Source organism: Streptomyces sp. NPDC091416, from assembly GCF_044756845.1.
GTDB lineage: Bacteria > Actinomycetota > Actinomycetes > Streptomycetales > Streptomycetaceae > Streptomyces.
Genome location: NZ_JBIVTU010000009.1, coordinates 56,553 through 163,117, shown reverse-complemented (window position 1 = coordinate 163,117; position 106,565 = coordinate 56,553). Strand labels below are relative to the sequence as shown.

Genomic DNA, 106,565 nt, shown 5'->3' with positions numbered 1-106,565 from the left:
GGGGGGACAGGGGGGGTGGCGGCCGCCGGGGCCCGGGTGCCGCACGCCGGGTGCGGGAAGCCGGGTGCGGCACGCCGCCCGGGGGGCCGCCCGGGCGGGTGCCGCGCCGGCCCGGCCCCTCGGCCGTCATCCGTCAGGTGCGAGGGGAAGGGATCAGGTCCTGTCCCGCGTCAGGCCGTCCAGCTCCTCGTCCAGATCGTCCTCGTCGAAGACCGCGCTGACGTCGAAGCGGCAGACCACCAGCTCCGGGTCCGCGTCGTCGAACGGAGCGCCGAGCCACTCGCCCGGCTCCGGCAGCTCGTCGGCGGCGGCGACCCAGAGCGTGGAGTCGCCCTCCTCCAGACCGAACTCCGTGTGCCGGGAGGCGATCTCGTCCGCCTCGTACTCCCCGAAGAGCACCCCCAGTGCCGCGTGGACACTGCTGCCGACCACGGCCGCGCTGTCGCTGCCGCGGTCCTCGGGGTCCACGTCGGCGAGACGCTGCGCCTGCGCGAGCAGCCGCTGCGGCTCCACCACCGCGTAGTCGCGGCGGATCAGCACGCTGACGGCGTTCGGTTCCTCGGGACCGCTGTACGGCGGCAGGGAGTCCTCCACCCCCGGAATCTCGAACGGGGTGACCTCGTCATGGCGGTCGTAGAGGAGTTCGTCGTAGACCTCGGCCGCAGCGGCCAGTGCGTTGAACGCGTCGTAGACAGCGGGGTCGTCGTCCCCGGACCGGCGTTCGACCGCCGCGAGGTGGTGGTCGATCGCGGCTTTGACCGCATCGGCGGCGGCGCGTACCTCGGCAGCGGTGGGCTGCGCAGCATCAGACATAGGGCAGACGCTATCCGTACACGGGCTCTGCCCGCACAATAGATGCGATGCCGGAATACGAATTTGTCGATGTGTACGTGCCGCGCGGGATGTCCCGGACGGAGACGGCCCGCCTGTTGACCGACCATGCCGAGTACGGGCACTGGGAGTTGGACCGGCTGACGCTGCGCCTGGACGGCAGTCGCCGGGTGCGGCTGCGGCGGCGGATCATCCGCCAGATCCGGGCCACTTGGTGAGACGGAAGGGGCCCCGCGTCGCCGCGGGGCCCCTTCCCTTCGCCGTGCCGACCGCTGCCGTCAGGCAGCGGCCTTGGCGCGGCGGTACAGCACCGTGCCCGCACCGGCCAGCAGCAGCCCCGCGCTCGCCGGGACGAGCAGGTCGAGCCCGCCCCCGCCGGTGTGCGCGAGCTGCGGCGTGCTCGCCGGCAGGGTCTGCGGTTCGGGCGCGTTCGGGATGGTGCGCGGTCCGGGCGTCGGCGGTGTCACATGGGTGACGGGCGTCTCCGGGACGACCGGCGGCGGCGTGCTGTCGTTCTCGCACGTGTTGCCCAGGGCGGGGTTCAGCAGGCCACCGATGGTGACGCTGTTCCCGCAGGCGTTCACGGGGATGTCGATGGGCACCTGGATCTGGTTCCCCGAGAGCAGACCGGGCGAGCCCTGCGCGGTCCCCTCGGCGGTGGCCCCGCCCCCGTTCTCACTGCCGGCGGCCCGGTGCTTCCCGGTACCCGCCCGCACCCCCTCACCACGGTCGCCGGACGCCCGGCCGTTGTCCGAGGCGTGGCTGCCCGAGGCCCCCGCGGTCGAGCCGTGACGGCCGGCGGCCGCACCGTCCGAACCGTTCGCACAGGCATTGCCCGCCGCCGGGTTGAGCAGACCCACGACGCTCACGGAGTTGCCGCAGACGTTGACCGGCACCTCGACCGGGATCTGTACCGAATTCCCTGAAAGCACCCCCGGGGAATTCGATGCACCGCCGGCCGCTCCCGCGTCGGCGTGTGCGTAACCGCCACTGAGCGCGAGCACGCCGCCCGCAGCCGCCATGGTGATCAGGCCTTTACGCGTGACCTGTCGCATAGGTTGTTTCCTGCCTTCTACCTTCCGGAATACCCCCGGACTTGACCGTGCGGAGGCAAAGGACCCGACGGCCCCGGAGCACATGGCGTGCGCTCCGGGGCCGAGCGGGCTCAAACCCTTACGGGTTGACGCACAACGTCAGGCGTTGACGCAGGTGTTGCCGAAGGCCGGGTTCAGCAGCCCGATCACGGAGATCGTGTTGCCGCACACGTTCACGGGAACGTGGACGGGAACCTGGACGACGTTGCCCGAGAGCACGCCGGGGCTGCCGATGGCGGCACCCTGGGCGCCCGAGTCGGCGACGGCCATGCCGGCACCCGCGAGAACCAGACCACCGGTGACAGCCGCAGCGGCGACGATCTTCTTGATCATTATTCCTCCTAGTTGGCAAGTGCGGTCCCAGCCGCGGACCGCACCACCTGTAACGAGGAAGAAGTAATCGGGCTACGAGCGATCCGCCCCTTTCACTCGTTCCGGTTAGATACGCACAAGCTGGCGATTATGGCGCCGGGTATCGACTTTTCAGCTGTTGTCGATGAAACGGTCGAGTACCCGTGCGCCGAACTTCAGGCCCTCGACCGGCACGCGCTCGTCCACACCGTGGAACATGCCGGCGAAGTCGAGCTCGGGCGGGAGCTTCAGCGGAGCGAATCCGAAGCACCGGATGCCCAGGTCGTCGAAGGACTTGGCGTCGGTGCCGCCGGAGAGCATGTACGGGACCGCGCGGGCGATCGGGTCCTCGGCCTTGAGCGCGATCTGCATCGCGTCCACGAGCGAGCCGTCGAAGTCGGTCTCCAGCGCCTTGTCCCCGTGCACGTCCTCGCGCTTGACGCGCGGGCCGAGGATCCGGTCCAGGTCGGCCAGGAACTCCTGCTCGTACCCCGGCAGGAAGCGGCCGTCGACGTGAGCGGTCGCCTGTCCCGGGATCACGTTCACCTTGTAGCCCGCGCCGAGCATGGTGGGCGCCGCCGAGTTGCGCAGCGTCGCGCCGACCATCTTGGCGATGCCGCCCAGCTTGGCGAGCGTGGCGTCCATGTCCTCGGGGTCGAGCGGGGTGCCGAGCGCGTCGGACAGCTCGTCCAGGAAGGAGCGCACGGTCTTGGTCACCCGGACCGGCCACTTGTGCCGCCCCAGCCGCCCGACCGCCTCGCACAGCTCGGTGATCGCGTTGTCGTCATTGGTCATCGAACCGTGGCCGGCCGTGCCGTCCACGGTCAGCCGCATCCAGTGCATGCCCTTCTGCGCGGTCTCGACGAGGTAGAGCCGCAGGTTCTCGTTGACCGTGAAGGAGAAGCCGCCGACCTCCCCGATGGCCTCGGTGACGCCCTCGAACAGGTCCGGGTGCTTGTCGACGAGATACCGGGCCCCGTACGTACCGCCCGCCTCCTCGTCCGCGAGGAAGGCGAGCACGATGTCGCGCGGGGGCTTGCGGCCGCTGCGCATCCGGTCGCGCACGACCGCCAGGGTCATCGCGTCCATGTCCTTCATGTCGACCGCGCCCCGGCCCCACACGCAGCCGTCCGCGATCTCTCCCGAGAAGGGGTGGTGCGTCCAGTCGTGCGCGTTGGCCGGGACGACGTCGGTGTGGCCGTGGATCAGCAGCGCCGGCTTGGACGGGTCCTCACCCTCGATCCGCGCCACCGTGGAGGCGCGGCCCTTGTGGGACTCGAAGATCTGCGGCTCGAGCCCGACCTCGGCGAGCTTCTCCGCGACGTACTCGGCGGCCAGCCGCTCGCCCGGTCCCGAGTGATCCCCGTAGTTGCTGGTGTCGATCCGGATCAGGTCACGACAGAGGTCGACGACCTCGTTCTCGGCGCTCTCACCCGAGCCGGTCCTGGCCGCTTTGGTCTCACTCACGCTGGTTCCCTCCGCTGTCGCTGTGGTGCTCCCCCTCATCCTCCCGCGCCCGGTCCTCCCGCCCAAGGCCGCCCACCCCACGTCACACGCCCGTCACACCGCCGGGGGCGTGACGGAGCACCCTCCAGTGTTTGCTATTGTTTTCCTCGTCGGAACGGGCCGGGCCCGCGAGACAGACACCTAGTCCGGGTGGCGGAATGGCAGACGCGCTAGCTTGAGGTGCTAGTGCCCTTTATCGGGCGTGGGGGTTCAAGTCCCCCCTCGGACACAGAACGAAGTGCCGATCAGGAGAGATCCTGGTCGGCACTTCGCGTTTTCCCCGCCCGGAAACCAACACCCCGCCCTGTCGTCCCGGACCCGCTTCCGGCGGCCGGGAGCGGGTCCGTGGTGAACGCCGACTCGCACCGGCGGGGCCGGTTCCCCGGACCGGATCACCGGCGGCGCGGGCGGCGCGGGCGGCTCCATCCTCCGCGACACCACCCCTTGTTGAAACGGTTCATTCGTAGTTACCGTCACTCCGGAGAAGGGTGTTCCCGAGCGAGGAGAAGCATGAGCCGCACCGAAACCGACACGCTGCCCTGGTACGAGGACCCGCGCCCGGGTTCCGGCGGGCTCGCGCCGCGGTCCTGGTACGCGACGTCCGATGCCTGGCGGATGTCCCTGAACGGCGAGTGGGCGTTCCGGCTCTCGCCCACGGCCGCCGCCGAGGACGAGTCCTTCGCCCGGCCGGGGTTCGACGCCTCGGCGTGGGGAACGGTCGCGGTGCCCGGTCACTGGGTGCTCCAGGGCGCCGGCGGCGCTCCCGCGTACACGAACGTCGTCTACCCCTTCCCCGTCGATCCGCCCCGGGTGCCGTCCGAGAACCCGACGGGCGACCATCTGCGGACGTTCACGCTGCCCGCGGACCGGCCGCGGGACGGCGCGTTCGTGCTCCGGTTCGATGGGGTGGAGTCCTGCGCCCGGGTGTGGCTCAACGGTCGGGAACTGGGCGACTTCAAGGGGTCCCGGCTGCCGCACGAGTTCGCCGTCGGCGATCTGCTGGACCCCGGCGAGAACGTCCTCGCGGTACGGGTGCACGCCTGGTCGTCGGGCAGCTACCTGGAGGACCAGGACCAGTGGTGGCTGCCGGGCATCTTCCGTGAGGTGACTCTGCTGCACCGCCCGGACGGCGCGCCCCGGGACTTCTTCGTGCACGCGGGCTACGACCACCGGGAGGGCTCCGGGACGCTGCGGGTGGAGTGCGAGGGGGCCGAGGGCCGGGTCCTGGTGCCCGAACTGGGTGTCGACATCGCCACGGGCGGGTCCGTGACGCTGCCGGTCGAGCCGTGGACCGCCGAGACGCCCCGGCTGTACGACGCGGAGCTGGTCACGGCCGGTGAGCGGACGCCCCTGCGGATCGGTTTCCGTACGGTCGCCGTCGAGGACGGCGTCATCAAGGCCAACGGCAGGCGGCTGCTGTTCCGCGGGGTGAACCGGCACGAGTTCCACCCGGAGACGGGCCGGGCCGTCGACGCGCGGACGATGCGGCACGACCTGGTGCTGATGAAGCAGCACAACATCAACGCCGTGCGGACCAGCCACTATCCGCCGCATCCCGCGTTCCTGGATCTCTGCGACGAGTTGGGCCTCTGGGTGATCGACGAGTGCGATCTGGAGACACATGGCTTTGTCGACCTGGAGTGGCGGGGCAATCCGGTCGACGACGCGCGGTGGACCCCCGCGCTGCTCGACCGGGCGGCCCGCATGGTCGAGCGCGACAAGAACCACGCCTGCGTCATCATCTGGTCACTGGGCAACGAGTGCGGTTCGGGCAGCGGCCTGACGGCCATGGCCGAGTGGATCAGGGGGCGGGACCCGGAGCGGCTGGTGCACTACGAGGGCGACCTCTCCTGCAAGGACGTCGATCTGTATGCGCGGATGTATCCGACGCACGCCGAGGTCGAACTCATCGGCAAGCGGGCGGAGGAGCCCTGGGGCGACGCGGAACTCGACGCCCGGCGGCGGGCGATGCCCTTCATCATGTGCGAGTACGGGCACGCCATGGGCAATGGTCCGGGCGGCCTGAGCGAGTACCAGCGGCTCTTCGAGCGGTACGAGCGCTGCCAGGGCGGTTTCGTCTGGGAGTGGATCGACCACGGCTTCGCCCACCCCGAGCACGGCTTCGCCTACGGCGGGGACTTCGGCGAGGAGCTGCACGACGGCAACTTCGTCTGCGACGGCCTCCTCTTCCCCGACCGCACGCCCTCACCCGGACTCGTCGAGTACAAGAAGGTCATCGAGCCGGTGCGGATCGGCCCGGGCTCCGCACCCGGTACGTTCACGGTCACCAACGGCTACGACTTCACGGGACTGGAGCACCTCGACTTCCTCTGGGCGCACGAGGTGGACGGCACGGTCGTGGCCTCGGGCACCCTGGCGGTGCCGGAACTGGCACCGGGCGCCTCGGCGGAGGTGGCGCCGGACACCGTTTCGGCGGGCGACGGCCTGTGGACCGTGCGGGCGGTGCTCGCCGCGGACACCGCGTGGGGCGAGCGCGGGCACGTGGTGGCGTGGGGCCAGGTGGAGACGGGTGCGCGGGCCGTCCCGGCTCCGGCGGCCGGCGAACGCCCGGTGCGCTCCGGTGGCGTGATCACCCTCGGGCCCGGCGTGTTCGACGCGGCAACCGGGGTACCGGTGCGCATCGGGGACGTGGCGGTGGAGGGACTGCGACTGGACGTGTGGCGGGCACCCACCGACAACGACAACGGGGCGGCCTGGCAGCCGGACGAGCGGTACGGGCTGCGCTGGCGGGAGCTGGGGCTGCACCGGATGCGGCACCGCGTCGACGCGGTGGAGACGGACGGGGACGCGCTGACGGTGCGGACCCGGGTGGCCCCGGCGGGCTGGGACCTGGGGCTGCGGACCACCTACCGGTGGACGGCCGCCGGGGGCCGGCTCGGGCTGACGGTGTCCGTGGCGCCGGAGGGCGACTGGCGGGTGCCGCTGCCCCGGCTCGGCATCCGGTTCGCGCTGCCCGCGGCGTACGGCGGCGCGCGCTGGTCCGGCGGCGGTCCGGGTGAGGCGTACCCGGACACACGGGCTGCCGCGATGCTCGGGATGTGGGAGAGCACGGTGGACGCGCTCCAGACCCCGTACGTCCGGCCCCAGGAGAACGGTGCCCGGGCCGACGTCCGCTGGGCGGAGCTCACGGACACCGGCGGTGCGGGGCTGCGGGCGGAGGGCGGCACGCCGTTCTGGTTCACCGCGCGGCGCTGGACGAGCGAGCAGCTGGACGCGGCCGCGCATGCGCCGGACCTGGTGGGCGGGGACCGCGTCTGGGTCAACCTGGACCACGCCGTGCAGGGCATCGGCTCGCAGTCGTGCGGACCGGGCGTGCTGCCGGAGCACCGGCTCGACGCGGAGCCGGCGGAGTTCTCGTTCGTGTTCGCGCCTTTGGCCTGAGCCCGCTCCCTGCCCTGCCCCGGCTCCGGGGCAGGGCAGGGGTCCGGGTCAGCGGAACAGCCGGCCCGGCAGCAGCCGCTGGTCGCGCAGCGCGTCGCGGACCATGGCCGCGTACTCCGTGGCGCCGCGCTCCGAGGTATGTGTGTTGTCGCGCTTCTCGTCGGTGAGGTACAGCGCCTTGGAGGCGTCGGGGCCGAGTTCCTCGACCCGTTGCCTGGTGAGCGCGGTCAGGTCGACGAGCGGGACGTCGTGCTCGGCGGCCAGCAGGCGGATCTGCGCGGGCAGGTCGACCCCGAGGCCGTTGACCAGGAGCGCGGTGCCGTTGTCCAGCGTGCCGTCGGTGTTGAACCAGCGGCGGACGATCGGGGTGACCAGCACGGGCCGGCCGCCTGCGGCGCGGATCGCCCCGATCATCGTGGTGAGGTTGGCGCGGTAGTCCGCCTCGGTCGTCTGCTTGTCGTTGTGGGCGAGCTGGATGAGCACGGTGTCGCCCCGGCCGATCAGCGGGCGGACCGTCGGGAAGAGCTGGGGCTGGTCGAGATACGTCTGCGAGCTCTCGCCGGAGTCGGCGTAGTTGGCGACGGACACGCCGGCCCGGAGGTACTGCGGGAGCTCCTGGCCCCAGCCGGTGTAGGGGCTGCCGAGCTGGTCGCAGACGGTCGAGTCACCGATCAGGAAGAGCTGCGGGGTCCGCGGCGCCGGAGCCACGTGCAGGCCCGCCAGGAGCGGGGCCGGGCCGCCGAAGGCGAGGTCGAGGCCGGGGCTGCCGCTGGCCCCGGTGGGTTCGCCCTCGGGCTCACGCACGTTGACCGTGAACGTCCGGACCACCTGACGTCCGGCCGCGGTCGGCGTCTCACCGAGTACGGTGCGCCGCGTCTCGGCGGTGACCGTCGTACGGCCCTCGGCGGCCCCGCCGATGCGCGCGGTGACGCGGTAGGTGCCGGGGGCCACGTCGAAGTGGCAGATCACCGGGGCGGATCCGGTACAGCCGGCGGGGGCGGACGCCGCCGGCTGGGCGACGGCGGGTGTGGCGAGGGCGGCCACGGCGGCGACGGCGGTCAGCAGGGCGGGCGCGGTTCTGCGCACAGCGGGCATGGCGGGGCTCCTTCGAGGATGCGGGTGCGGGTGCGGTAGCGGCAGCCGTGCCGCATCGCAAGCGCTTTCTACCCCCGCGCACCCCGCTTTGAATCCTTTCAGTTTAGGGAAGTTGCCTGCGTTCTCCCATCCTCGCCCTCAGCAGTGAGGCCCTCGCCGCTGTGGAAGGATGCCCGCATCATGAGAACCAGCACCAAGGCGTCCGGCGGGCCCCGGTGAGAGGGCGCGCGAAGCCTCCGCAGTCGCCGCTGCCCCAGCGCGACGGGGTCGATCCGGTACGGGTGCGGCTCCCGGAGGATCCGGACGGCCGGTGGCCGACGGTCCGGGATCATCTGCTGGCGCGGTTCGCCGACGCGATCGGCGCGGAGCGGGTCGACGCCATGCTGGCCGGGGGCCGGTTCGTCTCCGTACGGGGCGCGGTGACCGGGCACGAGCCGTACACGGCGGGCCGGTACCTCTGGTTCCACCGGGACTTCGCGCCGGAGGAGCCCGTGCCCTTCCCTGTCGGCGTGGTGTACCGGGACGAACACCTGGTCATCGCGGACAAGCCGCACTTCCTGGCGACGACTCCGCGCGGCCGGCACATCACGGAGACCGCGGTGGCCCGGCTCCGCCGCGAGCTGGCCCTGCCGCTGCTCCAGCCCGCGCACCGGCTGGACCGGCTGACCGCGGGGCTCGTCCTCCTCGTCGTACGGCCGGAGGAACGGGGCGCGTACCAGACGCTGTTCCGGGACCGCCGCGTACGCAAGGAGTACGAGGCGGTGGCGGCGTACGACCCCGGGCTGTCCCTCCCCCGCACCGTGCGCAGCCGCATCGTGAAGGAGCGCGGGGTGATCGCCGCCCGCGAGGAGGCCGGCGAGCCGAACAGTGAGAGCCGGATCGAACTGCTGGAACACCGGGACGGACTCGGCCGTTACCGGCTGCTGCCCGCGACCGGACGCACACATCAGCTGCGGGTCCATATGAACAGCCTCGGGCTGCCGCTCGTCCACGACCCCGTCTACCCGGTGGTCGAGGCGGAGGGCGCTCCCGACGACTTCTCGCACCCGCTCCAGCTCCTGGCAGGAGTACTGGAGTTCACCGATCCGGTCACGGGAGAGCCGCATCGCTTCGAGAGCGGGTTGCGGCTCTCCGCGTGGCCGGAGGGATGAGCCGGGTGCCGGGCCTCAGTGGCCGCGGGCGATCCACTCGTCCAGGTGCGGGGCCTCCGCGCCGATGGTCGTGGAGTCCCCGTGTCCGGTGCGGACGGCGGTCGCCGGGTCCAGGGCGAGCAGCCGGTCCCGGATCGAGGCGACGATCGTCGGGAAGTGCGAGAAGGAACGTCCGGTGGCACCGGGTCCGCCCTGGAAGAGCGTGTCGCCGGTGAAGACGGTGGACAGCTCGGGGGCGTACAGGCAGACGGCGCCCGGAGCGTGACCCGGGGTGTGCATGACGGTCAGGGTCGTACCCGCGACCTCGATCTCCTGGCCGTCGGCCAGTTCGCCGTCCGGGGCCCGGTCCGGGTGGGTCTGCTTCCACAGCGGCAGGTCGTCGGGGTGGAGCAGGACCGGTGCGCCGGTGGCGGCGGCGAGTGCCGGGGCCGCGTCGATGTGATCGTTGTGCGCGTGGGTGCAGATGATGGCGCGCAGCGTACGTCCGCCGAGTGCGGCCTCGATGGCGGCGGCGGCGTGGGCGGCGTCGATGACGACCGCCTCGGTGTCGTCGCCGACGATCCAGACGTTGTTGTCGACGTCCCATTCCCCGCCGTCGAGGGCGAAGGTGCCGGAGGTGACGAGGTGGTCGATGCGGGCGGTCATCAGAAGACCACCACCGAGCGCAGGACGTCGCCGTCGTGCATCCGGGCGAAGGCCTGCTCGATGTCGCCGAGGCCGATGGTCTCGGTGACGAACGCGCCGAGGTCGATCCGGCCCTGCTGGTGCAGGTCGACGAGCATCGGGAAGTCGCGCGAGGGCAGGCAGTCGCCGTACCAGGACGACTTGAGCGAGCCGCCGCGGCCGAACACGTCCAGGAGCGGGAGTTCGAGCTGCATCTCCGGCGTGGGCACGCCGACCAGGACGACGGTGCCGGCGAGGTCGCGGGCGTAGAAGGCCTGCTTGTACGTCTCCGGGCGGCCGACCGCCTCGATGACGACGTCGGCGCCGTTGCCGCCGGTGAGCGCGCGGATGGCCTCGACCGGGTCGTCGGCGCGGGAGTTGACGGTGTGCGTGGCACCCATCTTCTTCGCCGTCTCCAGCTTGCGGTCGTCGATGTCCACGGCGATGATCTTCGCCGCGCCGGCCAGCCGCGCGCCGGCGATCGCCGCGTCGCCGACCCCGCCGCAGCCGATGACGGCGACCGAGTCGCCGCGGCCGACCTGGCCGGTGTTGATGGCGGCGCCGATGCCCGCCATCACGCCGCAGCCGAGGAGCCCGGCGACGGCCGGGGAGACCTCGGGGTCGACCTTGGTGCACTGGCCGGCGGCGACGAGCGTCTTCTCGGCGAAGGCGCCGATACCGAGAGCCGGGGACAGCTCGGTGCCGTCCAGCAGGGTCATCTTCTGCTTCGCGTTGTGCGTGTCGAAGCAGTACCACGGGCGTCCGCGCAGACAGGCACGGCACTGCCCGCACACGGCACGCCAGTTGAGGACGACGAAGTCGCCCGGGGCGACGTCGGTGACGCCGTCGCCCACGGACTCCACGACGCCCGCGGCCTCGTGGCCGAGGAGGAAGGGGAACTCGTCGTTGATGCCGCCCTGCTTGTAGTGCAGATCGGTGTGGCAGACGCCGCACGCCTGGATCTTCACCACGGCCTCACCGGGGCCGGGGTCCGGAATCACGATCGTCTCGACCCGTACCGGCTCGTTCTTTCCCGGTGCGATGACCCCTTGTACGTGCTGCGCCATTCCCGTGGTCTCCCTTGTGCGGCTTTCCCTGAGATCGATTCACGACTTTTCCCGAGATCGATCACGAACAACCGTACGCGGTGCGAGGAGGCCGCGGGAGCGCGCCGCGAGGGCAGCGCCCGGCCGCCCAGGCCGGCATCCACCACGGTCCGTGCGGCCCGGAGCAGACCGGCCGGATCAGGGCCGTCGGGTTCGGGGGTCGTCGGCCCAGCGCTCAGTGCCAGTTCGGCGATGTCCCGGACGCGCGGATCGGAATGGGCCGCGAACCGCTGGAGCCGAGCCCTCTCCTCGGCGTCGAGCCGGCTTTCGCGGTCCCAGCTGTCCACCTCCGCGTGCCACCCGACACCCCGCACCACCTCGCTCAGCACGTCCGGGTCCCGTTCCCGGTCTGCGTGGGCCCGGAGCAGGCCGGCCGCCCACTGCTGAGCCTCCTTGTCATGCAGGTCCCTGATCACGTCGGCGCCGAAGCCCCACAGGACCTCGGCGGCGAACTTCCGAAGACGGGGATCGGGTGCCGCCAGGGCGGCGGCGGCCTCGTTGCGGGAGAGCGGATCCACGCGCCGCTCCAGCAGTTGCCGGACAAGGAACGGGCCCGACTCGTCCGGGTCGGCGAACGCGAGGGCGCGCGCGGCGAGTTCGGCGAAGGACGCCCGTATCCCGAAGGCCGGCTCCAGCATGCCGACCGCCACGGTGTGCCACGTCGAGACGGCGGACTGCCGGTCGCGAGCGCGGGCCACGTCCAGTGCGGTCCTGCCGAGATCATCCGCGTCGAGTTCCTCCGACGCTTCCCGGCCCTGCCTTTGACGCCCCATCCCCGCACCCCTTGATCGCGTTGACCGCGCTCAATCCTCACACGCGGAGCAGGCGGGTCGCGGTGGCGAGGGCCGGGGCCGCGCAGGGGCCCCGGCCGGTGCGGTATGCCCCTCGGGCCGCGCGCGAAGGGCATACCGGGCATCAGTCCCCGTACACGCGGCGGCCGCCCACGTACGTCGCCAGGACCCGCGCCCCGGCGATCTCCTCGGGCGGCGCGGCATAGGGGTCGCGGTCAAGGACCACCAGGTCGGCCAGGGCACCGGCCCGGATGCTGCCGGTGTCGTCCAGGTGGTTCACGTACGCCGAGCCCGCCGTGTACGCGGCCAGCGCGTCGGTCAGCGAGATGCGCTGCTCCGGGAGGAAGGCCCTGCCGTTGTCGCCGCCGGGCACGACGCGGTTGACGGCCGTGTGGATGCCGTGCAGCGGATCGGCGCTGCTGACGGGCCAGTCCGAGCCCGCGGCCACGGTGGCACCGGAGCGCAGCAGTGCGGCGAACGGGTACTGGAGCGCGGCCCGTTCGCGGCCGAGGAAGGGGATGGTCAGCTCGTCCATCTGGGGTTCGTGGGCGGCCCAGAGCGGCTGGATGTTGGCGGTGGCGCCGAGCGCGCGGAAGCGGGGGATGTCGTCGGGGTGGACGATCTGGAGGTGGGCGAGGTGGGGGCGGGTGTCGGTGCGGCCGTTGGCGGCACGGGCGGCCTCGACGGCGTCCAGGGCCTCGCGCACCGCCCGGTCGCCCAGCGCGTGGAAGTGGGTCTGGAAGCCGAGGGCGTCCAGCTCGGTGACGTACCGGCGCAGGTCGAGGGGGTCGACGAAGCTGGTGCCGCTGTTGGCGGTGGCGCAGCCGCAGGCGTCGAGGTACGGGGAGAGCAGGGCGGCGGTGCCGGTCTCGGCGACCCCGTCCTGCATGATCTTCACCGATCCGGCGCGGAAGTTCCGGCCGGTCAGCGCCTCGCGCCTGGCGACGAGTCCGGGGATCTGTTCGCTTCCGTGCTCGCGGTCCCACCACAGGGCTCCGGTGACGCGGGCGGTGAGCGAGCCGTCCCGGTCCGCGGTGAGGTAGGCGTCGGCCACGTCGTCCATCGAGCCGTAGGTGCCGACGATGGCGTCCTGCCAGGCGGTGATGCCGTACGCGTGGAGCAGGCGCTGGGCCCGCAGGAGGCCGGCGAGCCGGTCGGCGGCGGTGGACCGGGGCGCGTGACGGGCGACCAGGTCCATGGCGCCCTCCTGGAGGAGTCCGGTGGGTTCGCCGCGCTCGTCGCGTTCGATGCGGCCGTCGGCCGGGTCGGGGGTGCGGGCGGTGATTCCGGCGAGGTCGAGGGCCCTGCTGTTGGCCCAGGCGCCGTGGTGGTCGCGGTTGACCAGGCAGGCGGGACGGTCGGGCACGGCGGTGTCGAGCTGCTGGCGGGTGGGGGCGCCGCCCTCGAACGCGTCCATCGACCAGCCGCCGCCGGTGATCCAGGCGCGTTCCGGGTTCGCGTCGGCGTAGGCCCGTACGGCGGCGATGGTGGCGGTGGCGTCGCCGGCGCCGGTGAGGTCGCACTGCGCGAGTTCCTGCCCGGCGGTGACCGGGTGGACGTGGGCGTCCTGGAAGCCGGGGAGCAGGAGGCGTCCGGCGAGGTCGACCACCTCGGTGCGCGGGCCGATGAGTTCGCGTACCTCGTCGTGACCGACCGCGGTGATCCGGCCGGCGGTGACGGCGACGGTGGTGGCGCGGGTGCGGGCGGCGTCGGTGGTGTGGACGGGGCCGCCGGTGAAGACGAGATCGGCGGGGGTGGTGCGGGGCATGAGCTGTTCCGTTCGTTGTGCGGGGCGGGGCGGAAGCGGGCGGTGGGGTGGCTCAGGCGGGTCCGGCCGCCGTCTCCCGGGCGGCCTCCGGGGCCGGGGGCCGGACCGGGTCCGGTTCGGGGGCGACGGACCGGCCGGTGACGAAGTACGGGGACTTCCTGGCCCACTTGGCCCAGGCCGCGGCGGCGAAGCCGGTCACGAGGATGACGGCGGGGCACAGGAGCATGAACCAGCCGTTGTCGGGGCTGACCTCGAAGTGGTCGGCGGAGGTGGCGAAGGTCCAGCAGAGGTATCCGCCGAGCGCGAGCAGGACGAGGGCGCTGGTCACGGGGAGCACCACCGCCCGCACCGCCAGGGACCGGCTCTGCCGGAACGAGCCGCGGAAGCGCGAGGCGGCGGCCAGCGCGGTGAGGGCGTAGTAGATCGAGACGACGACGCCGATCGCGTTCACGGACGCCAGGATGAGGTCGCCGACCTTCGGGATGGCGAGCGAGAGCACGGCGATGGCTGCGGCGATGCAGCCGACCGCGACGGTCCCGGCGGCGGGTGTTCCGTACCGCGGGCTGACCTTGGTCCACAGGGGGCCGAGTGTGCGGTCGCGCCCCATGGCGAACATGCCGCGCACCGTCGGGATCACCCCGGACTGCAGGGAGGCGACGGCGGAGAGGGTGAGGGCGGTCAACGGGAGGGCTGCGAGCGGCTGGTCGGCCAGCTGGTTGCCGAAGTAGGTGAGGCCCTGGGCGCCGTGGGCGGTCAGCTCGTCGAGCGACAGGACGCGCTGGAAGGCGAAGGAGCCGAGCAGGAACAGGCCGAGCATCGTGAAGAGCGTGATGAGCCCGGCCTTGGAGGCGTCCTGCGGGTCCCGGATCTCCTCGGTGACGCTGAAGGTGGACTCGAATCCCCAGAAGCAGAAGACGGACAGCAGCAGTCCCTGGGCGAGCTGCTCGAAGGAGGGAATGGTGAACGGGTTGAGCCAGTCGAGGCTGAAGGGCTGCGAGCCGGCGAACAGGCCGTATCCGCAGAAGCCGAGCAGGACGGCGTACTCGAAGACCAGGAGGTACTTCTGGAACGTGGCGGCCGACCGGAGTCCGGTGACCGCGGTGAAGGTGACGGCGACGAGGACGACGATGCCGAGCGCGGTCGACTGGGCGGTGGAGTCCGGGTCGAGGCGGAGCCCGGCCGGCTCGCGCAGTCCGGCCTCGACGGCGAGCTGGAGCAGGGCCGAACCGGTGACCGTCGTGGTGTACGCGAGGAACACGATGGTGGAGACGATGCCGATCCAGCCGACGAGGAAGCCGAGCCAGGGGCTGAGCGAGCGGCCGGCCCAGACATAGCCGCTGCCCATGTTCGGCTCGACCCGGTTGAGCCGGGAGTAGGCGCTCGCGATGCCCAGGATCGGCAGGAAGGCGAGCAGCATGATGATCGGGAGGTGCAGCCCGACGGCGGTGGCGGTGACGCCGAGTCCGATACCGATGCTCGTGGTGGCCGCGGTCGACGAGGCCGCGATGGCGAACCCGTCGAGCACGCCGAGGCTCTTGCGCAGGGCTGCGGGTGGCTGTGCCGGTCCGGCTGGTTCCTCGCGGTAGGACGTCACGGTCGCTCCTTCACCGAGGGGCGCGTGTTCGGCCCCGATGGCGGCACATCGAACTCCTCGGGGGTTCCGCACGTCAACGGTGTTGTCGTAAGATCGGCCGGCGATCGGGGGCGGCGGAAGGAGCGGGGCGGGGTGCGTGCGGCTGCGGGGCGGAGGACTGAGTCATGGCGGATCCCCGGTGAGTGACGAGGACGAGGCACAGGCGCGTGCCCGGTCCCGCGACGGCGCCCCCGGACGCCCGGCCGGTCCGGGCCGGGGGCCGGACGCGGGCGAGCGGGTGGTGCCGGAGGGCGCGCGGCGGCGCAGGCGTCCCACCAAGCAGGGCGTCGTGCTGTCCGAGCAGCTGATCGTGGAGACGGCGCTGCGGCTGATCGGCGAGCACGGGGCGGCGGCGCTCACCGTGCGCCGGCTCGGCGCCGCGCTGGGCTGCGATCCGAGTGCGCTCTACCGCTATTTCCGGGACACGGACGCGCTGTTGCTGGCGGTGGCCGACGAGTTGATCGGGCGGACACTGCGCAGCTGGCGGCCGACGGGTGACTGGCGGGCCGATCTGCGGTCGCTGGGGCTGCGGATGCACGCGGACTATCTGGCCCACCCGCAGGCCGCGTTGCTGACGTGCGCACGGGTGACCGGCCGCACGCACGAGATCCGGTCGGTGGAGGCGATCCTCGGGGTGCTGCGGGGCGCGGGCTTCCCGGACGCGGAGGCGGTGCGGATCTACCACGTCTTCGTCGATCAGACGCTGTCGTTCGCGGCGCTGGACGCGTCGACGCTGGCGCTTCCGGAACAGGCCAGGGCGCAGGAGGTGCAGGCCTGGCCGGAGATCTACGCCCGGCAGCCGGCGGACACCCACCCGAACATCGCGGCGACCGCGGCGGTACTGGTCGCGGAGATGGGCCGCAGCGGGTATCCGGCGGCGCTGGAGATGATGCTGGCCGCGGCCGCCGCCCGGTTGCAGCACGTCAGGCGGTAGGCGGCGGGCCGTGGTCGAGCCGGGTCAGGGCGCGAGCACGTCCAGTTCGTGCAGGGCGCCCACCGCGATCTCCTTCGTCAGCCGCTCCGCCCCGGCGGCGTCCCCCTCGCGGACCGCTTCGGCGAGCCGGACGTGGAGGGTGACGGCCGCCGGATCGGGGTCCTCGAACATGACCTGGTGGTGGGTGCGCCCCGCCAGGACCTCGGCCACCACGTCGCCCAGGCGCGCGAACATCTCGTTGCCGGAGGCGTTGAGGACGATCCGGTGGAACGCGATGTCGTGTTCGAGGTACCCCTCCAGCTGCTGGCCCCGGGAGGTGGCGACCATGCCGAGGGCCCGTTCGGTGAGCTCGGCGCACTGTCCGGGGGTGGCGTGGCGGGCGGCGAGCGAGGCGGCGACGGGTTCGATCGCGGAGCGCAGGACGGTCAGCGAGCGCAGCTGGCGCGGGCGGTCGGCGCCGGCCAGCCGCCACCGGATGACCTGCGGGTCGTAGACGTTCCAGGTCTCGGTCGGCCGTACGGTCACGCCGACGCGGCGGCGGGACTCGACCAGGTGCATGGACTCCAGGACCCGGATCACCTCCCGTACGACCGTGCGGGAGACGTCGAAGCGCTGGGCCAGCTCGTCCGTGCGCAGGACCTGGCCGGGCGGATGCTCCCCCGCGGCGATCTCCAGCCCCAGGGCGTCCAGCACATGCGTATGCAGCCCCTGGGCAGGTGTGGTCATGGGCCAAGCGTACGGGGGCCGTTCCGGGAGGCCTCGCCGGGAATGAAAAGTACGACGTTTATGTCACACCATCTTGAATAAGTCGTACGTATAGGTTTCAGTAGCGCGACGGACCGATGTCGACGACGACATCGAAGAAGACAGCGAGGCACCGTAATGAGCACCCCCCACGTCATCGTGGTGATGGGCGTCGCAGGGACCGGCAAGACCACGATCGGTCCCCTGCTCGCCGCCGAACTGGGCGTTCCGTACGCCGAGGGCGACGACTTCCATCCCGCGGCGAACATCGCCAAGATGTCGGCCGGTACCCCGCTGGACGATGCGGACCGGTGGCCCTGGCTCGACGCGATCGGGCAGTGGGCGCACGGCCGGGCGGGGCTCGGCGGCGTGGTCAGCAGTTCCGCGCTGAAGCGCGCCTACCGCGACCGCCTGCGCGGCGAGGCCCCCGGTGCCGTCTTCCTTCATCTGAGCGGCGACCGGTCGCTCATCGAGGAGCGGATGGCCGGCCGCAAGGGCCACTTCATGCCGACCGCACTCCTCGACTCGCAGTTCGCCACCCTCCAGCCCCTGGAGGACGACGAGGCCGGCGTCGCCGTGGATGTGTCCGGCACCCCCGAGGAAATCACCCAGCGAGCCGTCGCCGCGTTGCGCCGGCTCGAGAACTGAGGATCATCACCGTGACCAGTCTCAGCGTCGAGATGCTGGCAGCGGACGCCGTCGAACCGATCACTTCGGCCGGCAACGCGCAGTTGGGCATCGCCGTCCTGGCGGGCATCGCCGTCATCGTTCTGCTCATCACCAAGTTCAAGATGCACGCGTTCCTCGCGCTCACCATCGGCTCGCTGGCGCTCGGTTCGTTCGCCGGTGCCGCGCCGGCGAAGACGATAGCGAGCTTCACCGCGGGCCTCGGCTCCACCGTCGCGGGTGTCGGCGTCCTCATCGCGCTCGGCGCGATCCTGGGCAAGCTGCTCGCCGACTCCGGCGGCGCGGACCAGATCGTCGACACGATCCTGGCGAGGACGAGCAACCGGGCCATGCCGTGGGCGATGGTCCTGATCGCCTCGATCATCGGTCTGCCGCTGTTCTTCGAGGTCGGGATCGTGCTGATGATCCCGGTGGTGCTCCTGGTCGCCAAGCGCGGCAACTACTCCCTGATGCGGATCGGCATCCCGGCCCTGGCGGGCCTCTCCGTGATGCACGGGCTCATTCCCCCGCACCCCGGCCCGCTGGTGGCGATCGCCGCCCTCGACGCCAACCTGGGCGTCACCCTGGCCCTCGGTGTCCTGGTCGCGATCCCGACCGTGATCATCGCCGGTCCGGTCTTCTCCCGCTACGCCGCCCGCTGGGTGGACATCAAGGCGCCGGAGAAGATGATCCCGCAGCGCCCGTCCGAGGACCTGGACCGCCGGCCGAGCTTCGGCGCCACCCTGGCGACGATCCTGCTGCCCGTCGTCCTGATGCTGGCCAAGGCCCTCGTCGACATCGTGGTGGACGACCCGGAGCACGGGCTCCAGCGGGTCACCGACGTGGTCGGCTCACCGCTGATCGCCCTGCTCGCGGCGGTCATCGTGGGCATGTTCACGCTGGGCCGCGCGGCCGGGTTCACCAAGGCCCGGCTCTCCACCACCGTGGAGAAGTCCCTCGCCCCGATCGCCGGAGTGCTGCTCATCGTCGGCGCCGGCGGCGGCTTCAAGCAGACGCTGATCGACGCCGGTGTGGGTCAGATGATCCTGGAGTTCTCCGAGGACTGGTCGATCCCGGCGCTGCTGCTCGGCTGGCTGATCGCCGTGGGCATCCGGCTCGCGACCGGCTCGGCGACGGTGGCCACCATCTCGGCGGCCGGACTGGTGGCCCCGCTGGCCGCCGACATGTCGACCTCGCACGCCGCCCTGCTGGTCCTCGCCGTCGGTGCGGGCTCGCTCTTCTTCAGCCACGTCAACGACGCGGGGTTCTGGCTGGTGAAGGAGTACTTCGGGATGGACGTCGGCCAGACGGTGAAGACCTGGTCGGTGATGGAGACGATCATCTCCGTGGTCTCGCTGGCCTTCATCCTGCTCCTGTCACTGATCCTCTAGGGACCGCCACCCGGCTCCCGCCACAGCGGGTGCTCGCGGCGCGCCCATCGGCGCTCGACCGACCCGGTACGCATGCCACGGCGTGCCTCCGGGTCGGCGAGCGCCTTCGCGATGTGTCCGCCCAGCACGATGCCGATGGCGAGCGCCAGCCAGTCGTGGACGAACGTCGCCCCGGTCCGCCACACCAGCGGGGCGAGACCGGTGAACCACATCAGCGACCCGGTACCCGCCATCACGAGCACCGCTCCCGCGATCCACGCCGCGTAGAGCTTCTGTCCGGCGTTGAACTTCCCGGCCGGGCGGGACTCCGGCCGGTGGTCCCGCCGGCGCACCGCCCGCAGCCACTGCCGGTCGTGCGGCCCGAAGCGGTTGAGCCGGCCCAGATCGGCCCGCAGCGACCGCGCGAACAGCCCCGCCAGCAGCGGTACGGGAACGATCAGCCCGGACCACTCGTGCAGGGTGACCACGAGACGGCGGCGCCCGACGAGTTCGGCGAGCTGCGGTACGTACAGGCAGGCCGCCGTCGCCACGCACAGGAGCATCAGCGCGGCCGTGGCGCGGTGCACCCAGCGCACCGGGCGGCTGAAGCGTCGTACCCGGCCGTCCGTCTCAGGTGGTGGGGGCATCGTCGCGGCCGTTGGACCGGCCGACCCAGGCGTCGACGTCATATCCGAGCTTCTCCCAGTATCCGGGGCGTACGGAGTCCGTGACGGTGATCCCGGAGAGCCATTTCGCCGACTTGTAGAAGTACATGGGGGCCACGTACAGCCGGACCGGGCCGCCGTGCGCGTGGGACACCGGCCGGTCCTGCATCCGCAGCGCGACCAGCACATCGGCCCGGCGGGCCTGGCCGAGGGTGAGGCTCTCGCTGTACGTGCCGTCGAAGCACGTGAACCGGACCGCCTTCGCCCCGGGCCGGACACCCGCCGCGTCCAGCAGCGCGGAGAGCCGTACGCCCTCGAAGGGCGTCTCGGGCACCCGCCAGCCCGTGACGCACTGGACGTCCCGCACCATGCGGGTCTGCTCCATGCGCTTCAGGGCGTCCAAGGTGTAGGCGGCCGGGCGGTCGACCAGGCCGTCGACGGTCAGCCGGTAGTCGGTGGCGCTCTTCCTGGGTACGGACGTGGCGACGGAGTAGTAGCGGAAGCCGCCGCCATTGGGCAGCAGTCCGCTCAGCCCGGTGGGGTCCTTGTCGGAGAGCGCGCCGAGGCCCGATTCGAGGGTCCGCTGCAGTACGGGGGCGGCGACGAGCCCGGCGGCGCCGAGGCCCAGCATCGTCAGGACGAGCCGACGGCCCACGGGGGTGCCGGCGGCGTCCGGATCGGGGCCCTGCGGCGCCGGATCCGGCTCCGCGCCGGAAGAGGAACTGTTCACCCTGCGATTCGAGCACTCCGGCCCACCGGGCGCCAGGGGCGGGCGCGGTACGTCACCGGCCCGTCAGATTCCCGCCGCGGCCGGCGCGGTACGTGTCACGTGGCCGGATCCTCCCCGCGACCGGCGCACCGCGGATGCCAGACTTGCGCCATGCCGAACCGTGAAGCGCTCAAGCCCTTCCTTCTCGCGTTCCCCGGCCCGCTGCGCGACCGGCTGGTCGCCGCGGTGCTCGACGGGCGGAAGGTGTCGACGACCGGACTGTTCGCGGAGTACCAGGTGGAGCGGGAGGAGCCGCCGCCCGTGGGCGAGCGGTCCGCGCTGATCGACTCGGACGGGCGGGAGATCGCGGTGCTGGAGATCACGGAGGTGCGGATCCTGCGGCTCGGTGACGTCGATCTGCGGCATGTCCTCGACGAGGGCGAGGGCGACACCTCGGTGGCCGGGTGGCGGGAGGGCCACGAACGGTTCTGGCACAGCGAGGAGATGCGGGAGGCGCTCGGCGACCCGGAGTTCACGGTCGACGACGACACGCTGGTCGTGGCGGAACGCTTCCGGGTCGTCGAACGCGTCGGACCGTCCTGACCTGCCGCACCCTCAGCCCTCCTGGTCCGCTTCCCGGACGAGCCCGAGGCGACGCCGGACGGTGAGCAGCCAGGGGTGGCGCTCGTGCATCTCGCCCGAGCGGCGGTCCAGCTCCTTGCCGAGGCGCTCGGTGCGCTTCTCGATGTCGAGCTCGTCCAGGATGCGGTCGACCTCGGCGAGCAGCGCCCCGTGCAGCTGCCACTTCCTGGGGTGTTCCTGGACCGCCGCCAGCAGCATGTCGGCCACCAGGTCGCGGGTCGCCCGGCTGGTCGTCAGCGCGTCGGCCAGCCGGTCCTCGGCGTGCTCGGCGCTCGCGGCGACCGGGGTGGTGATCAGCAGCGAGAAGCTCTCGATGGCACCCGCCAGCCGCCCGAACAGTTCGGTGAGCCCGGCGGCCACGTCGGCGGGGAAGAGGTCTTCGTCGACGCGTTCCTTGGCCAGGTCGGTCAGCGTCCTGGCCAGCACGCGCTGAACGACCGCGCAGATCTCCAGCGTGTCCAGGCCGGTGCGCAGCACCACCCGGTAGAGCAGTCCCTGCCGTACCCGCGGGTTGAGCATCAGGCTCTCCTCGGCCTGCCGCAGCGAGGCGTCCACCGCCACGATGTCGTGGTCGATGCGGCGGGCCCGGTGCAGCCGTTCGGCCGCCTCCTCGACGGTGACGCGGCCGCCCAGGTCGCCTCCCAGGTCGCGGAACAGCTCACCCATCTCACGGGCCAGCCCGTCGATGGACGCGCCCGCCGTCTGCACCCACACGGGCGGGGCGAACAGCAGGTTGAACAGCAGCCCCACGCCCGCACCGATGAGTGTCTCGAAGATGCGCTCCCAGGCGGTGTCGGCGACCTGGGCGACGCCGAGCACCAGCATGGCGCTGATCGCGACTTCGGGAACGAACTCGTTCACCCGGACCAGCCGGCCGATGATCAGCGAGGTGAAGATCGTCAGCCCGAGGCTCCACCAGGACAGCCCCACCAGGGAACTGAACCCGCTGGCGATGAGCACCCCGACGATCACGGAGTTCACACGCCGGATGCCCGTGGTGAGGGTGGCGTAGAGGGTGACCTGGACGACGAGCAGCGCGGTGAGCGGGGCGGTCAGGGGCGCGGGCTGGGACAGCGTCGCGGTCGCCACGACGTAGGCGATCACCGCCGCTCCCGTGGAGCGCAGGGTCTGGGCCCCCACGGGTTCGGTGGTGCGCCGGACGAGTTTGATGACGGGCTCGGCTACTCCTGGCATCTCCTAACCGTGCCCGGATCCGGCGCCCCCGCCCGGTTTCCCGTCCGAACCCCACCGGACGGACGCGCGGACGGGGCGCGGACGCGGCGTTCCTGAGGGCTGCCCCTCAGCCGACCGCCTCCGCGGCCGCGCGGCCCGCCGAGCGGCCGGAGAAGATGCAGCCGCCGAGGAAGGTGCCCTCCAGGGAGCGGTAGCCGTGCACCCCGCCGCCGCCGAATCCGGCGGCCTCGCCGGCCGCGTACACCCCGGCCAGCGGGCTGCCGTCCGCGGTGAGGACCCGGGAGGACAGGTCCGTCTCCAGCCCGCCGAGCGACTTGCGGGTCAGGATGTTGAGCCGTACGGCGATCAGCGGCCCGGCCCCGGGGTCGAGGATGCGGTGCGGCGCCGCCGTACGGATGAGCTTGTCGCCGAGGTAGGTGCGGGCGCCCCTGATCGCGGTGATCTGGAGGTCCTTGGTGAACGGGTTGGCGATCTCCCGGTCGCGGGCGGTGATCTCGCGGCGCAGGTCGTCCTCGTCGATGAGCGCTTCGCCGGTGAGCGCGTTCATGCCGCGGACCAGGGCGCCGAGGTCCTTCTCGACGACGAAGTCCACGCCGTTGTCCATGAACGCCTTCACCGGTCCGGGCACGTCCGCGCGGGCCCGGCCGATCACGTCACGGATGGACTTGCCGGTCAGGTCGGGGTTCTGCTCGGAGCCGGAGAGCGCGAACTCCTTGCTGATGATCTTCTGGTCCAGGACGAACCAGGTGTAGTCGTGGCCGCTGCGCATGATGTGTTCGAGGGTGCCGAGCGTGTCGAACCCGGGGAACAGCGGGACGGGCAGCCGCTTGCCGCGGGCGTCCAGCCAGAGCGAGGACGGGCCGGGCAGGATCCGGATGCCGTGCCTGGCCCAGATCGGGTTCCAGTTCTCGATGCCCTCCGTGTAGTGCCACATCCGGTCCCGGTTGATGTGGTGGGCGCCGGCCTCCTCGGTGATGCCGAGCATGAGGCCGTCGACGTGGGCGGGCACACCGGAGAGCATCTTGGCGGGCGGGGTGCCGAGCCGCTCGGGCCACTGTGCGCGTACGAGGTCGTGGTTGCCGCCGATGCCGCCGGAGGTGACGATCACCGCCTGGGCCCTGAGCTCGAAGGCGCCGGCCGTCTCCCGGCTGCTCGCGGTGCCGCGGGCCGCGCCGCTGGGCTCCAGGATCTCGCCGCTCACGGTGTCGACGGTGCCTCCGGTGCGGCCGAGTCCGGTGACACGGTGGCGGAAGCGGAAGGTGACGAGCCCCTTGGCGACGCCCTCGCGCACCCGGCGCTCGAAGGGGGCGACGACGCCGGGACCGGTGCCCCAGGTGATGTGGAAGCGGGGGACGGAGTTGCCGTGGCCGTTGGCGTCGTAGCCGCCGCGCTCGGCCCAGCCGACGACGGGGAAGAGCCGCAGGCCCTGGGCGTGCAGCCAGGAGCGCTTCTCACCGGCGGCGAAGTCGACGTACGCCTCGGCCCACTTCCTGGGCCAGTGGTCCTCCTTGCGGTCGAAACCGGCGGTGCCGAACCAGTCCTGGAGGGCCAGCTCGTGGCTGTCCTTGATCCGCATCCGGCGCTGTTCGGGCGAGTCGACGAGGAAGAGGCCGCCGAAGGACCAGTGGGCCTGGCCGCCGAGCGACTGCTCGGGTTCCTGGTCGAGCAGGATGACCGAACGGCCCGCGTCGACGAGCTCCGCGGTGGCGACGAGCCCCGCGAGCCCTGCCCCGATCACGATCACATCAGCGTCGTACGCCATGGGTTCCATCCTTGTCGGGGCGACCGGGCCGCGGTCCGGCGGAAGGACCGCACGTCATCCGTGCGGCCGCTCGCGAAGTTACTCGTGCGTCAGATCTTGGGCACCGGCCGTCCGTGCGTCAACCGCCCGGCGGGCGGCGCTCCTGCCGCCGGGGCCGTTCCCAGGCGCTATCGTCGGTACAAATCACCCTCTAACGGCCTGACTCGGGGTGGGGAAGCGTGTCGGTGCTGGTCCTCGTGCTCTCCGTGAGCGCCGCCTGCTGCCTGGGGTTCGGCTTCGTGCTGCAACAGGCCGCCGCCCGCCGGGCCCCGAGGAGCGACTACCTCTCGCCCCGGCTGCTGCTGGACCTGATGCGGGTGCGCAGCTGGCTGGCCGGCATCGGGCTGATGGTCTGCGGCATGGCGCTGGGCGCGCTGGCCCTGGGCAAGGGTGAGGTCTCCGTCGTCGAGCCGCTCCTGGCCACCAATCTGCTCTTCGCGATGGCCCTGTCCCGTCACCGCACCGGCCAGCGGCTTGGCCGGCAGGGCTGGGCGGGGCTCTGGCTGCTGGCCGGCGGGGTCGCCGCGTTCCTGGTGGCGGGCGAGCCGAAGGGCGGGCAGGCGGTGTCGAGTCCGCTGCGGCACTGGCTGGTGATCGGCGTGGTGGTGGGCCTGGCGCTGCTGCTGACCGCGTTCGCCAAGCGCTTGCGGTCGGGGGTGTCGCCCGCGCTGCTCGCGGTGGCGGCGGGACTGCTGTACGGACTCCAGGACGCGCTGACCCGGGTCAGCGGACAGCGGCTCTCCGACGGCGGCTGGGCGGCGCTCGTCACCGGCTGGCAGCCGTACGCGGTGCTGGTGCTGGGAGTGACGGGGCTGATCCTCGTCCAGAGCGCGTTCGAGACGGGCCCGCTGCGGATGTCCCTGCCGGCGCTGACCGCGGCACAGCCGCTGGCCGGGATCGCCTGCGGGATCGGCTTCATGGGCGACCAGGTGCGTACGGACACGGCGGCGCTGGCCTGGCAGGCGGCCGGACTCGCGGCGATCGTGACCGGGATCGTACTGCTCGGCCTGCATCCGGCGATGCCGGAGGGCCCGGCGGGCGGCCGCCGTACACAGCGTCTCCAGCCTCGCTGAGGGGCCGGGCGGCCCGGTGACGTCCGCCGGGGTCTGCTGTTGGATGAAGGACATGAATCCCTCTGACGAGATCCTGGACATCGTCGACGAGAACGATGTCGTCGTGGGCCGGGCTCCGCGCGGCGAGGCGACCGCGCGGGGTCTGACCCATCGCTGCGTCTTCATCGAGGCCCGGGACGGCGACGGCAGGATCTTCGTGCACCGAAGGACCGCCACGAAGCTCGTCTTCCCGTCCCACTACGACATGTTCGTCGGCGGGGTCGTCGGTGCCGGCGAGTCCTACGACGAGGCGGCGCTGCGGGAGGCCGAGGAGGAACTGGGAGTGACGGGCCTGCCCCGCCCGGAGCCGCTGTTCAAGTTCCTCTACGAGGGCGGCGGGCACAGCTGGTGGTCGTACGTCTACCGGGTACGGTGCGTGCTGCCGGTGGAACCGCAGGTGGAGGAGATCGCCTGGCATGCCTTCCTCACGGACGAGGAGCTGGAGCAGCGGCTCGACGACCGGCCGTGGGTGCCGGACGGCATGGAAAGCTACCGGCGGCTCCGGGCGTTCCGGGCATCCCTCTGAGGCGGTCAGGAGCAGGCGCCAAAGCAGCAGATAAAGTCCGTACGTGAACGAATTTGTGCAGAGTCTGCGGCTGTGGTGCGCGCCGCAGCGGATCCGCGAAGAGGGCGACACCCCTGACTACCGCTTCTCGCTCGCCAACGAGCGGACGTTCCTCGCCTGGATCCGGACGGCTCTCGCACTGATCGGCGGGGGTTTCGCGGTCGATCAGTTCCTCCCGGAGCTGGTGTGGGGCGTCCGGGCGGGCCTGGCACTCGCGCTGCTGGCGGCCGGGGTGCTGTGTGCGCTGCGGGCCGTCAACCACTGGGTGCGGTGCGAGCGGGCGATGCGGCGCGGGGAGGACCTCCCGGTGTCGCGGTTCCCGACGCTGCTGAGTCTGGCGGTGGCCGTGGTGGCGGTGGCGATGGTGGTGGTGGTCCTGTTCGGCTGGGAGGGCCGGTGACCGCGCCGGAGCGCGACCCGGGGCTCCAGCCCGAGCGGACCAGGCTGGCCTGGCGGCGTACGACGCTGTCCTGCACGGTCGTGGCGCTGCTGGCCGGGAAGCAGGCCCTGCACGGCGGAGCCACCCCGGCCGGGGTCGTCGCCCTGGCGCTGAGCGTGCTGGCCTGGCTGGGTTTCCTGCGGGTGGCGAACCGGCGGGTGCAGGGCATGGGCACCTCGCGCCCGCAGCCGCTGGGGGTCCGCGCGGCGATGCTGGCCGCGGCGTGCACCGTCGCGCTGGCGGTGTTCGCCGCGGCCATGCTGTTCTGAGCGATGGTGTTCGACGCGGCGATGCCGTGCTGAGCGGCGGACTTCGATGCGGCGATGTCGGGACTGAGCGGCGGATTTCGACGCGACGATGCCGGGCCGAGTGGCGGTGTCCGACGCGGCGATGCCGGGCCGATGGGTCCGCCGGCGGTCAGTTCTCCCAGTCCACGGTGACGACGATCTTTCCGCGGGTACGGCCCTCGGCGTTGAGGGTGTGGGCCTGCGCGGTCTCGGCCAGCGGGAAGACCCGGTCCACGTGGACCGAGACGATGCCCCGCTCGGCCAGCTCCGCCAGATGGGCCAGATCCTTCGCGTCGGGCCGTACGAACGCGTAGGTGCCGCCGTACGAGAACACCTCGCTGTCCACGATGGAGGCCAGGCGCCCGTCCGGCGCGAGCGTCTCGGCGGACACCCGCAGGGCCTCGCCGCCCACGGTGTCGAACGCGGCGTCGATCCCGTCCGGGGCCAGCGCCCGCAACCGGTCCGCGAGGCCGTCCCCGTACGCCACGGGTTCCGCGCCCAGCTGCCGCAGATGGTCGTGGTTGCGTTCGCTCGCGGTGCCGATGACCCGGCATCCGGTGTGGCGGGCGATCTGCACGGCCAGCGAGCCGACGCCGCCGGCCGCCGCGTGGACGAGGACGGTGTCGCCGTCGCGGATGCGCAGCGAGCGGTACAGCACCTGGTACGCGGTGAGGCCGGCCAGGGGCAGGCCCGCCGCCTCCTCGAAGCTCAGACTCAGCGGCTTGCGCGCCAGTGTGCGTACCGGCGCGGCCACGTACTCGGCGAAGGTGCCGCGGCTGAGGAAGTCCTCCCGCACGTACCCGATGACCTCGTCGCCGACGGCGAACTCGTCGACGGCGATGCCGGGCTGGACGACGACTCCCGACACGTCCCAGCCGGGAATCACCGGGAACACCGTGTCCAGCGCGGCGTCCAGGTGTCCCTCCCGGGCGACGCGGTCGACCGGGTTGACCGCCGCGGCCCGTACCTTCACCAGGACCGTGTCGGGGCCGACCTTGGGGTCGGGCCGCTCCCCGTACTCCAGGACGTCGGCCCCGCCGAACCTGCTGTAGCTGATCGCCTTCATGTACCCGACCCTCGGGGCGGCCCGGTGCACCCGCAACTCAGGCGGGTGCGGAGCGCGCCGTCACCAGCGCGGGATCGCGGGCGTCGACCAGCCCGGCTCGGCCTTGCGCATCGCGGCGGCGTCGTCGCGCTCGCGCATCGTGCCGTCGTCGTCGAGCCAGCGGCGGTGCAGCGCGGCGAGGCGTTCCCGGTCGAGTTCGACACCCAGGCCCGGGGCGTCGGAGACGGCCAGCCGTCCGTCGGCGAAGACATGACGGGTGGTGATGACGTCCTCGGACTGCCAGGGGTAGTGGCTGTCGCAGGCGTAGTCGAGGTTGGGGACGGTGGCCGCGACGTGTGTCATGGCGGCGAGGCTGATCCCGAGGTGGGTGTTGGAGTGCATGGAGAGGCCGACGCCGAAGGTGCGGCAGATGCCGGCCAGTTCACGGGTGCGGTGCAGCCCGCCCCAGTAGTGGTGGTCGGACAGGACGACCTGGACGGCGTCCCGGGCGAAGGCCTCGGGGACCTCGGCGAGCGTGGTGACGCACATGTTCGTGGCCAGCGGTACGTCGGTGCCGGCCGCGACGGCGGCCATCAGCTCCGTGCCGCTCGCCGGGTCCTCCAGATACTCGAGTACGTCACCCAGCTGCTCGGCGACGTACAGCGAAGTCTCGACGGACCAGGCCCCGTTGGGGTCCAGGCGCAGCGGCTGCCCGGGGAACGCCTCGGCCAGTGCGCGGACCGCGGCGATCTCCTCGTCGGGCGGGAAGACACCGCCCTTCAGCTTGAAGGAGGCGAAGCCGTACTCCCGGGCGAAGCGCCGCGCCTGGGCGACGACTCCGGCCGGGTCGACGGCCGCGCCCCAGTCGTCGCGTTCGCCGCCTTCCGGGTGAGCGGCCCAGCGGTAGAAGAGGTAGGCGCTGTACTCGACGCTGTCACGGACCTTGCCGCCGAGCAGCGCGTGGACGGGCAGGCCGAGGGTCTTGCCCAGGGCGTCCAGACAGGCCACCTCGAAGCCGGAGACCACCGAGAGCCGCAGCTTGTCCGCGGTCTGGACGCCGCGCAGGCCACCGGCGTCGACACCCTCGTCCGCCGCGCGTGAATCTCCGCACACCTCGTCGGCCAGGGCGAAGAGGCCGTTCACATCGCTGACCGGGCGTCCGGGCAGGGACGCTGCCAGCGGTTCGGCCAGTTCGAGGTACTTCCCGTCGCCGTAGGTCTCCCCGATGCCGGTGACTCCGCCCCGGGTGACGACCTCCACGATGAGCCGCGGCGTGTACGGCTGATGGACACCCTGGGTGTTGAGGAGCGGCGGGTCGGCGATGAGGATCGGGGTCAGCCGGACTTCGTCGATCAACCAGTCTGTATTCATACGTGAACTCTATTCAGCCATGCGACTGAATGCCAAGGTCCGCCCACCATTCGGGCCGGAGTCGCACATTCCGTTCCGGAAGTTCACTGGACGACATACCGACTGGTCGGCATCATGAACACCGACGATGTACTCACGCCGGAGGTGCGCACGATGAGCCCAGTCCACCCGCCAGGTCTCGACCTCGACCGCCTGCGCGGACATCTCGACCGCGAGCGGCCGGGGCTGGTGAACGGACCGCTCGAAGCCCGGCTCATCGAGGGCGGCCGCTCGAACCTGACCTACGTCGTGACGGACGGCACCGGCCGATGGGTCGTCCGCCGCCCGCCGCTGGGTCATGTGCTGGCCACCGCGCACGACATGAAGCGCGAGCACCGCGTGATCAGCGGCCTGCACCCGACGGCCGTCCCGGTTCCCGAACCGGTGCTGCTCTGCGAGGACGACTCGGTCATCGGCTCGCCCTTCTACGTCATGGAGTACGTCGAGGGCACCCCGTACCGCACGGCGGAGCAGCTCGCCCCGCTGGGCCCCGAGCGCACCCGCAAGGCGGTGCTGGGCCTGGTCGACACCCTCGTGGAGCTGCACGCCGTCGATCCCGGGGCCGTCGGCCTGGACGGCTTCGGGCGCCCCGAGGGCTTCCTGGACCGCCAGCTGCGCCGCTGGGGCAAGCAGCTGGACGCCTCCCGCAACCGCGACCTCCCCGGCATCGACGAGCTGCACGCGGCGCTCGGCCGGCAGCTGCCCGGCTCCCCCGCCCCCACGATCGTCCACGGCGACTTCCGCCTGGACAACGTGCTGATCGGGGCCGACGACGAGATCAAGGCCGTCCTGGACTGGGAGATGTCGACGCTCGGCGACCCGCTCACCGACCTCGGCCTGCTGGCCATGTACAGCTCCGATCTGGAGCTGCCCGAGTCTCCGGTCTCCACCACCAGCGGGGCGGCCGGCCACCCCTCCCCCGCCGAGCTGATCGAGCGCTACGCCGCACGCTCCGGCCGGGACACCTCCGGCATCTCCTGGTACACGGCGTTCGCCTGGTTCAAGCTCGCCGTGATCCTGGAGGGCATCCACTACCGCTACACCCTGGGCCAGACGGTCGGCGGCGGCTTCGACCGCATCGGCGACCTCGTCCCCGTCTTCATCGAGCACGGCCTCACCACCCTCCAGGAAGGCTGACCCACCCCATGGACTTCGCATTCGACGCCCGTACCGAGGAGCTGCGCGCCAAGCTGCTCACCTTCATGGACGAGCACGTCTATCCGGCCGAGCGGACCGCGGAGGAGCAGCGCGCACTGCTGGCGTCGCCGTGGGACACCCCGCAGGTGGTGGAGGACCTCAAGGCCGAGGCCCGCAAGCAGGGACTGTGGAACGTCTTCCTGCCCGACGCCGAGTACGGCGCCGGGCTCACCAATCTCCAGTACGCCCCGCTGGCGGAGATCCTGGGCCGCTCCCCGCAGTTGGCGCCGACCGCGCTGAACTGCGCGGCTCCGGACACCGGGAACATGGAGGTGCTGGCGCAGTTCGGCACCGAGGAACAGAAGAAGCGGTGGCTGGAGCCGCTGCTGGCCGGGGAGATCCGGTCCGCGTTCGCGATGACGGAGCCGGAGGTCGCCTCGTCGGACGCGACCAACATCGAGACCCGGATCACCAGGGAGGGCGACGACTACGTCATCAACGGGCGCAAGTGGTACATCTCCGGGGCGATGAACCCGGACTGCGCGATCTTCATCGTGATGGGCAAGACCGACCCCGACGGCGAGGACATCCGCCGTCAGCAGTCGCAGATCCTGGTCCCGCGCGACACACCGGGTCTGACGGTGAAGCGCGCCATGAAGGTGTACGGCTACGAGGACCACTACCACGGCGGTCACGCCGAGGTGGTCTTCGACAACGTGCGGGTGCCCGCCTCGAACCTGATCGGCGAGGAGGGCGGCGGCTTCGCCATCGCCCAGGCGCGGCTGGGCCCGGGCCGGATCCACCACTGCATGCGGCTGATCGGCATGGCCGAGCGCGCCATCGAGCTGATGTGCCGTCGCGCGGTGGCCCGTACGGCCTTCGGCAAGCCGCTCGCCCAGCAGGGCGTCGTGCAGAACTGGATCGCCGACGCCCGTGTCACGGTGGAGCAGCTGCGGCTGCTGGTGCTGAAGACGGCCTGGCTGATGGACACGGTCGGCAACCGCGGCGCGCACACTGAGATCCAGTCCATCAAGATCGCCACCCCGCGCGCGGTCGTCTCCATCCTCGACCAGGCGGTGCAGCTGCACGGCGCGGGCGGGGTCAGCCAGGACTTCCCGCTGGCCGAACTGTGGGCGGCGGCGCGGACACTGCGGCTGGCCGACGGTCCGGACGAGGTGCACCAGCGGTCGCTGGCCCGGCGGGAGATCAAGAAGTACCTGTAGGCGGTGTTCCAGGGGGTGCGGTGCGCGGCCGGCGGATCACGTCAGTGTCCGCCGGCCGCGATCCGGTCCAGGACCTCCGTGTACCGGGAGCGCCGGTCGGGCCGGGCCCGGGCGGTGGCACGGCGGAGCGCCGGCACCGCCGCCCCGCCCAGCCCGACGAGCCCCTCGGCCGCCGCCTCGCGCACGACGGCGTGCGGGTGCCCCAGCAGTGCCGTCACCGCGGGAAGCGCCGGTTCCCAGCCCGCCCGGCAGAGCGTCAGGACCGCCATGCGGACGACGTCCGGCCGGGGGTCGTCCAGCAGGAGTGCGGTGTGGCCCAGGTGGACGCTCCGGCCGAGCATCGCCCGTGAGGTCCGGTGGGCCCGCAGCCGGACCCTGGGCCGGGGGTGTGTCAGCAACCCGCCCAGCAGGTCCAGCAGCTGCGGGTCCCGGTCCGGTTCGGGGCCGGGGTGCGCCGCTGCCAGTTCCGTGAGTGCCCGGCAGATCTGCTCCGGGGTGCCGGTCCCGGCGAGGTCCAGCAGGTCCCGCCGGGTCGGGCGGTGCGCCGTCGCGGTGGGAGCGGCGGCGCCGCGGTCGCGGAGGGCGGCCAGTGCCGCCGCGTCCCGCTGCCCGGCGTCCGGCCCCCGCAGCGGCCCGTCCACGAGGTGCAGCCGGTCGGCGAGTTCCGTGCGTCCTTCCGCACGCAGGCGGCTCAGGGCCGGGGTACGCAGAAGCGGGCGCCCGGCGAGCAGGTCCAGGTAACCCCAGGCCCCGGCGTCGAGGCGGTCGCCGAGCGCCTCGGCCAGCGCGTCGGCGGGACACGCGCGGAGCGCGTCCCCGACGGCCCGGGCCACGGCGGGCGGTGCGTGCTCCCACCACTCCAGCAGCAGCGGGACCAGCCGCTCCAGTTCCCACGGATCGAGCCCCGCCGCCGCACCGGCCACCCGGTCGGGCAGGATCCCGTCGCCCCGGAGCTCCGGCTCGCCGAGGGCGCCGAGGGCGCCCAGCACCGGGGCAGGTACCGCTCCCGCGGGCAGGTCGACCCGGCCGCGGAGGTACGCGCGCAGCACCGCCAGCCGGGCCTCCGGCTCGGGCCACCGCGCCAGCGCCCCGGCCGCGGCCTGCCTGCTCTCCGCCACGGCCGACCCCAGCATGGCGAACAGCCGCCCGCGCAGGGCCGCCGAACGCGGCTGGTCCAGGTCGTCGCCGCGGACCCGGCGCGGGGGCGGCTCCGGCGCGCGGGCGTTCTCCGCGAGGGTCCAGGGGGGTGCGTCGAGGGGCTGGAGCGACGTCATCCAGTCGATGAGCGCGGGGCGTACCCGGGGAGCGGCGCTGCGGTGGGCCTCGATCAGCGCGGCCAGCCGGTCCCGCGAGGAGAGCGTGCCGTCGTCCGCGCGGCGGAACCCGGCCAGGGCATCGGGTGCCCGCACCGCGTCGGCCAGCGCGGACCGCCAGGCCCGGGCAGCGGCGGACACGGGTGCGGCGGATTCGGGCTCCGGCACGGCGAAGGCCTCCCGGAGCACGACGGCTTCGGCCCGCCAGGGGTCGGCGCCGAGCCGGGCGTCCGCGAGGGCACGGTCGAGGTCGGCACGGACCGGTACCGCGCCGAGGCGGCGCAGCAGGGTCAGCGTGGAGCGGGCCGGCGTCGCCGGTGCGGGGCGCAGGGCCCGTACCGCGGCGACGGCCGCCGGTTTCGCGGTGGCCGTCAGCTGCGGTGCGACCGCTTCGAGCACGGCGATCAGATCGTGCCGGTCCCGGTCCCGGGCCTCGGCCAGCGCGTCCAGCAGGAGCGGGGCGGACCGGGAGAACGCCGTGAGTTCCCCGTCGCTGCGGGGCTCGGGGCACAGTCGCAGCGCGAACCGCAGCGCCTTGTTCCGCAGGGCCCTGTCCCCGGGGCGGGACGGGGATCCCGCCTGTACGAGCCAGCCGCCCGCCATCGGCCGCAGCCGTTGCGCCCGGGCGTGGCCCAGCGGCTCGTCCCGCTCGGCGAGGCGCCGCGCGGCCTCCGGGTCCCAGCCTCCGGTCACCAGGGTCTCGATGTCGCGGTCCACGGCACCGGGCGCCGTCGGCGGGTCCTCGGCCGCCGGTGCGGCGATCCCGTGCCGGACCATGGCCGGTGCCAGATCCTTCACGGTGCCGGAGGCCGGGGCGACCCGGCGGGACGCCACCAGAGCGAGCAGGGCGGGCGCCACCGGTGACCGCTGTTCGTCCAGTGCGAGGACCGCGCGTGTGTCCAGGACGCCGTCGAGGCCCTCCAGCAGCAGGCGCCGCGTTGCGTCGTCCCGGCTGTGTTCGGCGGCGGCGAGGACGGTGGCCGCGTAGGCGTCGCCGAGCACGGCGCGCAGTGCCGCGACGAGGGCGTCGCGCAGACCGGGGTTGCTGTCCCGGCCGAGCCGGGCGAGAAGCCCCGGGAGCGCCGCGGGTGCGCCTGCCCGGACCAGCGCCCCGGCCGCCGTCTTCCTGATGTTCATGTTCGGATGGTCGAGACAGGCGGCGATCGCGGCGGCCGCCCAGTGGGCCCGGGCGTGGCCGAGGGCGAGCAGGGCCTGCCGGACGGTCTGGATGTCCCGGGCCCTCGTCAGCGTGATCAGTGTCGCCGAGAGCGCCCGGGCATCCTCGCCCGTGGCGTCGTGGGCGAGCAGGGCGACGACGTGCTTGCGTACGTGCCGGTCGCGGTGGCGCAGCAGCCGGTGCACCCGCGCGCGGGTGCCCTTCCAGGGGGCCCTGAGCAGCAGTTCGAGCAGGACCACCTGCTCGTCGTCGGAGAGTCCCGGGCGGTCCAGCAGGTCCAGCGCCAAGGTGGCGACCAGTGCGTTTCCGGCCTCCTGCGCGTCCGCGGCGCCGAGCAGGCAGACGGGCCGGATCGCGCCGCGTCCGTGCAGCCGGCGGCCCAGGGCGCTCACCGCTTCCGGGACCTCCGGCGGCACGGCGGGCTCACCGGCCGGCCTTCCGTGCTCCCCCGTCCGGGCGGCCGCGTCCGGGCTCCTCGCCGCGGCCAGCCCGGCCACGATGCGCAGCAGCAGGTCGGCGATGACCGGGAGGGTGCCGGCGCCGCCGTGGGCCGCCAGCCGGCACAGCGCTGCCACGGGCGCCTCCGGGTCCAGGTGGGATCGGAGCAGGGCCAGTTCGCGCGCATCCGGTCCGCCGAGGTCCGCCGCGATGCGTGGCGGCAGATCGGCGGGGTCGAGCCGGGCGAGGAGGGCGCCGCGCCGCACCGGGTCGCGGTTCAGCTGCCACAGCAGGCCGAGGGCCCGGTCGCGTACGGGACGCAGGTGGGCGGCCGTCCGGCCGGTGGTGAGGCCCAGGCCGTCGTGCAGGGCCCGTACCGTCCGGTCCCCGCCGATCGCCTCCAGTGTGTCCAGCGCCGCGGCCGGTGCCGAGGGCAGCAGGGCGATCACGGCGTCCTCCGCCTCGGTGTGGCGCAGGGCGCGGATCGCGTCGAGGAAGGGCGCGGGCGCCGGGGCCGCGGAGAGCAGGCGGGCGACGGCGTCCCCGGCCGGCAGGTCGTCGGCGCCTTGCCCGGCCAGGGCGACGAGCAGCGCGAGCCGTCGCGGCCAGCCCGGATCGTCGGCGGGCGCGTCCGTCAGCACCCGGAGCGTCTCGTGGCGGGAGGTGAAGAGGACCGTCGCCACGTCGCGGGGCGGGATCGAGTGATCGGTCAGGGCCAGTTCGATGACGGCGCGGACGGCGGGGCCGTCCGGGAAGTGCCCGCGCCGGTGGAGACCGCGCAGGCAGGCCACGGCCGGGCCGCCGAGCAGCAGCGGATCACGGGCGGCGACGGCCGTCAGCTCGCCGATGTCGCCGCGGTCCGCGAGCCCGCCGAGCAGTTCCATCGCGCGTCGCCGCAGGCCCGGGGCGAGGCGGGGGTCCGCGACGGCCCGTCGCAGCAGGACCCGGTGGCCGTGGGCCGCGGCGGCCACGAGGGCGGCCTCCGCCACCGCGGGCCGCTCCCGCACGTCGTCGCCCGCCTGCTCTCCGGCCGGGTCGGGACGGGCGTCGGGAAAGAGGAACGGGTCGAAGAGGCCGGGCGGCAGTGGGTCCGTGGCCGCCCACGGTTCGGCGAGCGCGTCCAGGGCGCCTGCGACGACCGGGGCTTCGGAGGCTCCGGCGACGGCCGGGACTCCAGAGGCTCCGGCGACGGCCGGGACTCCGGAGGCTCCGGCGACGACGGTCGCTCCGGAGCCACCGGAGGCTCCAGCCCCGACCGGAGCTCCGCAGGCTCCGGAGACTCCCGTGCCTCCGACCGGAGCTCCGCATGCTCCCGCGGCTCCCGTGGCTCCCGTGACTCCAGCAGCTCCCGCGACCCCGGCGGCTTCAGTGGTTCCCAGCAGAACGATCAGCGTCTCCCGGACCGATGTCGGGGCCAGGAGCCCTGCGCGCAGTCCCTCCCGGGCCAGCCGCAGCGCCTCGGCCCGCAGCACCGGGTCGCCGCTGCCCGCCAGCTCGTCCACGAGCCGCGCCGGCCGGTGCGTGGCGGCGATCCCCGCTCCCCGCACGGCCTGGTAGAGGAGTTCGCCCCGGACCTCGTCCCCGAGCGTTCCGGGATCGTGCAGTACGTCGGCGCGCAGCCACGCAATCCGTACCTGCGCGGGCAGTTGTCCGGCCGCCGCGCGCCACGGTGGCCGGGGGCGGTGGGAGCGACGGTGGCCCAGTCGCTCGTACAGCCGGGCCAGAAGGAGGTCGGCCTCCGGCGGTCCGGTCAGTGCGGCGGGCAGCAGTCCGGCGAGTGCGTCCAGCGCCTCGCCGTCGGACGGCGGGCATGCGCGGACGCGCTCGGCCAGCTCGATCAGCGCCGCGTGACGTCGCCCGGGTTCCGTGGGCCCGAGCAGTCGGCCCAGGGCGTGGATCTCTTCGTCGACCGGTCTCCGCATCGTCGGATGCTAACCAGGGGCGCCGGGGCTCCACCACGCCTTTCGGGCCCGGCCCTCGTCAGTAGCCGCCGTACGGCACGTGGTCGGCGAGCGCGAGTTCGCGGGCGAACGCCCGCACCCGCAGCAGACACCGTGCGAGGACCCGGACAACCCTCGGCCGGTGCGGCCCGTAGGCCACCTTCCACAGTGGGGGAACACGCGTCGAAGCCTGTATGTGCGCCATGTATCCAGCTTGACCCCGCCATCGGCTTCGGTCCAACAGATGGATTCGCTGCCTGTGATCGCTACCGTAGATGGATGGAGATTCGTCAGCTCCGCCACTTCATGGCGGTGATCACGCACGGCAGTTTCACCGCCGCCGCCCGCGCCGAACTGATCGTGCAGTCCGCGCTGAGCACGTCCGTCCGCAACCTCGAACGGGAGCTGGGGGCCGACCTGTTCGAGCGGACCGGCCGCCGGGTGGTCCTGACGGAGGCCGGCCGGGCGCTGCTGCCCTCGGCCCGTACGGTGCTGGCCGGGACGGACGCGGCGCGCGACGCGGTGGCCGCCGTCTCGGGGCTGGCCACCGGGCGGGTGCGGATCGGTACGATCCAGACGCTGACCTGTGTGGACCTGGCCGCCGAGCTCGCCGCGTTCCACCGGCTCCGGCCCGGGGTGCAGATCTCGCTGCGCGAGGCGACGACCCCGGAGCTGGTCGCGGGGGTCCGCGCCGGCGAGCTGGACCTCGCCTATCTCGCACCGGACGCGGCCGAACTCCCCGAGGGCATCACGGCGTTCCGGTCCTGGCAGGAGGACCTGGTACTCATCACGGCGCCGGGCCACCGGCTCGCGACGGCCGGGCGCACCCTGATCAAGGACCTGGCCGACGAGCCGTTCGTGGACTTCCGCGCGGGCACCGGCCTGGAGACGGCGGTACGGCGGCTGGCCGCGCACTGCGGACTGGAGCGCCGGATCACCTGTGACGTGACGCAGATCCGGCTGCTCGTCGACCTCGTACGGGCGGGCATCGGCGTGGCGATCGTGCCGCGCCGGATCGGCGAGGACGCCGGGCTGCCGTGTGTGAGCATCCGGCAGCCGGAACCGGGCCGGACCGTGATGCTGGTGGGCCGGGCGCCCCGGCCGCGCAATCCGGCGGCGGAGGCGCTGCTGGGCCGGCTGGCCGGCGGCGGGTCCTGAGCATCGCCCCCTGCCTGAGCAGCGCCCTACGGCCGCAGCGCGCGCAGCAGCAGGTCGGCGAGGTGGTCGGCGACCTCCTGCTGGGACAGCGGGCCGTCCGGCCGGTACCAGGTCGACAGGTGGTGGACCGAGCCGAAGTGGTAGTCGACGATCAGGTCCGCCGGGGTGGCCGTGGAGAACACCCCGCTGCGCTGTCCCTCCTCCACGAGGGCCCGGAAGCGCTCGTGGTAGCGGCGCCGCTCCACTCGTACCTGCTTGTTCTTCTCCGGGCTCAGGTGGTGCATGGAGCGGAAGAAGATCGAGGCGTCGTCGAGGTTCTCGATGGTGGTGACGACCACGTCGGCAGCGGCTTCGCGCAGCCGCTGCTCGACGGGGGCGTCGGCCTCCGCGAAGGCGTCGAGCCGCTCCTGCTGGAGCCGCAGGACCCGGGCGTAGACCTCCTGGAGGAGGTCCTCCTTGGAGCCGAAGTAGTGGTAGAGCGCACCCTTGGTGACACCGGCCGCCTCGACGATCTCCTGGACCGAGGTGCGGTCGTACCCCTGCTCGGCGAAGAGCCGGGTGGCGGCGGCCAGCAGCCGCTGGGGGACGGGGGTACCGCTCCCGTCCGTCGCCTTGGCCATAGCCGCCACCTTCCTTCCGCGAGATGCGTGAACCGTTCCTAGCGGGAAGAACGCAGTTCCCGCCTGAGGATCTTCCCACTCGCGGTCTTGGGAAGTTCCGTCAGGATCTCGACTTCGCGCGGATACTTGTACGCGGCCAGCCGTTCCTTGCAGTACGCACCCAATTCGCCGGGTTCGACCGAGGCGCCGGGCCGCAGACTGACGTAGGCGCGGACCGTCTCGCCGCGGTAGGCGTCGGGGACGCCGACGACGGCGGCCTCGCGCACGGCGGGGTGGGTGTAGAGGACGTCCTCCACCTCGCGCGGCCAGACCTTGAAGCCGGAGGCGTTGATCATGTCCTTCTTGCGGTCGACGACGTAGAGCCAGCCCTCGCGGTCCATGAAGCCGATGTCGCCGGTGCGCAGCTCGCCGTCCGGGAACGCGGCGGCGGTGGCCTCGGGCAGCCGCCAGTAGCCGGTGACGACCTGGGGGCCGCGCACCGCGATCTCGCCCTGCTCGCCGAAGGGGACCTCGGCCCCGTTCTCGTCGATGATCCGCACGACCGTGTCCGGGCCGGGCACGCCGACCGAGAGGGTGCCGGAGACCGGGTCGACGGGTGCCTCGCGCTCGGGCGGCACGGCGGCGCAGGGTGCGGTGCACTCGGTGAGGCCGTAGCCGTTGCGGATGTACGGGCCGAAGCCCGCCCGGAACTTCTCGACGAGCGCGGGCGGCAGCGGTGCGCCGCCGGAGGAGATCACCTGGAAGGAGGCGAAGTGCCCGGGCGTGGCACCGGGGGTCGCGGCGAGCGCCATGAAGGCGGTCGAGGGGCCGACGGTGTACGCGGGCCGGTGCTCGGCGAAGGCGTCGAGGACGACGCCGGGGTGGAAGCGGTACGCCAGGACCAGGGTGCCCGCGTTGGCCAGGCAGACGGCCAGCTGGCAGACCATGCCGGTGATGTGGAAGAGCGGGGCGAGGGCGAAGTAGGCGGAGCCTTCGGCGATGGGGTGCCCGGAGCGCTGGCGTTCGGCGTTGACCATGATGTTGCCGTGGGAGTTCATGGCGCCCTTGGGGGTGCCGCTGGTCCCGGAGGTGTAGCTGATCAGCGCCACGTCGGTGGCGGCGAGCTCCCGGCCGGCGGGGGCCGCGAGGCCCTGCCGGGCGACGGCGACCAGGTCGTCGGCGTCGTAGGCGGCCGGCAGCCGCTCGAAGTTCAGTACCCGCTCGTCGCCCGAAGTCTGGAGGTCCAGCTCGCAGGCGGTGACGGCGATCCTGACGGACGGGGCGCCGGCGGCGGTGTCCCGCAGATACGCCTCCCAGGCCCGGTCCGAGCAGATCAGCGCCGTGACCTCGGCGTCCTTCAGTACGTGACCGACCTCGGCGGACTTGTACATCGGGTTGAGCGGGACGACCGTCGCCCCGGCCTTCCAGGCACCGAGCAGCGCGAGCACGAACTGCGGGGAGTTCTGCAGCATGATCGCGACCCGGTCGCCGCGTCCCAGGCCCCGGGCGGCGAGGTGCCCGGCCACGGAGTCGGAGAGCTCGTCGGTCTCGCGGTAGGTGAGGCGGCCGTCGAAGTAGGCGAGCGCCGGATGCTCCGGGGCCCGGACGACGGAGTCGCGGAAGGCGTGCACCAGGGTCTCGGCGGGGTGGACGGGGGCCCGCTGGGCCTCGCTGAGCAGCGTGAGCCAGGGCTTCGCCGCGTAGATCGACTCGCTCATGCGCCGGTCTCCTCCCACTTGCGCTGAAGGCGGTTCATACTGCCGAGCCAGTGGTCGGTGTCCCCGGTGCGGGCCCGGTAGTAGCCGGCGACCTCGGGGTGCGGCAGGACGAGGAAGCGGTCCTCGGCCATGGCGTCGAAGAGGGCCTCGGCGACGTCCTCGGGCTCGATCGCGCCGGGGGCGAGGACGAGCTTCCCGGCCGACCCGGCGCCGGCGAGCATGTCCGTACGCACGCCCTGCGGGCAGATCGCGTGGACCTTGATGCCTCGGTGGCGGTAGGTGAGGGAGAGCCACTCGGCGAAGGCGACCACGCCGTGCTTGGTGACGCTGTACGGCGCCGCGCCGATCATCGTCAGCAGTCCGGCCGCGGAGGCCGTGGAGACGAACCTGCCGCTGCCGCGCTCCAGCCAGTCCGGGACGAGCGCCCTGGCCGCGCGGACGTGGGCCATCACGTTGACGTCCCAGGCCGCGGCCCAGACCTCCTCGTCGGCGAGGACGTCACCGGGCGAGGCGAGGCCGGCGTTGGCGCAGTAGACGTCCACGGCGCCGTCCAGCGCGTCCCGTGCGGCGTCGACGATCTGTGAGGCGTCGCCGGCGACCGCCGTGCCGCCGATCTCCTCGGCGAGCGCCTTGATCCGGCCCTCGTCGAGGTCGTTGACCACGACCCGTGCGCCCTCGGCGGCGAATCTGCGGGCCAGGGCGGCTCCGATGCCGCCTCCGGCTCCCGTGACCACTACGCCCGCGCCCTGCACCGTACTCATCGCTCCCGCCTCTCTCAGCCGACTGCACCGGCAGACTAACCGGTCGGTATGTCGCCGGGGAAGGGGTGCGGGCGAGTCATCCGCCCCTGGAGGCACAGCCGTCCCGTCCGGCTCGTTCCCTGCGGCCGTCACGCGCGCTAGCGTGCGTGACCATGACAGACGTCGCGATCATGGAGGTAGCTGAATGAGCCTGTCCAGACGTGGATTGCTGGCCGCCGGCGGTGCGATGGGAGCGCTCGCGGCGACTGCCGCGTCCGCCGCACCCGCAGCCGCCCTGCCCTCGCACGGCAAGGGGCACGGCGGTGGACACGGCCGGGTCCGCACCGGCTTCGACCGGCTCGCGGCGGACGGCTACGCCCTGCTGAAGGGGCAGCGGGTCGGTGTGGTCACCAACCCCACCGGGATCACGTCCGATGTGCGCCACATCGTCGATGTGATGCACCCCGACGACCGGGTGGACCTGACCGCGGTCTTCGGACCCGAGCACGGCTTCCGCGGCACCGCGCAGGCGGGTGGCTCGGAGGGCCGGTACGACGACCCGGCGACCGGGCTGCCGGTCTACGACACCTACCTGAAGAGCGGGCAGGCGCTCGCGGACGTCTTCACGGCGTCCGGCGTGGACACGGTCGTCTTCGACATCCAGGACGCGGGCGCCCGCTTCTACACGTACATCTGGACGCTGTACGACTGCCTGGAGGCGGCCGCCCTCGCGGGCAAGAGGTTCGTGGTGCTGGACCGGCCCAACCCGGTGACGGGACGGGCGGCGCTCGGTCCCGTACTGGATCCCGCGTTCGGCACTTTCGTGGGGCGCAGGGAGATCGCACAGGCGCACGGCATGACGGTCACCGAACTGGCGCTGCTGTTCAACGGCGAGTTCCTCGCGGACCGTCCGGCCGAACTGGAGATCGTGAAGATGTCGGGGTGGTCGCGTTCGGACTTCTTCGACGGGACCGGGCTGCCGTGGGTGCCGCCGAGCCCCAACATGCCGACGCCCGAGACCGCGCTGGTCTACTCGGGCACCTGCCTCTTCGAAGGCACGAACCTCTCCGAGGGCCGCGGCACGACCCGGCCGTTCGAACTGCTGGGCGCGGAGGGTGTCGACCACACCTGGGCGGCGGCGGCGAACGCGCTGGACCTGCCCGGAGTGGCTTTCCGCGAGGCGTACTTCGCGCCGACGTTCTCCAAGTTCCAGGGCAGAACGGTCGGCGGCGTGCAGGTGCACGTCCAGGACCGCGAGGTCTTCGACCCGGTACGCACCGGGATCGCGCTGCTCGTCACGGCGAAGCAGACCTGGAGCGGGTTCGCCTGGCGGTCCGACAACTGGATCGACAAGCTCACCGGCAACACCCGGGTCCGCACGATGATCGACGCGGGTGCGGACACGGATGAGGTCGTGGGGGCGTGGGCGGAGGATCTCGCCGCGTTCCGCGCGGTGCGCAAGCGGTACCTGCAGTACCGGTGAGCCTGACGGGCGGGCCCGCGTGCATGGGTGAACCATGCGCGCGGGCCCGCCCGGCCGGCCGGCCGCGTCCTCGGTCGCCGGACGGGCCGGAACCCGGCGCGGCGCTCAGCGGTGCGCCGGGAACTCCACCACCTGCTGGTACGTCGGGCGGTTCTGCCAGTGGATCGCCTTCTGCGCGATCCCGCCCAGCGCCCGGTGGATGATCGAGTCGGTGCACCACTGCTCGCCGGCCTTGCAGCTGTCGTCGGCCGGGTAGACCTCGGCCGCCGGCACCGCCGCCGCCTGCTTCAGCGTGGACAGCAGCGCCGCCCGGCAGCTGCTCAGATCGCCGTTGCCGCAGTAGGACCTGGCCAGCGGCCCCTTGACCGGCTGCCCGAGCACCTGGCGCAGATCCTTGTCGGCGAAGCCCCACCAGCCGTACTGGAACGCCGAACCGCTGTGCGCTCCGCTCGGTCCGTGGCTGGCCGCCGGGGACTCGTCGGTGGCGAGGTTCGCGGTCAGCGCCCCGTACAGATCGTCACCGAGTCCCGGCTTGAACTCGGCCTCGATCAGCTTCGGCCACCAGGCGTCCATGATCCGTACGGCATCGGCGTGGGTGTACGCGTGCGAGCCCGGGCTGCTCTCCTTGCGCTGTGCTCCCGCCGCCCGCCAGGAGTCCAGCTGCTGGACCACCGCGTCGAGTGCCGGGTCGCCGACCGGCTGGGAGCGGATCACCTTGAGCAGTTCGGGAAGCAGCTGCTCGCCGCGCAGATCGGTGAGCGCGGCGTCCGCCATCGCCCGGGTGAGGGAGGCGCGGGTCACGCCGCCCTCCCCGACCAGCTTCGCGACGCGGTCGTCGAGCAGGTCGGCGCGGTGCACGGCGCTGAGCCCGAAGCCCGCGGAGGCGTACCCCTCGGCCTGCTTGTTGTTCCAGGAGACGTAGTAGTCCTGGCCGCTGGAGTGCGGGTGCTCGGCGAAGGGGGTGTAGGCGGCGGTGTTGGCCGCCGGGTCGTAGCCCTGCCACTCGTACGCCTTCTCGGCCCGGACGGGCAGCGCCGGGTCGACACCGGCCGCCCGTACCGGGTTCATGCCGCTGTTGTAGTAGGCGGCGGTGCGGGAGTCCGCGTAGAACCAGTTGAAGGCGTAGTCGATGCTGCTCGCCGCCCGCTGGAAGGAGGCGGCGTCGGTGACGTACGACGGGTCGTTGAGCATCTGGAAGCCGATGATCGAGTCGGCCTCGTGCCGGTAGGTGGTGCGCAGCGTGGTGTACGCGACGGGCTTGCCGCCCACGGTGGCGCGGTGGGTGACGATGCCGTAGCCGGTGCGCCACACCTGCATCCGGTAGGAACCCTTGGCCGTGGAGTCGGCGACGGTCGGCTTCCAGGAGTTGGTGCGCTCCAGCTTCTCCATGGCGGTGCAGGCGCCGCGGTAGAGGTAGTGGGCGGAGTCCTTGGTGGGTGCGGAGCCGTCGGGTTCGCACAGGTCGACGGCGTACGTGTCGGTGATGTCCTGGCCGGCCGAGGTGGCGCTCCAGGCGTAGTCCTGGCCGCGCCCCATCTGGATGTACATCCCGACGCCGGCGAAGGAGACCCCGCGGGCGCTGATGCCGGGTCCCTGGAGTTCCTGGAGCATCATCAGCTGCGGGGCGAAGTAGCCGGTCTGCGGGCCGAACACGGCGATGGGGTGTCCGCTCGCCGTGTGCGTGCCCGAGACCAGCAGGGCGTTGGACATGCCGCGCTTCTGGGCGCCGGAGCCGGAGCCGGGGAGCGATCCCTCGGGGATGACCCCGTCGTCGAAGATGCCCTGGGCCTTCCGGAGCGTGACCGGGGCACTGACGGGCGTCTTGGCGTCGGTGCCCGCGGAGCCGGTGCGGTCGTGGATGAGCTGCTCGGTGGTGACGGAGCCGGGGTCCGGGAGCGCCGCGCCGACGGCCTTGGCGGGCTTGTTCGCGTACGGGAAGGCGGTGCCGTCGTGCACGGTGAGCACGGCCTCGGGGTCGTTGCGCTGCCGGAACGACTCCCAGACCTTCGTGCCCTCCTCGACGCCGTACTTCTGCTGGGCCGACAGCAGGGACAGTGCCGCCTGCACCTCGCCGCCGCCGCCACCGCCGAACTGGCCGCCCACGACGGAGGCGATCGAGATCAGGTCGGTGAGCTTGAACGGCTGGATCTCGCCGATGTTGGTGATGGCGTCGATCTTGCCGGTGAGGACGTACTCGCCCGGGAAGTAGCGGCCCTTCTTCGACTTCTCCCGGTAGGAGTTGATGCCGTCCACATAGGCCTGGGCGTCCGCCATGGCCTGTTCGCCGCGGGCGCCCTCGTGGGTCCTGATGTACTCGACCTGGGCCTCCAGGTCGGCTTCGGTGTACGGGGCCTGCGGCCAGAACTGCTGCTCCAGGCCCTGGTTGGCCAGGGCTCCGCCGGCGAACGAGGTGAGTTCGCCGCGTCCGATGTGGCGGAAGAGGTCCATCAGCCAGAGCCGGTCCTGCCCGGCCGCGAAGCCGGCGCCGAACTCGGTTCCGTAGCGGGTGGTGCCCTTGATGTGCGGGACGCCCGAGACCTTGTCGCGGGTGATGGTGACGTCGTCGCGGGGCGAGACGACGGACTCGACCTGGTCCTTGGCGACACCGAAGGAGGCGTCGTTGAAGAAGTCGTTCAGCTTCTGGTCGGTGAGGCCGGTGTGGCCCGCCACCAGGCCGTCGTAGCGGTCGAGCTGGTCGTCGCTGTGCGCGGGGTGGGTGCCGAAGGCCTTGTTGCCGAGGATCTCGACGAGGGTGGCGTTGCCGTTCTCACCGGGCGGCAGGATGTCGTCGCACTGCCCCTGGCAGTAGTCGACGACGGGGGCGGGATCCGGCTCGGCGGCGCCGGCGTGGGGCGCGGAGGCCAGCAGGGACGTGCCGAGGGCGAGAACGGCCGCGACAGTGGCGGCTCTTGTCCTGCCGGTGCGTACGGACATGCGGGTGCGTGGGGGCATGCGTGCTCCTCGGAGAGACCGTGCGCCGGAGGTTACCGACGGTATGACCCGTCGGTAAGGTGAACATCGGTCACCTTTTCCGAATCGCCACATCCCACCGCATGACGAGCCGTCATCTCACTCCGTGGACGGAACGACCCTTGAATGGAGCCGATCCGGGCAGGCGTACGTCCACTCAATGACGCCGAAAGTACGGGCAACGGAGTACGAGCGACGGAGGTGGCGGCGCCATGGCCGGTTTCCGGAGTCTGGCGAGACAGGTCCGCGATCCGCGGAGCGACCTGGCACTGCGGCGGTACTCGCTGCGCAAGTGCCTGGAACGCTTCGCGCCGTACGGACACCGCGCGACCTGGGACCATCTGTGCGCCCGGCACGGAATGGGCCCCGAGGACCGGGCACCCGACCCGGCACGCCTGATGCGCGCGCTGGAGGAGCTGGAGACCGCACGGGCGGTCTGGCTCGGTTACGAGGCGGGGTTCGCCGAGCGCCGCAAACGGGAGAAGCACGACGGGCGGCGACGGCCGGCCGCCTTCGACGACTGGCACCGGCGCACCTGGGGCGGCAATGGTGTAGCGCGGTGCGAGGATCCGGGGGTCCATCCCGCGGCGCCGCTCGCCGAGGTCCTGGTCCGGCTGATCTCGGCCCTGGAGTCGGAACCGGGCAGCGGCTGCCCGGTCTGCGCACAGGCCCGCATCGTGTGGCGGCAGGACCTGGACAGCGAACCGTGGTCCGGCCCCGTCTGCACGGGCTGCGGCATCGTGGTGCCGCAGCCCGTGCTCACCCCGGCCGCGCTGGCGAGGGCCAGGCGGACCCGGCTGGGCGACCTGGCGACGATCGGCTGACGAACGGAGCGGCCCGTCCGGCGCCCACGGCAGCCGGACGGGAGCAACACCGGCCCCCGCCGGTCACGCCTTGCCCGCGGCCCTGCCCTCCGGCATCAGACGCGAGCCGCTGATCCGGTCGCCGGAGATGTCGTCGGGGTTGGAGAGCACACAGGTCTCCAGCGACAGGCAGCCGCAGCCGATGCAGTCCGTGAGGTGGTCGCGCAGCCTGGCCAGCTGCCGGATCCGCTCGTCCAGCTCGGAGCGCCAGGCCTCGGAGAGCCGGGCCCAGTCGTCCCGGTTCGGAGTGCGCTCCTCCGGGAGCTCGGCCAGGGCGTCCCGGATGGTGGCGAGCGGGATGCCGACCCGCTGCGCCGCCCGGACGAAGGCGACCCGGCGCAGCGCGTCCCTGGTGTAGCGGCGCTGGTTGCCGCTGGTACGGCTGCTGGTGATCAGGCCCTTGGCCTCGTAGAAGTGCAGGGCCGAAACCGCGGCGCCGCTGCGCGCGGAGAGCTGGCCGACCGTGAGCTCATGGAGTGTCTGTGGGATCTGGGGCACTCATCGAACCCTACGTGGCACCTCGCCGCCCGGTCCGTCGTTGACAGGAACGCACCCGCCAACCATGCTGAGCAAGCGCTTAGACAGGCACCGGATGGATGGTCGAGAGCGGGAAGGCAGGGACATGGCAGAGCCGAGGATCTTCACGTCCGCGCAGGAGCTGCGTGACGGCGTGGGCGAGCAGCTGGGACACAGCGACTGGCTGGAGGTCGACCAGAAGAGGATCGACCTCTTCGCCGACGCCACCGGTGACCACCAGTGGATTCACGTGGACCCGGAGCGGGCCGCCGCCGGGCCGTTCGGCACCACGATCGCGCACGGCTACCTCACGCTCTCGCTGCTGCCGGCGCTCGTACCGCAGGTCATGCAGGTCGAGAACACCAAGATGGGCATCAACTACGGGACCAACAAGGTCCGCTTCCCCTCCACCGTGCCCGTGGGTTCCCGGCTGCGGGCGACGGCCGTCCTGAAGAGCGTCGAGGAGGCGGGCGGCGGCGTGCAGGTCACCGCCGTCGTCACGGTCGAGCGCGAGGGCGGCGACAAGCCGGCGTGCGTCGCCGAGTCGGTGTCGCGCTTCTACTTCTGAGCCGTACGAGTGCGGGCCCCGGCCCCGCGGGGCCGGGGCCCGCGCCCTCGCGCCGTCAGCGGCCGGCCGCGACCATCCTCAGGACGAGCCCGGCGTACAGCTCGCCCACCTCGTCCGGCGTGCGGCTGCCCTGGGCGTTGAACCACCGGGCCACGTCGATGCAGAGCGACAGCACGGCGAGTGCGGTGCCGGGCACGTCACGTACGTCGAACTCCCCGGCCGCCACGCCCTCACCGATGATCCGGCGCACCGCCGCGTCGCTCCTGCGGCGCAGCTCGACGATCTCGGTGCGGTGTTCCTCGGCGAGCGCGTCGAGCTCGTACTGGACCACGCGCGCGGTGGTGTGGCGCTCGGCGTGCCAGCGGACGAAGGCCCGCACGGCGCCGTCCAGCCGCTCGGTGGCGGTGCCCCGGCCGTCGGCCGCCGACTCCAGCAGGGTCAGGGCACGGTCGTGCCCGATCCTGCTGATCCGGTGGAGCAGCTCTTCCTTCGTCTTGTAGTGGATGTAGAGCGCCGCGGGGCTCATCCCGGCACGGCCCGCGATGTCCCGTGTGGTGGTCGCGTGGTAGCCGCGCTCGGCGAAGGCGTCGACGGCCGCGACGAGGAGCCGCCGGGCGGCCTCGGGCGTCACTTCGGACCACGGCGTGCTCTCGCCGTCGGTCTCCTCCGCCGTGCTCATCGTCGGTCGCCCCTCTCAGTCAGCAGGACGAACACCATACCCCGATCCTGAGCAAGCGCTTAGAGGTAAGGGTGTGGGGAGATCGTCAGAGCTTCTGGAAGGGGTCGTGGTCGGCGAGGATCTTCTCCAGCCGGGCCTGGTCGACCCGGCTGATGATCCGGCCCGCCTCCTGCCGGTCCCGGATGACCTTGGCCAGCGTGAAGGCGGACGTGACGAGGTAGAGGACGCCGATGGCGAGGAAGGCGCGCACCCACACGTCGGCGTCGAGGAAGTAGATTCCGAGCGTCACCGCTCCCATCGCGATCCCGAAGGACGCGACGGCCTGGCCGTAGAAGGCGGCGGTGTTCTGCTGCTTGACCGTGGTCGTCTCACTCATGCCGCCCAGCATCGGGCGGTGTGGCACACGCCACATCCGCTCGCGTACTCAGCCGGGTACTCAGACGCCCGTCCGGGGCGCGCGGATCGGTCAGAAGGCGGAGACGCCCGTCAGGGCGCGGCCGATGATCAGCTTCTGGATCTGGCTGGTGCCCTCGTAGAGCGTCATCACCCGGGCGTCACGCAGCAGCTTGCCGACGGGGTATTCGTCGATGTAGCCGTAGCCGCCGAAGACCTGGACGGCGTTGTTCGCGGCGCGGACGGCAGCCTCGGAGGCGAAGAGCTTCGCCTGGGAGGCGGCGGTGGCGAAGTTCTCGCCGCGGTCGATCAGGTCGGCCACCCGCCAGGTCAGCAGACGGGCGGCGTCGACATCCACGGAGATGTCGCTGATGAGCTCCTGGACCAGCTGGTAGCTCGCGATGGACTTGCCGAACTGCTCGCGCTCCCCGGCGTACCCCACCGCCGCGTCCAGGGCCGCCTGCGCGATGCCGACACAGCCCGCCGCGACCGACATCCGCCCCTTGGCCAGCGCCGACATGGCTATCGAGAAGCCCTTGCCCTCCGGGCCCATGAGGGCGCCGGCGGGTACGCGGACGTCCTCCAGGACCAGCTCGGCGGTGGCCTGGCCGCGCAGGCCGAGCTTGCCGTGGATGGTGCGCCGGGTGAGGCCGGGGGTGTCGGTGGGCACCAGGAAGGCGGAGACGCCCTTGTGCCCGGGGGTGTCGTTGGTGCGGGCGAACAGCAGCACCACATCGGCCCAGGTGCCGTTGGTGATGAACATCTTGCTGCCGTTGACGACGTAGTCCCCGCCGTCCCGCACGGCCCTCGTCGTCAGGTTCCCGGCGTCCGAGCCCGTACCCGGTTCGGTGAGGCCGAAGCAGCCGACGGCGTCACCGGAGGTCAGCCGGGGCAGCCACCGCCTCTTCTGCTCCTCGTCGCCCCACGCGGAGATCGTCTTGGCGACCAGACCGAGCGAGACCGAGACGATGCCGCGGACCGAGGAGTCCCCGCGGCCGAGCTCCTCGGTGACCAGGCAGTACGTCAGATGGTCGCCGCCCGAGCCGCCGTACTCCTCCGGGACCGTCAGCCCGAGGAAGCCGAGGGAACCCAGCTTCTTCACGATCGACTTGTCGACGTTCTCGGCCCGGTCCCACTCGACGACGTGCGGGGCGATGTCCCGGGCCACGAAGTCCTTGGCGAGCTGCCGGACGGCTTCCTGCTCCTCGCTGAGCTCCAGGTTCATCCTTCGACCCTCACTTTAATTAGCACTGCTAGTTTTAGGGATGCAGGGCCTACTATGTGCCGCATGGCCCGCCCGCGCAAGCCCCTTCTCAGCAGAGACCGCATCGTCGAGACGGCGAGCGCCCTCGTGGACGCCGAGGGGCTCGACGCCGTCTCGACCCGCCGCCTCGCGGCCGAGCTCGGAGTCAGCGGGCCCTCGCTCTACAACCACTTCCGCAACAAGGACGAGATCCTGGACGCGGTCGCCGACTCCGTCTCCGCACAGGTCGATCTGTCGATGTTCGACGAGTCCGACACACGCGACTGGCGGGCCGCGCTGCACGACTGGGCCGTCTCCTACCGTGCGGCGCTCAGCGCGCACCCGCACATCGTTCCCGTGCTCGCCCAGGGCCCCGGCCGCCGCCCGGCCGGTCTGCGGGTCGCCGACGCGGTGTTCGGCGCCATGGTCCGCGCCGGCTGGCCGCCTGCCCAGGCCACGTACATCGGCGCCCTGATGCGCTACTTCGTCACCGGCTCGGCCCTCGGCTCGTTCGCCCGCGGTTTCGTGGACGACGAGACGGCGTACGACCCGGCCGACTATCCGCACCTGGGCCAGGCGCATCTGCTCGCGGAGCGCCGCCAGCAGGTCGACGAGGGGGCCTTCGAGACGGGGCTTCGGGCGCTGATCGACGGGCTCGCCCTGCAGTACGCCCCGCCCGCGCAGCAGATGCGGTAGCGCCGCGCCGGGTCCCACGACTATTCGGTGGGCACCGAACCGTCCTGCCTCTACGGTCAGGTCCATGACGACGCTCTCCTCCCCCGCCACGCCCGCGGAGACCCGTGACTGGCGGGCCACGGCCGCCGCCTGCACCACCGTGGTGCTGTGGGCCTCCGCCTTCGTCTCCATCCGCAGTGCGGGCGAGGCCTACTCCCCCGGCGCCCTGGCCCTCGGACGGCTGCTGGCCGGCTCCCTGGCGCTGGGTACCCTCCTGCTGGTCCGCCGGGAGGGTCTGCCCTCCCGGGCCGCCTGGCCGGGGATCCTCTGGTCGGGGCTGCTGTGGTTCGGCCTGTACATGGTGGTGCTCAACTGGGGCGAGCAGCAGGTGGACGCCGGGACCGCCGCGATGGTGGTGAACATCGGGCCCCTGCTGATCGCCCTGCTCGGCGCCCGGCTCCTCGGTGAGGGGCTGCCGCGCCGGCTGCTGCTGGGTATGGGCGTGTCCTTCGCGGGCGCCGCGGTGGTGGGGCTCTCCATGTCGGGTCACGGGAGTTCCTCGGTGCTGGGCGTGCTGCTCTGCCTGCTGGCCGCGGTCGCGTACGCGGGCGGAGTCGTCGGCCAGAAGCCCGCACTGCGCCACGGCTCGGCGCTCCAGATCACCACGTTCGGCTGTCTGGTCGGCACCGCGGCGTGCCTGCCGTTCGCCGGCGCGCTGGTCTCCGACGCGGCCGACGCGCCCCTGTCCGCGACGCTGAACATGGTCTACCTGGGGATCTTCCCGACCGCGCTGGCCTTCACCACCTGGGCCTACGCGCTCGCGCGCACCACGGCGGGCCGGATGGGTGCCACCACCTACGCGGTGCCGGCGCTCGTGGTGCTGATGTCGTGGCTGCTGCTGGACGAGGTGCCCGCGCTGCTCACCGTCGCCGGCGGACTGCTCTGTCTGGCCGGGGTGGCGGTCTCCCGGAAGCGTCCGCAGACTGGTGCGACGCGGACACATCCCGCCCAGCCGGTGGAAGGACCCCTTCATGACGCGGAGCGCCAAGCAGCGGACCGGCCGTAGGAAGGCGGCGGGGGCCCCCGAGCCGGTGACCCCCGCCAGCATCAACCGTGACGCCTGGCGCGAGGACTACCCGTACGGCTCCAAGCTCGGCCGCAAGGCGTACGACCGGTCGAAGCGCGCCCTGCAGATAGAACTGCTCAAGCTCCAGCACTGGATCAAGGAGCACGACGAGCGGCTCGTCATCCTCTTCGAGGGACGTGACGCCGCCGGCAAGGGCGGCACCATCAAGCGGTTCACGGAGCATCTGAATCCCCGTGGCGCGCGCGTGGTGGCGCTGGAGAAGCCCACCGAACGCGAACGCTCGCAGTGGTACTTCCAGCGGTACGTGGCGCATCTGCCGGCCGCCGGGGAGATCGTGATGTTCGACCGGTCCTGGTACAACCGGGCGGGTGTGGAGCGGGTGATGGACTTCTGCTCGACGTCCGAGTACCTGGAATTCATGCACCAGACACCGGGGTTCGAGCGGATGCTCGTCCGCGACGGCATCCATCTGGTGAAGTTCTGGTTCTCCGTCTCGCGCGACGAGCAGCGCAAGCGGTTCATGAGCCGGCAGACCGATCCGGTGCGGCAGTGGAAGCTGAGCCCGGTCGACCTCGCGTCGCTCGACAAGTGGGACGCGTACACCGAGGCCAAGGAGCTGATGCTCTTCCACACGGACACGGCGGACGCCCCGTGGACCGTGGTGAAGAGCAACGACAAGAAGCGGGCCCGGCTGGAGGCCATCCGCCATGTCCTGCACCGCTTCGACTACCCGGACAAGGACGTCTCGGTGGCCGGGGAGCCGGACCCGCTGATCGTGGGCCCGGCGTCCCGGATCTTCGAGCGGGGCGAGCACGAACCCACCGCCGCGAAGCCCCGTCCGGAGAAGTCCTAGCGCCGCGACAGGCAGCGTTCGCCCGTCGCGGCCCTAGAAGACCACCAGGGCGCGGCCGCCCTTGCCGGCGATCATGTTGTCGAAGGCCGCCGGGATGCCGTCCAGCCCGATCCGTTCGGTGACCATCATCGAGAGGTCGAAGCGGCCCGCCCGGATGTGGTCGGCCAGCACCGGCAGGTCGCGGGCCGGGTCGCTGTTGCCGTACACGCAGCCGGTCAGGGACCTGCCCCAGTGGAAGATCTCCAGGGCGTTGAACGTCACCTGCTGGTCCTTGCCGCCGATGCCGACGACCGTGGCGCGGCCGCCGCGGCGGGTGGACTCCCAGGCGGCGCGGATGGTGGCGGCCCGGCCGACGCACTCGACGGCCACGTCCGCGCCCTGTCCGCCGGTGAGCTTCCGGATCTCGCGGGGCGTGGTCGCCGAGGCGATCACGTAGTGCGTGGCACCGGCCCGGCGTGCGAGGTCCTCCTTCTCCGGGGAGACGTCCACCGCGATGATCTCCGAGGCCCCGGCGATCCGGGCGGCCTGGAGCACGGCGAGGCCGACGCCGCCGATGCCGAACACCACGACGGACTCGCCGGCACGGACCTGGGCGCTGTGGTGGACCGCGCCGTACCCGGTCAGCACCGCGCAGCCGAGCAGCGCCGCGTCGGTGAGCGGGATGCCGTCCGGGGCGGGCAGCACGCAGTTCGCGGCGACCACGGTCTCCTGCGCGAAGGCGGCGACGTTCAGCCCGGGATGCAGTGCGGTGCCGTCCGCGGTGTGGGCGTGGGTGTTGGCGGCACCGGCCAGGGCGTCGGCGCAGAGCCAGACCTCGCCGATGCCGCAGTGGTGGCAGCTGCCGCAGGACGGCGCCCAGTTGAGGACGACGCCGTCGCCCGGGGCGAGATGCTCCACGCCCTCGCCCACCGAGACGACGGTTCCCGCGCCCTCGTGGCCGAGGACCGCGGGGACGGGCAGTCGCATGGTGCCGTCGGACAGCGAGAGGTCGGAGTGACAGACGCCGGCGGCGGCGAGACGGATGCGCACCTGCCCCGGGCCGGGCTCGGGCAGGGTGATGTCGGTAATCTCCAGCGGAGCTCCGACGGCGGACAGTACGGCGGCGCGGACCACGGACTGGCTCCTTGCTGATCGGGGGCGCGGACTCGGCGGACTCGGGGGGTGGTTCAGAACTGGAGGGACTTGGTCTGGAGGTACTCGGCGAGACCGTGCTCGCCGAGTTCGCGGCCGACGCCGGACTGCTTGTAGCCGCCGAAGGGGGCGAGCGGGTTGAAGCGGCCGCCGTTGATGTCGACCTGGCCGGTGTCCATGCGGCGGGCGAAGGCGACGGCCTCCGCGTCCTCGGCGGCCCAGACGGCGCCCGCGAGCCCGTACACGGTGCCGTTGGCGATGCGCAGCGCGTCCGCCTCGTCCTCGTACTTCAGGATCGAGACGACCGGGCCGAAGATCTCCTCCTGGGCGATGGCCATCTCCGGGGTGACGTCGGCGAACACGGTGGGGCTGACGTAGTAGCCGGTGGCGAGCGGTGCCTCGGGGCCGCCGGCCACGACACGGGCGCCCTCCTCGATGCCCTTCTCGATGTAACCGCGCACCCGGGCCTGCTGCTTGGCGTTGACGAGCGGTCCGACGCGCTCGCCGGGCACGTACTTGGCGACGGCCGCGGCGGCCAGGGCGACGGCTTCCTCGTACCGTTCGGCGTCGACCAGCATCCGGGTCCAGGCGCTGCACGTCTGGCCGGAGTTGGACATCACGTTGGCGATGCCGACGTTGACCGCCTTGGCCAGGTCCGCCGAGGGCAGGATGACATTGGCGGACTTGCCGCCGAGCTCCAGCGCGACGCGCTTGATCGCGCCGCCCGCCGTGGCGCCGATCTGCCGGCCGACGGCGGTGGACCCGGTGAAGGAGACGAGGTCGACGTCCGCGTGCTCGGCGAGTGCCTGGCCGGCGACCGGACCGAGGCCGGTGACCAGGTTGAAGACACCGGCGGGCAGCCCGGCCTCCTCGGTGGCCTCGGCGAAGAGCTGCGCGGTGAGCGGAGTGTCCTCGGCGGGCTTGAGGACGACGGTGCACCCGGCGGCGAGCGCGGGGGCCACCTTGGCGACGATCTGGTGCAGCGGGTAGTTCCACGGGGTGATCGCGCCGACCACGCCGACGGGCTCCAGGAACACGGTGGAGTTGCCGTGGCGCTCCTCGAAGGCGTACGTCGCGGCCAGTTCGGCGTACGAACCGGCGACCAGCACCGGCACGCCCGCGTGCACCATCTGGGACATCGGCAGCGGCGAGCCCAGTTCGGCGGTGACCGTCTCGGCGATCTCGTCCTTGCGGGCGGCCAGCACGTCGCGCAGCGCGCCGATCCGGGCGGCCCGCTCGGCGGGCGGGGTCGCGGCCCAGCCGGGGAACGCGGCGCGGGCGGCACGGACCGCGGCGTCGACGTCCTCGGCGGTGCCCGCCGGGACGTGCGCGATGACCTGTTCGTCCGCCGGGTTCACCACCTCGACGGTGTCCGTTCCGGCGGCGGGCCGCCATGCGCCGCCGATGTACATACCGTCATGGGCCTTCATGGCTGTTCCTCCCGGACGTGGTGACGGACGAGGTCGTCCGCGACCTAAACTAGCGCCGTTAGTTTTCTGGCGCCAGAGACGTCCGTCACGTGCCGGGGCCCGTCCGCCGCCCGGAGGGAGGCGAGCGACGGACGGGCCCCGGGACGCCGTCGCCCTACACCTCCAGGCCCGGGACGTCCTTCGGCAGCGGGCAGATCCGGCGGCCCTGGTGGTCGAAGACGTAGAGGTGCGCCAGGTCGACCAGGAGCGGTACCTGGCCACCGGTGCGCAGCCGCATGTCCGGGCCGGTGCGGACGACGAGGTCGCTGGAGGTGACCGCGGGGCGGTCGGGGCTGTGCACGCCCGGCGGAAGCTGCTCGGTCGCGGGGTCGTCGAGGACGGCGACGGACGATCCCGCGAGTCCCGTGGCGCGTTCCTTGAGGCGCTCCAGGACGCCGGTGCCGCCCTGGCCGCCGCGGCGCCTGCGGACGGGACCGCGGTCCGGGCGGGCCGATTCCAGGTCCGGCACCACCGCGGGCTGCGAACCGGTGTTGAGGTGGACGAGCGCCTCGTGCCCCTGGTACTCGACGTGCTCGACGATGCCGCTGAGCGCGACCTCGCCGGGGCGGGCCTGGCTGGGCGGGGCGATCCGGACCGCCTCGGAGCGCAGCCCGACGATGATGCGCCGGCCCTGCTGGATCCGCAGCAGCTGGTGGTCGGGGCTCAGGGGCTCGGGCAGCGGGAGGCGCTGGCGGCCGAGGTCGATCGACATCCGGCCCTCGAGCGGCGCGTGGACGACGGCCTGGAGCAGGTTGATCCGCGGGGTGCCGATGAACGCGGCGACGAACACGTTCTCCGGCAGCGAGTACACCTCGCGCGGCGGGCTCACCTGCTGGAGCACTCCGCCACGCATGACGGCGACCCGGTGGCCCAGCGACATCGCCTCGGCCTGGTCGTGCGTCACGTAGACCGTGGTGACGCCGAGTTCCTTGGTGAGCAGGGCTATCTCGGCCCGCAGGTGGTTGCGGAGCTTCGCGTCGAGGTTGGAGAGCGGCTCGTCCATCAGGAAGGCCGAGGGCTGACGCGAGATGGCCCGCCCCATGGCGACGCGCTGGCGCTCGCCACCGGAGAGCTGGCCGGGCAGCCGGTCCAGGACGCTCTCGATGCCGAGCATCCTGGCCGTGTTCTCGATGCGCTCGTTGTGGTCCTGGCGGGGGTTCTCCAGTTTCAGCGGGAAGCCGATGTTGGCCCGGTTGGTCATGGTCGGGTAGAGCGCGAAGTTCTGGAAGACCATGGCCATGCCACGTTCGCGGGGGGTCAGGTGATTGGCCGGTTCACCGTCGAGCAGGATCTCGCCCTCGGTGACGTCCTCCAGGCCGGCGATCATGCGGAGCACGGTCGATTTACCGCACCCCGAAGGGCCCAGCAGGACGACGAACTCGCCCGGGTCGATGGAGAGCGAGAGGCGGTCCACGGCACGCGAGGAGCGTCCGTAGGCCTTGCTTACGTTGTTCAGGATGATGGCGCGAGTCATGTGGTTCCGCCCGGAAGGATGAAGGTGGAGCGGTGGGGAGCGGCAGCAGTGGCCTGAAATTAACCCACTGCGCAGGGTGAGGGAATGGCTCTCGCAAAGGTTGCGCCGTACTGGGACTGCGCGGACGTAAGTGTCAGGCGGGATTCCGGTTGAGGCCGGCCCGCGCCGGGCCGCCCCCGGGAACGGCCGGATCCGGTGCCGGAGCCCCGCTCCGGCGCGCCGGCCGGCCGCCCCGGCCCCGCGCGCCGAGGCCGGCCGCCACGATCAGCAGCGCGCCGAGCATGACGAACGGGGCCGCGGTGCCGGCCACTCCGGCGACGAGTCCCGCGGCAGCGGGCGTCGCCACCTGGCCGAGCCGGTTGCCGGTCAGCCGCAGGGCGAGCGCGGTGGAGCGGGCCGCCGCCGGGGCCGCCTGGACCACGGTGGTCATCGAGAGGGGCTGCCCGGCCCCGAGGCAGAACCCGAGGACGGCGAGCATCAGGGCCAGCACCGGGACGGGTACGGGCAGGGCGATGGCGGCGCACAGCAGTCCGGCCAGCAGGCAGGTGGAGGCGAGCAGGCCGGCCCGGCCCAGCACCCGGAGCATCGGGGTCATCACCAGCCGGCAGGCGATGGTGGCGGCCGCGCGCAGGCTCAGCAGCAGGCCGACCGTGGCGGGGGCGATGCCCCGGTGTTCGCCGATGACGGGCAGATACGCGGTGAGGATGTCGGTCGCGGAGAGCACGGCGAGACTGATGAAGATCCCGGCGGGGACTCCGCGGGCGCGCAGAATGCCGCCCACGGGCACTTTGGCCGCGACGGTCCTGCCGCGGCGCGCGGGGGCGGTCCGGTGCTCGATGCGCCGGAGCGAGGCGAAGGAGACGGCCGCGACGGCCGCCGAGACCATCAGGGCGAGCGCGCTGGTGGGCCCCATGGCACCGTCGCCTTCGGAGATCAGGTACCCGGCGGCGATCGGGCCGATGAGCTGGCCGAGAGAGGCGCCGATGGTGAAATGGCCGAAGTTGCGGTCCTGTTCGGCCGGGGCGGACTGGCGGGCGACGATCGACTGGGCGCCGATCACGAAGCAGAGGTGGCCGAGCCCCATGACTCCGCTCCAGGCCGCCATCGCGGTCAGGGAGTCCGCCCGGCCGCTGAGAGCGCAGCCTCCCGCGATGAGGACGACACCGGCCGGCAGCAGCGGTGCGCATCTTCCGTGGTCCGTCCGGCGTTCCAGCGGTACGGCGGCGAAGAGCGGGAGGAGCGCGTACACCCCGGTGATGACGCCGATCGCCCGCTCGTCCGCACCCAGCGCCAGGGCCCGGTAGGAGACGGCGGGCCGTGCCATCGACACCGCCCCCTGCGCGAAGGCGAAGGCGATGACGAGGCGCAGCAGCCAGCTCCGGCCGGGCCCGGTGGTCTCGGTCATGGTCCTAGACGATCCCGAACAGGAGTCCGGCACCGAGCACCACCAGGGAGGTGAGCGCGGCCCACTTGACGGTGAAGCGGGTGTGGTCGCCGAACTCGACCTTGGCCATGCCGACGAGGACGTAGACGGCCGGCACCAGCGGGGACGACATGTGCAGGGGCTGGCCGACCAGGGAGGCGCGGGCGATCTCCAGCGGGGAGACGCCGTGGGCGGCTCCGGCCTCGGCGAGGACGGGTACGACTCCGAAGTAGAAACCGTCGTTGGACATGAAGTACGTCAACGGGATGCTCAGCACGCCGGTGACGAGGGCCATGTGCGGCCCCATGCCCTCCGGGATCGCGCCGACGAGCCAGTCGGCCATGTGGTCGACCATGCCGGTGCCGGTGAGCACACCGGTGAAGACGGCGGCCGCGAAGACCATGCCGGAGACGTTGAGGACGTTGTCGGCGTGGGCCGCGATCCGGGCCCGCTGGTCGGGCATGTGGGGGAAGTTGACGGTGAGGGCGAGTGCCGCGCCGAGGAGGAAGAGCACCGGGATCGGCATCAGCTCCATGATCATCGCGGCGAGCAGGGCGACGGTGAGACCGGCGTTGAACCAGTAGAGCTTCGGCCGCAGGGTGGCGCGACGGGGGTCGAGTCCCTTGAAGCCCTCGTCCGCCTTCTCGGCGTCCTCGGAGCCCGTGCCGCCCGTACCCGCGCCGGCCGTTCCCCTGCCGGGTCCGTCGCTGCCGCGGCCCGCGGCCACGAGAACCTGCTCCGTCCCGGTCACCCGCACCTCGTCGAGGGTGAGCGTGCCGAGCCGCTTGCGCTCGCGCCGGCCGAGGACCACGGCGAGCAGGACGACGGCGAGCAGTCCGACGCCGAGCGCCGGGATCATGGGGACGAAGATGTCGCCCGCGTCCAGCTTCAGGGCGGTGGCGGCGCGGGCCGTGGGCCCGCCCCAGGGCAGGGTGTTCATGACGCCGTTCGCCGTGGCGGCGACTCCGGTCATCACGACCAGGCTCATCTTCAGGCGCTTGTAGAGCGGATACATGGCCGAGACGGTGATCATGAAGGTGGTGGAGCCGTCACCGTCCAGCGAGACGATCGCGGCGAGCACCGCCGTACCCACCACGATCCGCATGGGGTCGGCCTTGCAGAAGCGCAGGATGCCCCGGACGACCGGGTCGAAGAGCCCGACGTCGATCATCACGCCGAAGTAGACGATCGCGAACATCAGCATGGCGGCGGTCGGCGCCAGGTTGCCGACCCCTTCGATGACGTAGTCGCCGAGATGGGCGCCCTTCCCCACGGCTACGCAGAAGAGGGCGGGGATCAGCACGAGCGCCGCGATCGGCGACATCTTCTTCATCATGATCAGGACCAGAAAGGTCGCGATCATGGCAAAGCCGAGGATGGTCAGCATATGGATACCTATCGTTCACCCTTGAACTCCCACCGGAGCCGGCGGTGCGGATGACGTTAGGACGCGTCCCGTGGCGTTAACAAGACGTCGACGTGCGAGCAATACGAGCAAAACCCCAGGTCAGCGAGCGGGTGCCACGGTGACGGGGATGGCGTTGAGCACGGCGGTGCCGGAGAGCGGGTCGAGGCGGCTGCCGTCGAGGAGCTGGTTGACGTTGACGCCGGGCTGCGCGGAGGCGACGGACATCCGGGTGCCGGGGCGGTTGTGCCCCCAGCCGTGCGGGAGGCTCACCACACCGGTCCGCACACCGTCGGTGACCTCGACCGGGACCGTGAGCTCGCCGCCGTCCGCGGTGACCGTGGCGGGTGCGCCGTCGGCCAGTCCGAGCCGTGCCGCGTCCTCGGGGTGGATCTGGAGGGTGCAGACGTTCGATCCGCCGCGGAGCGCGGCGACGTTGTGCAGCCAGCTGTTGTTGGAGCGGAGATGGCGGCGGCCGACGAGGACGAGCGCTTCGGGGTCGGTACGTCCGTCGAGCGCGCGGCGCAGCCTCGGCAGATCGGCCGCGATCGGGGCGGGGAACAGTTCGACGCGCCCGCTGCGGGTGGTGAGGACCTCCGGGACGCGCGGAGCGAGCGGGCCGAGGTCGATGCCGTGCGGGTGGGCGAGCAGCCGCTCCAGGCTCAGCCCTTCGGGGTCGGCGCCGAAGCCCTCGCCGTACGGGCCGAGGCGGAGCATCAGGTCGAGGCGCCGCTCAGCCCCGGTACGGCCGGTGAGTTCGGCGGAGAGAGCGGCGGGGTCCCGGCCGTGGACGGGTGAGAGCGGGTCGGCGACCGCCTTGCCGAGGGCCCGGTCGATGATCGCGGAGTCCACGGCGTCCGGCTCGGCGCCGTGCGTCCCGGAGACGGCGAGGACGAGCCGGGCGAGGATCTCTGCCTCGTCCATCAGGCCTTCGCCCAGCGGCACGGCGGGGCGGGTGTAGCGGACCTGGTTGCGCACGGCCAGGGTGTTGAACGCGAAGTCGAAGTGGGCGCTCTGCGAGGCCGGCGGCGGGGGCAGCACCACGTCGGCGTGGCGGGAGGTCTCGTTGAGATAGGGGTCCACGCTCACCATGAAGTCGAGCCCGTCGGCCAGTGCGGCGTCGAGCCGGTCGCCGTCGGGCGCGGAGAGCACGGGGTTCGCCGCCACGACGATCAGTGCGCGGATCCGTCCGTCGCCCGGCGTCCCGATCTCCTCGGCCAGCGCGGAGATGGGCAGTTCACCCTTGGCCTCGGGGTGACCGGAGACCCGGCTCGCCCACCGTCCGAGCGCGAACCCCTTCCCGGGGGCGGCGGGGCGCGGGGCCCGGGCGGTCGCGGAGAGCGGGAAGAGGGCGCCGCCGGGGCGGTCGAGGTTGCCGGTCAGGACGTTGAGGACGTCGACGAGCCAGCTGGCGAGCGTGCCGTGCTCGACGGTGCAGCTGCCGATGCGGCCGTACACGGCGGCGGTGGGGGCGGCGGCCAGCTCCCGGGCGAGGGTGCGGATGGTCGCGGCGTCCACGTCGCAGGCCGCGGCGACGGCCTCGGGCGTGAAGTCGCTCACCGCTTCGGCGACTTCGCCGATGCCCTCGACATGGTCCGCGAGCGCGCCCGGGTCGGTGAGCTTCTCCTCGAACAGGACGTGCGCCATCGCGGCGAGCAGGAGCGCGTCGGTACCGGGGCGGATGGCCACGTGCCGGTCGGCGAGGCGCGCGGTGCGGGTGCGGCGCGGGTCGACGACGGTGAGGCTGCCGCCGCGGCGGCGCAGCGCCTTGAGCTTTCCGGGGAAGTCGGGTGCGGTGCACAGACTGCCGTTGGATTCGAGGGGGTTGGCGCCCAGCATCAGCAGGTGGCCGGTGCGGTCGAGGTCCGGGACGGGGATGGTGTTCGGGTCGCCGAAGAGCAGCCCGCTGGAGACGTGTTTGGGCATCTGGTCCAGGGTGCTCGCGGTGAACAGCGCCCGGGTGCGCAGGGTGGCGAGCAGGGCGGGCGGGTAGAGCGCGCCGGCCATGGTGTGCACGTTGGGGTTGCCGAGGACGACGCCCACGGCCTGCGGCCCGTGCTCCCGCGCAAGGGCCGGCAGGGCGCGGGCGATCGCCTCGAAGGCCTCGCTCCAGCTCGCCTCGGCCAGCACGCCGTCCTTGCGGACGAGTGGGGTGCGCAGCCGGTCGGGATCCTCGTCGAGGCCGCCGACCGAGGCGCCCTTGGGGCAGATGAACCCCTTGCTGAACACGTCCTCCCGGTCGCCGCGGGCACCGGTGACCCTGGTTCCCTCGATGGTGAGGGTGAGTCCGCACGTGGCCTCGCAGAGGGGGCAGATGCGCAGGGCGGTACGGGAGCTGCTGGGGTCGTGCGACATGGGCCCTCCCGGGCGGCGGCAGCGGTGGCGCGCGGACATGAGCAAGCACGGCCGAGCATACCGACCGGTACGCATGCTGGGGAGGTGCGGGAAGGAGAAGGTTGCCGCGCGGGCCGGACCGGCTCAGTCCAGTACGCGCGCGAGGTAGGCCTGGAGCAGCACCCGGGTCTCGGCGACGATGGCCCGGTCACCGGACGGGTCGGTACGGAAGGCGAGTTGGAGCAGGGCGTCGGCGGCCTCCACGCAGACCAGGATGGACCGCAGGAGCGCGTCGTCGGGCTCGCGGTCCAGATGGCCGGCGAGCAGTCCGGCGAGCCGGCCCGCGACGCGCTGGTTGGCGTCGTCGGCCGGGTCGCCGTCGGGTGCGGGGGCTCCGAAGTCGATGAGGGAGAAGCCGGGGACGGAACTCTTCATCGCCAGGTACTCGTCGAGCACGGCGTCGATGGCGCGGCGCCAGTCGTCGGCCGGGATGGCGACCAGCCGGTCGGCGATCCGCCCGGCGTAGCTGTCCAGGTTGCGGCGGGCCAGTGCGTCCGCCAGGGCCCGCTTGTTGGAGAAGAACCGGTAGACGGAGCCGATGGGAACTCCGGCGCGCACGGCCACGGCCCGGGTGGAGAGCTGCTCGTAGCCGGTCTCGTCGAGGAGTTCGGCGCAGGCGTCGAGTATCCGGGCGAGGCGCTCGGCGCTGCGCTGCTGTACGGGGGCGCGGCGGAGGTTCGTGTTCGCATGGGGCACGGGTTCCATGATGCCGTGGGCCTCCTCGGCCGGGGGCGGGGGTGCGCCCCGGGCTCCGCCGGGGCGTGGGGTGCCGCGGCGCCGGACCCGGGCTCAGGCGATGAGCAGGGCCAGTCCGCCGATCGTGTACGCGACCATCAGGACCAGGAGCGGCAGCTGGCCGGCGACGGCGCGGCCGGGCGGGAAGAGCCGGACGGAGCGGTCGTGGGCGGCGACGACTCCGAGGACGTGGCCGAGGACGATCGCGAGGACCTGGAGCGTGGCGACGCCGCCGGGGCCCAGGGGCGGTTCGGGCGGAGCGGGATGGTCGGCACCGAATGCCATCATGACGGTACGTGGCGCCTCGGTGACGAAGAGTGTGAAGTAGTGGGCCACCAGATAGCCGAGGGCGATCGGCACGAGGGAGTGCGCGAAGGCGGTGAGGGGGTGCGGCAGCCGGCCGGAGAGGAAGCGGGTGGCACCGGCGCACAGGGCGTAGAGGGCGGCGACGAGGGCGACGGCGCCCAGGAGTCCGAGGGTGGCGGTGGTGGTGCGGCCCAGGGCAGAGGTCTGGACGGTGGTGATCCAGGAGGGCGCGTCGGAGAAGCCGTCGTAGGCCGTGGAGCCGAGCATGACGCAGACGGTGGCGACGAGCCCGGGGAGCTGGGGTGTGGCGTCGAGTCCGTTGAACGGGGAGCGCAGGACGAGGCGGCGGTCGGCGGGGCGGCGGCCGAGCGGCGAGAGCCGGGCGAGGAGGCCCGAGTAGGCCTCGAAGGCGTCGGCGTGGTCGAACCAGCGGGCGCCGTACCGGGCGGCGCCCGCGAGCTGGGCGGCGGAGTAGAGGGCCAGGAAGAGGAGCAGGGCGGTGGATGAGGCGGGGTCGGGGGCGATGAGTTCGAGCCAGGTGAAGGCGAGGAGCCCTGCCGCCGCGGGCCACATCCCGACGCACGGGGGCAGGGGCCGGCCGGCTGCCGGGTCGCGTCGGAGCGCCCGGCAGCCGAGGAGGTGGAGGGTGCGCAGGGGGTTGAGCAACCGCCAGACGGGGCCGAGCAGCAGGGACGCGGGTACGAGCCCGACCCACAGGAGTACGTAGACGGCGCCCGGGGCCGGGTTGCGGTCCGGGTCGGCCGGGCCGAGGACGAGATACAGCACCACCAGGAGCGCGGCGGCCGGGCCGAGCGCGCGGAGCGCGATACGGGTGGGGCGGGCGTCGGCCGCGCGCTGGACGGCGGCCGGCAGGGGGCGGCCCGCCCGGTCGCCCCGGAACCGGGAGGACGACCAGAGCAGGCCGAGCGCGAGGAAGGAGACGAAGAGCGCGGCGAAGGCTCCCGCGAAGGCGTAGAAGGGCGAGAGGGGCAGGTCGTGCTGGGCGCCGATGCCGTGGGCGAGGACGCTCACGGCACCGGGGTCGACATGGGCCGTCACCGTACGACGAGTTGGGTCAGGAGCAGGTCGGACTCGTGCGTCTCGACCTCGAAGAGCCCGGTGCGGTCGGCGGTGAAGGTGAGGGTGACGGTCCGGCCGGCGGGCAGCCTCGCCTCCTTGTCGTAGCCGTGGACGTGCAGGGTGTCGTCGCGGTCGCTGCGCACCACCAGGCGCACGGTCCGGCCCTTCCTGACCTCGGTGCGCCCCGGTGCGGGGTCGACCTTGCCGTCGCGGATCGATATCTCCGCGGTGGCTTCGGGGGCCGCGGTGGGAGTGGAGGCCGAGGTGGTCGCGCCCAGCGTGGTGGTGGCCTGGACCGGGGCGGAGCCGACCGCCCAGGCGGTGTGGTCGTCGGCGTAGAGGCGGACCGTCAGCCGGGTACCGCCCCCGGCTGCGCGCAGGAGCGACTTCGGGAGGTGGAACCAGGTTCCGTAGACACGGGCGAGGGGGTGGTCGTCGAGGAAGAGCCGGGCGTGGCCGCGTCCGATGAGTGCGGCGCCGCCGACGCTGTCCGGGGTGAACCGGAAGTTCCGTACGGAGAGGTGGACGTTCCAGCCGTCCTCCGAGTCGGGCCGTGCGGCGACGGAGACCTCGGGGGCACCCTGGGCATCGACCTGGCGCAGCCGGCTGCCGGATCCGTCGTCCGCGGTCAGGAGCCGGCCGTTGCTGCCGGTGGCCTGCTCATGGCTGGTGCCGGGCTTGTGATGGGTGGTGGCGCGCCCCCCGCAGGCGCTCGCGCCCAGCAGGAGGGCGGCGGCGAGCAGGGCGGCCGCACAGGTGCGTCCACGGGCCCGTACCCGCGCCCGGTTCGGGTGTCGGTTCACGACGGTTCCCCGTTCGGTTCCGCGGACGGCGAGGCGGGCGAGGCGGGCCGGACCGGTCGGCCCGGGACGGACGCGCCGTCAGGACCGGCGGCCGGATCCGCGGCGGGCCTCTCACTCCCTCCCGCATCCGGGGCACCGCCGGTGGACGCCTCCGTCCCCTGCGCCCCCTCCCCGTCCAGCGCCTCGTGCGCGCGCTCACCGTGGCGGGCGGCGGCCACCACGGCCCACACCACCCAGACCAGGCCGAGCAGTCCCCGTACCCAGGCCGGGCTCAGCGGGATCCACGGGATCATGAACACGCCCTTGTCCAGCGCATCGAGCAGCGTCAGCCCGCCCAGCACCACCGTGGTCCAGCCCAGACCCGGCCGCTCCCGGCGCAGGGCCAGCCCGATGCCCGTCCACCAGAGCCCGGTCAGCAGCAGCGCGAGCGCGGGCACGTAGGTGGCGGCCAGGCCCATGGTCGACCCGGCCACGTCCAGCACGAGGCCGATGAGCCCGAGCACCGTGGCGGCCGTGGCGAGCCGGACCGTTCGCAGCCGGCGCCACCACAGCACCCCGCCGACCAGCGCCAGCACCACCGCGATGCCGAGAGCGGCCTGGACCTCGATGCGCTCGATGCCCCGTGCCCCGTACCAGTCGCAGCCGGCCGGCAGCCGGCGCGCCTGCACGTTGTAGTCGGCGCAGACCAGCAACTGGGCGAGTTTGACGGGCTCCCCGGCCAGCCGGTCGGTGTTGCCGGTGACCGAGCCCCGCTCGGACCCGCACGAGGGCAGGGAGCGCGGAGTGGAGGCGCCCGCGTCGGACTGCCAGCAGTTGCCCGCCCCCTGCCCGTCCCACCACACGTCGGTGCCGTTGGGGCGCGAGCGGCCCTGCTTGTCGGTGCCGAGGTGGTTGTTCGCGTAGCGGTTGTGGTGCGAGGTGTCGGTCTGCTTGCCGAGGGCGTCCTCGCCCCGGATGAAGGCGGGCACGGCGCTCAGGAAGAAGGCGGCGCGCTTCTGCCCGTAGACCCAGTTGTTCTCGTAGAGGTTCCAGTTGCCGCCGGCGGTGATGATGCCGGTGCCCGGGGGCATGGAGATCTGCGGGCAGACCACCCCGTCCTCGTAACCGCGCTCCACGGGCGGCTTGGCGCAGGTGCCGTCGGCGACGTACGGGTAGTAGTCGGCGTTGTTGTCGTGGATCAGGTTGCGCTCGAAGCGGGCGTGGTTCTGCGGCAGCCCGGGGTGGCCGGGGAAGGCGCTGTCCATCGAGGCGCCGCCCATGTTGTGGTCGAACTCGTTGTCGTGGACGTAGACGGAGTCGCCCGCCGTGCCCGAGTAGCCGACCATGTTGTGGTGGCTGCGGCAGCCGGTGATCTCGATCGAGTAGCGCGGCACCTGGTAGCCGTAGCCGTCGTTGATGTCGGACGCGCTGCCCGGGTAGATGCCGGAGTCGCCGTTTCCGTAGGACTCGCAGTTCTTGTACAGGCCGTGGTCGCTGGCGAAGGTCAGGAAGCCGTACTCGTCGTTCCACCGGGTCAGGACGTCGTCGATGACGAAGCCGTCCTGCGCCAGGACGTACAGCGAGTTGAACGTGGTCCGCTGGGCGGTGAAGTTCTTGAAGTAGACCCCGTCCGAGCCGTCCGCGCGGACCGCGTTGAGCTTCTGGTACTTGGCGTCGATGACGACGTCCGTGCGCGCGGCGCCGGTGCCCTCGATCTGGAGGTCCTTCTTGCCGAGGATGGCCACCAGGTTCTGGTTGTGCGGGCACTTCGCCTGCTGCTCGTAGCTCAGGATCTGGTAGCCGAGCTGGGAGTTGGGGGCCTTCAGCCGCTTGCACTCCCCCTTCGGCGCCGGGAGCGAGGGCTCCTCCTCGTAGAGGCCGGGCAGGATCGCGATGTTCTTCCCGGGCCCGGCGACGGCGTCCACGGCCTGCTGGAGATGGCGGTAGCCGGACTTCTGGCACCGGTCGAAGAGCGTCAGGTTCCTGGCCCGCAGGGCGTCCGGGAAGCCGGATATCCGGCGCTCGAAGTCGGCCCGGTCGCTCTTGCAGACCAGGAGGTCGGGTTCGCCCGCGCGGTACACGGGAACGCTGCCGGTGCCGTCGGGCAAGGTGACCGGCCGCTCCTCGTGCGCCTGGGCGGCCGGGGCCGCGAGCAGGGCGGCCGCGAGCGCCGCCAGAACCACCAGAAGTCTTCGTGTCCACGACATGAGCCGGAGAGTAGAGCATTGTTCATCTTTTGAAACCCCCCTGTGCCGCACGAATGCCATTGACTCCCGGCATCTCGATTCCTACGGTTAAGCATAGGATTCCAGGATTCTCATGCACCGGGAGCACATATGAGCGGCATCGAGCAGGCGCGGAAGACGGCGGAAGGGCTCGCGCACTCCGCCGGATTCGGCAATCAGCACAGCTCGGAAGCGGTGCCGGGGGCGCTGCCGCACGGCCGCAACTCTCCGCAGCGCGCCCCGCTGGGCCTCTACGCGGAGCAGCTCAGCGGTTCGGCCTTCACCGAGCCGCGCGTCGACAACCGCCGCTCCTGGCTCTACCGGATCCGTCCCTCGGCGGCCCACCCGCCGTTCACCCGGACCGACAACGGCGCCCTGCGCACCGCCCCGTTCACCGAGACCGTCCCGGACCCCAACCGGCTGCGCTGGGACCCGCTCCCGGACCCCGCGCCCGGCACGGACTTCCTCTCCGGCCTGTGGACGCTGGGCGGAAACGGCAACGCCGCCGAACGCAGCGGCATGGCCGTACACCTCTACGCCGCCAACACCGCCATGACCGACCGGGTGTTCAGCGACAGCGACGGCGAACTCCTCATCGTCCCCGAGCACGGCGGGCTGCTGCTGCGCACCGAACTGGGCCTGCTGCGCGTGGAACCGGGCCATGTGGCACTGATTCCCCGCGGTGTCCGCTTCCGGGTCGAACTGCTCGACGACACCGCCCGCGGCTACGTCTGCGAGAACTACGGCCGGCCGTTCGTCCTCCCGGATCTCGGCCCGATCGGCGCCAACGGCCTGGCGAACGCGCGGGACTTCCTCGCCCCGGTCGCCGCGTACGAGGATGTGGAGCGCCCGGTCGAGGTCGTCAACAAGTACTGCGGCAACCTCTGGTCGGCGACGTACGACCACTCGCCGCTGGATGTGGTCGCCTGGCACGGCAACCACACGCCGTACGTCTACGACCTGCGCCGGTTCAACGTCATCGGCTCGATCAGCTACGACCACCCGGACCCGTCGATCTTCACGGTGCTGACCTCGCCCTCGGACACCCCCGGTCTGGCCGGGGTCGACTTCGTGGTGTTCGCGCCGCGCTGGCTGGTGGGCGAGGACACCTTCCGGCCGCCGTACTTCCACCGCAACGTCATGAGCGAGTACATGGGCCTGATCGAGGGCGCGTACGACGCGAAGACGGCCGGCAAGGGCGGCTTCGTACCCGGCGGCGGCTCCCTGCACAACATGATGTCCGCACACGGCCCGGACCGGGAGACCTTCGAACGGGCGAGCGCGGCAGAGCTGAAGCCCCAGAAGATCGACGACGGGCTGGCCTTCATGTTCGAGACCCGCTGGCCGGTCACCGCGACCGGGCAGGCGATGACGGCCGGACATCTTCAGCACGGCTACGACGACGTGTGGCAGGGTCTGAGCCGCAACTTCAGGCCGTAAGGGCCCCGTGCCGCAGCGACGACGAATGCAGGTGACCCAGGTGCCGCAGCCCTCTCCGACGCCCCCCGCGGCCCCGGGAGCCGCGTTCGCGCCCGACTCGCTGGTCCTGAACCGCAAGCTTCCGCTGTGGTACCAGGTCTCGCAGTCGTTGCGGGCCTCCATACTGGGCCGCGCCGCGGACGCCACGCTGCGGCTGCCGACCGAGGAACAGCTCGCCGCGCACTACGGCGTCAGCGTCCTCACCATGCGTCAGGCGCTCAAGGAGCTGGAGTCGGAGGGACTCATCAGCCGGCACCGGCGGCGCGGCACGTTCATCGAGCCCCGCGCCCGCCGGGTGTCGCCGGTGCGGCTGATGGGTTCCATCGACGCGATCGTCGCCCAGCAGTCGGGCGAACGCACCACCCTGCTCGAACACGGGCCGTCCCCGGTGCCGGGCGAGGTCGCGGAGTACTTCCCCGGCTGCCCCGAAGTCGTCGGCTACCGGCGCCTGCGGTGCGAGGAGGACACCGGCGAGCCGACCAACTGGGCGCAGAACTGGGTCCACCCGGACGCCGCGGCCGGCATCGACCCCGCCGATCTCGAACGCTGGCCGATGACCAAGGTGCTGCGCGACCGGGCCGGCGTCCCGATCGCCCGGATCACCGACACGGTCGAGGCCCGGCTCGCCGACCCGGTCACCGCCGGACTGCTCCGGGTCCCGCTGCTCAGCCCGATCCTGTACTACACGGGCGTGGCGTACGACGAGAGCGGCCGGGTGGTCGACGTGGCGCAGATCCGCTACCGGGGCGACCGGTTCTCCTTCTCGGTCACGGTGGAGACCCACTGACGGAGCAGCGGCGGCGGGCCCGAGGCCGGCCGGCGCGTACCGGGGGCGGCGGCCCGGCGCCGGCAGGCGCCCTGCCGGGGCCCGTGGCGGCGCCGTTACGATGCCGGGGACGGCGGCGGACGTGGCGACGGGGAGGACGACACGGTGGCAGCTCCGGCAGCGGCCGGCTCCGGCGAGGGCCCGCACAGGCCGCTCCTCGACGACCTCATGCCCTGGTCGGTGCGGCCGCTCAGGACCGGGCGTCCCTGGGTGACCGGCCCGGACGCGGCCTCCCTGAGGGCCCGCTGGGAGCGGCTCGTCCGGGCCCCGGACGCCGAACGCGAGGAGCTTTTCGGGCCCACCCGCACACGCGGCCCGTACATCCCGGTGGCGGCCCTGCCCGGGCAGTCCACCGGCACCGGCCGGTTCGCCCGCGATCCGGGCCCGTGCCCGGAGCCGGTACGGATCCTGCACGGGCCCTTCGACGAGCAGTGGCTGCTCCCCGACCACCGCCTGATCGACGTGGCCAGGCCCGAACTGTGGCGGGTCGCCGACGGGCATCAGCTCTTCCTCCTCGAACACGGCCGGGTGCCGCAGGACACCGGCCCCGCCCTCTCGGTGACCGCGCTGCTCCCCGACGGCCACTCCCCCGCGGGGCGGCCCGGCCGGATCCGTCCGCTGTTCCGGCGCCCCGGCGGCGCCGAACCCAACCTGGCCCCCGGGCTGCTCGGCCTGCTGCGGTCCCGTCACGGCGACTCGGTCACCGCCGAGTCGGTGCTGGCCTGGATCCTCGCCGCGGCCCGCCGCACCCCGGACGGCTGCGCGGTGCCGCTGCCCACGGACACCGCGCGCTGGTCGGCGGGCGTGGAGCTGGGGCACGAGCTGCTGCGGGTCCAGTTGCGCGGGGCCCGGGGCGGCGAGCGCCCCCGGCTGCCAGGCGGGCGGCGCCCCTATGTCCGGGCCGCCGTGCCGCCCGCCCCGTCGGAGCTCTCCTACGACGCCGAGGAGCAGGTGCTGAGCCTCGGTACGGGCCGCATCTCGCCGGTGCCCGCCGGTGCGTGGGAGTTCCAGGTGGGCGGCGTACGGGTGCTGGAGCTGTGGTTCGGGCGCCGGACGGCGGCGCACGGGGCCGGCGGTCTGGAGGCCGTCCTGCCCCGCGCCTGGCCGCAGGAGTGGACGTCGGAGCTGCTGGAACTGATCACGCTGCTCGCCCTGCTCGCCGAGCTGCGGCCCCGGCAGGAGGAACTGGCGGCGGGCCCGGAGATCGGCGTGCCCGAACTACGGGCGGCGGGCGTGCTGCCGGTGCCGGCGGCGGCCCGGCGTCCGGCCTCGGTGCTCGACCACCAGGAGGAGGGCCCGGAGGGCCAGTTCGCGCTGCTGTGACTCCGCCGGCCTGTCCGGCGCACCCGTGCCGCACACGGCCGGAAGAGCCCGGCGCCCGCCCTACCCGCGGCCGAACGAGTCCAGCACCCGGGCGAGCGCCCGGTCGAACACGGCGTCCAGATCGATCGGTCCGGGGTCCTCGGCGAATCCGGCCGCCATCCGCGGATACTTCCCGGTCATGATCTGACTGATCAGATACCCGGTGCGGGCGGCCTGCTCCTGTTCCTCGGACCAGGGCAGCGACCGGCTGCGCTCCGCCGTGGCGATCTCGTTGGCGGTGTAGGTGGTGACGACGCCGTTGAGCATGGCGATGAGTTCCATCTTCTGGCCGAACCGCGCGTCGACCCCGTCCAGGCAGCTCAGCGCGTACTCCAGGTACCGCAAGGCGTTCGGGCTGAACCCGTAGACCGGTGACATCAGCCGGGGCACCCAGGTGTGGCGGTGCATCATCCCCCGGGCCTGGTGGGCGAGGGCGAGGAGATCGGCGCGCCAGTCACCGGACGGGTCCGGGTACTCGTAGCCGGCACCGACCGCGTCGAGCATCAGCTCGTGCAGGTCCTCCTTGCGGGGGACGTAGTTGTAGAGCGACATGGTGCCGCAGCCGAGTTCGGCCGCCACCTTCCGCATCGACACCGCGTCGAGTCCCTCCGCGTCCGCGATGCGCACGGCGGCCGCCGCGATGTCCGCACGGCTGAACGCGGGCTTGGGGCCACGCCCCGCACGTTCGGGACGCGCCCAGATCACTTCCGGTACTGCGGGTCGCCCCACCATTGATCATCACCTCGACCACCATGGTAGTTACGTACACCGTACGTAGTGCGGTACCGTTGCGGCATGACAACTACGTACGCTGTACTTAGTGAAGGTCTGGAGAAGCGCTACGGCGACGTCCACGCGCTGCGCGGGCTCGATCTGGCCGTCGCCGAAGGCACCGTCTGCGGGGTGCTGGGACCCAACGGCGCCGGCAAGACCACCGCCGTCCGCGTCCTCACCACGCTGACCGCGCCGGACGGCGGCAGCGCCCGGGTCGCGGGCCACGACGTGGTCCGGGAGGCCGGGGCCGTACGGGCGGCGATCGGCGTCACGGGACAGAGCGCCTCCGTCGACGGCGAGCTGTCCGGCCGGCAGAACCTGCGGCTCTTCGCCCGGCTGCTCAAGCACCGGAGCGGGGCCGCACGCTCCCGGGCCGACGAACTCCTCGAACGCTTCGAACTGACCGGCGCCGCCGACCGGCCGGCCCGCACCTACTCGGGCGGGATGCGCCGCCGCCTGGATCTTGCCGCCAGCCTGCTGGCCCGCCCGCAGGTGCTGTTCCTGGACGAACCGACCACCGGACTCGACCCGCACAGCCGCAACCAGATCTGGGCGGCGGTCCGGGAACTGGCCGGCCGCGGCACCACCGTCCTGCTCACCACGCAGTATCTGGAGGAGGCCGATCAGCTGGCCGACGACATCGTGCTCGTCGACAGCGGCCGGGCCGCCCACAGCGGCAGCCCCGCCGAACTGAAGGCCGGGATCGGCAGTTACGCCGAGGTCGTCGTCGCGCACGCCGGCGCACTCGGCCCCGCGGCAGCGGTGCTGGACCGGCTGACGGGCACCGAGCCGGTGCTCGACCACGAGCGCCGCACGGTGGGCGCGGTCACCACGGACCCCTCGCTCACCCTGCCCCGGATCGTCCGCGAACTGGACGCGGCGGGCGCGGCGGTGATCGACGCCGGACTGCGCCCGCCCACCCTCGACGAGGTCTTCCTGCGGCTGACCGGCCGCAGCACCCCCATCAAGGAGACGGCGGCATGAGCACCGACGCACTCGTGACGGAACGACGGACGGCGGACGCCACCGCGCCCGCTCACACACCCGTCGCGGACGGCCTGGCCGTGCTCGGCCGCCATCTGCAACGGATCAAGGCGGCCCCGGGCGTCCTGATCCTGACCCAGACCATGCCGATCACGATGCTGCTGTTCTTCGGGTACGTCTTCGGCAGCGCCCTGGCCGTCCCCGGCCGGGAGTACCGCGCCTTCCTGGTGCCGGGACTGCTGGCGGCGACCGCGGCGAACGGCATCATGACGGGCATGTTCCAGTCCGCACAGGACTGCCACCGGGGTGTGATGGACCGGTTCCGGACCCTGCCGATGAGCCGGTCCGCCGTGCCGTTCGGACAGACCGCGGCCGATGCGCTGACCACGGCGGTCGGCCTGCTCCCGCTGATGGCCGTCGGCCTCGCCGTGGGCTGGCGGATCGAGGGCGGCCCGGCCGCCGCACTGGGCGCGTTCGGGCTGCTGCTGCTGTTCCGGTTCGCGACGTCGTGGGTGGGCTGCTGGCTGGGTCTGCTGATCCGGAACGAGGAGGCCGCCGGACAGCTGGGCGCGGCCACGTTCGTCCTGCCGCTGCTCTCCAGCGCCTACATCCCGACCGACAACCTGCCGGGCTGGTTGCGCACGCTGGCGGAGTGGAATCCGATCAGTGCCGTGGCCGCGGCCACCCGCGACCTCTTCGGCAACGCCGCACCGGCCGCCGATGCCGCCTGGCCGGTCGCCCACCCGGTGGCCGGCACGCTGCTCTGGTCGGCGGCACTGCTCGCGGTCGCCGTACCGCTGTCCGTACGCCGCTGCTCACGCGGCGGCGAATGACGGCGCCGGGGCGCCCCGCTCAGCCGGACAGCGCGACCGGCCGGTCCAGTGCGCCCAGCAGGGCGACGAAGCCCGACTCCAGGAAGGCGCCGAGGGTGTCCAGGGCGTCCGCCTCGTCGATCGGCCAGTTGGTGACGGCCTCCTCGGCAAAGGCCATCCAGGCCCGGGCGGCGACCGGCAGCAGGGGCGAGTCGGGCATCCCGAGCCGTCGCTGACCCTCCGCCACCCGCCGGGCCACGAGGGTACGTGTGGACTCGACGATGTCCTCCACGGCGGGATGACTGCCGGCGGCGCCACGTACCAGGGCGAGATAGACCCTGCGGTGCTCCGTGACGTACGCCGTGAAACCGGCGATGAACGACCGCAGCCAGGCGACGGGCTCCAGCGAGGGGTCCGGCTCCATGGCCGCGGCGAAATCGTCGCACTCCCGCTGCACCACGGAACGGTAGAAGTCGCGCTTGGAGTCGAAGTAGTGGAAGAGCAGCCCACGGGAGATCCCGGCGCGGCGTGCCACATCGTCGGTGGAGAGCTCGTCCAGCGAGCGATCGGAGAGCATGTCCACGCCAATCGTGACCAACTGCGCCCTTCGCTCGTCGGAACTCAGGCGCGCGGCTCGCTTCTCGGGCATGTGGACAGTGTAGAAGTACTTCGGCACCGAATTACCTCGGAGCCCACCCCGCCCGCGGGCAGGGGCCTCACGCGGACATGGCTACGCGCCACTGCCGGCTCCGGGGATGACGGAAGAGCGGGCAGCAGCGCGAGGCCGGGACCGGGCGTCGGATCAGCGGCGGCTGCCGAAGAGCGAGCGCCGCAGCCGCCGCAGCGGGGCGAAGAGCGAGACCCTCGCGCTCTTGCTCCGGCGGGTGTGCGCGACGTCGCGCGAAGTGAGCTCGAGCATCAGCAGCGTCGCCTCCGCGGACTCACGCTGCGGGACGGCGGGGCCGCCCAGCACTGCGAGATGGCGGTCGAGGCGCGAACTCGTCGCACCGCTCCCGCACGTAATGGCAGGCACACGCGGCCTGCTGCGCACCGTTATCTGTTCCATGTCACTCCCCACCCGTACGAGGGCACCCGGCCCGGGCAGGTTAACCCTATCGCCCCGCGGCGACACGCGTGTATCCCGGGCGCAGGATTGAGCACACACATACGGAGGTTGACGACCTGTCCGCGGATCTGCCCGATTCCAGGGCGAGTTGGACAGACCGTCAACGCCCCGACGGACCGGGCCCGTCGAGGGCCGTCCGCCGGAAGGGGCCTGACCTGCAAGGCTCCTGCGGCAGACGGGGCCACGCGCACACACTGACGGAACCCGCGCCGATCAGTCGAGCGAGTTGAGGACGGGCAGATAGCCGCCGGACTGTCCGGCGGCGAAGGGATGGTACGACTCGCCGATGTTGAGCCAGTTGAGACTGTGCAGCCAGGCGCTCCCGGAGCAGATCTCGTGCCCGGTGAACTGCCCGGCGACGTCACCGAAGGTGAAGCCGTGGTCGGCCGCGCGCTTGGCGGTGGCCGCGTTGAGGTAGTCGGCGGCGCCGTTGATGGCGGTGCGCACCTTGTCACTCAGGCCGACGACACAGCTGCCGCCGATCTTGTAGAAGCGGGGATAGCCGAGCACGACGACATGGGCGGAAGGAGCCTTGGCGCTGATCGCGTCGTACACCGAGTCGAGCCGGCCGGGCAGCGTGGAGTCCACATAGCTCCGCGCGGTGGCGATCCGGTTGAGACAGGTGGCCTCCGACTGGAGGACACAGGTCGTCATGACGTCGGCGAATCCGGCGTCGTTGCCGCCGATGGAGATCGAGACGAGGTCGGTCGAGGCGGTGAGCGGTCCGAGCTGACTCGCGGTCACGTCGTTGGTGCGGGCACCCGAGCAGGCCGTGAACGCGAAGGAAGCGGGCGCGTGGGCGGCCGCCCAGAGCGAGGGATAGGCGAGGGTGCTGCGCTTGCAGTCACCACTGGAGCCGATGTAGCTGCCGGAGCCGACCCCCGAGGAGTAGGAGTCACCCAGCGCGACATAGTCGACGGCCTGGACGGACGGTGCGGCGTTCGCGGTGGCCGCCCCGGTCAGGGCGATGACGGCACCGAGCAGGAGTGAGGACGAAAACGCCATGAGTCTGGACAATTTCACGGAAGCTCCCTTGGACCGGCCGGCAGGATCTCTGCCACATCCGTGGTAGCAGCAGCGAAGCCCATTCCGGAAGTGTCCATGCCAAGTCGATCGGATGGGCTTTTGCCGCCGGTCCCCTGAGTCCGTGTCATACCGGCGCACCGAGGCACCACGGCGCGCGCCGGAGCGGGAACAGCAGGTGACGAAACCTGGGTGCGCTGCAAACGCCCGTGCCGGATCATGGGCGGCATGTCAGCCAACCCCGAGTCCGCGCTGCCGATCCGGCTCACCGTCGACGACAGCGACTCCCCGGCCGACGTCGTCGACGCGCTGTTCCTCGGCCGCTTCGCGACGGGCGAGCAGCCGTACTCGCACAGTTCCTCGCTCGACCGGGTGAGGAAGAGCGCCACGCTGCTGCCCGAGGGCGCGAAGGTGCTGCGCGCCGCCCGCGACGACGACCGCAGCGCCACGCTGGCCGAGGGCGAGGGCTGGACCCTGCTCATCTCGCGGTGGAACCGCGGGGCCGACGTCACGGTCACCGCGACCAGCGCCGAACTGGCCCGCACGGTGCTCGACGAGGCCACCGAAGGCGCCCAGGACGAACCGGAGCCCCAGCCGGAGAACGTGACGATGGGCTTCTGGTACGTCTCGCCGCGCCGCGGCCCGTACCGCACGACGCGGCAGATCACGGCCGGCACCTGGGACGAGGTCCGCTCCAACTACACGGCACCCGTGGCCGGCGCCATGGACCGGCTGATGAAGGTCACCCCCGACGACATCGCGGGGCGGCTGCTCCTGCTGCACGGCCCGCCCGGGACCGGCAAGACGTCCGCCCTGCGCACCCTGGCCCGGTCCTGGCGGGACTGGTGCCAGGTCGACTGCGTGCTCGACCCCGAGCGGCTCTTCAACGACGTCGGCTATCTGATGGACATCGCCATCGGCGAGGACGACGGCAGCGCGAAGGGCCGCTGGCGGCTGCTGCTCCTGGAGGACTGCGACGAGCTGATCCGCGGCGAGGCCAGACACACGGCCGGCCAGGCGCTGTCGCGGCTGCTGAACCTCACGGACGGGCTGCTGGGCCAGGGCCGCAACGTGCTGGTGGGCGTGACGACCAACGAGGACCTGGAACGGCTGCACCCCGCGGTCGTCCGGCCCGGCCGCTGCCTGGCCCGCATCGAGGTGGGACCGCTGACCCGCAAGGAGTCGGTGGCCTGGCTCGGCACGGAGGAGGGCCTGGGCCGGGACGCGGCCCGCGAGGGCACGACCCTGGCGGAGCTGTACGCCCTGCGCCGCGGCACCGGCCCGGCCTCGGTCCCCAAGCAGGACTCGGGGGCGGACGCGGGCCTGTATCTCTGAGCCCCGCCCCGGCCCTCACCTCACCCCGCGTACACCGCCCGCACCGCGTCCTGCGCCAGCTCCAGGGCCCGCGCCCCGGACATCCCCAGCCGCCGGGCCTGCTCCGCGTACTCGCGCGCGGCGGTGGCCGCGTTGCGTTCGGCGGCGTCGCCCGCAGCGGCGACGAACGTCCCGTTGCGGCCGCGCGTCTCGATCACTCCGTCCGCCTCCAGCGCCCGGTAGGCCTTGGCGACGGTGTTGGCCGCCAGACCCAGTTCCTCGGCGAAACCGCGGACGGTCGGGAGCTTGTAGCCGACCGGCAGCGCGCCGGAGCGGGCCAGTTCGGAGATCTGCGTGCGCAGCTGCTCGTACGGAGCGGTGCCGGAATCCGGGTCAACGGCGATCTTCAGAGTCACGGGCCGATTCTGCCCCACCGCCGGAAATTCGGGGGCGAACGGGCCGGACCTGCGGGTACGGTCCGGGCCATGACTGTCATCGTGCGCGATTTCCGGCCCGCCGACGCCGAGGACTGGGTACGGGTGAGGCGTGCGGTGCTCCCGTTCATGGTCACCACCCCGGAGCAGGTCGCCTTCGACCTGGACACCGCCCATCCGGACAAGCGGTACCGGCTGCTGGTCGCGGAGGAGGACGGCGAGGTCATCGGGACGGCGCAGGTGGGACTGGCGCACGAGAGCCCCGAGCCGGGGCAGTCGTTCTGCAACCCGTACATCCACCCGGAGCGGACCGGCCGGGGAGCGGGCACGCTGCTGCTGCGCACGGCCGAGGAGTACCTGGCCCTGGCCGGTGCGACCACCGTGTACACCTGGGTCCTGGACACCCCCGGCGACCTGGCTTTCGCCGCGAAGCACGGCTATGCGCCGAGCCGGCCCGCGCACTTCCTCCATCTCGATCTGGCCGGCGCCACGCTGCCGCCCCGTCAGGGACTTCCGTCCGGTGTCGAGCTGCGTACCGCCGCCGATTTCGCCGGCGACCCGCGCCCGCTGTTCGAGGCGGACGCCGAGACCACCGCGGACGAGCCCAGCGACACACCGGCCCTCCTGGCGGACTACGAGGAGTGGCTGACGGAGACCTGGCGCAGCCCCGGCCTCGACCACGACCTCACCTCGGTCGTGGTGGCCGACGGCGAGGTGGCGGCGTTCAGCGTGGCGGAGACCGACGGAGTGGACCGCTACTGGTCGGGCATGACCGGCACCCGGCGGGCGTACCGCGACCGCGGGCTGGCGAAGCTCGCCAAGAACGACTCACTGCACCGGGCGCGCGATGCCGGGTACACCGACGCCTACACCGGCAATGACGCCGGAAACGGTCCGATGCTGGCGATCAACCGCTGGTTCGGTTACGAGATCTGTGCCACGGAGGTACGCCATGTCCGCACCATCGGCTGAGCCCGGACTGCCGGCCGAGTCCGAACTGACGGTCGTCCTGGTCAAGGCCGGAAAGACCAAGATCCGCTATCCCGCGGCCCAGGTCGCCGACGACGGCAACCGGATCACGGTCCGGGCGCCCTGGGCCGCCCCGGGGGTCCGCGACTTCGGCTTCGTGCGCTTCGAGCCGGGTGACGTCTTCACCGAGCACTACTGGCGCGACGCCTGGTTCGCGGTGAAGGAAGTCCGCACGGGTACGGGTGAACTCAAGGGCTGGTACTGCGATGTGACGCGCCCGGCCGTGCTGCGGGACGGCGAACTGCTCGTCGAGGACCTGGATCTCGACCTGTGGGTCTCGGCGGACCGCTCTCGCGTACTGCGGCTGGACGAGGACGAGTTCGAGGAGAGCGGCCTGGCCGGGCGCGACCCGGAGGCGGCCCGGGAGGCCGTTCGTGCCCTCGACCGGCTGGAGCGGCTGGCCCGTACGGAAGGACTGGCCGGACTGCTCTCCGGACCTTCGGAACACCACGACGAGGACGGCCGGTTGACTTAGAGTTCTCAGGTCGTTGCCCGCCGGTGACCTGATAAGGATGCACGGACTATGCCCACCGAGACGTTCGAGTTCCAGGTGGAAGCGCGCCAGCTTCTGCAGATGATGATTCATTCGATCTACTCGAACAAGGACGTGTTCCTGCGCGAGCTCGTCTCCAACGCCTCCGACGCGCTCGACAAGCTGCGGCTCGAAGCGCTCCGCGACGACACGCTCGGCGCGGATGTGTCCGACCTCCACATCGAGCTCGAAGCCGACCGGGAGGCCCGGACGCTGACCGTGCGGGACAACGGCATCGGGATGTCGCACGACGAGGTCGTCCAGCTCATCGGGACCATCGCGAACTCGGGCACGGCCGCGTTCCTGCGGGATCTCAAGGAGGCCAGGGAGTCCGGGGACAGTGCCGCGGCCGAGGGCCTGATCGGCCAGTTCGGTGTCGGCTTCTACTCCAGCTTCATGGTGGCCGAGGAAGTCGTCCTGCTGACCCGGCGTGCGGGCGAGGAGTGCGGCACCCGTTGGACATCGACCGGCGAGGGCACGTACACGATCGAGACCGTCGACGAGGCCCCCCAAGGCACCACGGTCACCCTCCGGCTCAAGCCGGAGGACTCCGAGGACCAGCTCCACGACTACACGTCTCCCTGGAAGATCAGGGAGATCGTCAAGCGGTACTCGGACTTCATCACCTGGCCGGTGCGCATGGTTCCGGAACCTGCCGGCGTGGACTCCGGGGAAGAGGGCGGGGCCGGCGACGCCGCGCGCGAACCCGAGACCATCAACTCGATGAAGGCGCTGTGGGCCCGCTCACGCGACGAGGTCACCGACGACGAGTACCACGAGCTGTACAAGCACCTCAGCCACGACTGGATCGCCCCGCTCGAGACCGTCCGGCTCCAGGCCGAGGGCACGTTCGAGTACCAGGCTCTGCTGTTCATCCCGTCGCACGCGCCCCAGGACCTCTTCACGCAGGGGTACAAGCGCGGCATCCAGCTCTATGTGAAGCGCGTCTTCATCATGGACGACTGCGAGGCGCTGATGCCCTCGTACCTGCGCTTCGTCAAGGGTGTCGTCGACGCCCAGGACCTGTCGCTCAACGTGTCGCGGGAGATCCTCCAGCAGGACCGCCAGATCCAGCTGATGCACCGGCGGCTGGCGAAGAAGGTGCTGTCGACGGTCAAGGACATGATGTCCGGCAGCCCGGAGCGCTATGCCACGTTCTGGCGCGAGTTCGGCCGCGTGGTCAAGGAGGGGCTGCTGAGCGACTTCGAGAACCGCGACGCCATCCTCGGTGTCGCCTCCTTCGCCACGACCCACGACAGGGAGGAGCCGGCCACGCTGCGGCAGTACGTGGACCGGATGAAGGAAGGCCAGGAGCATGTCTACTACCTCACGGGCGAGTCCCGGGAGGCGATCGAGAACTCCCCGCACATGGAGGCGTTCCGGGCCAAGGGCGTCGAGGTGCTGCTGCTGACGGATCCCGTCGACGAGGTCTGGGTGGAGGCGGAGCCCGAGTTCGACGGCAGGAAGCTGCGGTCGGTCGCCAAGGGCGAGGTCGACCTCGGGACGGAGGAGGAGAAGAAGGAGGCCGCTGCCGAGAAGGAGAACCGGCAGCAGGAGTACGCGGACCTGCTCGGCTGGATGACGGAGCGGCTGAGCGGGACCGTCAAGGACGTGCGGCTCTCCTCGCGCCTGACCGTCTCACCCGCCTGCATCGTCTCGGACACGCACGACGTGACACCGGCCCTGGAGAGCATGTACCGCGCCATGGGGCAGCCCGTCCCCCCGGTGAAGCGCATCCTCGAGCTCAATCCGGAGCACCCGCTGGTCGGCGGTCTCAACCGGGCGTACGCCGGGCGTGGCGAGGACGTCGGCTCCGGTCTGGAGGAGACGGCCGAACTCCTTCACGATCTGGCGCTGCTGGCCGAGGGCGGCGAGCTGGGCGACCCGTCGCGCTTCGTCCGGCTGATGGCCGACCGTCTGGAGCGCACGCTCTGAAGCCTGTCCGTCCCTGATCCGCCGGACAGCCGGGGCGCCCTCGGCTCCGGGCACGGCCTCTGATGCCTGTACCGCGCCGCCTCACACCCGGGGCGAGCCGGTACAGAGCCGCTGAGGGCGTGCCCGGAGCGATCCGCCTCGCGCGGAAAGCGCCGCCGGGTCTCAGCCCCGACGCGGCGACCGGCCATCGGTGTGCGGTGCCGGAGCCGGGAGCCCGGGACGGGTGGGCACGGCTCCGGCCACCAGCTCCACCTCGTACCCCGCCGTGTCCTCCAGATACGCGGCCACGTGCCCGTCACCGCCCGCGTGCGGACGGCGGTCGCCGAAGAGCAGCCGCCATCCGTGCTCCGGGGCCCGGGCCACCAGCGCGTCGAGCGCGGCCCGGTCCTCGACGTGGAACGCCAGGTGGTTGAGGCCGGGACGGCGTCGCTCATGGGGTCCGGGGACCAGGTCGGGCGACTGCTCGATCACCACGTAGCTGTCGCCCCGCCGCCAGCTGCGGCCGTGCGCCCATTGCTGGTACGGGACATGGCCCAGCTCGCCGAGGAGCCAGCCCCAGCCGGATGCGGCTGCCGCCAGATCGGGTACCCACAGCTCGATGTGGTGGAGCCGCCCGGTACGAGCCCCGCCGGCCGGCAGCGGGACGGCCCGCCGGACGCCCCGCGGCTCGAACGCGACGGTGTCGCCGTCCTCGTGCCAGTGGATCAGGAAGTGCTCGCCCGTCCGGTAGCCGTCCAGGCCGGCGCGGCAGTACGCGACCATGTCGTCCGGCAGGGCGTCCAGCGGGAACCACGCCAGCTCGGAGCACTTGTCCGGTTCGCGGTTGTACGGCGGACGCTCCGGGTCGTACGCCGCCTCGAAGAACCAGCCCGTCCTGGGGCTGCCGCCCGGGCCCCGGTGCTGCATGACCAGGGCGGTGCGCAGCTCCTCCGGCTCCAGCGCCACCCCGATCTCCTCGGCCGCCTCGCGGATCACCGCCTCCCGGACGTCCTCGCCGTCCTCCACGTGCCCGGACGGGGCGTGCAGCAGCCCGTCCGCGTACCCCGTGCCGGCCCGTCGGGCGAGCAGGACGTCCGGGCCCCGGCGGAGGACGAGATGGACGTCGACGACCTCGGTGTGCCGGCGCGGAGGTTCGGCTCGCGCCACCAGGGCGTAGCGCTCGTCGTCGACCTCCTTGCCCCAGAGGTCCCGGTCGCCGGAGAGCGGCTCGTGGTGGACGCGCTCGGTGAACGGGGCGAGCAGCGCGGAGAGTTGCCGGGCGGACAGACCGACCCCGTTCCACACGCCCTCGACCAGGACGAGTCTGCCGCCGGGCCGGAGCAGGCCGAACCAGTGGCGCAGGACGGCGGCCGGGTCGGGGAGCAGCCACACCACGTGCCGGGCCAGGATCACGTCGAACCGCTGCTTGCCGACCGGCGGCGCGGCCGCGTCCCCGGTCAGCACGTCCGTGCCCGTACCGGCCAGCTTGGCGCGCGCCTGCTCGACCATGCGGGGCGAGCGGTCCACGGCGGTGACCCGGTGGCCCTGTCCGGCGACGAGCAGCGCCAGGCTTCCGGTGCCGCATCCCAGGTCGAGCACCTCGGACCGCTCCCGGGGCAGCCACTGCTCCAGCCGCTGCGCCCAGGCGTGCCGGACCACGGGGTCGAGCAGGCCGTGATCCGGCTCGTTGTCGAAGGATCCGGCGGCCGCGTCCCAGTCGATCGTCGTCATGGACCGATCGTGCCAGCTGCCACTGACAACGGCGGAGGTCCGTCCCGGGAAGGCAGGTCTTAAGCGTTCTTGAGTGGCCCCTTAAGCCCGTCATAACGATGGCCGCCGGCCCCTTTCCAGGGCCTTTCCGGGCCCGGCCGCGGGCTAGCTTGCTGTTCCCGGGACGCCCCGCACACCGCCGTGGACCGTTGAAGGAGTACCTCACCATGCCCGCCATCACCCCCGCCCGCCGCAGGGCCGCCGCCGTCGCCGCGCTCGGTGCGGCGCCGCTCGTCCTCACCGTGCTGACCGCCGCCCCCGCCTCGGCGCACGGATCGCTGACGGACCCGGTGAGCCGGGTCTCGGCCTGCTTCGCCGAGGGGCCGGAACACCCGCGGTCCGCCGCGTGCGTGGCCGCGGTCGCGGCCGGCGGCACGCAGGCGCTGTACGACTGGAACGGGGTCAACATCGCCAACGCGGCCGGGAACCACCGGCAGTTGATTCCGGACGGCAAGCTGTGCAGCGCGGGCAACGACAAGTTCAAGGGCCTCGATCTGCCGCGCGCGGACTGGCCGGCCACCGACATGAAGGCGGGCTCCCACACCTTCCGCTTCCGGGCCACCGCACCGCACAAGGGTTCCTTCGCGCTGTATCTCACCACCGCCGGCTACGACCCCACGAAGCCGCTGAAGTGGTCGGACCTGGAGGCGAAGCCGTTCGCCGAGGCCGCCGACCCGGACCTGGTGGACGGTTCGTACGTCTTCGACGGCACCGTTCCCGAGCGTTCGGGGCGTCAGCTGATCTACACCGTCTGGCAGCGGTCGGACTCCCCGGAGGCGTTCTACGCGTGCTCCGACGTGGTCTTCGCGGGCAGCGGCGGCAGCGGCGGCGACGGCAGCGGTTCGGTCGCCGCCGTGCCCGCGCCGTCCGCGTCGGCGCCCTCCGAGCAGGAGATCACCGAAGGGGCGCGGAAGTCCTCGGTCGAGCACGGCGGTCACGGTGACGACGACGCCGGTACGGGCGCGGCCGTCACCGAGGCGGCCGGTGCGACGGCTCCGGCCAATGCCCCGGAACCGGACAGCGCGTCGGGTGACGTCCCCGTGGCGGGGGCCGACAACCTCGCCGAGACGGGCGGCGGCGCCGCCACGGGCCGGCTGGCCATGGGGGGCGCCGCCGCGGTCGCGCTCGGCGCGGTCGCTCTGCTCGTCCCGGCCCGTCGCCGGGCCACCGCGGCGGCCCGGCGCGGACGCTGACGGCCGGTCCGGTCAGTGACCGTTCCGGCCCGGTCCGGTCCCTACCCGATGACCGAGGCGCATGTGGTCGGGGTGGCGTGCGCCGGGTCCAGGGCGTTCGCCACCTCGTGGTAGGCGATCCGGTCGATGGTCCCGATCGCCACATGCTCGGACAGGTCGACCGGGCACAGGTCCTGGAGCAGGACGTTGCGTACGTCCGGCCCGTCCAGGAACTGTGTCCGGTACGGGGTCACGACCTCGTCGTACCTGGTCGCGATGACGGTGTAGTGCACGCCGGGCACGGTGTCGGGGAGCGAGTTGAGCTTGGTGACGAAGGGCGATCCGGCCACCTGGTCGGCGAGCCCCGGCGTGCCGGCGTTCAGCAGGTCCTCGGCGCCGGGGAAGTACGGCAGCAGCTTGGTCAGGCCGAGGAGGGTGGTGCCGTGGTTGTCGGGCGCGAGCCCGACCAGGGCGTTCACCTTGGGCGCTCCGCCGAGGAACTTCAGGTAGTAGTTCGGCATCATGCCGCCCTGGGAGTGGCCGACGAGGTCGGCCTTGGGTGCCCCGGTGGAGGCGAGCACCTTGTCGACGAAGGCGGCGAGCTGTCCGGCCGACTTGTCGATCGGGCCGAGGCCGTTGAACAACGGCACACCGGGAAGCTGCCCGTAGTCGAGCGAGTAGACGCAGTAGCCCCGGTTGACCAGGTAGGGGGCGAGGACGAGCCAGTTGTCGACGGAGTTCCCGAAGGTTCCGTGGACCAGGACGACGGGCCGGGGGTGGGCTGCGGAGGGCTTGCAGGAGTAGTCGTTCCAGCCACGGGAGGTGGCCGTGGCGGTGGTGGTGGTGGGGGTGGCTGCAGCGGCGGTGGCCGTGGGGGTGGCGACTGCGGCGACGGCGAGGAACAGTGCGGCGAGGGTGGTCCGCGCACGTGGGGTACGCGGCGCACGGGTCCAGGGCAGCATCGTATGGTCTCCTTGCGGCTCAAGGGAGTTGCGATGTCTGTGCAGAGGTTGCGATGCCTGTGCACCCTGCGGCCCGGACCACAAGTTCTGACGGCGTTCTATGCGCTCATGCCAACTTACGCACGAGTAAGGTTTCCTGGGAAGTTACGCGTCGGTAAAAACTGACGTGTCGGTAACCGCGGCTTCAGGACAGCTTCCGAGGCGCGGCTCAGGCCGCGAGCCGCCCGGGCATCACGGCCTGTGGCCCGAATCGCGCCCGAAGCCGGTCCGCGACCGCCTCGATCCGCCGGGCCCGTTCGTCGACCGGGTCGAGGGTCAGCTGGTGCGCGGCCCGTCCGGCCTCGCCGAGCCCTTCGGCACGCAGCGCGATCCCCCGCACCCGGGCCCGCTGCAGGGCGAACGAGTCATGGATCCGGTAGGCGAGCGCGGTGAGCTCCGCGGAGTGGGCGGTGGGCTCGCGGAGCGTACGGCTGCGGGTCAGCGTCGCGTATCCGGTCCGGTCGGCGTAGCGCACGGAGACCGCGAGCGAGCGGCACACCTGCCCCTCGCCGCGCATCCTCGCCCCCAGTTCCTCGGTGAGCGACATGAGCGCACGCCGCTGCCGCTCGCGGTCCAGCTCGTCGCGCGGGAAGGTCCGTTCGGCGGCGAGCGAGCGCGCCGCGGCGTTCGGCACGACCCTCGTACGGTCGATGCCGTGCGCCCGCTCCCACAGCTCGCGCCCGGTCCGCACCCCGGTGATCCGTTGCAGGGTACCGAGCGGGGCGGCCGCGATCCGGCCGACGGAGTCGAGTCCGTATCCGCACAGGGTGCGGGCCGTCGCCGCCCCGACGCCGTCCAGCGCGGCGGCCGGCCGGTCCGCGAGGAAGGCGGCGGCCCCGCCGACGGGCACCACGAAGGTCGTCCCGGGCGCGGCCCGCCGCACCGCCATCCGGGCCAGCATCGGGTTCTCGGCCGCCCCGATCGCGCAGTCCGCGCCGTGCAGGGCCAGCGCGCGGACCCGGATCACCGAGGCGAGACCCGCCACGTCCCGCCCGAAGTAGCGCAACGCGCCCCGGACATCGGCGAGCGCGCCGTCGGGCGGCGCCGCCTCGACGAGAGGGGTGAACGAACCGAGCAGGGCGAGCAGCCCCGTATAACCGGCCCCGTCCGGGAGGCCGCCGCCGACCCGGCGGAACCGCAGACAGAGAATCCCGGGCTGCTCACCCACCTCGCTCACCCCGCTCCTCGCACTCATCCCGCTCACCCCACTCGCTCCGCCCTTCCCGTTCATCCCGCACTCCCCGGGCTCTGATGCCACAGCTTCCTTCCGGTGGGTGCCCCTTCGCCGGGCGGCTGGAGGTCGGACCACGGGTTCATCTCATAGCCGGTGGGCATCCGGATCCGGCGGCCGTCGTCGCCGGCGGACGCCTCCTCCTTCTCCGGAGCGACCGCCTCGGCGGGCACCTCCGCCAGCCGGGCCGCGACCGCGTCGAGTCCGCCGGTGCGCCGCAGCTCGGCCAGCTCGGCCAGGTTCCAGGCGGCCGCGCCGACCACGCTCAGGCTCCGCGGCCCGCGCCGCTGCACCACCCCGCGCACCAGCAGCAGCCAGGAGTGGAAGACGGTGTACGCGCAGGCGGCGTGGCTGTCGTCGAAGAAGGCCAGGTCGACCAGGCCCGTACCGTCGTCCAGGGTGGTGAAGACGACCCGGCGCCCGGAGCGGATGGGCGGGGTCTGGGTGGCCGCCTTGGCGCCCGCGACCAGCACGGTGTCTCCGTGCCGCGCCTCGCGCAGCCGCTTGGCCGAGACCGCGCCGAGCTCCTTCAGGAAGGCGTGGTGATCGCCCATCAGATGGCGTGAGACGTCCATGCTCAGCACGCCCAGTTCGGCGCTGAGCCGTTCCGCCTCGTTGAGGTCGGGCAGCCCGATGGAGCCGGTCCGGTGCCCGCCGCCGAGCGGCAGCTGTGCGCCCGAGCCGCCGGATCCCGCGCCGCGCTGGGCGCGGTGCAGTTCGGACAGGTGCAGCAGCAGGTCGCGGCGGTTGGCACCGAACGCGTCCAGCGCGCCGACCTGGGCCAGCCGCTCGGCGGCGGGCTTGCCCGGACGGGCCCGCTGCCAGAAGTCCAGCAGCGAGGTGTAGGGCTGCCCGGCCTCGATCCGGCCGACCTCGGCCGCGCTGATCCCATGCACGTCCGAAAGCGCCAGCCGCAGCCCCCAGGTCTCCCTCCCTCTCCCCCCATCAGACACCAGTTCGATTCGATGAGCGGCCGTCGACCGGTTCACATCCAGGGGCAGCACCGGAACCCCGCGCCGCCGGGCGTCCGCGAGCAGCAGCCGCTTCGGGTACATCCCCGGGTCATGGGTGAGCAGCCCGGCGTAGAAGGCCGCCGGGTGATGCGCCTTCAGCCAGGCCGACTGGTACGTCGGTACGGCGAAGGCCACCGCGTGCGCCTTGCAGAAGCCGTAGCTGCCGAACGCCTCGATGATCTCCCAGGCGCGGGCGATCACCTCGGCACCGTACTTCCGGGCCGCCGCGTGCTGTGCGAACCAGAGCCTGATGCGGCCCTGCGACTCGGGGTCGGAGAGCCCGCGCCGGACCCGGTCGGCCTCGCCCCGGCCGCAGCCGGTCATGAGGTCGACCATCTCGATGATCTGCTCGTGGAAGACCACTACTCCGTACGTCCCGCGCAGCGGTCCCTCCAGGTCGGGGTGCGGATAGCGGACCGGCGCCCGGCCGTGCCGGGCCTCGATGAACGGGCGCACCATGTCGGCGGCGACCGGACCGGGCCGGAACAGCGAGATGTCGACCACCAGGTCGTGGAAGGTGGCGGGCTGGAGCCTGCCGACCAGATCGCGCTGGCCGGGCGACTCGATCTGGAAACAGCCCAGCGTCTCGGCGGACCTGATCAGCCGGTACGTCTCCGGGTCCCCCGGCTCCACGGCGTCCAGGTCCACCTCCTCACCCGAGGCCCGCTTCACCTCCGCGACCGCGTGCGCCATCGCCGACTGCATCCGTACGCCGAGCACATCGAGCTTGAGCAGCCCGAGGTCCTCCACGTCCTCCTTGTCGAACTGCGCCATGGGAAGGCCTTCACCGCTGGTGGGCATGACGGGGGTGCGGCGCAGCAGCGAGGCGTCGGAGAGGAGGACCCCGCACGGGTGCATGGCGATGCCGCGCGGCAGCGCGTCGAGCGCCTCCACCAGCTCCCACAGCCGCCCGTACTTCTCCTTCGTCCTCGCCACCTCGCGCAGTTCGGGCAGTTCCTCCATGGCCGCGAGGGCGTCGCGGGCCCGGATGTGCGGGAAGGCCTTGGCGAGCCGGTCGGTCTCGGCCGGGTTCATGGAGAGCGCGGCACCGACGTCGCGGATGGCGTGGCGCACCCGGTAGGTCTCGGGCATGGCGACGGTGGCGACCCGTTCGGCGCCGAAGCGGCCGATGATCGCCCGGTAGACGTCCAGGCGCCGGGCCGACTCGACGTCGATGTCGATGTCGGGCAGCACGAAGCGCCGCTTGGACAGGAAGCGCTCCATCAGCAGCCCGTGCTCGACCGGGTCGGCGTGGGCGATGCCGAGGAGATGGTTGACCAGGGAGCCGGCCCCGGAGCCGCGCGCGGCCACCCGGATCTTCATCTCCCTTACGTCGTCCACGACTTGGGCGACCGTGAGGAAGTACGAGGCGAAGCCGTGGTGGGCGATGATGTCCAGTTCGTGGTGCATCCGGTCCCAGTACTCGCGCCTGCGGTCGTAGCCGCGCAGCACCATGCCCGCCGCGGCACGGGAGGCCAGCACCCGCTGGGCGGTGCGCCGGTCCGCGCCGACGAGGTGCGGTTCGGGGAAGTGGACGGAGCCGAGGCCGATGTCGCCCCGGGGATCGACCACGCAGGCGTCGGCGGTGCGCCGGGTCTCCGCGAGCAGTCGCGCCCCGGCGCCGGGGCCGAGTCCGGCGGCGGAGGTGATCCGCTCGGCGGTCTCCGCCATCGCGCGGGCGTCCTTGAGCCAGCGCTCACCGCTGTCGAGCGGGGCGCGGCGCGGGTCGACGGGGACGAGCCCGCGCGCGGAGTCGAGCACGTCGGCGACCGGGCCCTGCCCCGGATCGGCGTACCGGACGGCGTTGGTCAGCACGGCCCGTACGCCCTGCTCGGCGGCGAAGCCGACGGTACGGGCGGCGAGCCGCAGCGAACCGGGTCCGGTGCCGTCGCGGCCGTGGTGGACGGCTTCGAGCCGCAGGTCGTCGCCGTACAGCTCCCGCCAGGGGGCGAGCAGGGCGGCGGCCCGGTCGGGCCGGCCGGCGGCCAGCGCCCTGCCGACCTCGGAGGCGGGCCCGAGCAGCACGGTGAGCCCTTCGGCGGGCAGCGCGGAGCGTCCGACCAGGGGCCGGCCACCATCGGGGACGGCGGCGTGGGCGGCGGTGACGAGGCGGCAGAGCTCGGCCCAGCCCTGGGCGCCGTCGCGGGCGAGGAAGGTGACCCGGGGTGCGGATTCATCGACAAAGGCACCACCGCGGACCGGGGTCCGCAGCCGGGACGTACGCCCGTCGCCCTCCACGCGCACGACGGGGGCCACGGCGAGTTCCACCCCGAAGAGCGGCCGCACCCCCGCCCGCTCGCACGCCTTGGCGAACCGGACCGTACCCGCCAGGGTGTCGCGGTCGGTCAGCGCGAGGGCGTCCATCCCCCGCTCCTCGGCGCGCTCCGCCAGCCGCTCCGGGTGCGAGGCCCCGTACCGCAGGGAGAACCCGGAAACGGTATGCAGATGCGTGAACCCGGGCACCCGCACCTCCTGAACCAATCCGTACTCACCACCCCCTCGCTCTCCACCATAGACCAAGTTTCGAACATTCGTACGATACCCGGAGGCGGGCCGCCCCCGCCCTTCCACCATTCGGCCCGGCCCCGACTGCGTGAGCGCCGGGCACCCCGGAGCGTGGGGGCATGACTTTCGTCGACGAGGTGAAGAACGCCGTCACTCCACGGGCCGCCCTGCTCGTCATCGGCGTACTGGCGCTGCAACTGCTGTTCATCGCGTCCTACATCGGAGCGCTCCACAACCCGAAGCCGACGGACGTCCCCTTCGGCGTCGTCGCACCCCAGCAGGTGTCCGCCCGGCTCGTGACCGAGCTGAAGAACCTCCCCGGCGACCCCCTGGACCCCCGCGCGGTCGCCGACGCGGCGACCGCCCGCCGGCAGATCCTCGACCGCGAGATCGACGGCGCCCTGATCGTCAACCCCCGGGGCACGACCGACGCCGTGCTGGTCGCCTCCGGCGGGGGCACCGTCCTGGCCACCTCCCTGACCAAGATCATCAAGGAGGTCGAGTTCACTCAGCACCGCACCGCCCGCGCCGTGGACGTGGCCCCGGCCTCGGACCAGGACTTCGACGGGCTGTCCTCGTTCTACCTGGCCGTGGGCTGGTGCGTGGGCGGCTACCTCTGCGCCTCGATCCTGGCGATCAGCGCGGGCAGCCGTCCCGCCAACCGTCAGCGCGCGGTGATCCGGACCGGCGTCATGGCGCTGTACTCGATCGCGGGCGGGATCGGCGGCGCGATCATCATCGGCCCGATCCTCGGCGCCCTGCCCGGAAGCTTCTGGGGACTGTCGGGCCTGGGCGCCCTGACCGTCTTCGCGGTCGGCATGATCACCCTCGCCCTGGAGGCGCTCACCGGCATCGTCGGCATCGGCCTGGCCGTCCTGATCGTCGTGATCGCGGGCAACCCGAGCGCGGGCGGCGCCTTCCCGCTCCCGATGCTCCCGGACTTCTGGCGGGCGATCGGCCCCGCCCTGCCGCCCGGGGCCTCCACCTGGACGGCGCGCTCGATCGCGTACTTCCGGGGCAACGCGGTGACCGGACCGCTGCTGGTGCTGTCCGCGTGGGCGGTGGTGGGCACGGTCATCACCCTGCTGATGGCACTGCGGAGGAAGCCGGACACGGCGGACGCCCCGCTCGCGGGGGCTGCGGGCGGGGGCTCGACGCCGGTGTAGGGAAGGACGGCCGCGCAACCGTCCGCGCTCCCCGCTGCCGCCCCCGCCCGCGAGCGGGGGCGGCAGCGGCGTCCCCATGGCCATCGCTCGACGAACGCCTCAATTCCCGGCGTCCAGCCGGTTCAACGACTAGGCATGACAGGTACATGGCGGCATCCTGGGGCGACCTCATGAACCCCACGAGGTACACGGCCACCCCGACTCCTTCTCACCCCACGGAGACTGCCATGCGTCGCCACGTCGCCATGCTGCTCGGCACCGTCGCCCTCTCACTCCCGCTCGGCCTGCTGCCCGCCGCATCCGCTTCGGCCGCCCCCGCGGACAAGCCCCAGGTCCTCAGCTCATGGACCCAGACCAGCGCCTCCAGCTACAACGCATGGAGCGCCGCCCGCAACAACAAGGGCGCATGGTCCGCGTACGGCTTCGACTGGTCGACGGACTACTGCAGCACCTCCCCCGACAACCCGTTCGGCTTCCCGTTCCAGACGGCCTGCGCCCGCCACGACTTCGGGTACCGCAACTACAAGGCCGCCGGCACGTTCTCCGCCAACAAGGCCCGCCTGGACTCCGCCCTGTACGCGGACCTCAAGCGTGTCTGCGCCGCCTACTCCGGCGCGACGCTGACCTCGTGCAACGCCACGGCCTGGACGTACTACCACGCGGTGGACATCTTCGGGGTCGCACCGGCCAAGGCGGACTCCCTCGGACTGTCCCGGGCCGCCTGACCGGCGCTCCCGCCAGGAGGTCCGGGCCACATCGTTGCCCGGACCTCCCTGGTTCGCCGGGCCGCGACGGCTGCCCCACCGCACTGTGCCTCACCACCGCGAGAAGCCGGCTGATCGCCGCCCGATCCCCGGCCGTTGTCAGACCGTGGTGGCCGGAGCGGGAGAGACGGCCGACCGCTGGTCGTCCGTCACCACGGGCCCGCTCCAGCGACGGGCGATGCCGGCACACACCATGAGCTGAAGGGTGTGATAGAGCATCAAGGGGAGCACGGCCAGTCCCACGTCCTTCCCGGCGAACAGGACGCCGGCGATGGGCAGTCCACTGGCAAGACTCTTGGTCGAGGCGCAGAAGACGACGGTGGCACGGTCCTCATGCCCCACGCCGAGCCTCCTGGTCACCAGAGCGGTCAGAGCCAGGACCAGGGCGAGAAGCAGCGCGCACAGCATCAGCAGCACGCCGAGCCGCGCCGGGGAGAGCCGTCCCCAGATTCCGGCCTCGACACCCTGGCTGAAAGCGGAGTAGACCACCAGCAGGATGGATCCGCGGTCGCACACGAGGGTGATCCGGCGGTGCCGGGTGACCCAGTCCGCGATCCAGGGCCGCGCCGCCTGCCCGAGCACGAAGGGCACGATCAGCAGCACCACGATGCTCAGCATCTGGTCCGTCGAGAACCGCACACCACCACTCGACGCCGGGCGCAGCAGGGCGGCGGCGAGCAAGGGCGTCAGGAACACACCCAGCAGGCTGGAGAACGACGAGGAACAGATCGCGGCGGCCACATTGCCCCGGGCCAGCGAGGTGAAGGCGACGGCCGACTGAACCGTGGACGGCAGTACGCACAGAAAGAGCAGACCGGCGGCGAGATCCGGACTGAGCACGGACGCCGGCAGCGCGGTGAACGCCAGGCCGAGCACGGGGAAGACCACAAAGGTGAAGCACAGGATGGGCAGGTGCAGCCGCCAGTGCCGCATTCCGGAGAAGGCCGCCTGCGGGGAGAGCCGGGCGCCGTAGACGAAGAACAGCAGCCCGATCGCCACGGTGGTGGCCCCGCCGACGGCATCCGCGGACGCGCCCCTGGCCGGCAGCAACGCCGCGAGACCGATGGTGGCGAGCAGCGCCAGGACGTACCGGTCTACGCGGCGCGACAGGGCGCGCGCGGACGAGGTCAGGGACACGCCCGATGCCCTTCCCGCGGCGCGGCGGTCCCGGACCCGCACGGCCTCGCCTCCTGCGGACCGGCGCCATCGGCTCCGGCGTTCCGCGCAGTGCCGGGGGCGGTGTCCCGGTCGGCGTCGCCCTCCGGGTCGTCGCCACCGGCTGCCGCTCCCACCTCGCGCTCGTCCTCCTCCGCCTCATCATCGCCCTGCTCCACCGGAGCGGCCTGAAGCCGTGCGTCCGAAGGCCCCGCGACGTTCTGCTCGATGGCGCCCCCGCCACCGTCGTGGTCGCTGCCCGCCGTTCCCCTGCTCAGCGGCCCGAGCACGTTGAGCGTTCTGTCGACCTCCAGCCAGGAGTCGGCGTTGGAATTGTCGATGGTGATCAGCGAGGGGCCGTGTACCGTTTCCATGCCTCCGTCGGGGGCGTCGGCCCGCGCGGTGCCTTCCGTGAACTGCGCCGCGCACAGCACGCCGACGGCGAGCGCCAAGGTGGCTCGTGCCCTGGGCACGGTGGATCGCATCATTTCTGTTCCCGCTTCTCGGACGTGGTGTCCGTGACTGTCGTGATGAACGTGCGGCCACGTACGGGCCGGCACTACGGGCCGGCCCGTACGTGGCTCCGGGCGCGCAGCCTGCCCGGGCACCCGCGCACGGCGGGGTCGGGCGCTCCGGGTCCCGTCCCCGGATGCGGCTTCCCAGGCGGTCCGCCTCAGGCGGAGACGAACCGGGGTTCGGCCGGGTGGTGCCGGCTGATGTTCCTCTCCAGCAGTTCGGTGGAGGCCCGCACACCCACCGACGAGCCGGGCGAGAACTCCGGGAGCCGTCCGTCCGCCTGCTTCAGCTCGCTGAGTGCGGTGTCGATGGCCGTGTGTGCGGCAAACAGGCAGGGCGTGCTGTAGATGGCCACCTGGCATTCCAGGTCGGTGAGTTCGGACAGCGAGAGCCTCGGAGACTTGCCGCCCGCGATCTGGTTGAAGAGCAACGGCCTGTCGTTGATGACCTTCCGGATCCGGCGGATCCATTCGACATCCCGCACCCCGTCCACCAGCACCACGTCGGCGTCGGTCTCCGCGAGCGCCTGGGCGCGGCGCAGGATGTCCTCCTCCTCGGTGGCGTCCGTACGGGCCACGACCACGAGGTCCCCCCGGTTCTCGAGGACGAGGTTCAGCTTCTCGAGGTACTCCTCCAGCGGCAGCACCGTCTTGCCCTCGGCGTGGCCGCACCGGCGCGGACGCTTCTGGTCCTCCAGAATGACTCCGGACGCCCCGCTCCGCTCCAGTCGCCGCACCACATGGCACGCCACCTCCGGGTCGACGTATCCGTCATCGATATCGACCAGCAGATGGTGGGACGGGAAGGCGAGCCGGAGCCGTTCGACGAAGGCGACCATGTCCGGCCACGCGATGAAGCCGATGTCCGGCAGCCCGTAGTAGGACGCCGCGAAACCGAACCCGGACACGAAGAAGCCGTCGTAGTGCCGGGCGGCCACCGACGCCGAGTACATGTCGTAGATGCCGACGAGCGGGGTGGTTCCGGGCGTATGGATCTGCTCGCGCAGGGCGCTTCCGTAGCGCATGTCTCTCTCCTTGGATGCGGCCGTGAAACGGCCGTGCCGGCCGGCCCCGCACCAGAGGCGGAGTCAGGTCCGACGGGGCTGTCGCGTGGATGGGAAACGGAATCGTGAAGGCCGGTCCGCCCTCGGCCGACAGCTGCGGCACTTGGCGACGGCATGCACACGCGCAGGAAGGGATTTCCCTTCACCTTTGCGGGTACCTGCATACATATACCGGCCTTTGCCAACAATTTTCATGTCGACACGCACGCCGTCGCGCGAGCCGTGACGGGCCACCCGTTCGGGATGCCGTGACGGGATCCCGACGACCGGAAACAGGCCAATCATGCCTATCTGGCCAGCAATTGAAGAGTGAAGGAAGAGATCCGCGCTCCGGGAGGAGCACTCCGAACCCATGGACCGAACGCGTCGGACGGAAGCCGGCCGGGGCCATGGCGGCTCCGGCAAGACGAATCGTTCCCGCAAAACTATGCGACGCCGGAGGCGGACAGCCACACACGGGACCTCGCGCATTCAGGGCCACGGGACACAGAGGAATGGCCCCCGGCGTCGCCGGGGGCCATTCACCACTGCGGGAGAGCTGTCAGCCGATCTCCGCCCCGAACGCCGCCAGCGCCTCCGGCACCGGCTGGAAGAACGTCTCGCCGCCCGAGGAGCAGTCGCCGCTGCCGCCCGAGGTCAGGCCGATCGCCGTGTCGCCGGCGAAGAGCGAGCCGCCGCTGTCGCCCGGCTCGGCGCAGACCGTCGTCTGGATGAGGCCGTTGACGATGTCGCCGTTGCCGTAGTTGACCGTGGCGTCGAGGCCGGTCACCTCGCCGTCGTGCACCTGGGTGGTGGAGCCGCTCCGCGTCACCGTCATCCCGACGGTCGCCTCGCCCGCCTTGGTGATCGGCTGGGCGGAGCCGTTGTAGAGGTCGACCTCGCTGGGGTGCGCGGTGTCCGAGGTGTACTTCACCAGGCCGTAGTCGTTGTCGGGGAACGAGGAGCCCGCGTTCGTGCCGATCTCCGCGCCGCCCTGGGAGTCCGACCAGCTGGAGATCGCCTCCGTGCAGTGGCCGGCGGTCAGGAAGTACGGTGCGCCGTCCTTGACCACGTTGAAGCCGAGCGAGCAGCGCCCGCCGTTGCCCCAGATCGCGTCGCCGCCCGCGATGAAGGGCTTGAACTCCCCGGCGGTCCGCTTGAGTTCGGCCTTGCCGCCCAGCTCCTGGACCACCGAGCCGAGCCTCTGCCAGGCATCGCCCCCGACCGTGCGGTCCGCGGTGACGACCACCTTGTTGCTGACCGGGTCGACGGCCCATGAGGTGCCGGGGATCGCGGCCTTGACGGTCAGGGTCTGCCGGGCCGACTTCAGCTCGGCGAGCGAGTTCTGCACGACTCTCGCCCTGCCGCCCGCCTGCCGCACCTGTTCGGCGGCCGCCTCGTCGACCACGTTCACCACGAGGTTCTTGGCGGTGGCGTCGTAGTACGCGCCGGCCGCGTCGGTGCCCAGGTCCTTGCCCAGACCGGTGGCGAGCTTTCCGGCCGCCACCGCGTCGAGCGTCCGCGCGGTGAACTGCGGTACGTCGTCACTGGCGTTCGCACTCTGGAACGTCACTCCGGCCGCGACCAGGGCGACCACGGCCGACCCGGCCAGCACTGCGCGCTTCCTGGACATGCGTCGATGCTTCAACTTCGACCTCCTGTGGGGCCGCGCACGGATGATGTGGGGTCACCCGTACGCGGAGGATGGGGCGCCCACTATTCCGACCGGGCAGATAGCACACAAGGCCGACTTCAGGACGCACACACGACACCACCGGTTCGGTCGTGCCACGTTCACTTCCGGAGGTCGGGGGCCTTGGGTTCCATCTGCGAACACCCGGTGCGACCGCGCGGTCGGCAACGGGTGAGGACTAGTCCTGTCCGGTATTGACCCCTGCGGATCCGCCTCCCGGCGCACGCCGGTCCCCCCGCCTCCTCGCCGGCCGCCCAGATTCTCCCCACGCGCCATGCCGGGATCGCCTCTGATAGGCCATCATCGGATGGTGCGGGGAAAGCCGGGCACGTCGTGCCCGCAGGAATCGCGAGGAGGCACGGAGTGCGCAGTCGGGTGCGCGCGGCCGACGGGCGGCAACTGGTGGTGGAGCGTCTGGGGGATCCTCGCGGGAGACCGGTCTTCCTGCTGCACGGGATGCCCGGCAGCAGGCTCGGTCCGGCGCCGCGCGGCATGGTGCTGTACCAGCGCAAGACACAACTGATCACCTACGACCGGCCGGGATACGGCGACTCCGACCGACTGCCGGGCAGATGCGTCGCCGACGCGGTGCAGGACGTACGGGCCATCGCCGACCATATCGGGCTCGACCGGTTCGCCGTGGTGGGCCGGTCCGGCGGCGCCTCTCATGCTCTGGCCTGCGCCGCGCTGATGCCCGAGCGGGTCACCCGTACCGCCGCCCTGGTCGGTCTGGCCCCCCGGGACGCCGAGGGTCTCGACTGGTTCGAGGGGATGGCCCCCTCGAACGTACTGGCCTACACCACGGCACGTTCCGATCCGGACGGGCTCGCCGAGTCGTTCATCTCGCGGTCCGCGGTGATCAGGAAGAACCCGCTGCGGCTGATCGACGACCTGCGCCGGGAGCTGACCGACTCCGACCGGATGGTGGTCAACGACGTCGGCGTGCGCACCATGCTGTTGCGCAACTACCGTGAAGGGCTGCGCACTTCGGCGTACGGCTGGATCGACGACGCGCTCGCGTTCAGTCACCCCTGGGGGTTCGACCCGGCCGCCATCACCGGCCCGGTACTGCTGTGGCACGGCGAGAAGGACGTGTTCTCGCCGGTCGGGCACACCCGCTGGCTGGCGAGCCGCATCCCGGGCGCCAGGGTCGTGGTGGAACCGGCGGCCGCGCACTTCGACGCGCTGCACGCGCTCCCCCGCATCCTCACCTGGCTGCTGGACACGTCCAGGATCTGAGCGGCGGGAGCGTCCGGCCACCGGCCGGACGCTCCCGCGTGCCTCACACCGCCTGCGGCTCCAGTTCACGCTGGAACCGGCGGTCCTCCCGGGCGATCCGGGTGAGCGGATGGTCCTCACCGAGCTGCCGGGTCAGCTCATCGACCGTCTCCGCCCTGACATGGTGCGCCTCGTCCTTGCGCCCCATCGCACCGAGGGTGACCGCCATGTTCGACTTCATGGCCAGCGTCTCCGGATGGTGCGCGCCCAGCACGTCCCGGAACTGCACCGCCAGTGACCGCTCGGTCTTCAGCACCAGGTCGATATCGCCGCGCTCCGCCGTGGCGTTGGCCAGGTTCATCACGCTGAACAGGGTGTTGGGGTGCTCCCGCCCGTACACCTCGCGCATCGAGGCGACCACCCGGGTCAGCACCTGCTCCGCCTCATCGGACGCACCGGTCCCCCAGAGGTAGACGCCCAGGTTGTTCAGGGCGGCCAGGGTGTACGGGTGCTTCTCGCCCGGCACCTTCATGTACTGGTCCACGACCTCCTGGGCCGTGGTCCGGGCCTCGGCCGCCTCCCCCGCCGCGAACAGGTCGGCCGCCAGATTGAGGTCGCAGGCCAGCGACTCCGGGTTGGCGGAGGTGTACTTGGCCCGGTACCGGGCCCGGGTCGCCACCGTGAGCCGGCGGGCATCCTCCAGTCTGCCCGCCCGGCGCAGCGAGACGGCCAGGCTCTTGGCCGCACTGAGCGTGCCGGGGAAGGACCGGCCCAGGGTGGCCTTGTAGCTGTCGTACGTACGGCTGAGGATGCCGACCGAGTCCTCGTACCGGCCGACGTCCCGCAGGTCACGGGCCAGGTTCATGGCCGAGGAGAGGCTGTACGGGTGTTCCTCGCCGAGCACCTCCCGGCGCCGGTCGAAGACGTCCTGGTCGATCTCGCGGGCCTTGGCGTACTGCCCGACGGACCTCAGGGTGAACGCCAGGTTGTTGGCCGCCGCCAGGGCCCGGGGGTGTGCGTCGTGGAAGATCTGGTTGAACCCGTCGGTGGCCTCGGTCGCCAGCTCGATCGCCCTGGTGTACTCGCCGAGCGTGCCGAGGTCCGTGGCCAGGCTGCTGGTGCTCATGTACGTGTGCGGATGCTCCGGTCCGAGCACCTCCCGCTGTGTCGCCAGGGTGATCTCGTCGAGCTCCATGGCTTCCACGTAACGGCCGCGCGAGCGGTAGATGTTGGACAGGTGGAAGCAGAGGTAGAGGTACTGGATGTCCCGCTCCCCCAGCGTCTCGCGCCAGACCTGGCGCAGGTCCTCGCAGAGCGTGGTGGCCGTCCTGAAGTCACCGCGCTTCCACAGGTAGCGCACCCGGTCGATCAGGAGCCTGCGGGCCTCGGGCTCCTTGCAGTTGCGGGCGTCGGACGGGCCCAGGTGCGGCCATATCGTGGCGAACTGCGGCCAGTTGGCAGGGTTGTCGATCGGCTCGTCGTCATCGGGCCTGGCGCCCGCCAGGATGCGGTGGACGGCGTGCCGGGCGTCCCGCTGCTCCTCCTCGGTGAGCTGGGCCCGGATGACGGCCTGGACCAGCCGGTGGACCTGGATGGAGTTGGAGACCTGGTCGACCTTGGCGAGGGCGAACCGGCCGATCTCCCGGATGACGCGGCCCAGCACCAGCTTCTCCTGGAGCGAGGCGTCGTACGGTTTGAGCGCCTCGATCATCTCCTTGCTGTACAGCAGGTTCCCCGAGATGGGCTCGGGGGCGAAGAAGGCGCAGAGCTGGAGAAGGCGCACCGCCGCGGGCGAGCGTTCCTTGAGGCGCTGGATGGAGATGTTCCAGGTCGCGGCGACCGGCTCGGGGTATCCGGCCGGCTGGTTGAGCGCCAGGACCTCCGGGGCCTGCTGGGCCAGCTGTTCCAGGTAGGTGTCGATCGGGGTGGCGGTCTCCGCGATCCACGCGGCCGCCTGTTCGACGGCGAGCGGCAGGTCGCCCACCGCCGTGGCCACCTGGGCGGCGTCCTCGTCGCTCAGCCCCGGCGCCCTGCGCTGGAGGTGTTCGATGGACTCCTCGCGCAGGAAGACGTCGACGGGCAGTGCGTCGCCGTGCTGGGACCAGGCCTGGTTGCGGGAGGTGACCAGGATGTGGCCGGAGCCGCCCTGCGGGAAGTAGCGCCGGAGCCGTTCGGGGTCGTCGGCGTTGTCGAAGACCAGCAGCCAGCGGTCCGAGGGCACGCCTCGGCGCAGCAGGTCGACGGCCTCCTGGGAGGCGGCGGCCATGTCGTCGCCGCCCTGGGCGCCGAGGCGGACGGCGAGTTCGGCGAGACCGGCGACCACGTCGTCGGTCTGCTCGGACGATATCCACCAGACCAGGTCGTAGTCGGCCATGAACCGGTGCACGTACTCCAGGGCGACCTGGGTCTTGCCGACGCCGCCGAGTCCGTACAGGGTCTGCGGCTGCGGCAGCACGACGGCCATGCCGCCGCCGAGCTGGTCGCGCATCCGCTCCAGGACCAGGGAGCGGCCGGTGAAGCCGGGGTTGCGCGGAGGCGCGTTCCAGATACGGGGGACGGTGCCGGGGAAGCGGGGGCCGGGCGAGACCGCGTCGGTGAGCTGGACGGGCCGGTCCAGGGCGCGTAACAGGGCAGCCGTGGCGTGCACCTCGTCGAGGCGGAACAGATCGACGGGGTTGCGGTCGATGAAGGCCGCGGACAGCCGTACGTCACCGACCCTGAGCGGCAGCAGATGACGCCGCCCGCCGCCCGGGTCCTCGGCGACGGCCCGGTCCCAGAGGTTCACCCCGCGCTGCGACTTCAGATAGGCACTGGAGAGCAGCACCACGGTCCGCACCGCGTTCGGGGCCTCGCCGGACGTCGTCTCCTGCGGCCCGCGCTCGGCGGACACGTCGCGGGGCACGACGCGGAAGCCGGCGCGGGTGAGCACGGACTCGATCCAGTCGGCCCACATCCGGTTCTCCGCCACGTAGCTGAGGAAGAGATCGGCGGGCAGCGCGGGCCTGCGCCGGGTGAAGGCGTCACGGATGCGCAGCCGCACCTCTTCCCCGACCTGGGGCATCGAGGTGATCTCCTGGCCGGTGATGACGGAGGTGAGCCGTTCGAAGGCGGAGAGGAGGGAGTTGGTGAGCCCCGCCTCGTCACCGAAGGTGGCCAGCGTCTCCTCGTACGCGTAGTAGGGGCGGTACGGGATCTCCACCGCGCCCCAGTAGGCGGTGAGTTCGTCGCCCGAGAGGTCGCGCGGCAGCCGGTCGAACTTCAGCCGGGCCAGGGCCCGTCCGGCGTCGGCCTTCTCCTTCTCGCCCTCGTCGATCCGCATCGGGACGGGGAAGATGGAGATGGGGCGGCCGGTGTACCGCTCGGAGATCTGCCGGGCGACCGAGGCCGCGCCGTCGATGGACTGGTCGCTGAGGGTGAAGCAGTCGACGAGCACATCGGGCAGGTGCACGGTGCAGATGTCGGCGATGTCGCTGAGGCCGGTGCGGCTGTCGATGAGGACGTAGTCGTAGTTGGCCTTCATGTCGTCGCGCAGGGCGTCGAAGAAGTGGCCGCCGCCGAGCCGGTCGTAGAAGTTGTCCCAGTCGAACGTGGAGACGGTCGCGGAGTATTCGCGGTTCTGCCGTCCGGCGGAGACGAAGTCGAGCGTTCCCCCCTGCGGGAACTCCCAGCCGAGGGCCTCGGGGGTGAGCGAGACGGCGTGCGGCTGGATCCGCGCGTAGTCCCGGTGCCAGTCGTCGGCCCGTTGCACCGGGCTGGTCGCGGCCCAGGCGTACTCGGTGATCAGGTCGATGACCCCGGTGGTGGCGCCGAGTGTCGAGGGATCGAGGAACGGGTGGAAGAACCGGTGCAGTCCGGGTGCCTCCAGGTCCCAGTCGACGGCCAGCACCCGTTTGCCGTTGGCGGCGAGGATCCAGGCGGTGTTGGCCAGGGCCATGGTGCGCCCCGTACCACCCTTGTACGAGTAGAAGGTGACGATGCGCCCGTCACGACCGGCCGTCATCCGTGTCCTCCGCATCCGTCGAAGCGTCATGTGTCCCGGGGATGTACTGGGTCTGCGCCATCGGCCCCATCAGGCGGGTCCGTTCGGTGGGGCCTCCGCCGCCGGTGGCGGGCAGATAGACGGCCGCGTGTCTCAGATACTGCTGGGCGGCCGCCTCGACCACCTGCGGCAGGATCTGCCCGAAGGCCTCCATGCTCGGTACGCCTTTGGCGGCGACGCGGCAGTAGGCCCGGCCCTGGCTCATCTTGGTCGGCATGGTCCGTTCCAGCTTGGCGGTCAGCTCGGCCTCCGCGGCTCTGCTCTCGTGGTCGTCGCGGTTCCAGGGCACGACCATCGTCACCCAGGGGCGGTTCTCCGCGTCGAAGGCGGCGAGCCGCCGGCACCGGTCCTCGTCCTGGAGCGCCCAGCGGTCGACGAGCAGGATCTCCGGGGTGGTCGGAGGCTGTTTGCCGGCCGGAAGGCCGGCCTCCTCGTCGAAGGAGGCGATGGTGGCCTGGTAGTTGAGGGAGCGCACCAGGTCCTCGGCGACGTAGGCCAGGGGCCGTGCGGAGTCCGGGTGGTAGGGGTTCCAGTCCTGCGGGTTGTCGCCGTAGTAGTCGGCGTTGCGGCCCTCGGGCAGGTCATGGCGGGTGGCTGCGGCGATGGTCACCTGCATGGGGCGGGGTCCGCCCGCTCCGCCGCCGCTCGAACCGAAGGCACTGGGGGCCAGCCGGTAGTCGACGGGCCGGCCGGTTCCGATCCTCACGGTGTCGGCGACGCTGACGATGCGTTTGGCGAGCTCGTACACCGCGCGCTCGTACTCCTCGTTGAAGAGTTTGAGCTTGATCAGTCCGTACAGTCCGTCGCTGACGTAACGGTCCCCGAAATCACGGTGGTTGAACTGTAATCGTTCGGCCGGTCCGGGCAGCTGGCTGGGCGGGACCGGAACCCAGAGCGCCGGGACGATCGCCTCGGCGGGCTGATTGGAGCGGGCCCGGTGGTGAATGGCCCGCTGGGCGAAGGCGTACCATTCCTTGCCGCACATCTCGCTGGCGAAGTAGCGCGGCGAGAACAGCGGTACGAACACCCGGCAGGTGGCGAGCACTTCGCCGAGCCGTTCCGACCAGCCCTCGCCGGAACGTATCTCGCGGTCGATGAAGCCGGCGGGTGCTCCCGCGGGCAGATCGGTCATGGCCATCACATGGCCGCAGAGATCCTGGAAGAGCCGCTCGACCCACATGTCGGGGTCCGTGCCACCGCCGTACCCCGGTGTGTGGGCATAACTCAAGAAGAAGTACGGCCGATGGTCCGCCGCTCGCTGCTGCGTCGTCGCGTGCACACGACCCCCGTCCTGTGTGAGCACCCGCACCCGAGGAGTGAAGAGAATGCGAGCGAATTCATCATTCCGGAGCGGACCTTGCTCCACCCCCATGACGTTCGGTCAATCAACGCCATTTTTCAGTCATCTGTTCCCAGGCTTTGTCGATCACACTCCCGCAGGGATGCGGTCTGCGGCTGTTCCTCCCGGTTGTCCTGAGTCCCCGCCCACCTCCCGGTCGAACCGGAATCCGGGATTCACAATTCTTTTCGCATCAGAGCCAGCAGCCGTTTCCCGCCCAGCGTGAGTTCGGCCGCCCCTTCCAGCGTGTCGAGAGCCTGCGGGATACCATCCCCGAACCGGTGATCGAATACCGCGAGCGCCAGCCGTTCATAGGCAGCTTCCAGCAGCCCGGAAAGCGGAACCAATTCATCCTTCCAGGGCATTCGATGTTCCCAGGAGCCGTCCGCCGCGTAAAGATCCGCGACGTCCACAAGTGCCCGGAATCTCGACCTCCGCACGCCGCGCAGCAGTGTGAGCGCAAGCGTCCCGGAATTCTCGTCCGCCCCGATACCGAGTGCGCCGTATCCGTGCCGCCCCACCGAGGGCTCGCCCGGGGCCGCTCCGGTGAGCGGGGTGAAGGTCAACGGGCCGTCGAGCGACCGCGCGCCGTGGGCGGGGGCCCGCTCCTCGATCAGCGCCCAGGCCTCGGTGAGCGCGTCACCCAGGCGGCCGGCCGCCGCCGCGTCGAGCGTGGCCGCGGCAGGTGCCCCGAAGCAGTCCCGGTACGGGTCGAGGTCGTCGATCACGAAGCCGTGGCCCGGGAACGGGGCATCCGGGAGGGCGAACCCGCGCACCGGCAGCCAGCCGGGCTCGGCCACGCCGGACCGCCGGATCCGCCGCTCGGCCGATCCGGCGAGGGGACCCGCCAGGAACCCGTCACCGGCGGGCCGCAGCAGCACGGTGCCGTGCTCGCCCGGCCCGGCCACCGTCAGCCGGCCGAGGGCGGGCAGGACGAGGCCGCCGTCCCGGTAGGGCACCGGCACCCGCAGGTCGAGGCCGGCCCGCAGGACGGCCGCCGCGAGAAGCGTCTGCAGACCGTCCGCCGCACCGGAAGGCGCCCCCGCCCGTCCCTCGTGCAGGGCGTCCAGCGCGTCGAGCAGCCAGGTACGCGTGTACGGATGGGCGAGTACGGCGTCGAGCCCCCGGGCCCCTTCGTCCGAGCCCTCCAGGACGGCGGCCAGCTCCCAGGCCCGCGCCCACCGCTCACCGCCCCTGCCGTCCAGGTCGGCGTGGAGCCGGGCCAGCAGCGTGCGGGTGAGGTCGTCCTGGGCCGCGAGCAGTTCGGCCGGATCGGCCACCTCGGGCGCCACGGTGTCCGCGGGTGTCCGGGCCTCGATTCCGTGTACCAGGGCGGCGAGGTCGTGGCAGTACACCGACGGATTGTCGAACCCGTCACCGGCACCGGTGGAGCGGTAGCGATGGGTGTACAGGCCTCCCCCGCACGAACGGACGACAGGGCAGCGGCGGCATGTCTCGCTGACACCCTCCAGGCCGAGCTGCCGGGCCCGCACCCCGGGGTGCGCGGCGACCTCGTCGAAGGTGTGCGCGAAGACGTCGAAGCCGGTGCCCGCCGCACCCTCGTAGGCGCTCTTCAGCGAATCGACCTGCTCCAGGCTGCCGTCGGTCTCCACGACGACGAGGTCGGTCGGTGCGAGGCCCAGCGACTCGGTGAGACTGGGGCCGCCGTTGAGTGTCGAGGCGACCGAGGAGAAGATCCGCACCGGCACCGGGCGCCCGCGCTCCTGCCAGCGGTCGAAGACCGCGAGGAGCCAGTCGGCGTAGGCCGTGGGCGATCCGTCCGGCCGCGGCGGCGGGTCGTCCCAGGTGGCGTGGGGAAGCAGGAAGTCGATGAGCGGCGGTTCGAGCTCCGTGAGTGCGTCGAGGACCGCGACCGGGTCGTTCTCGATGTCGACGGTGCACAGGAGGCCGAGGTTGAGATGCCGGTAGCGCTCCTGCCGGAGCAGCTCGACGGCCTTGAGCACCAGCGGGTGGCTGCTGCGCCCGTCGGCGAAGCGGCGGTGCCGGTCGTTGGCCGCACGGTCCCCGTCGAGGGAGATGCCCACCTTGACGTCGTACTCGCTGAAGAGGTCGAGATAGCGCGGGCTGAGCTGCAGGCCGTTGGTGTGGATCCGGAGATCGAGGGCGGCGACGCCGTCGAAGGCGGAGGTCAGCTCCTCGCAGATGCGCCGCAGCCGGGCGGGGCCCGCCAGCAGAGGCTCCCCTCCGTGCAGGATTACTGACACGGAGGGCAGTGCGTGTGTCTTGGCATGCTCAGCCAGGCGCTGAGCAGTCCGGAAAATGACTTCGTCAGAGATTGTTTTCGGACGGGTTCGCCAGCTCTGATCGGCATGTTCGTAGACATAGCAATGGTCACAGGCAAGATCACACCTGCTGTGAACCTTGAGGACTACTTCACGGAAAGGGACCAGGGGTCCTGTCATTCCGCCAGTCTAGCCAGCCCGGAAGGGTGATCCGGCAGACCGGCCGTCCCGGAGGATTGATCCGTCGGGGAGGATTCAGAGGGAGGAGTTGAAGGCGGATGCCTGGCTGGGGCGACCGGCGGAAGCGACGTGCACCCGACCGAGCTTCCTGGCAGCTTCGCCGCCACGCGCGTCGATAGCGGCGAGCGGCACACGGCTCTTCTTCGCAACGGCGAAGGAGAGGGAGGATTCAGTGGTCTTCACGGCCGTCCTTGAGGGGATTCGTTCCGATGGAATGGTTCCGGACAGGAAACCAGCATTGGTACCTGCACCATTGCAGTGTCCGGCGGCACGACTTTACTCTCATGGCCTCGGTTGGCAACTGAGGACGCCCACTTGGAACACGAGCGTCACACGGGACCGGCGCCAATCGAGCGGAACGATGGATTCCACCATCAGGGTGACGACATAACCGCAGACGGGAGTGAACATGACGGCGATTCCCGGACCACTGCAGAGCATGGTCTTCAGGAACGCTGATCTGCCGGAACTCTTTCACCACACGGACGCCATTGCGATCTCCCGCCAGCGGGAGGCGGTGAATACCACCCGATGGCAGCTCATCCTGCTGGTCGGGGGCACGATACCGGCCGCACTGCCCTGGCGCGCGGAGGTCGGTGGCACCCTCCAACTCACCGACTGCGCGGCAGTGTTGGCCTACCTCGGCGTCCTGGTCGCCACCTTCCTCACCTCCCGGCGGAAAGCAAAGTCGCATTGGCAACTCAATCGCTCCGCGGCAGAGTTCATCAAGTCGATGTGCTGGCGCTACGCGGTGCACGGATCCCCCTTCGACACCGGCACGCAGCACCCCGAGGCGGTGTTCGCCAACCGGCTCGAAGAGGGGCTGCAGGAGCTCCGCAAGGTGGGCTGGTCCGATCCCCGGGACCGGACGGCGGACTCCGGCGGACTCATCACCGAATCCATGCGCGCGTTACGGGAGAAGGCGTTCACCGTGCGCAAGGAGACCTATGTGCGGGACCGGCTCATCGAACAGCGCAGCTGGTACCGCCGGCGCCAGGAGGTGTCCCGGCGTGCCACCGTGGTCTGGTCGACCACCATCGCCGCGCTGACGGCCCTCGCCCTGCTGCTCGCCCTGCTCAGGGTCTTCTCGGCCGGCCAGTCCTTCGCGCTGACCGGAGTGCTCTCCGCCGCGGCCGCCGCCTGTCTGGCCTGGGCCGAGATGCGCCGCCACCATCCGCTGATCTCGGCCCACTCCCTGGTGGAGAAGGACCTGGAGTCGATGCAGATAGCGATGGAGACGACGTTGAACGAACGCCAGTGGCCGCGGGCCGTGTTCGAGACCGAGCGGATCGTCTCGCCCCAGCACACCGACTGGCTCGCCCGGCACCAGATGTGAACCCACCGGCGCGACGCCGTCCGTGACAGCCGGTCAGCTCCGCTCGACCCCGTCGCGCCAGATCACCGTCACCGGACGGCCGAGCCCGCGGGCGTACGTCACGATGTCCCCCGTACCGCCGAGGCCGCGGGCGGGGCGGCCGTCCCACACGGCGATCAGCCGGTCGCAGTGATCGGCGATGTAGGCGCCGGCCGCGTAGTACGCCTCGTCGGTGGAGTGCGGGTAGTCCAGTCTGACCTCGCGCACGGCCCGGGCCTTGAGCGCCCGGTAGCGGGCCAGTTCCGCCTCGTCGGCGAAGCAGGCCTCGTAGTCGCCGCTGGGGATGACCACGGTCAGCTGGGCGCCGTGGGCGAGCGCGAGGTCCGCGAAGAGCTGGTCCGCCCCGACGGCCAGGCTGGACAGCGCCTCCACCGAGCCGTCGAATCCGCGGAACGCCTCTCGCATCGACGCCAGGACGTGGTCATGGGCTTCCCGCGGAATGCTGCGATGACCGGTCACTCCGATGCGTTTCACGGACCTGGAACCCCCTGGGGTGTCTGCCGGGGGTTCCCGGAGGACGTCCCTCCGGGAGGCACAGCATCCGCCCCCGTTGCTCCTGCGTGACCGTCCTGTGCCACATCATCTCAAAAGCCGCGGGGTCAGCGGGAGCCCCCGCCCGTAATTCGGGCGGGGGCTCGGCGTGTTCGACTTGCGCTTTCGAGATCCGGGCCGGTTCCGGGGGGCTGAACCGGCCACCCGGCGTGTCAGTAGACGCTGACGCCGTACGCGCTGAGTGCCTCGGTGACCGGCTGGAAGTAGGTCGTCCCGCCCGAGCTGCAGTTGCCGCTGCCGCCCGAGGTGAGGCCGATCGCCGTGGTGCCGGAGTAGAGCGGGCCACCGGAGTCGCCGGGCTCCGCGCACACGTTCGTCTTGATCATGCCGTAGACGATGTCGCCGTTGCCGTAGTTGACCGTGGCGTTGAGCGCCGAGACGGTGCCGCTGTGGATGCCGGTGGTGGAGCCGCGGCGGGTGACGGACATCCCGACCGTGGCGTTGGCCGCGCCGGTGATGTCGACGCTGCCGACGGTACCGGGGTGGGCGAGCGAGGTGTTGGCGTACCGGACCAGGCCGTAGTCGTTGGTCGGGAAGCTGGACCCGGCCGTCGGTCCGATGCTCGTGGTGTTGGCGGAGTTGGTGTACCAGGGCGGGTTGCCGTCGGTGCAGTGACCGGCGGTCAGGAAGTAGTACGTGCTGCCGCTGCGGACGTTGAATCCGAGCGAGCAGCGGAAGCCGGGTCCGTAGATGGCGTCACCGCCGGAGAGCAGCTTGCTGAGCTTCCCGGAGGTGCGCTCGATGCGCAGGG

Annotated in this window: 90 protein-coding genes and 1 tRNA gene (1 of these 91 only partly in view); 35 read left to right on the top strand and 56 right to left on the bottom strand. The window is 72.0% G+C overall.

The window, feature by feature from the left end; all coding sequences use genetic code 11:
* Window positions 1–153: 153 nt before the first annotated feature.
* Window positions 154–813, bottom strand: coding sequence for a hypothetical protein (locus ACIQMX_RS26230; protein WP_219574102.1), 660 nt, complete (start codon window positions 811–813; stop codon window positions 154–156).
* Window positions 814–860: 47 nt separating this feature from the next.
* On the opposite strand from ACIQMX_RS26230, the gene ACIQMX_RS26225 reads away from it, so the two are divergent.
* Window positions 861–1,049 carry a DUF5703 family protein gene (locus ACIQMX_RS26225; RefSeq protein WP_363074041.1) on the top strand — a complete coding sequence of 63 codons (189 nt, stop codon included), beginning with the start codon at window positions 861–863 and terminating at the stop codon, window positions 1,047–1,049.
* Between the two features lie 60 nt (window positions 1,050–1,109).
* Here ACIQMX_RS26225 and ACIQMX_RS26220 read toward each other — a convergent pair whose 3' ends face one another.
* The 3 genes from ACIQMX_RS26220 to ACIQMX_RS26210 form a co-directional block, all read right to left on the bottom strand.
* The gene (locus tag ACIQMX_RS26220) at window positions 1,110–1,886 is read right to left on the bottom strand and encodes a chaplin (protein ID WP_402481625.1); all 777 of its coding nucleotides are present in this window, start codon (window positions 1,884–1,886) and stop codon (window positions 1,110–1,112) included.
* Between the two features lie 138 nt (window positions 1,887–2,024).
* The gene (chpH, locus tag ACIQMX_RS26215) at window positions 2,025–2,258 is read right to left on the bottom strand and encodes a chaplin ChpH (protein WP_123528131.1); all 234 of its coding nucleotides are present in this window, start codon (window positions 2,256–2,258) and stop codon (window positions 2,025–2,027) included.
* A 150-nt stretch (window positions 2,259–2,408) separates the two neighbouring features.
* Window positions 2,409–3,743, bottom strand: a complete 1,335-nt coding sequence (locus ACIQMX_RS26210) for a M20/M25/M40 family metallo-hydrolase (RefSeq protein WP_363074037.1) — start codon at window positions 3,741–3,743, stop codon at window positions 2,409–2,411.
* A 183-nt stretch (window positions 3,744–3,926) separates the two neighbouring features.
* Between ACIQMX_RS26210 and ACIQMX_RS26205 the strand changes: the two genes are divergently transcribed.
* Both ACIQMX_RS26205 and ACIQMX_RS26200 read left to right on the top strand, forming a co-directional pair.
* A tRNA-Leu gene (locus ACIQMX_RS26205) sits at window positions 3,927–4,011 on the top strand.
* 281 nt (window positions 4,012–4,292) lie between these two features.
* Entirely contained in the window at window positions 4,293–7,184 is a 2,892-nt protein-coding gene (locus ACIQMX_RS26200; RefSeq protein ID WP_402481621.1) for a glycoside hydrolase family 2 TIM barrel-domain containing protein, read from the top strand.
* Between the two features lie 48 nt (window positions 7,185–7,232).
* Here the strand turns inward: ACIQMX_RS26200 and ACIQMX_RS26195 are convergent, their stop codons facing one another.
* Window positions 7,233–8,279, bottom strand: a complete 1,047-nt coding sequence (locus ACIQMX_RS26195; RefSeq protein ID WP_363074033.1) for a rhamnogalacturonan acetylesterase — start codon at window positions 8,277–8,279, stop codon at window positions 7,233–7,235.
* Between the two features lie 215 nt (window positions 8,280–8,494).
* Here ACIQMX_RS26195 and ACIQMX_RS26190 point away from each other — a divergent pair, with 215 nt between their 5' ends.
* A complete protein-coding gene (locus ACIQMX_RS26190) occupies window positions 8,495–9,430 on the top strand; it encodes a pseudouridine synthase (protein WP_363074031.1) in 936 nt (311 codons plus the stop codon).
* Between the two features lie 15 nt (window positions 9,431–9,445).
* Here ACIQMX_RS26190 and ACIQMX_RS26185 read toward each other — a convergent pair whose 3' ends face one another.
* From ACIQMX_RS26185 to ACIQMX_RS26165, 5 genes are all read right to left on the bottom strand, one after another.
* Complete coding sequence (locus tag ACIQMX_RS26185) at window positions 9,446–10,075, bottom strand: MBL fold metallo-hydrolase (protein ID WP_402481617.1); 630 nt, start codon at window positions 10,073–10,075, stop codon at window positions 9,446–9,448.
* The gene (locus ACIQMX_RS26180; RefSeq protein ID WP_363074027.1) at window positions 10,075–11,160 is read right to left on the bottom strand and encodes an S-(hydroxymethyl)mycothiol dehydrogenase; all 1,086 of its coding nucleotides are present in this window, start codon (window positions 11,158–11,160) and stop codon (window positions 10,075–10,077) included. The genes ACIQMX_RS26185 and ACIQMX_RS26180 overlap by 1 nt, the downstream gene beginning before the upstream one ends.
* On the bottom strand, window positions 11,091–11,972 hold the full coding sequence (locus ACIQMX_RS26175) for a hypothetical protein (protein ID WP_402481615.1): 882 nt from the start codon (window positions 11,970–11,972) through the stop codon (window positions 11,091–11,093). The genes ACIQMX_RS26180 and ACIQMX_RS26175 overlap by 70 nt, the downstream gene beginning before the upstream one ends.
* A 142-nt stretch (window positions 11,973–12,114) precedes the next feature.
* Entirely contained in the window at window positions 12,115–13,758 is a 1,644-nt protein-coding gene (locus tag ACIQMX_RS26170; protein ID WP_363074023.1) for an amidohydrolase, read from the bottom strand.
* Window positions 13,759–13,810: 52 nt separating this feature from the next.
* Entirely contained in the window at window positions 13,811–15,352 is a 1,542-nt protein-coding gene (locus ACIQMX_RS26165; RefSeq protein ID WP_363074021.1) for an APC family permease, read from the bottom strand.
* A gap of 277 nt (window positions 15,353–15,629) precedes the next feature.
* Between ACIQMX_RS26165 and ACIQMX_RS26160 the strand changes: the two genes are divergently transcribed.
* Entirely contained in the window at window positions 15,630–16,325 is a 696-nt protein-coding gene (locus ACIQMX_RS26160) for a TetR/AcrR family transcriptional regulator (RefSeq protein ID WP_363074055.1), read from the top strand.
* Window positions 16,326–16,349: 24 nt separating this feature from the next.
* Here the strand turns inward: ACIQMX_RS26160 and ACIQMX_RS26155 are convergent, their stop codons facing one another.
* On the bottom strand, window positions 16,350–17,051 hold the full coding sequence (locus ACIQMX_RS26155) for a FadR/GntR family transcriptional regulator (RefSeq protein WP_363074019.1): 702 nt from the start codon (window positions 17,049–17,051) through the stop codon (window positions 16,350–16,352).
* Window positions 17,052–17,207: 156 nt separating this feature from the next.
* Here ACIQMX_RS26155 and ACIQMX_RS26150 point away from each other — a divergent pair, with 156 nt between their 5' ends.
* Both ACIQMX_RS26150 and ACIQMX_RS26145 read left to right on the top strand, forming a co-directional pair.
* Window positions 17,208–17,717 carry a gluconokinase gene (locus tag ACIQMX_RS26150; RefSeq protein WP_363074017.1) on the top strand — a complete coding sequence of 170 codons (510 nt, stop codon included), beginning with the start codon at window positions 17,208–17,210 and terminating at the stop codon, window positions 17,715–17,717.
* An 11-nt stretch (window positions 17,718–17,728) separates the two neighbouring features.
* Window positions 17,729–19,126, top strand: coding sequence for a GntP family permease (locus ACIQMX_RS26145; RefSeq protein ID WP_402481611.1), 1,398 nt, complete (start codon window positions 17,729–17,731; stop codon window positions 19,124–19,126).
* On the opposite strand, the gene ACIQMX_RS26140 is transcribed toward ACIQMX_RS26145, so the two are convergent.
* Together ACIQMX_RS26140 and ACIQMX_RS26135 are read right to left on the bottom strand one after the other, a co-directional pair.
* Entirely contained in the window at window positions 19,123–19,752 is a 630-nt protein-coding gene (locus tag ACIQMX_RS26140; protein WP_363074013.1) for a cytochrome b/b6 domain-containing protein, read from the bottom strand. The genes ACIQMX_RS26145 and ACIQMX_RS26140 overlap by 4 nt on opposite strands.
* Window positions 19,736–20,401: a molybdopterin-dependent oxidoreductase gene (locus tag ACIQMX_RS26135; protein WP_363074053.1), complete on the bottom strand. Its 666-nt coding sequence runs from the start codon at window positions 20,399–20,401 to the stop codon at window positions 19,736–19,738. The genes ACIQMX_RS26140 and ACIQMX_RS26135 overlap by 17 nt, the downstream gene beginning before the upstream one ends.
* Window positions 20,402–20,650: 249 nt before the next feature.
* On the opposite strand from ACIQMX_RS26135, the gene ACIQMX_RS26130 reads away from it, so the two are divergent.
* Window positions 20,651–21,082 carry an ASCH domain-containing protein gene (locus tag ACIQMX_RS26130; RefSeq protein WP_363074011.1) on the top strand — a complete coding sequence of 144 codons (432 nt, stop codon included), beginning with the start codon at window positions 20,651–20,653 and terminating at the stop codon, window positions 21,080–21,082.
* Window positions 21,083–21,094: 12 nt separating this feature from the next.
* Here the strand turns inward: ACIQMX_RS26130 and ACIQMX_RS26125 are convergent, their stop codons facing one another.
* Together ACIQMX_RS26125 and ACIQMX_RS26120 are read right to left on the bottom strand one after the other, a co-directional pair.
* Window positions 21,095–22,315, bottom strand: a complete 1,221-nt coding sequence (locus ACIQMX_RS26125) for an aromatic acid exporter family protein (protein ID WP_363074009.1) — start codon at window positions 22,313–22,315, stop codon at window positions 21,095–21,097.
* Window positions 22,316–22,421: 106 nt separating this feature from the next.
* Window positions 22,422–24,077, bottom strand: coding sequence for an FAD-binding dehydrogenase (locus tag ACIQMX_RS26120; protein ID WP_402481607.1), 1,656 nt, complete (start codon window positions 24,075–24,077; stop codon window positions 22,422–22,424).
* Window positions 24,078–24,295: 218 nt separating this feature from the next.
* On the opposite strand from ACIQMX_RS26120, the gene ACIQMX_RS26115 reads away from it, so the two are divergent.
* The 4 genes from ACIQMX_RS26115 to ACIQMX_RS26100 are packed head-to-tail and all read left to right on the top strand — an operon-like array spanning window position 24,296 to window position 26,501.
* Window positions 24,296–25,189 carry a DMT family transporter gene (locus ACIQMX_RS26115; RefSeq protein WP_363074005.1) on the top strand — a complete coding sequence of 298 codons (894 nt, stop codon included), beginning with the start codon at window positions 24,296–24,298 and terminating at the stop codon, window positions 25,187–25,189.
* A 52-nt stretch (window positions 25,190–25,241) separates the two neighbouring features.
* A complete protein-coding gene (locus ACIQMX_RS26110; protein WP_402481604.1) occupies window positions 25,242–25,754 on the top strand; it encodes an NUDIX domain-containing protein in 513 nt (170 codons plus the stop codon).
* A gap of 43 nt (window positions 25,755–25,797) precedes the next feature.
* Complete coding sequence (locus ACIQMX_RS26105; RefSeq protein ID WP_363074001.1) at window positions 25,798–26,193, top strand: DUF202 domain-containing protein; 396 nt, start codon at window positions 25,798–25,800, stop codon at window positions 26,191–26,193.
* On the top strand, window positions 26,190–26,501 hold the full coding sequence (locus ACIQMX_RS26100) for a DUF202 domain-containing protein (RefSeq protein WP_363073999.1): 312 nt from the start codon (window positions 26,190–26,192) through the stop codon (window positions 26,499–26,501). Before ACIQMX_RS26105 ends, ACIQMX_RS26100 begins: the two co-directional genes overlap by 4 nt.
* A 148-nt stretch (window positions 26,502–26,649) precedes the next feature.
* Here the strand turns inward: ACIQMX_RS26100 and ACIQMX_RS26095 are convergent, their stop codons facing one another.
* Together ACIQMX_RS26095 and ACIQMX_RS26090 are read right to left on the bottom strand one after the other, a co-directional pair.
* On the bottom strand, window positions 26,650–27,585 hold the full coding sequence (locus ACIQMX_RS26095) for an NADP-dependent oxidoreductase (RefSeq protein WP_402481602.1): 936 nt from the start codon (window positions 27,583–27,585) through the stop codon (window positions 26,650–26,652).
* 60 nt (window positions 27,586–27,645) lie between these two features.
* On the bottom strand, window positions 27,646–28,935 hold the full coding sequence (locus tag ACIQMX_RS26090; RefSeq protein ID WP_402481599.1) for a glucarate dehydratase family protein: 1,290 nt from the start codon (window positions 28,933–28,935) through the stop codon (window positions 27,646–27,648).
* Between the two features lie 153 nt (window positions 28,936–29,088).
* Between ACIQMX_RS26090 and ACIQMX_RS26085 the strand changes: the two genes are divergently transcribed.
* Window positions 29,089–30,111, top strand: a complete 1,023-nt coding sequence (locus ACIQMX_RS26085) for a phosphotransferase family protein (RefSeq protein ID WP_402481596.1) — start codon at window positions 29,089–29,091, stop codon at window positions 30,109–30,111.
* A gap of 8 nt (window positions 30,112–30,119) precedes the next feature.
* Entirely contained in the window at window positions 30,120–31,334 is a 1,215-nt protein-coding gene (locus ACIQMX_RS26080) for an acyl-CoA dehydrogenase family protein (RefSeq protein WP_402481594.1), read from the top strand.
* Window positions 31,335–31,375: 41 nt separating this feature from the next.
* Here the strand turns inward: ACIQMX_RS26080 and ACIQMX_RS26075 are convergent, their stop codons facing one another.
* Together ACIQMX_RS26075 and ACIQMX_RS26070 are read right to left on the bottom strand one after the other, a co-directional pair.
* A complete protein-coding gene (locus ACIQMX_RS26075; RefSeq protein WP_402481591.1) occupies window positions 31,376–36,184 on the bottom strand; it encodes a HEAT repeat domain-containing protein in 4,809 nt (1,602 codons plus the stop codon).
* Between the two features lie 58 nt (window positions 36,185–36,242).
* Window positions 36,243–36,407 carry a hypothetical protein gene (locus tag ACIQMX_RS26070; RefSeq protein ID WP_402481588.1) on the bottom strand — a complete coding sequence of 55 codons (165 nt, stop codon included), beginning with the start codon at window positions 36,405–36,407 and terminating at the stop codon, window positions 36,243–36,245.
* 74 nt (window positions 36,408–36,481) lie between these two features.
* Here ACIQMX_RS26070 and ACIQMX_RS26065 point away from each other — a divergent pair, with 74 nt between their 5' ends.
* Window positions 36,482–37,360, top strand: a complete 879-nt coding sequence (locus tag ACIQMX_RS26065; RefSeq protein WP_363073985.1) for a LysR family transcriptional regulator — start codon at window positions 36,482–36,484, stop codon at window positions 37,358–37,360.
* A gap of 26 nt (window positions 37,361–37,386) precedes the next feature.
* On the opposite strand, the gene ACIQMX_RS26060 is transcribed toward ACIQMX_RS26065, so the two are convergent.
* From ACIQMX_RS26060 to ACIQMX_RS26050, 3 genes are read right to left on the bottom strand one after another with little or no spacing between them, the layout of a single operon-like run.
* Window positions 37,387–37,980 carry a TetR/AcrR family transcriptional regulator gene (locus ACIQMX_RS26060; RefSeq protein WP_148016106.1) on the bottom strand — a complete coding sequence of 198 codons (594 nt, stop codon included), beginning with the start codon at window positions 37,978–37,980 and terminating at the stop codon, window positions 37,387–37,389.
* Window positions 37,981–38,018: 38 nt separating this feature from the next.
* The gene (locus tag ACIQMX_RS26055) at window positions 38,019–39,677 is read right to left on the bottom strand and encodes a class I adenylate-forming enzyme family protein (protein ID WP_402481584.1); all 1,659 of its coding nucleotides are present in this window, start codon (window positions 39,675–39,677) and stop codon (window positions 38,019–38,021) included.
* On the bottom strand, window positions 39,674–40,438 hold the full coding sequence (locus tag ACIQMX_RS26050; protein ID WP_363073981.1) for an SDR family oxidoreductase: 765 nt from the start codon (window positions 40,436–40,438) through the stop codon (window positions 39,674–39,676). Before ACIQMX_RS26050 ends, ACIQMX_RS26055 begins: the two co-directional genes overlap by 4 nt.
* Before the next feature lie 184 nt (window positions 40,439–40,622).
* Between ACIQMX_RS26050 and ACIQMX_RS26045 the strand changes: the two genes are divergently transcribed.
* On the top strand, window positions 40,623–41,900 hold the full coding sequence (locus tag ACIQMX_RS26045) for a DUF1343 domain-containing protein (protein ID WP_363073979.1): 1,278 nt from the start codon (window positions 40,623–40,625) through the stop codon (window positions 41,898–41,900).
* A gap of 105 nt (window positions 41,901–42,005) precedes the next feature.
* Here the strand turns inward: ACIQMX_RS26045 and ACIQMX_RS26040 are convergent, their stop codons facing one another.
* Entirely contained in the window at window positions 42,006–44,852 is a 2,847-nt protein-coding gene (locus tag ACIQMX_RS26040) for a penicillin acylase family protein (protein ID WP_363073977.1), read from the bottom strand.
* A gap of 230 nt (window positions 44,853–45,082) precedes the next feature.
* On the opposite strand from ACIQMX_RS26040, the gene ACIQMX_RS26035 reads away from it, so the two are divergent.
* Window positions 45,083–45,694, top strand: coding sequence for a hypothetical protein (locus tag ACIQMX_RS26035; protein WP_363073975.1), 612 nt, complete (start codon window positions 45,083–45,085; stop codon window positions 45,692–45,694).
* Window positions 45,695–45,757: 63 nt separating this feature from the next.
* Here the strand turns inward: ACIQMX_RS26035 and soxR are convergent, their stop codons facing one another.
* Window positions 45,758–46,231: a redox-sensitive transcriptional activator SoxR gene (soxR, locus tag ACIQMX_RS26030; RefSeq protein ID WP_363073973.1), complete on the bottom strand. Its 474-nt coding sequence runs from the start codon at window positions 46,229–46,231 to the stop codon at window positions 45,758–45,760.
* 124 nt (window positions 46,232–46,355) lie between these two features.
* On the opposite strand from soxR, the gene ACIQMX_RS26025 reads away from it, so the two are divergent.
* Window positions 46,356–46,817: a MaoC family dehydratase gene (locus ACIQMX_RS26025; protein ID WP_328893091.1), complete on the top strand. Its 462-nt coding sequence runs from the start codon at window positions 46,356–46,358 to the stop codon at window positions 46,815–46,817.
* A gap of 55 nt (window positions 46,818–46,872) precedes the next feature.
* On the opposite strand, the gene ACIQMX_RS26020 is transcribed toward ACIQMX_RS26025, so the two are convergent.
* The 3 genes from ACIQMX_RS26020 to ACIQMX_RS26010 all read right to left on the bottom strand — a co-directional run bounded on the left by ACIQMX_RS26020 (window position 46,873) and on the right by ACIQMX_RS26010 (window position 49,114).
* Window positions 46,873–47,496, bottom strand: coding sequence for a TetR/AcrR family transcriptional regulator (locus ACIQMX_RS26020; RefSeq protein ID WP_363073971.1), 624 nt, complete (start codon window positions 47,494–47,496; stop codon window positions 46,873–46,875).
* A gap of 85 nt (window positions 47,497–47,581) precedes the next feature.
* Window positions 47,582–47,872, bottom strand: a complete 291-nt coding sequence (locus ACIQMX_RS26015) for a YiaA/YiaB family inner membrane protein (RefSeq protein ID WP_363073969.1) — start codon at window positions 47,870–47,872, stop codon at window positions 47,582–47,584.
* Window positions 47,873–47,962: 90 nt separating this feature from the next.
* The gene (locus ACIQMX_RS26010; protein ID WP_402481579.1) at window positions 47,963–49,114 is read right to left on the bottom strand and encodes an acyl-CoA dehydrogenase family protein; all 1,152 of its coding nucleotides are present in this window, start codon (window positions 49,112–49,114) and stop codon (window positions 47,963–47,965) included.
* 63 nt (window positions 49,115–49,177) lie between these two features.
* Here ACIQMX_RS26010 and ACIQMX_RS26005 point away from each other — a divergent pair, with 63 nt between their 5' ends.
* The 3 genes from ACIQMX_RS26005 to ppk2 all read left to right on the top strand — a co-directional run bounded on the left by ACIQMX_RS26005 (window position 49,178) and on the right by ppk2 (window position 51,747).
* Window positions 49,178–49,828, top strand: coding sequence for a TetR/AcrR family transcriptional regulator (locus ACIQMX_RS26005; RefSeq protein ID WP_402481576.1), 651 nt, complete (start codon window positions 49,178–49,180; stop codon window positions 49,826–49,828).
* 64 nt (window positions 49,829–49,892) lie between these two features.
* Window positions 49,893–50,873: a DMT family transporter gene (locus ACIQMX_RS26000; protein ID WP_402481574.1), complete on the top strand. Its 981-nt coding sequence runs from the start codon at window positions 49,893–49,895 to the stop codon at window positions 50,871–50,873.
* On the top strand, window positions 50,839–51,747 hold the full coding sequence (gene ppk2, locus ACIQMX_RS25995) for a polyphosphate kinase 2 (protein ID WP_402481571.1): 909 nt from the start codon (window positions 50,839–50,841) through the stop codon (window positions 51,745–51,747). Before ACIQMX_RS26000 ends, ppk2 begins: the two co-directional genes overlap by 35 nt.
* Before the next feature lie 33 nt (window positions 51,748–51,780).
* Here ppk2 and ACIQMX_RS25990 read toward each other — a convergent pair whose 3' ends face one another.
* The 10 genes from ACIQMX_RS25990 to ACIQMX_RS25945 form a co-directional block, all read right to left on the bottom strand.
* The gene (locus ACIQMX_RS25990; protein ID WP_402481569.1) at window positions 51,781–52,860 is read right to left on the bottom strand and encodes a Zn-dependent alcohol dehydrogenase; all 1,080 of its coding nucleotides are present in this window, start codon (window positions 52,858–52,860) and stop codon (window positions 51,781–51,783) included.
* A gap of 53 nt (window positions 52,861–52,913) precedes the next feature.
* Window positions 52,914–54,308 carry an aldehyde dehydrogenase family protein gene (locus ACIQMX_RS25985; protein WP_402481566.1) on the bottom strand — a complete coding sequence of 465 codons (1,395 nt, stop codon included), beginning with the start codon at window positions 54,306–54,308 and terminating at the stop codon, window positions 52,914–52,916.
* Between the two features lie 154 nt (window positions 54,309–54,462).
* Window positions 54,463–55,821, bottom strand: a complete 1,359-nt coding sequence (locus ACIQMX_RS25980; RefSeq protein ID WP_363073955.1) for an ABC transporter ATP-binding protein — start codon at window positions 55,819–55,821, stop codon at window positions 54,463–54,465.
* A gap of 133 nt (window positions 55,822–55,954) precedes the next feature.
* The gene (locus tag ACIQMX_RS25975) at window positions 55,955–57,226 is read right to left on the bottom strand and encodes an MFS transporter (protein WP_402481563.1); all 1,272 of its coding nucleotides are present in this window, start codon (window positions 57,224–57,226) and stop codon (window positions 55,955–55,957) included.
* Window positions 57,227–57,230: 4 nt separating this feature from the next.
* On the bottom strand, window positions 57,231–58,631 hold the full coding sequence (locus ACIQMX_RS25970) for a CitMHS family transporter (protein WP_402481560.1): 1,401 nt from the start codon (window positions 58,629–58,631) through the stop codon (window positions 57,231–57,233).
* Window positions 58,632–58,751: 120 nt separating this feature from the next.
* Window positions 58,752–61,004: a molybdopterin-dependent oxidoreductase gene (locus ACIQMX_RS25965; RefSeq protein WP_363073949.1), complete on the bottom strand. Its 2,253-nt coding sequence runs from the start codon at window positions 61,002–61,004 to the stop codon at window positions 58,752–58,754.
* 123 nt (window positions 61,005–61,127) lie between these two features.
* Entirely contained in the window at window positions 61,128–61,748 is a 621-nt protein-coding gene (locus ACIQMX_RS25960) for a TetR/AcrR family transcriptional regulator (protein WP_363073947.1), read from the bottom strand.
* A gap of 84 nt (window positions 61,749–61,832) precedes the next feature.
* On the bottom strand, window positions 61,833–63,143 hold the full coding sequence (locus ACIQMX_RS25955) for a hypothetical protein (RefSeq protein ID WP_363073945.1): 1,311 nt from the start codon (window positions 63,141–63,143) through the stop codon (window positions 61,833–61,835).
* The gene (locus ACIQMX_RS25950) at window positions 63,140–63,967 is read right to left on the bottom strand and encodes a hypothetical protein (protein ID WP_363073943.1); all 828 of its coding nucleotides are present in this window, start codon (window positions 63,965–63,967) and stop codon (window positions 63,140–63,142) included. The genes ACIQMX_RS25955 and ACIQMX_RS25950 overlap by 4 nt, the downstream gene beginning before the upstream one ends.
* Complete coding sequence (locus ACIQMX_RS25945; RefSeq protein WP_402481556.1) at window positions 63,964–66,153, bottom strand: right-handed parallel beta-helix repeat-containing protein; 2,190 nt, start codon at window positions 66,151–66,153, stop codon at window positions 63,964–63,966. Before ACIQMX_RS25945 ends, ACIQMX_RS25950 begins: the two co-directional genes overlap by 4 nt.
* A gap of 129 nt (window positions 66,154–66,282) precedes the next feature.
* On the opposite strand from ACIQMX_RS25945, the gene hmgA reads away from it, so the two are divergent.
* The 3 genes from hmgA to ACIQMX_RS25930 all read left to right on the top strand — a co-directional run bounded on the left by hmgA (window position 66,283) and on the right by ACIQMX_RS25930 (window position 69,799).
* Window positions 66,283–67,611, top strand: a complete 1,329-nt coding sequence (gene hmgA / locus ACIQMX_RS25940) for a homogentisate 1,2-dioxygenase (protein ID WP_402481554.1) — start codon at window positions 66,283–66,285, stop codon at window positions 67,609–67,611.
* A 25-nt stretch (window positions 67,612–67,636) separates the two neighbouring features.
* Window positions 67,637–68,437, top strand: a complete 801-nt coding sequence (locus ACIQMX_RS25935; RefSeq protein ID WP_402481552.1) for a GntR family transcriptional regulator — start codon at window positions 67,637–67,639, stop codon at window positions 68,435–68,437.
* Between the two features lie 144 nt (window positions 68,438–68,581).
* Entirely contained in the window at window positions 68,582–69,799 is a 1,218-nt protein-coding gene (locus ACIQMX_RS25930; protein ID WP_363073936.1) for a type ISP restriction/modification enzyme, read from the top strand.
* Between the two features lie 60 nt (window positions 69,800–69,859).
* Here ACIQMX_RS25930 and ACIQMX_RS25925 read toward each other — a convergent pair whose 3' ends face one another.
* A complete protein-coding gene (locus ACIQMX_RS25925; protein ID WP_363073934.1) occupies window positions 69,860–70,570 on the bottom strand; it encodes a TetR/AcrR family transcriptional regulator in 711 nt (236 codons plus the stop codon).
* A 63-nt stretch (window positions 70,571–70,633) separates the two neighbouring features.
* On the opposite strand from ACIQMX_RS25925, the gene ACIQMX_RS25920 reads away from it, so the two are divergent.
* On the top strand, window positions 70,634–71,596 hold the full coding sequence (locus ACIQMX_RS25920) for an ATP-binding cassette domain-containing protein (protein WP_363073932.1): 963 nt from the start codon (window positions 70,634–70,636) through the stop codon (window positions 71,594–71,596).
* On the top strand, window positions 71,593–72,429 hold the full coding sequence (locus ACIQMX_RS25915) for an ABC transporter permease (protein ID WP_363073930.1): 837 nt from the start codon (window positions 71,593–71,595) through the stop codon (window positions 72,427–72,429). The genes ACIQMX_RS25920 and ACIQMX_RS25915 overlap by 4 nt, the downstream gene beginning before the upstream one ends.
* 19 nt (window positions 72,430–72,448) lie before the next feature.
* Here ACIQMX_RS25915 and ACIQMX_RS25910 read toward each other — a convergent pair whose 3' ends face one another.
* The 3 genes from ACIQMX_RS25910 to ACIQMX_RS25900 all read right to left on the bottom strand — a co-directional run bounded on the left by ACIQMX_RS25910 (window position 72,449) and on the right by ACIQMX_RS25900 (window position 74,539).
* Entirely contained in the window at window positions 72,449–73,057 is a 609-nt protein-coding gene (locus ACIQMX_RS25910; protein WP_402481548.1) for a TetR/AcrR family transcriptional regulator, read from the bottom strand.
* A 153-nt stretch (window positions 73,058–73,210) separates the two neighbouring features.
* Window positions 73,211–73,474 carry a hypothetical protein gene (locus ACIQMX_RS25905; RefSeq protein WP_363073926.1) on the bottom strand — a complete coding sequence of 88 codons (264 nt, stop codon included), beginning with the start codon at window positions 73,472–73,474 and terminating at the stop codon, window positions 73,211–73,213.
* A 273-nt stretch (window positions 73,475–73,747) separates the two neighbouring features.
* Window positions 73,748–74,539, bottom strand: a complete 792-nt coding sequence (locus tag ACIQMX_RS25900) for an SGNH/GDSL hydrolase family protein (RefSeq protein ID WP_363074051.1) — start codon at window positions 74,537–74,539, stop codon at window positions 73,748–73,750.
* Between the two features lie 246 nt (window positions 74,540–74,785).
* Between ACIQMX_RS25900 and ACIQMX_RS25895 the strand changes: the two genes are divergently transcribed.
* On the top strand, window positions 74,786–75,892 hold the full coding sequence (locus tag ACIQMX_RS25895; protein WP_402481545.1) for a DUF5925 domain-containing protein: 1,107 nt from the start codon (window positions 74,786–74,788) through the stop codon (window positions 75,890–75,892).
* A 20-nt stretch (window positions 75,893–75,912) separates the two neighbouring features.
* Here the strand turns inward: ACIQMX_RS25895 and ACIQMX_RS25890 are convergent, their stop codons facing one another.
* Window positions 75,913–76,287, bottom strand: a complete 375-nt coding sequence (locus ACIQMX_RS25890; RefSeq protein WP_402481542.1) for a GntR family transcriptional regulator — start codon at window positions 76,285–76,287, stop codon at window positions 75,913–75,915.
* Between the two features lie 69 nt (window positions 76,288–76,356).
* Here ACIQMX_RS25890 and ACIQMX_RS25885 point away from each other — a divergent pair, with 69 nt between their 5' ends.
* From ACIQMX_RS25885 to htpG, 3 genes are read left to right on the top strand one after another with little or no spacing between them, the layout of a single operon-like run.
* Complete coding sequence (locus ACIQMX_RS25885; RefSeq protein ID WP_402481540.1) at window positions 76,357–77,277, top strand: GNAT family N-acetyltransferase; 921 nt, start codon at window positions 76,357–76,359, stop codon at window positions 77,275–77,277.
* Window positions 77,258–77,809: a DUF402 domain-containing protein gene (locus tag ACIQMX_RS25880; protein ID WP_363073918.1), complete on the top strand. Its 552-nt coding sequence runs from the start codon at window positions 77,258–77,260 to the stop codon at window positions 77,807–77,809. The genes ACIQMX_RS25885 and ACIQMX_RS25880 overlap by 20 nt, the downstream gene beginning before the upstream one ends.
* Before the next feature lie 48 nt (window positions 77,810–77,857).
* Complete coding sequence (htpG, locus tag ACIQMX_RS25875) at window positions 77,858–79,801, top strand: molecular chaperone HtpG (protein WP_363073916.1); 1,944 nt, start codon at window positions 77,858–77,860, stop codon at window positions 79,799–79,801.
* Between the two features lie 162 nt (window positions 79,802–79,963).
* Here the strand turns inward: htpG and ACIQMX_RS25870 are convergent, their stop codons facing one another.
* Entirely contained in the window at window positions 79,964–81,511 is a 1,548-nt protein-coding gene (locus ACIQMX_RS25870) for a trifunctional class I SAM-dependent methyltransferase/NUDIX hydrolase/VOC family protein (protein ID WP_363073914.1), read from the bottom strand.
* Window positions 81,512–81,717: 206 nt separating this feature from the next.
* On the opposite strand from ACIQMX_RS25870, the gene ACIQMX_RS25865 reads away from it, so the two are divergent.
* Window positions 81,718–82,743, top strand: a complete 1,026-nt coding sequence (locus ACIQMX_RS25865) for a lytic polysaccharide monooxygenase (protein WP_402481537.1) — start codon at window positions 81,718–81,720, stop codon at window positions 82,741–82,743.
* A 41-nt stretch (window positions 82,744–82,784) separates the two neighbouring features.
* On the opposite strand, the gene ACIQMX_RS25860 is transcribed toward ACIQMX_RS25865, so the two are convergent.
* From ACIQMX_RS25860 to ACIQMX_RS25850, 3 genes are all read right to left on the bottom strand, one after another.
* Entirely contained in the window at window positions 82,785–83,684 is a 900-nt protein-coding gene (locus ACIQMX_RS25860) for an esterase/lipase family protein (protein WP_402481534.1), read from the bottom strand.
* A 208-nt stretch (window positions 83,685–83,892) separates the two neighbouring features.
* Window positions 83,893–84,918, bottom strand: a complete 1,026-nt coding sequence (locus ACIQMX_RS25855; protein ID WP_402481531.1) for a hypothetical protein — start codon at window positions 84,916–84,918, stop codon at window positions 83,893–83,895.
* A gap of 32 nt (window positions 84,919–84,950) precedes the next feature.
* Complete coding sequence (locus ACIQMX_RS25850; RefSeq protein ID WP_402481528.1) at window positions 84,951–88,430, bottom strand: DNA polymerase III subunit alpha; 3,480 nt, start codon at window positions 88,428–88,430, stop codon at window positions 84,951–84,953.
* A gap of 161 nt (window positions 88,431–88,591) precedes the next feature.
* Here ACIQMX_RS25850 and ACIQMX_RS25845 point away from each other — a divergent pair, with 161 nt between their 5' ends.
* Together ACIQMX_RS25845 and ACIQMX_RS25840 are read left to right on the top strand one after the other, a co-directional pair.
* Window positions 88,592–89,638 (top strand): DUF3533 domain-containing protein, encoded by a 1,047-nt coding sequence (locus tag ACIQMX_RS25845; RefSeq protein WP_402481526.1) that lies wholly within the window; start codon window positions 88,592–88,594, stop codon window positions 89,636–89,638.
* Window positions 89,639–89,865: 227 nt separating this feature from the next.
* Window positions 89,866–90,363: a phospholipase gene (locus ACIQMX_RS25840; RefSeq protein WP_402481523.1), complete on the top strand. Its 498-nt coding sequence runs from the start codon at window positions 89,866–89,868 to the stop codon at window positions 90,361–90,363.
* A gap of 138 nt (window positions 90,364–90,501) precedes the next feature.
* Here the strand turns inward: ACIQMX_RS25840 and ACIQMX_RS25835 are convergent, their stop codons facing one another.
* From ACIQMX_RS25835 to ACIQMX_RS25820, 4 genes are all read right to left on the bottom strand, one after another.
* A complete protein-coding gene (locus ACIQMX_RS25835) occupies window positions 90,502–91,539 on the bottom strand; it encodes a bile acid:sodium symporter family protein (protein WP_402481520.1) in 1,038 nt (345 codons plus the stop codon).
* On the bottom strand, window positions 91,530–92,030 hold the full coding sequence (locus tag ACIQMX_RS25830) for a hypothetical protein (protein ID WP_402481517.1): 501 nt from the start codon (window positions 92,028–92,030) through the stop codon (window positions 91,530–91,532). The genes ACIQMX_RS25835 and ACIQMX_RS25830 overlap by 10 nt, the downstream gene beginning before the upstream one ends.
* Before the next feature lie 200 nt (window positions 92,031–92,230).
* Window positions 92,231–93,097, bottom strand: a complete 867-nt coding sequence (locus ACIQMX_RS25825; RefSeq protein WP_402481514.1) for an oxaloacetate decarboxylase — start codon at window positions 93,095–93,097, stop codon at window positions 92,231–92,233.
* A gap of 580 nt (window positions 93,098–93,677) precedes the next feature.
* A complete protein-coding gene (locus ACIQMX_RS25820) occupies window positions 93,678–94,763 on the bottom strand; it encodes a S1 family peptidase (protein WP_402481511.1) in 1,086 nt (361 codons plus the stop codon).
* Window positions 94,764–95,171: 408 nt separating this feature from the next.
* On the opposite strand from ACIQMX_RS25820, the gene ACIQMX_RS25815 reads away from it, so the two are divergent.
* On the top strand, window positions 95,172–96,047 hold the full coding sequence (locus ACIQMX_RS25815; protein WP_402481508.1) for an alpha/beta fold hydrolase: 876 nt from the start codon (window positions 95,172–95,174) through the stop codon (window positions 96,045–96,047).
* A gap of 43 nt (window positions 96,048–96,090) precedes the next feature.
* Here ACIQMX_RS25815 and fxsT read toward each other — a convergent pair whose 3' ends face one another.
* The 4 genes from fxsT to fxsA form a co-directional block, all read right to left on the bottom strand.
* Window positions 96,091–100,026: an FxSxx-COOH system tetratricopeptide repeat protein gene (gene fxsT / locus ACIQMX_RS25810; RefSeq protein WP_402481506.1), complete on the bottom strand. Its 3,936-nt coding sequence runs from the start codon at window positions 100,024–100,026 to the stop codon at window positions 96,091–96,093.
* Window positions 100,010–101,368, bottom strand: a complete 1,359-nt coding sequence (gene fsxC, locus ACIQMX_RS25805) for an FxsC protein (protein ID WP_363074047.1) — start codon at window positions 101,366–101,368, stop codon at window positions 100,010–100,012. Before fsxC ends, fxsT begins: the two co-directional genes overlap by 17 nt.
* Before the next feature lie 212 nt (window positions 101,369–101,580).
* The gene (gene fxsBH / locus ACIQMX_RS25800) at window positions 101,581–103,827 is read right to left on the bottom strand and encodes a radical SAM/SPASM protein FxsBH, inactivated beta-hydroxylase extension form (RefSeq protein WP_402481503.1); all 2,247 of its coding nucleotides are present in this window, start codon (window positions 103,825–103,827) and stop codon (window positions 101,581–101,583) included.
* Between the two features lie 75 nt (window positions 103,828–103,902).
* Window positions 103,903–104,070 carry an FxSxx-COOH cyclophane-containing RiPP peptide gene (fxsA, locus tag ACIQMX_RS25795; protein ID WP_402481500.1) on the bottom strand — a complete coding sequence of 56 codons (168 nt, stop codon included), beginning with the start codon at window positions 104,068–104,070 and terminating at the stop codon, window positions 103,903–103,905.
* A gap of 256 nt (window positions 104,071–104,326) precedes the next feature.
* Between fxsA and ACIQMX_RS25790 the strand changes: the two genes are divergently transcribed.
* Window positions 104,327–105,223 (top strand): DUF4231 domain-containing protein, encoded by an 897-nt coding sequence (locus ACIQMX_RS25790; RefSeq protein ID WP_402481923.1) that lies wholly within the window; start codon window positions 104,327–104,329, stop codon window positions 105,221–105,223.
* A 33-nt stretch (window positions 105,224–105,256) separates the two neighbouring features.
* On the opposite strand, the gene ACIQMX_RS25785 is transcribed toward ACIQMX_RS25790, so the two are convergent.
* Both ACIQMX_RS25785 and ACIQMX_RS25780 read right to left on the bottom strand, forming a co-directional pair.
* Window positions 105,257–105,736: a hypothetical protein gene (locus ACIQMX_RS25785; protein WP_363073883.1), complete on the bottom strand. Its 480-nt coding sequence runs from the start codon at window positions 105,734–105,736 to the stop codon at window positions 105,257–105,259.
* A 230-nt stretch (window positions 105,737–105,966) separates the two neighbouring features.
* Window positions 105,967–106,565: the 3' portion of a S1 family peptidase gene (locus ACIQMX_RS25780; RefSeq protein WP_363073881.1), read on the bottom strand. Its footprint extends 301 nt past the window's final position; 599 of the gene's 900 nt are visible here — the last part of the coding sequence; its start codon lies off the right edge, out of view; its stop codon occupies window positions 105,967–105,969.

Coding starts and splice junctions, on each gene's coding strand:
- ACIQMX_RS26020 (WP_363073971.1), bottom strand. CDS start 47,496: ATGAGCACGGCGGAGGAGACCGACGGCGAGAGCACGCCGTGGTCCGAA.
- ACIQMX_RS26220 (WP_402481625.1), bottom strand. CDS start 1,886: ATGCGACAGGTCACGCGTAAAGGCCTGATCACCATGGCGGCTGCGGGC.
- ACIQMX_RS26015 (WP_363073969.1), bottom strand. CDS start 47,872: ATGAGTGAGACGACCACGGTCAAGCAGCAGAACACCGCCGCCTTCTAC.
- ACIQMX_RS26135 (WP_363074053.1), bottom strand. CDS start 20,401: ATGCTGGGCCTCGGCGCCGCCGGGCTCGTCGCCGCCCCCGTACTGCAG.
- ACIQMX_RS26065 (WP_363073985.1), top strand. CDS start 36,482: ATGGAGATTCGTCAGCTCCGCCACTTCATGGCGGTGATCACGCACGGC.
- ACIQMX_RS25900 (WP_363074051.1), bottom strand. CDS start 74,539: ATGGCGTTTTCGTCCTCACTCCTGCTCGGTGCCGTCATCGCCCTGACC.
- ACIQMX_RS26180 (WP_363074027.1), bottom strand. CDS start 11,160: ATGGCGCAGCACGTACAAGGGGTCATCGCACCGGGAAAGAACGAGCCG.
- ACIQMX_RS26185 (WP_402481617.1), bottom strand. CDS start 10,075: ATGACCGCCCGCATCGACCACCTCGTCACCTCCGGCACCTTCGCCCTC.
- ACIQMX_RS26035 (WP_363073975.1), top strand. CDS start 45,083: ATGGCCGGTTTCCGGAGTCTGGCGAGACAGGTCCGCGATCCGCGGAGC.
- ACIQMX_RS25960 (WP_363073947.1), bottom strand. CDS start 61,748: ATGGAACCCGTGCCCCATGCGAACACGAACCTCCGCCGCGCCCCCGTA.
- ACIQMX_RS25920 (WP_363073932.1), top strand. CDS start 70,634: ATGACAACTACGTACGCTGTACTTAGTGAAGGTCTGGAGAAGCGCTAC.
- ACIQMX_RS25860 (WP_402481534.1), bottom strand. CDS start 83,684: ATGCTGCCCTGGACCCGTGCGCCGCGTACCCCACGTGCGCGGACCACC.
- ACIQMX_RS26075 (WP_402481591.1), bottom strand. CDS start 36,184: ATGCGGAGACCGGTCGACGAAGAGATCCACGCCCTGGGCCGACTGCTC.
- ACIQMX_RS25945 (WP_402481556.1), bottom strand. CDS start 66,153: ATGTCGTGGACACGAAGACTTCTGGTGGTTCTGGCGGCGCTCGCGGCC.
- ACIQMX_RS26095 (WP_402481602.1), bottom strand. CDS start 27,585: ATGAAGGCGATCAGCTACAGCAGGTTCGGCGGGGCCGACGTCCTGGAG.
- ACIQMX_RS25845 (WP_402481526.1), top strand. CDS start 88,592: ATGACTTTCGTCGACGAGGTGAAGAACGCCGTCACTCCACGGGCCGCC.
- ACIQMX_RS26200 (WP_402481621.1), top strand. CDS start 4,293: ATGAGCCGCACCGAAACCGACACGCTGCCCTGGTACGAGGACCCGCGC.
- ACIQMX_RS25865 (WP_402481537.1), top strand. CDS start 81,718: ATGCCCGCCATCACCCCCGCCCGCCGCAGGGCCGCCGCCGTCGCCGCG.
- ACIQMX_RS25880 (WP_363073918.1), top strand. CDS start 77,258: ATGTCCGCACCATCGGCTGAGCCCGGACTGCCGGCCGAGTCCGAACTG.
- ACIQMX_RS26140 (WP_363074013.1), bottom strand. CDS start 19,752: ATGCCCCCACCACCTGAGACGGACGGCCGGGTACGACGCTTCAGCCGC.
- ACIQMX_RS26125 (WP_363074009.1), bottom strand. CDS start 22,315: ATGCCAGGAGTAGCCGAGCCCGTCATCAAACTCGTCCGGCGCACCACC.
- ACIQMX_RS25935 (WP_402481552.1), top strand. CDS start 67,637: ATGCAGGTGACCCAGGTGCCGCAGCCCTCTCCGACGCCCCCCGCGGCC.
- ACIQMX_RS25910 (WP_402481548.1), bottom strand. CDS start 73,057: ATGCCCGAGAAGCGAGCCGCGCGCCTGAGTTCCGACGAGCGAAGGGCG.
- chpH (WP_123528131.1), bottom strand. CDS start 2,258: ATGATCAAGAAGATCGTCGCCGCTGCGGCTGTCACCGGTGGTCTGGTT.
- ACIQMX_RS25840 (WP_402481523.1), top strand. CDS start 89,866: ATGCGTCGCCACGTCGCCATGCTGCTCGGCACCGTCGCCCTCTCACTC.
- hmgA (WP_402481554.1), top strand. CDS start 66,283: ATGAGCGGCATCGAGCAGGCGCGGAAGACGGCGGAAGGGCTCGCGCAC.
- ACIQMX_RS26060 (WP_148016106.1), bottom strand. CDS start 37,980: ATGGCCAAGGCGACGGACGGGAGCGGTACCCCCGTCCCCCAGCGGCTG.
- ACIQMX_RS26175 (WP_402481615.1), bottom strand. CDS start 11,972: ATGGGGCGTCAAAGGCAGGGCCGGGAAGCGTCGGAGGAACTCGACGCG.
- ACIQMX_RS25915 (WP_363073930.1), top strand. CDS start 71,593: ATGAGCACCGACGCACTCGTGACGGAACGACGGACGGCGGACGCCACC.
- ACIQMX_RS26225 (WP_363074041.1), top strand. CDS start 861: ATGCCGGAATACGAATTTGTCGATGTGTACGTGCCGCGCGGGATGTCC.
- ACIQMX_RS26120 (WP_402481607.1), bottom strand. CDS start 24,077: ATGGCGTACGACGCTGATGTGATCGTGATCGGGGCAGGGCTCGCGGGG.
- ACIQMX_RS25975 (WP_402481563.1), bottom strand. CDS start 57,226: ATGACCGAGACCACCGGGCCCGGCCGGAGCTGGCTGCTGCGCCTCGTC.
- ACIQMX_RS26045 (WP_363073979.1), top strand. CDS start 40,623: ATGAGCCTGTCCAGACGTGGATTGCTGGCCGCCGGCGGTGCGATGGGA.
- ACIQMX_RS25885 (WP_402481540.1), top strand. CDS start 76,357: ATGACTGTCATCGTGCGCGATTTCCGGCCCGCCGACGCCGAGGACTGG.
- htpG (WP_363073916.1), top strand. CDS start 77,858: ATGCCCACCGAGACGTTCGAGTTCCAGGTGGAAGCGCGCCAGCTTCTG.
- ACIQMX_RS26040 (WP_363073977.1), bottom strand. CDS start 44,852: ATGCCCCCACGCACCCGCATGTCCGTACGCACCGGCAGGACAAGAGCC.
- ACIQMX_RS26085 (WP_402481596.1), top strand. CDS start 29,089: ATGAGCCCAGTCCACCCGCCAGGTCTCGACCTCGACCGCCTGCGCGGA.
- ACIQMX_RS25825 (WP_402481514.1), bottom strand. CDS start 93,097: ATGCGCTACGGAAGCGCCCTGCGCGAGCAGATCCATACGCCCGGAACC.
- ACIQMX_RS25980 (WP_363073955.1), bottom strand. CDS start 55,821: ATGACTCGCGCCATCATCCTGAACAACGTAAGCAAGGCCTACGGACGC.
- ACIQMX_RS26070 (WP_402481588.1), bottom strand. CDS start 36,407: ATGGCGCACATACAGGCTTCGACGCGTGTTCCCCCACTGTGGAAGGTG.
- ACIQMX_RS25895 (WP_402481545.1), top strand. CDS start 74,786: ATGTCAGCCAACCCCGAGTCCGCGCTGCCGATCCGGCTCACCGTCGAC.
- ACIQMX_RS26110 (WP_402481604.1), top strand. CDS start 25,242: ATGAATCCCTCTGACGAGATCCTGGACATCGTCGACGAGAACGATGTC.
- ACIQMX_RS26155 (WP_363074019.1), bottom strand. CDS start 17,051: ATGACCACACCTGCCCAGGGGCTGCATACGCATGTGCTGGACGCCCTG.
- ACIQMX_RS25965 (WP_363073949.1), bottom strand. CDS start 61,004: ATGTCGCACGACCCCAGCAGCTCCCGTACCGCCCTGCGCATCTGCCCC.
- ACIQMX_RS26010 (WP_402481579.1), bottom strand. CDS start 49,114: ATGAACCTGGAGCTCAGCGAGGAGCAGGAAGCCGTCCGGCAGCTCGCC.
- fxsT (WP_402481506.1), bottom strand. CDS start 100,026: ATGACGGCCGGTCGTGACGGGCGCATCGTCACCTTCTACTCGTACAAG.
- ACIQMX_RS26170 (WP_363074023.1), bottom strand. CDS start 13,758: ATGCCCCGCACCACCCCCGCCGATCTCGTCTTCACCGGCGGCCCCGTC.
- ACIQMX_RS26050 (WP_363073981.1), bottom strand. CDS start 40,438: ATGAGTACGGTGCAGGGCGCGGGCGTAGTGGTCACGGGAGCCGGAGGC.
- ppk2 (WP_402481571.1), top strand. CDS start 50,839: ATGACGCGGAGCGCCAAGCAGCGGACCGGCCGTAGGAAGGCGGCGGGG.
- ACIQMX_RS26005 (WP_402481576.1), top strand. CDS start 49,178: ATGGCCCGCCCGCGCAAGCCCCTTCTCAGCAGAGACCGCATCGTCGAG.
- ACIQMX_RS26130 (WP_363074011.1), top strand. CDS start 20,651: ATGCCGAACCGTGAAGCGCTCAAGCCCTTCCTTCTCGCGTTCCCCGGC.
- ACIQMX_RS25855 (WP_402481531.1), bottom strand. CDS start 84,918: ATGAGTGCGAGGAGCGGGGTGAGCGAGGTGGGTGAGCAGCCCGGGATT.
- fxsBH (WP_402481503.1), bottom strand. CDS start 103,827: ATGACAGGACCCCTGGTCCCTTTCCGTGAAGTAGTCCTCAAGGTTCAC.
- ACIQMX_RS25870 (WP_363073914.1), bottom strand. CDS start 81,511: ATGACGACGATCGACTGGGACGCGGCCGCCGGATCCTTCGACAACGAG.
- ACIQMX_RS26230 (WP_219574102.1), bottom strand. CDS start 813: ATGTCTGATGCTGCGCAGCCCACCGCTGCCGAGGTACGCGCCGCCGCC.
- ACIQMX_RS25790 (WP_402481923.1), top strand. CDS start 104,327: ATGGTCTTCAGGAACGCTGATCTGCCGGAACTCTTTCACCACACGGAC.
- ACIQMX_RS25985 (WP_402481566.1), bottom strand. CDS start 54,308: ATGAAGGCCCATGACGGTATGTACATCGGCGGCGCATGGCGGCCCGCC.
- ACIQMX_RS26090 (WP_402481599.1), bottom strand. CDS start 28,935: ATGAATACAGACTGGTTGATCGACGAAGTCCGGCTGACCCCGATCCTC.
- ACIQMX_RS26150 (WP_363074017.1), top strand. CDS start 17,208: ATGAGCACCCCCCACGTCATCGTGGTGATGGGCGTCGCAGGGACCGGC.
- ACIQMX_RS26025 (WP_328893091.1), top strand. CDS start 46,356: ATGGCAGAGCCGAGGATCTTCACGTCCGCGCAGGAGCTGCGTGACGGC.
- ACIQMX_RS26080 (WP_402481594.1), top strand. CDS start 30,120: ATGGACTTCGCATTCGACGCCCGTACCGAGGAGCTGCGCGCCAAGCTG.
- ACIQMX_RS25905 (WP_363073926.1), bottom strand. CDS start 73,474: ATGGAACAGATAACGGTGCGCAGCAGGCCGCGTGTGCCTGCCATTACG.
- ACIQMX_RS25925 (WP_363073934.1), bottom strand. CDS start 70,570: ATGGTGGGGCGACCCGCAGTACCGGAAGTGATCTGGGCGCGTCCCGAA.
- ACIQMX_RS26195 (WP_363074033.1), bottom strand. CDS start 8,279: ATGCCCGCTGTGCGCAGAACCGCGCCCGCCCTGCTGACCGCCGTCGCC.
- ACIQMX_RS26000 (WP_402481574.1), top strand. CDS start 49,893: ATGACGACGCTCTCCTCCCCCGCCACGCCCGCGGAGACCCGTGACTGG.
- ACIQMX_RS26055 (WP_402481584.1), bottom strand. CDS start 39,677: ATGAGCGAGTCGATCTACGCGGCGAAGCCCTGGCTCACGCTGCTCAGC.
- ACIQMX_RS25970 (WP_402481560.1), bottom strand. CDS start 58,631: ATGCTGACCATCCTCGGCTTTGCCATGATCGCGACCTTTCTGGTCCTG.